This is a genomic window from Gloeobacter violaceus PCC 7421 (genome assembly GCF_000011385.1).
GTDB lineage: Bacteria > Cyanobacteriota > Cyanobacteriia > Gloeobacterales > Gloeobacteraceae > Gloeobacter > Gloeobacter violaceus.
The window spans coordinates 3,675,620-3,782,619 of the sequence record NC_005125.1 but is presented as its reverse complement, the minus strand read 5'-3'; the positions used below and the strand labels follow the sequence as shown (position 1 = coordinate 3,782,619).

Annotated in this window: 126 protein-coding genes, 3 tRNA genes and 1 pseudogene (2 of these 130 running past the window's edge); 64 read left to right on the top strand and 66 right to left on the bottom strand. The window is 63.0% G+C overall.

What is annotated here, in order from left to right:
• From GLL_RS18505 to GLL_RS18475, 7 genes are all read right to left on the bottom strand, one after another.
• A protein-coding gene (locus GLL_RS18505) for a CHAT domain-containing tetratricopeptide repeat protein (RefSeq protein ID WP_164929325.1) crosses the window boundary here: on the bottom strand, nt 1–1,913 show its 5' portion. It extends 1,015 nt beyond the left edge of the window; only the first 1,913 of its 2,928 coding nucleotides appear in the window; the start codon lies at nt 1,911–1,913; its stop codon lies beyond the left edge, outside the window.
• A gap of 63 nt (nt 1,914–1,976) precedes the next feature.
• Nucleotides 1,977–3,845 carry an alpha-amylase family glycosyl hydrolase gene (locus GLL_RS18500; protein ID WP_164929324.1) on the bottom strand — a complete coding sequence of 623 codons (1,869 nt, stop codon included), beginning with the start codon at nt 3,843–3,845 and terminating at the stop codon, nt 1,977–1,979.
• Between the two features lie 197 nt (nt 3,846–4,042).
• Complete coding sequence (queA, locus tag GLL_RS18495; RefSeq protein WP_011143576.1) at nt 4,043–5,101, bottom strand: tRNA preQ1(34) S-adenosylmethionine ribosyltransferase-isomerase QueA; 1,059 nt, start codon at nt 5,099–5,101, stop codon at nt 4,043–4,045.
• Between the two features lie 26 nt (nt 5,102–5,127).
• Nucleotides 5,128–5,565 carry a Spy/CpxP family protein refolding chaperone gene (locus GLL_RS18490; RefSeq protein ID WP_164929323.1) on the bottom strand — a complete coding sequence of 146 codons (438 nt, stop codon included), beginning with the start codon at nt 5,563–5,565 and terminating at the stop codon, nt 5,128–5,130.
• Nucleotides 5,552–5,872, bottom strand: a complete 321-nt coding sequence (locus GLL_RS18485) for a hypothetical protein (RefSeq protein ID WP_164929322.1) — start codon at nt 5,870–5,872, stop codon at nt 5,552–5,554. Before GLL_RS18485 ends, GLL_RS18490 begins: the two co-directional genes overlap by 14 nt.
• Nucleotides 5,869–6,432 carry a sigma-70 family RNA polymerase sigma factor gene (locus GLL_RS18480; RefSeq protein ID WP_011143573.1) on the bottom strand — a complete coding sequence of 188 codons (564 nt, stop codon included), beginning with the start codon at nt 6,430–6,432 and terminating at the stop codon, nt 5,869–5,871. Before GLL_RS18480 ends, GLL_RS18485 begins: the two co-directional genes overlap by 4 nt.
• A gap of 64 nt (nt 6,433–6,496) precedes the next feature.
• Nucleotides 6,497–6,877: a hypothetical protein gene (locus tag GLL_RS18475; protein ID WP_164929321.1), complete on the bottom strand. Its 381-nt coding sequence runs from the start codon at nt 6,875–6,877 to the stop codon at nt 6,497–6,499.
• A 221-nt stretch (nt 6,878–7,098) separates the two neighbouring features.
• On the opposite strand from GLL_RS18475, the gene GLL_RS18470 reads away from it, so the two are divergent.
• Nucleotides 7,099–8,805 carry an ArnT family glycosyltransferase gene (locus GLL_RS18470; protein WP_011143571.1) on the top strand — a complete coding sequence of 569 codons (1,707 nt, stop codon included), beginning with the start codon at nt 7,099–7,101 and terminating at the stop codon, nt 8,803–8,805.
• A gap of 64 nt (nt 8,806–8,869) precedes the next feature.
• Nucleotides 8,870–10,165: an FtsW/RodA/SpoVE family cell cycle protein gene (locus GLL_RS18465; protein WP_011143570.1), complete on the top strand. Its 1,296-nt coding sequence runs from the start codon at nt 8,870–8,872 to the stop codon at nt 10,163–10,165.
• A gap of 12 nt (nt 10,166–10,177) precedes the next feature.
• On the opposite strand, the gene GLL_RS18460 is transcribed toward GLL_RS18465, so the two are convergent.
• The 4 genes from GLL_RS18460 to GLL_RS18450 all read right to left on the bottom strand — a co-directional run bounded on the left by GLL_RS18460 (nt 10,178) and on the right by GLL_RS18450 (nt 12,054).
• Complete coding sequence (locus tag GLL_RS18460; protein WP_164929320.1) at nt 10,178–10,333, bottom strand: hypothetical protein; 156 nt, start codon at nt 10,331–10,333, stop codon at nt 10,178–10,180.
• A 351-nt stretch (nt 10,334–10,684) separates the two neighbouring features.
• Nucleotides 10,685–11,515: a 6-carboxytetrahydropterin synthase gene (locus GLL_RS18455; protein ID WP_011143568.1), complete on the bottom strand. Its 831-nt coding sequence runs from the start codon at nt 11,513–11,515 to the stop codon at nt 10,685–10,687.
• A 52-nt stretch (nt 11,516–11,567) separates the two neighbouring features.
• Nucleotides 11,568–11,696: a hypothetical protein gene (locus tag GLL_RS23525; protein WP_269446164.1), complete on the bottom strand. Its 129-nt coding sequence runs from the start codon at nt 11,694–11,696 to the stop codon at nt 11,568–11,570.
• A gap of 37 nt (nt 11,697–11,733) precedes the next feature.
• Complete coding sequence (locus GLL_RS18450; protein WP_011143567.1) at nt 11,734–12,054, bottom strand: DUF29 domain-containing protein; 321 nt, start codon at nt 12,052–12,054, stop codon at nt 11,734–11,736.
• Nucleotides 12,055–12,237: 183 nt separating this feature from the next.
• On the opposite strand from GLL_RS18450, the gene clpB reads away from it, so the two are divergent.
• The 10 genes from clpB (at nt 12,238) to GLL_RS18400 (ending at nt 20,736) form a co-directional block, all read left to right on the top strand.
• Nucleotides 12,238–14,856, top strand: coding sequence for an ATP-dependent chaperone ClpB (gene clpB / locus GLL_RS18445; protein ID WP_011143566.1), 2,619 nt, complete (start codon nt 12,238–12,240; stop codon nt 14,854–14,856).
• Nucleotides 14,857–14,935: 79 nt separating this feature from the next.
• A complete protein-coding gene (locus tag GLL_RS18440) occupies nt 14,936–16,486 on the top strand; it encodes a tetratricopeptide repeat protein (RefSeq protein WP_164929319.1) in 1,551 nt (516 codons plus the stop codon).
• A 64-nt stretch (nt 16,487–16,550) separates the two neighbouring features.
• Nucleotides 16,551–16,664 (top strand): 50S ribosomal protein L36, encoded by a 114-nt coding sequence (gene rpmJ, locus GLL_RS18435; protein WP_011143564.1) that lies wholly within the window; start codon nt 16,551–16,553, stop codon nt 16,662–16,664.
• Between the two features lie 37 nt (nt 16,665–16,701).
• Nucleotides 16,702–17,085 (top strand): 30S ribosomal protein S13, encoded by a 384-nt coding sequence (gene rpsM / locus GLL_RS18430; protein ID WP_011143563.1) that lies wholly within the window; start codon nt 16,702–16,704, stop codon nt 17,083–17,085.
• Nucleotides 17,086–17,107: 22 nt separating this feature from the next.
• Complete coding sequence (gene rpsK / locus GLL_RS18425) at nt 17,108–17,500, top strand: 30S ribosomal protein S11 (protein ID WP_011143562.1); 393 nt, start codon at nt 17,108–17,110, stop codon at nt 17,498–17,500.
• 31 nt (nt 17,501–17,531) lie between these two features.
• On the top strand, nt 17,532–18,152 hold the full coding sequence (gene rpsD / locus GLL_RS18420; RefSeq protein ID WP_011143561.1) for a 30S ribosomal protein S4: 621 nt from the start codon (nt 17,532–17,534) through the stop codon (nt 18,150–18,152).
• Nucleotides 18,153–18,169: 17 nt separating this feature from the next.
• Entirely contained in the window at nt 18,170–19,114 is a 945-nt protein-coding gene (locus tag GLL_RS18415; RefSeq protein ID WP_011143560.1) for a DNA-directed RNA polymerase subunit alpha, read from the top strand.
• A gap of 2 nt (nt 19,115–19,116) precedes the next feature.
• On the top strand, nt 19,117–19,467 hold the full coding sequence (rplQ, locus tag GLL_RS18410; RefSeq protein ID WP_011143559.1) for a 50S ribosomal protein L17: 351 nt from the start codon (nt 19,117–19,119) through the stop codon (nt 19,465–19,467).
• Nucleotides 19,467–20,381, top strand: a complete 915-nt coding sequence (gene truA, locus GLL_RS18405) for a tRNA pseudouridine(38-40) synthase TruA (RefSeq protein WP_011143558.1) — start codon at nt 19,467–19,469, stop codon at nt 20,379–20,381. Before rplQ ends, truA begins: the two co-directional genes overlap by 1 nt.
• On the top strand, nt 20,359–20,736 hold the full coding sequence (locus tag GLL_RS18400; RefSeq protein WP_011143557.1) for a zf-TFIIB domain-containing protein: 378 nt from the start codon (nt 20,359–20,361) through the stop codon (nt 20,734–20,736). Before truA ends, GLL_RS18400 begins: the two co-directional genes overlap by 23 nt.
• A gap of 15 nt (nt 20,737–20,751) precedes the next feature.
• Here GLL_RS18400 and GLL_RS18395 read toward each other — a convergent pair whose 3' ends face one another.
• The 7 genes and pseudogenes from GLL_RS18395 to GLL_RS18370 all read right to left on the bottom strand — a co-directional run bounded on the left by GLL_RS18395 (nt 20,752) and on the right by GLL_RS18370 (nt 28,049).
• Nucleotides 20,752–20,994 (bottom strand): hypothetical protein, encoded by a 243-nt coding sequence (locus tag GLL_RS18395; protein WP_164929318.1) that lies wholly within the window; start codon nt 20,992–20,994, stop codon nt 20,752–20,754.
• A 349-nt stretch (nt 20,995–21,343) separates the two neighbouring features.
• A complete protein-coding gene (locus tag GLL_RS18390) occupies nt 21,344–22,054 on the bottom strand; it encodes a tetratricopeptide repeat protein (protein ID WP_011143556.1) in 711 nt (236 codons plus the stop codon).
• A gap of 128 nt (nt 22,055–22,182) precedes the next feature.
• A pseudogene (locus tag GLL_RS18385) lies at nt 22,183–22,395 on the bottom strand (acetolactate decarboxylase); the annotation flags it as partial.
• A gap of 71 nt (nt 22,396–22,466) precedes the next feature.
• Nucleotides 22,467–22,781, bottom strand: a complete 315-nt coding sequence (locus tag GLL_RS23800; RefSeq protein WP_011143554.1) for a DUF1816 domain-containing protein — start codon at nt 22,779–22,781, stop codon at nt 22,467–22,469.
• A gap of 101 nt (nt 22,782–22,882) precedes the next feature.
• Entirely contained in the window at nt 22,883–23,110 is a 228-nt protein-coding gene (locus tag GLL_RS18375) for a hypothetical protein (RefSeq protein ID WP_011143553.1), read from the bottom strand.
• 294 nt (nt 23,111–23,404) lie between these two features.
• A complete protein-coding gene (locus tag GLL_RS23035; RefSeq protein ID WP_011143552.1) occupies nt 23,405–24,379 on the bottom strand; it encodes a response regulator in 975 nt (324 codons plus the stop codon).
• Nucleotides 24,372–28,049: a chemotaxis protein CheB gene (locus tag GLL_RS18370; RefSeq protein WP_011143551.1), complete on the bottom strand. Its 3,678-nt coding sequence runs from the start codon at nt 28,047–28,049 to the stop codon at nt 24,372–24,374. Before GLL_RS18370 ends, GLL_RS23035 begins: the two co-directional genes overlap by 8 nt.
• A gap of 334 nt (nt 28,050–28,383) precedes the next feature.
• Here GLL_RS18370 and gloA point away from each other — a divergent pair, with 334 nt between their 5' ends.
• The gene (gene gloA, locus GLL_RS18365; protein ID WP_011143550.1) at nt 28,384–28,818 is read left to right on the top strand and encodes a lactoylglutathione lyase; all 435 of its coding nucleotides are present in this window, start codon (nt 28,384–28,386) and stop codon (nt 28,816–28,818) included.
• 163 nt (nt 28,819–28,981) lie between these two features.
• Here the strand turns inward: gloA and GLL_RS18360 are convergent.
• The 4 genes from GLL_RS18360 to GLL_RS18345 form a co-directional block, all read right to left on the bottom strand.
• Nucleotides 28,982–29,053 (bottom strand) — tRNA-Met (locus GLL_RS18360).
• Nucleotides 29,054–29,243: 190 nt separating this feature from the next.
• Entirely contained in the window at nt 29,244–30,107 is an 864-nt protein-coding gene (locus tag GLL_RS18355; RefSeq protein ID WP_231848255.1) for a pentapeptide repeat-containing protein, read from the bottom strand.
• Nucleotides 30,108–30,213: 106 nt separating this feature from the next.
• Nucleotides 30,214–30,561: a hypothetical protein gene (locus tag GLL_RS18350; RefSeq protein WP_011143548.1), complete on the bottom strand. Its 348-nt coding sequence runs from the start codon at nt 30,559–30,561 to the stop codon at nt 30,214–30,216.
• Between the two features lie 380 nt (nt 30,562–30,941).
• Nucleotides 30,942–31,295 (bottom strand): hypothetical protein, encoded by a 354-nt coding sequence (locus GLL_RS18345; protein ID WP_164929317.1) that lies wholly within the window; start codon nt 31,293–31,295, stop codon nt 30,942–30,944.
• 169 nt (nt 31,296–31,464) lie between these two features.
• Between GLL_RS18345 and GLL_RS18340 the strand changes: the two genes are divergently transcribed.
• The 3 genes from GLL_RS18340 to GLL_RS18330 all read left to right on the top strand — a co-directional run bounded on the left by GLL_RS18340 (nt 31,465) and on the right by GLL_RS18330 (nt 32,836).
• The gene (locus GLL_RS18340) at nt 31,465–32,130 is read left to right on the top strand and encodes a ferric reductase-like transmembrane domain-containing protein (protein WP_011143546.1); all 666 of its coding nucleotides are present in this window, start codon (nt 31,465–31,467) and stop codon (nt 32,128–32,130) included.
• Nucleotides 32,131–32,210: 80 nt separating this feature from the next.
• Complete coding sequence (locus GLL_RS18335; protein ID WP_011143545.1) at nt 32,211–32,450, top strand: type II toxin-antitoxin system Phd/YefM family antitoxin; 240 nt, start codon at nt 32,211–32,213, stop codon at nt 32,448–32,450.
• Nucleotides 32,450–32,836: a type II toxin-antitoxin system VapC family toxin gene (locus tag GLL_RS18330; protein ID WP_011143544.1), complete on the top strand. Its 387-nt coding sequence runs from the start codon at nt 32,450–32,452 to the stop codon at nt 32,834–32,836. The genes GLL_RS18335 and GLL_RS18330 overlap by 1 nt, the downstream gene beginning before the upstream one ends.
• Nucleotides 32,837–32,929: 93 nt before the next feature.
• On the opposite strand, the gene GLL_RS18325 is transcribed toward GLL_RS18330, so the two are convergent.
• A tRNA-Leu gene (locus tag GLL_RS18325) sits at nt 32,930–33,010 on the bottom strand.
• A gap of 37 nt (nt 33,011–33,047) precedes the next feature.
• Nucleotides 33,048–33,914 (bottom strand): M48 family metallopeptidase, encoded by an 867-nt coding sequence (locus GLL_RS18320; protein WP_011143543.1) that lies wholly within the window; start codon nt 33,912–33,914, stop codon nt 33,048–33,050.
• 132 nt (nt 33,915–34,046) lie between these two features.
• Between GLL_RS18320 and GLL_RS18315 the strand changes: the two genes are divergently transcribed.
• The 4 genes from GLL_RS18315 to GLL_RS18300 all read left to right on the top strand — a co-directional run bounded on the left by GLL_RS18315 (nt 34,047) and on the right by GLL_RS18300 (nt 36,427).
• Nucleotides 34,047–34,301 (top strand): hypothetical protein, encoded by a 255-nt coding sequence (locus tag GLL_RS18315; RefSeq protein ID WP_011143542.1) that lies wholly within the window; start codon nt 34,047–34,049, stop codon nt 34,299–34,301.
• Between the two features lie 15 nt (nt 34,302–34,316).
• Complete coding sequence (locus GLL_RS18310; protein WP_011143541.1) at nt 34,317–34,658, top strand: cupin domain-containing protein; 342 nt, start codon at nt 34,317–34,319, stop codon at nt 34,656–34,658.
• 61 nt (nt 34,659–34,719) lie between these two features.
• On the top strand, nt 34,720–35,808 hold the full coding sequence (gene leuB, locus GLL_RS18305; protein WP_011143540.1) for a 3-isopropylmalate dehydrogenase: 1,089 nt from the start codon (nt 34,720–34,722) through the stop codon (nt 35,806–35,808).
• Between the two features lie 193 nt (nt 35,809–36,001).
• Nucleotides 36,002–36,427: a universal stress protein gene (locus tag GLL_RS18300; protein WP_011143539.1), complete on the top strand. Its 426-nt coding sequence runs from the start codon at nt 36,002–36,004 to the stop codon at nt 36,425–36,427.
• Between the two features lie 6 nt (nt 36,428–36,433).
• On the opposite strand, the gene GLL_RS18295 is transcribed toward GLL_RS18300, so the two are convergent.
• Complete coding sequence (locus GLL_RS18295) at nt 36,434–36,787, bottom strand: DUF6464 family protein (RefSeq protein ID WP_011143538.1); 354 nt, start codon at nt 36,785–36,787, stop codon at nt 36,434–36,436.
• A gap of 111 nt (nt 36,788–36,898) precedes the next feature.
• Here GLL_RS18295 and rpe point away from each other — a divergent pair, with 111 nt between their 5' ends.
• Nucleotides 36,899–37,600 carry a ribulose-phosphate 3-epimerase gene (gene rpe, locus GLL_RS18290; RefSeq protein WP_011143537.1) on the top strand — a complete coding sequence of 234 codons (702 nt, stop codon included), beginning with the start codon at nt 36,899–36,901 and terminating at the stop codon, nt 37,598–37,600.
• Between the two features lie 7 nt (nt 37,601–37,607).
• Here rpe and ispF read toward each other — a convergent pair whose 3' ends face one another.
• Nucleotides 37,608–38,078 (bottom strand): 2-C-methyl-D-erythritol 2,4-cyclodiphosphate synthase, encoded by a 471-nt coding sequence (gene ispF / locus GLL_RS18285; RefSeq protein WP_164929316.1) that lies wholly within the window; start codon nt 38,076–38,078, stop codon nt 37,608–37,610.
• A gap of 1 nt (nt 38,079) precedes the next feature.
• Nucleotides 38,080–38,934 carry an alpha/beta fold hydrolase gene (locus GLL_RS18280; protein WP_011143535.1) on the bottom strand — a complete coding sequence of 285 codons (855 nt, stop codon included), beginning with the start codon at nt 38,932–38,934 and terminating at the stop codon, nt 38,080–38,082.
• Between the two features lie 115 nt (nt 38,935–39,049).
• On the opposite strand from GLL_RS18280, the gene GLL_RS18275 reads away from it, so the two are divergent.
• The 4 genes from GLL_RS18275 (at nt 39,050) to GLL_RS18260 (ending at nt 42,434) form a co-directional block, all read left to right on the top strand.
• A complete protein-coding gene (locus GLL_RS18275) occupies nt 39,050–39,367 on the top strand; it encodes an HU family DNA-binding protein (RefSeq protein WP_011143534.1) in 318 nt (105 codons plus the stop codon).
• A gap of 60 nt (nt 39,368–39,427) precedes the next feature.
• Nucleotides 39,428–39,664 carry an NAD(P)H-quinone oxidoreductase subunit O gene (locus GLL_RS18270; protein ID WP_011143533.1) on the top strand — a complete coding sequence of 79 codons (237 nt, stop codon included), beginning with the start codon at nt 39,428–39,430 and terminating at the stop codon, nt 39,662–39,664.
• Nucleotides 39,665–39,721: 57 nt separating this feature from the next.
• Complete coding sequence (gene carA / locus GLL_RS18265; RefSeq protein ID WP_011143532.1) at nt 39,722–40,876, top strand: glutamine-hydrolyzing carbamoyl-phosphate synthase small subunit; 1,155 nt, start codon at nt 39,722–39,724, stop codon at nt 40,874–40,876.
• A 247-nt stretch (nt 40,877–41,123) separates the two neighbouring features.
• A complete protein-coding gene (locus tag GLL_RS18260; RefSeq protein WP_011143531.1) occupies nt 41,124–42,434 on the top strand; it encodes a tetratricopeptide repeat protein in 1,311 nt (436 codons plus the stop codon).
• Here the strand turns inward: GLL_RS18260 and GLL_RS18255 are convergent.
• From GLL_RS18255 to GLL_RS18245, 3 genes are read right to left on the bottom strand one after another with little or no spacing between them, the layout of a single operon-like run.
• Nucleotides 42,431–44,167: a M61 family metallopeptidase gene (locus tag GLL_RS18255; protein ID WP_011143530.1), complete on the bottom strand. Its 1,737-nt coding sequence runs from the start codon at nt 44,165–44,167 to the stop codon at nt 42,431–42,433. The two genes, GLL_RS18260 and GLL_RS18255, sit on opposite strands and share 4 nt — an antisense overlap.
• A 31-nt stretch (nt 44,168–44,198) precedes the next feature.
• Nucleotides 44,199–44,474, bottom strand: a complete 276-nt coding sequence (locus GLL_RS18250) for a YggT family protein (protein ID WP_164929315.1) — start codon at nt 44,472–44,474, stop codon at nt 44,199–44,201.
• Between the two features lie 37 nt (nt 44,475–44,511).
• Nucleotides 44,512–44,823, bottom strand: coding sequence for a hypothetical protein (locus tag GLL_RS18245; protein ID WP_011143528.1), 312 nt, complete (start codon nt 44,821–44,823; stop codon nt 44,512–44,514).
• Nucleotides 44,824–44,914: 91 nt separating this feature from the next.
• On the opposite strand from GLL_RS18245, the gene deoC reads away from it, so the two are divergent.
• Nucleotides 44,915–45,595 (top strand): deoxyribose-phosphate aldolase, encoded by a 681-nt coding sequence (gene deoC, locus GLL_RS18240; RefSeq protein WP_011143527.1) that lies wholly within the window; start codon nt 44,915–44,917, stop codon nt 45,593–45,595.
• Between the two features lie 38 nt (nt 45,596–45,633).
• The gene (locus GLL_RS18235) at nt 45,634–46,476 is read left to right on the top strand and encodes a UbiA family prenyltransferase (protein ID WP_011143526.1); all 843 of its coding nucleotides are present in this window, start codon (nt 45,634–45,636) and stop codon (nt 46,474–46,476) included.
• A 2-nt stretch (nt 46,477–46,478) separates the two neighbouring features.
• Here GLL_RS18235 and GLL_RS18230 read toward each other — a convergent pair whose 3' ends face one another.
• The 3 genes from GLL_RS18230 to GLL_RS18220 are packed head-to-tail and all read right to left on the bottom strand — an operon-like array spanning nt 46,479 to nt 50,237.
• Entirely contained in the window at nt 46,479–48,998 is a 2,520-nt protein-coding gene (locus tag GLL_RS18230) for a TIGR03960 family B12-binding radical SAM protein (RefSeq protein WP_011143525.1), read from the bottom strand.
• A gap of 40 nt (nt 48,999–49,038) precedes the next feature.
• Nucleotides 49,039–49,548 carry a M48 metallopeptidase family protein gene (locus GLL_RS18225; RefSeq protein ID WP_011143524.1) on the bottom strand — a complete coding sequence of 170 codons (510 nt, stop codon included), beginning with the start codon at nt 49,546–49,548 and terminating at the stop codon, nt 49,039–49,041.
• A complete protein-coding gene (locus GLL_RS18220) occupies nt 49,539–50,237 on the bottom strand; it encodes a RibD family protein (protein ID WP_011143523.1) in 699 nt (232 codons plus the stop codon). Before GLL_RS18220 ends, GLL_RS18225 begins: the two co-directional genes overlap by 10 nt.
• A 580-nt stretch (nt 50,238–50,817) precedes the next feature.
• Here GLL_RS18220 and GLL_RS18215 point away from each other — a divergent pair.
• On the top strand, nt 50,818–51,120 hold the full coding sequence (locus GLL_RS18215; protein WP_011143522.1) for a hypothetical protein: 303 nt from the start codon (nt 50,818–50,820) through the stop codon (nt 51,118–51,120).
• 9 nt (nt 51,121–51,129) lie between these two features.
• Here the strand turns inward: GLL_RS18215 and GLL_RS18210 are convergent, their stop codons facing one another.
• Genes GLL_RS18210 through gcvT form a run of 3 tightly spaced genes read right to left on the bottom strand, consistent with a single transcriptional unit; the run spans nt 51,130 to nt 53,037 of the window.
• Nucleotides 51,130–51,501 (bottom strand): DUF2511 domain-containing protein, encoded by a 372-nt coding sequence (locus GLL_RS18210; protein WP_011143521.1) that lies wholly within the window; start codon nt 51,499–51,501, stop codon nt 51,130–51,132.
• A gap of 5 nt (nt 51,502–51,506) precedes the next feature.
• Nucleotides 51,507–51,896: a glycine cleavage system protein GcvH gene (gene gcvH / locus GLL_RS18205; RefSeq protein WP_011143520.1), complete on the bottom strand. Its 390-nt coding sequence runs from the start codon at nt 51,894–51,896 to the stop codon at nt 51,507–51,509.
• A gap of 37 nt (nt 51,897–51,933) precedes the next feature.
• Nucleotides 51,934–53,037, bottom strand: a complete 1,104-nt coding sequence (gene gcvT, locus GLL_RS18200) for a glycine cleavage system aminomethyltransferase GcvT (protein ID WP_011143519.1) — start codon at nt 53,035–53,037, stop codon at nt 51,934–51,936.
• Between the two features lie 87 nt (nt 53,038–53,124).
• Between gcvT and GLL_RS18195 the strand changes: the two genes are divergently transcribed.
• Complete coding sequence (locus GLL_RS18195; RefSeq protein ID WP_011143518.1) at nt 53,125–53,460, top strand: hypothetical protein; 336 nt, start codon at nt 53,125–53,127, stop codon at nt 53,458–53,460.
• A 357-nt stretch (nt 53,461–53,817) separates the two neighbouring features.
• On the opposite strand, the gene GLL_RS18190 is transcribed toward GLL_RS18195, so the two are convergent.
• Both GLL_RS18190 and GLL_RS18185 read right to left on the bottom strand, forming a co-directional pair.
• Entirely contained in the window at nt 53,818–54,090 is a 273-nt protein-coding gene (locus tag GLL_RS18190; protein WP_011143517.1) for a type II toxin-antitoxin system RelE/ParE family toxin, read from the bottom strand.
• The gene (locus tag GLL_RS18185; RefSeq protein WP_011143516.1) at nt 54,087–54,329 is read right to left on the bottom strand and encodes a CopG family ribbon-helix-helix protein; all 243 of its coding nucleotides are present in this window, start codon (nt 54,327–54,329) and stop codon (nt 54,087–54,089) included. Before GLL_RS18185 ends, GLL_RS18190 begins: the two co-directional genes overlap by 4 nt.
• A gap of 160 nt (nt 54,330–54,489) precedes the next feature.
• On the opposite strand from GLL_RS18185, the gene lipA reads away from it, so the two are divergent.
• The 7 genes from lipA (at nt 54,490) to GLL_RS18150 (ending at nt 59,945) form a co-directional block, all read left to right on the top strand.
• Complete coding sequence (gene lipA, locus GLL_RS18180; RefSeq protein ID WP_164929314.1) at nt 54,490–55,350, top strand: lipoyl synthase; 861 nt, start codon at nt 54,490–54,492, stop codon at nt 55,348–55,350.
• A 1-nt stretch (nt 55,351) separates the two neighbouring features.
• A complete protein-coding gene (locus GLL_RS18175) occupies nt 55,352–56,281 on the top strand; it encodes an NAD(+) kinase (protein ID WP_011143514.1) in 930 nt (309 codons plus the stop codon).
• Between the two features lie 52 nt (nt 56,282–56,333).
• On the top strand, nt 56,334–56,642 hold the full coding sequence (locus GLL_RS18170) for a nucleotidyltransferase family protein (protein WP_011143513.1): 309 nt from the start codon (nt 56,334–56,336) through the stop codon (nt 56,640–56,642).
• Nucleotides 56,639–56,923 (top strand): HepT-like ribonuclease domain-containing protein, encoded by a 285-nt coding sequence (locus GLL_RS18165; RefSeq protein ID WP_011143512.1) that lies wholly within the window; start codon nt 56,639–56,641, stop codon nt 56,921–56,923. The genes GLL_RS18170 and GLL_RS18165 overlap by 4 nt, the downstream gene beginning before the upstream one ends.
• A gap of 66 nt (nt 56,924–56,989) precedes the next feature.
• Nucleotides 56,990–58,071, top strand: a protein-coding gene (locus GLL_RS18160) for an ISKra4-like element ISGvi7 family transposase (protein ID WP_164929313.1) whose coding sequence is annotated in 2 segments (ribosomal slippage) — nt 56,990–57,158 and nt 57,158–58,071 — 1,083 coding nt in all. Because the reading frame shifts where the segments join, the coding sequence is not laid out codon by codon here.
• Nucleotides 58,072–58,401: 330 nt separating this feature from the next.
• Nucleotides 58,402–58,875 (top strand): hypothetical protein, encoded by a 474-nt coding sequence (locus GLL_RS18155; RefSeq protein ID WP_011143509.1) that lies wholly within the window; start codon nt 58,402–58,404, stop codon nt 58,873–58,875.
• Between the two features lie 71 nt (nt 58,876–58,946).
• Nucleotides 58,947–59,945 carry a YegS/Rv2252/BmrU family lipid kinase gene (locus tag GLL_RS18150; protein ID WP_011143508.1) on the top strand — a complete coding sequence of 333 codons (999 nt, stop codon included), beginning with the start codon at nt 58,947–58,949 and terminating at the stop codon, nt 59,943–59,945.
• On the opposite strand, the gene GLL_RS18145 is transcribed toward GLL_RS18150, so the two are convergent.
• Nucleotides 59,901–61,028, bottom strand: a complete 1,128-nt coding sequence (locus GLL_RS18145; RefSeq protein ID WP_011143507.1) for an amidohydrolase family protein — start codon at nt 61,026–61,028, stop codon at nt 59,901–59,903. The genes GLL_RS18150 and GLL_RS18145 overlap by 45 nt on opposite strands.
• A 10-nt stretch (nt 61,029–61,038) precedes the next feature.
• A complete protein-coding gene (locus tag GLL_RS18140) occupies nt 61,039–62,325 on the bottom strand; it encodes a metal-dependent hydrolase family protein (protein ID WP_164929738.1) in 1,287 nt (428 codons plus the stop codon).
• A gap of 179 nt (nt 62,326–62,504) precedes the next feature.
• Here GLL_RS18140 and GLL_RS18135 point away from each other — a divergent pair, with 179 nt between their 5' ends.
• Nucleotides 62,505–63,419: a sulfotransferase family 2 domain-containing protein gene (locus GLL_RS18135; RefSeq protein ID WP_011143505.1), complete on the top strand. Its 915-nt coding sequence runs from the start codon at nt 62,505–62,507 to the stop codon at nt 63,417–63,419.
• Nucleotides 63,420–63,528: 109 nt separating this feature from the next.
• Nucleotides 63,529–64,347, top strand: a complete 819-nt coding sequence (locus GLL_RS18130) for a class I SAM-dependent methyltransferase (protein ID WP_011143504.1) — start codon at nt 63,529–63,531, stop codon at nt 64,345–64,347.
• Here the strand turns inward: GLL_RS18130 and GLL_RS18125 are convergent.
• From GLL_RS18125 to GLL_RS18110, 4 genes are all read right to left on the bottom strand, one after another.
• Complete coding sequence (locus GLL_RS18125; protein ID WP_164929312.1) at nt 64,284–65,237, bottom strand: sulfotransferase family 2 domain-containing protein; 954 nt, start codon at nt 65,235–65,237, stop codon at nt 64,284–64,286. The genes GLL_RS18130 and GLL_RS18125 overlap by 64 nt on opposite strands.
• Before the next feature lie 132 nt (nt 65,238–65,369).
• A tRNA-Leu gene (locus GLL_RS18120) sits at nt 65,370–65,451 on the bottom strand.
• Nucleotides 65,452–65,493: 42 nt separating this feature from the next.
• The gene (locus tag GLL_RS18115; protein WP_011143502.1) at nt 65,494–65,781 is read right to left on the bottom strand and encodes a DUF3143 domain-containing protein; all 288 of its coding nucleotides are present in this window, start codon (nt 65,779–65,781) and stop codon (nt 65,494–65,496) included.
• A 25-nt stretch (nt 65,782–65,806) separates the two neighbouring features.
• Entirely contained in the window at nt 65,807–66,223 is a 417-nt protein-coding gene (locus GLL_RS18110; protein ID WP_164929311.1) for a J domain-containing protein, read from the bottom strand.
• 136 nt (nt 66,224–66,359) lie between these two features.
• Here GLL_RS18110 and GLL_RS18105 point away from each other — a divergent pair, with 136 nt between their 5' ends.
• From GLL_RS18105 to bioD, 3 genes are read left to right on the top strand one after another with little or no spacing between them, the layout of a single operon-like run.
• A complete protein-coding gene (locus GLL_RS18105) occupies nt 66,360–66,902 on the top strand; it encodes a P-loop NTPase family protein (protein WP_011143500.1) in 543 nt (180 codons plus the stop codon).
• A gap of 27 nt (nt 66,903–66,929) precedes the next feature.
• The gene (gene dcd, locus GLL_RS18100) at nt 66,930–67,541 is read left to right on the top strand and encodes a dCTP deaminase (RefSeq protein ID WP_011143499.1); all 612 of its coding nucleotides are present in this window, start codon (nt 66,930–66,932) and stop codon (nt 67,539–67,541) included.
• Nucleotides 67,541–68,230, top strand: coding sequence for a dethiobiotin synthase (gene bioD / locus GLL_RS18095; protein WP_011143498.1), 690 nt, complete (start codon nt 67,541–67,543; stop codon nt 68,228–68,230). Before dcd ends, bioD begins: the two co-directional genes overlap by 1 nt.
• Here bioD and GLL_RS18090 read toward each other — a convergent pair.
• Entirely contained in the window at nt 68,211–69,236 is a 1,026-nt protein-coding gene (locus GLL_RS18090) for a serine hydrolase domain-containing protein (RefSeq protein WP_164929310.1), read from the bottom strand. The genes bioD and GLL_RS18090 overlap by 20 nt on opposite strands.
• Before the next feature lie 152 nt (nt 69,237–69,388).
• Between GLL_RS18090 and GLL_RS18085 the strand changes: the two genes are divergently transcribed.
• Entirely contained in the window at nt 69,389–69,883 is a 495-nt protein-coding gene (locus GLL_RS18085) for a hypothetical protein (protein ID WP_164929309.1), read from the top strand.
• 6 nt (nt 69,884–69,889) lie between these two features.
• Here the strand turns inward: GLL_RS18085 and fabG are convergent, their stop codons facing one another.
• The 5 genes from fabG to GLL_RS18060 all read right to left on the bottom strand — a co-directional run bounded on the left by fabG (nt 69,890) and on the right by GLL_RS18060 (nt 73,514).
• Nucleotides 69,890–70,636, bottom strand: coding sequence for a 3-oxoacyl-[acyl-carrier-protein] reductase (fabG, locus tag GLL_RS18080; protein WP_011143495.1), 747 nt, complete (start codon nt 70,634–70,636; stop codon nt 69,890–69,892).
• A 190-nt stretch (nt 70,637–70,826) separates the two neighbouring features.
• The gene (locus tag GLL_RS18075; protein ID WP_011143494.1) at nt 70,827–71,126 is read right to left on the bottom strand and encodes a type II toxin-antitoxin system RelE/ParE family toxin; all 300 of its coding nucleotides are present in this window, start codon (nt 71,124–71,126) and stop codon (nt 70,827–70,829) included.
• 3 nt (nt 71,127–71,129) lie between these two features.
• Nucleotides 71,130–71,396 carry a type II toxin-antitoxin system ParD family antitoxin gene (locus GLL_RS18070; protein WP_011143493.1) on the bottom strand — a complete coding sequence of 89 codons (267 nt, stop codon included), beginning with the start codon at nt 71,394–71,396 and terminating at the stop codon, nt 71,130–71,132.
• Nucleotides 71,397–71,712: 316 nt separating this feature from the next.
• Nucleotides 71,713–72,903, bottom strand: coding sequence for an NAD(P)/FAD-dependent oxidoreductase (locus GLL_RS18065; RefSeq protein WP_164929308.1), 1,191 nt, complete (start codon nt 72,901–72,903; stop codon nt 71,713–71,715).
• A 44-nt stretch (nt 72,904–72,947) separates the two neighbouring features.
• Complete coding sequence (locus GLL_RS18060) at nt 72,948–73,514, bottom strand: pentapeptide repeat-containing protein (RefSeq protein WP_164929307.1); 567 nt, start codon at nt 73,512–73,514, stop codon at nt 72,948–72,950.
• Nucleotides 73,515–73,715: 201 nt separating this feature from the next.
• On the opposite strand from GLL_RS18060, the gene GLL_RS18055 reads away from it, so the two are divergent.
• Both GLL_RS18055 and GLL_RS22870 read left to right on the top strand, forming a co-directional pair.
• The gene (locus GLL_RS18055) at nt 73,716–74,108 is read left to right on the top strand and encodes a RidA family protein (protein ID WP_011143490.1); all 393 of its coding nucleotides are present in this window, start codon (nt 73,716–73,718) and stop codon (nt 74,106–74,108) included.
• A gap of 63 nt (nt 74,109–74,171) precedes the next feature.
• The gene (locus tag GLL_RS22870; protein WP_011143489.1) at nt 74,172–74,333 is read left to right on the top strand and encodes a hypothetical protein; all 162 of its coding nucleotides are present in this window, start codon (nt 74,172–74,174) and stop codon (nt 74,331–74,333) included.
• Here the strand turns inward: GLL_RS22870 and recR are convergent.
• From recR to GLL_RS18040, 3 genes are all read right to left on the bottom strand, one after another.
• The gene (recR, locus tag GLL_RS18050) at nt 74,330–74,923 is read right to left on the bottom strand and encodes a recombination mediator RecR (RefSeq protein WP_011143488.1); all 594 of its coding nucleotides are present in this window, start codon (nt 74,921–74,923) and stop codon (nt 74,330–74,332) included. The two genes, GLL_RS22870 and recR, sit on opposite strands and share 4 nt — an antisense overlap.
• Nucleotides 74,924–74,991: 68 nt before the next feature.
• The gene (locus GLL_RS18045; protein WP_011143487.1) at nt 74,992–75,327 is read right to left on the bottom strand and encodes a YbaB/EbfC family nucleoid-associated protein; all 336 of its coding nucleotides are present in this window, start codon (nt 75,325–75,327) and stop codon (nt 74,992–74,994) included.
• A gap of 66 nt (nt 75,328–75,393) precedes the next feature.
• Nucleotides 75,394–75,909 carry a DUF1997 domain-containing protein gene (locus GLL_RS18040; protein WP_011143486.1) on the bottom strand — a complete coding sequence of 172 codons (516 nt, stop codon included), beginning with the start codon at nt 75,907–75,909 and terminating at the stop codon, nt 75,394–75,396.
• A gap of 162 nt (nt 75,910–76,071) precedes the next feature.
• On the opposite strand from GLL_RS18040, the gene GLL_RS18035 reads away from it, so the two are divergent.
• The 7 genes from GLL_RS18035 (at nt 76,072) to GLL_RS18005 (ending at nt 81,899) form a co-directional block, all read left to right on the top strand.
• Complete coding sequence (locus GLL_RS18035) at nt 76,072–76,545, top strand: CRR6 family NdhI maturation factor (RefSeq protein WP_011143485.1); 474 nt, start codon at nt 76,072–76,074, stop codon at nt 76,543–76,545.
• Nucleotides 76,546–76,596: 51 nt separating this feature from the next.
• Nucleotides 76,597–78,414: a pyruvate kinase gene (gene pyk / locus GLL_RS18030; RefSeq protein ID WP_011143484.1), complete on the top strand. Its 1,818-nt coding sequence runs from the start codon at nt 76,597–76,599 to the stop codon at nt 78,412–78,414.
• Between the two features lie 5 nt (nt 78,415–78,419).
• Entirely contained in the window at nt 78,420–78,677 is a 258-nt protein-coding gene (locus GLL_RS18025) for a glutaredoxin family protein (RefSeq protein WP_011143483.1), read from the top strand.
• 61 nt (nt 78,678–78,738) lie between these two features.
• Nucleotides 78,739–79,260: a hypothetical protein gene (locus tag GLL_RS18020; RefSeq protein ID WP_164929306.1), complete on the top strand. Its 522-nt coding sequence runs from the start codon at nt 78,739–78,741 to the stop codon at nt 79,258–79,260.
• A 58-nt stretch (nt 79,261–79,318) separates the two neighbouring features.
• Nucleotides 79,319–80,779, top strand: coding sequence for a UDP-N-acetylmuramoyl-L-alanyl-D-glutamate--2,6-diaminopimelate ligase (locus tag GLL_RS18015; protein WP_164929305.1), 1,461 nt, complete (start codon nt 79,319–79,321; stop codon nt 80,777–80,779).
• Nucleotides 80,780–80,845: 66 nt separating this feature from the next.
• Nucleotides 80,846–81,607, top strand: coding sequence for a hypothetical protein (locus GLL_RS18010; protein WP_011143480.1), 762 nt, complete (start codon nt 80,846–80,848; stop codon nt 81,605–81,607).
• 112 nt (nt 81,608–81,719) lie between these two features.
• Nucleotides 81,720–81,899 carry a hypothetical protein gene (locus GLL_RS18005; RefSeq protein WP_164929304.1) on the top strand — a complete coding sequence of 60 codons (180 nt, stop codon included), beginning with the start codon at nt 81,720–81,722 and terminating at the stop codon, nt 81,897–81,899.
• Nucleotides 81,900–81,931: 32 nt separating this feature from the next.
• On the opposite strand, the gene nusA is transcribed toward GLL_RS18005, so the two are convergent.
• On the bottom strand, nt 81,932–83,083 hold the full coding sequence (gene nusA / locus GLL_RS18000) for a transcription termination factor NusA (RefSeq protein WP_011143478.1): 1,152 nt from the start codon (nt 83,081–83,083) through the stop codon (nt 81,932–81,934).
• Between the two features lie 33 nt (nt 83,084–83,116).
• The gene (gene rimP / locus GLL_RS17995; RefSeq protein ID WP_164929303.1) at nt 83,117–83,587 is read right to left on the bottom strand and encodes a ribosome maturation factor RimP; all 471 of its coding nucleotides are present in this window, start codon (nt 83,585–83,587) and stop codon (nt 83,117–83,119) included.
• Between the two features lie 96 nt (nt 83,588–83,683).
• On the opposite strand from rimP, the gene GLL_RS17990 reads away from it, so the two are divergent.
• Nucleotides 83,684–85,087 (top strand): aminotransferase class I/II-fold pyridoxal phosphate-dependent enzyme, encoded by a 1,404-nt coding sequence (locus GLL_RS17990; protein WP_011143476.1) that lies wholly within the window; start codon nt 83,684–83,686, stop codon nt 85,085–85,087.
• A 232-nt stretch (nt 85,088–85,319) separates the two neighbouring features.
• Nucleotides 85,320–85,802 (top strand): Dps family protein, encoded by a 483-nt coding sequence (locus GLL_RS17985; protein ID WP_011143475.1) that lies wholly within the window; start codon nt 85,320–85,322, stop codon nt 85,800–85,802.
• Nucleotides 85,803–85,872: 70 nt separating this feature from the next.
• Here GLL_RS17985 and GLL_RS17980 read toward each other — a convergent pair whose 3' ends face one another.
• Nucleotides 85,873–86,805 (bottom strand): alpha/beta hydrolase family esterase, encoded by a 933-nt coding sequence (locus tag GLL_RS17980; protein WP_011143474.1) that lies wholly within the window; start codon nt 86,803–86,805, stop codon nt 85,873–85,875.
• Between the two features lie 332 nt (nt 86,806–87,137).
• On the opposite strand from GLL_RS17980, the gene GLL_RS17975 reads away from it, so the two are divergent.
• Nucleotides 87,138–87,824 (top strand): SDR family oxidoreductase, encoded by a 687-nt coding sequence (locus GLL_RS17975; RefSeq protein ID WP_011143473.1) that lies wholly within the window; start codon nt 87,138–87,140, stop codon nt 87,822–87,824.
• Nucleotides 87,825–88,108: 284 nt separating this feature from the next.
• The gene (locus tag GLL_RS17970) at nt 88,109–89,437 is read left to right on the top strand and encodes a tail fiber domain-containing protein (RefSeq protein ID WP_011143472.1); all 1,329 of its coding nucleotides are present in this window, start codon (nt 88,109–88,111) and stop codon (nt 89,435–89,437) included.
• On the opposite strand, the gene GLL_RS17965 is transcribed toward GLL_RS17970, so the two are convergent.
• Nucleotides 89,420–91,291: an aminopeptidase P family protein gene (locus tag GLL_RS17965; RefSeq protein ID WP_197530039.1), complete on the bottom strand. Its 1,872-nt coding sequence runs from the start codon at nt 91,289–91,291 to the stop codon at nt 89,420–89,422. The genes GLL_RS17970 and GLL_RS17965 overlap by 18 nt on opposite strands.
• 211 nt (nt 91,292–91,502) lie before the next feature.
• Complete coding sequence (locus GLL_RS17960; protein WP_011143470.1) at nt 91,503–93,383, bottom strand: ARC6/PARC6 family protein; 1,881 nt, start codon at nt 93,381–93,383, stop codon at nt 91,503–91,505.
• 129 nt (nt 93,384–93,512) lie between these two features.
• Between GLL_RS17960 and GLL_RS17955 the strand changes: the two genes are divergently transcribed.
• Nucleotides 93,513–93,806: a hypothetical protein gene (locus GLL_RS17955; protein WP_164929302.1), complete on the top strand. Its 294-nt coding sequence runs from the start codon at nt 93,513–93,515 to the stop codon at nt 93,804–93,806.
• Here the strand turns inward: GLL_RS17955 and GLL_RS17950 are convergent.
• Nucleotides 93,779–94,720, bottom strand: coding sequence for a nucleotidyltransferase family protein (locus GLL_RS17950; protein WP_011143469.1), 942 nt, complete (start codon nt 94,718–94,720; stop codon nt 93,779–93,781). The two genes, GLL_RS17955 and GLL_RS17950, sit on opposite strands and share 28 nt — an antisense overlap.
• 87 nt (nt 94,721–94,807) lie before the next feature.
• On the opposite strand from GLL_RS17950, the gene GLL_RS17945 reads away from it, so the two are divergent.
• Nucleotides 94,808–96,130, top strand: coding sequence for an LCP family protein (locus GLL_RS17945; RefSeq protein WP_011143468.1), 1,323 nt, complete (start codon nt 94,808–94,810; stop codon nt 96,128–96,130).
• Between the two features lie 6 nt (nt 96,131–96,136).
• Here the strand turns inward: GLL_RS17945 and GLL_RS17940 are convergent, their stop codons facing one another.
• Nucleotides 96,137–96,742 carry a class I SAM-dependent methyltransferase gene (locus GLL_RS17940; protein WP_011143467.1) on the bottom strand — a complete coding sequence of 202 codons (606 nt, stop codon included), beginning with the start codon at nt 96,740–96,742 and terminating at the stop codon, nt 96,137–96,139.
• 158 nt (nt 96,743–96,900) lie between these two features.
• Here GLL_RS17940 and GLL_RS17935 point away from each other — a divergent pair, with 158 nt between their 5' ends.
• Entirely contained in the window at nt 96,901–97,821 is a 921-nt protein-coding gene (locus GLL_RS17935) for a class I SAM-dependent methyltransferase (protein ID WP_011143466.1), read from the top strand.
• A gap of 19 nt (nt 97,822–97,840) precedes the next feature.
• Entirely contained in the window at nt 97,841–98,026 is a 186-nt protein-coding gene (locus GLL_RS17930; RefSeq protein ID WP_011143465.1) for a CPXCG motif-containing cysteine-rich protein, read from the top strand.
• A 317-nt stretch (nt 98,027–98,343) separates the two neighbouring features.
• On the opposite strand, the gene GLL_RS17925 is transcribed toward GLL_RS17930, so the two are convergent.
• The 4 genes from GLL_RS17925 to GLL_RS17910 are packed head-to-tail and all read right to left on the bottom strand — an operon-like array spanning nt 98,344 to nt 101,390.
• Nucleotides 98,344–98,874 (bottom strand): GNAT family N-acetyltransferase, encoded by a 531-nt coding sequence (locus GLL_RS17925; protein ID WP_011143464.1) that lies wholly within the window; start codon nt 98,872–98,874, stop codon nt 98,344–98,346.
• Nucleotides 98,875–98,882: 8 nt separating this feature from the next.
• On the bottom strand, nt 98,883–99,182 hold the full coding sequence (locus GLL_RS17920; RefSeq protein ID WP_231848252.1) for a DUF1778 domain-containing protein: 300 nt from the start codon (nt 99,180–99,182) through the stop codon (nt 98,883–98,885).
• Between the two features lie 58 nt (nt 99,183–99,240).
• On the bottom strand, nt 99,241–100,452 hold the full coding sequence (locus tag GLL_RS17915; RefSeq protein WP_011143462.1) for an ABC transporter permease: 1,212 nt from the start codon (nt 100,450–100,452) through the stop codon (nt 99,241–99,243).
• Complete coding sequence (locus GLL_RS17910) at nt 100,449–101,390, bottom strand: ABC transporter ATP-binding protein (protein ID WP_011143461.1); 942 nt, start codon at nt 101,388–101,390, stop codon at nt 100,449–100,451. The genes GLL_RS17915 and GLL_RS17910 overlap by 4 nt, the downstream gene beginning before the upstream one ends.
• Before the next feature lie 117 nt (nt 101,391–101,507).
• Between GLL_RS17910 and GLL_RS17905 the strand changes: the two genes are divergently transcribed.
• From GLL_RS17905 to GLL_RS17895, 3 genes are read left to right on the top strand one after another with little or no spacing between them, the layout of a single operon-like run.
• A complete protein-coding gene (locus GLL_RS17905; RefSeq protein WP_164929301.1) occupies nt 101,508–102,092 on the top strand; it encodes a M23 family metallopeptidase in 585 nt (194 codons plus the stop codon).
• Nucleotides 102,093–102,127: 35 nt separating this feature from the next.
• Nucleotides 102,128–103,648 carry a SagB/ThcOx family dehydrogenase gene (locus GLL_RS17900; RefSeq protein ID WP_011143459.1) on the top strand — a complete coding sequence of 507 codons (1,521 nt, stop codon included), beginning with the start codon at nt 102,128–102,130 and terminating at the stop codon, nt 103,646–103,648.
• Nucleotides 103,648–104,325, top strand: a complete 678-nt coding sequence (locus GLL_RS17895; RefSeq protein ID WP_164929300.1) for a hypothetical protein — start codon at nt 103,648–103,650, stop codon at nt 104,323–104,325. Before GLL_RS17900 ends, GLL_RS17895 begins: the two co-directional genes overlap by 1 nt.
• Nucleotides 104,326–104,669: 344 nt before the next feature.
• Here GLL_RS17895 and GLL_RS17890 read toward each other — a convergent pair whose 3' ends face one another.
• Together GLL_RS17890 and GLL_RS23795 are read right to left on the bottom strand one after the other, a co-directional pair.
• A complete protein-coding gene (locus tag GLL_RS17890; RefSeq protein ID WP_011143457.1) occupies nt 104,670–105,845 on the bottom strand; it encodes an LL-diaminopimelate aminotransferase in 1,176 nt (391 codons plus the stop codon).
• A 98-nt stretch (nt 105,846–105,943) separates the two neighbouring features.
• Nucleotides 105,944–106,054, bottom strand: coding sequence for a multicopper oxidase domain-containing protein (locus GLL_RS23795; RefSeq protein ID WP_164929299.1), 111 nt, complete (start codon nt 106,052–106,054; stop codon nt 105,944–105,946).
• 69 nt (nt 106,055–106,123) lie between these two features.
• Here GLL_RS23795 and GLL_RS17880 point away from each other — a divergent pair, with 69 nt between their 5' ends.
• Together GLL_RS17880 and GLL_RS17875 are read left to right on the top strand one after the other, a co-directional pair.
• Entirely contained in the window at nt 106,124–106,618 is a 495-nt protein-coding gene (locus GLL_RS17880) for a DUF1579 domain-containing protein (protein ID WP_164929298.1), read from the top strand.
• Between the two features lie 151 nt (nt 106,619–106,769).
• On the top strand, nt 106,770–107,000 hold the 5' portion of the coding sequence (locus tag GLL_RS17875) for an ester cyclase (protein ID WP_011143455.1). Its footprint extends 150 nt past the window's final position; only the first 231 of its 381 coding nucleotides appear in the window; it begins with the start codon at nt 106,770–106,772; its stop codon lies off the right edge, out of view.

The window sequence follows — 107,000 nt, the reverse complement described above, 5'->3', positions numbered from 1 at the left end:
AATTCCCCGAACAGCATTGCCAATTTGTCGAGGGGGTCGGCCGGACCGAGATCGACCCATTGCGGATCGCCCTGGGCAAGCAGCACGTAGGCGGCGTAGCGAGGCTGCCCCCACTCGTCGGCGGGGCTCGTGGCTTTGAAATTGAGCGGCCGATAGCGCACGATTTCGACGAGCGCGGCCTCGGCAGGAATTTGCCGTTGCACCGCCTCGACATGCACAGCGCCGCTGCGCAATCGGTAAGCCGCACTACGCTGCGCGAGAGATTTCTCCAGCTGCTCCGCCTCCCTGTGCAAGCGGGCGATTTCTTCTTTGTACGGTTCGCCTGCGTCGGTGTCGGCGCCTTTGAAAACCAGGGCCGCAAGCTGCGAGCGCACCTCCGTCAACCGATCGAGCAACTCTTGCTCCTGCGGGTTCAAGCGGCGGCGCAGGGCGCTAAGATCCTCGCTGAGGATATCGAGGATGCGCCCTTTGCGCTGCAGGATCACCGCGAAGGCGAGGCGGGCAGCATCGGCATCCCCCGGCATCGCCTGCAGGTGCAACGACAGCGCGCCATCACTCAGCTCGTTCATGCCAGCCAGAAATTCCTGCTTTTCGAGCTCTGAGCCGGTGCTTATCAACGGGGCAAAGTTGCGCTCCTGAATACGGATACTGCGGGCCAGGATCGCAAGTGCCTCTGCGTGGCGGTTCTGGGCCATGTGCAGTTGAGCGAGAACGAACAGCGTGTCGGCCACATTGTAGTGTTCTGAGCCGAGAATCTTCTCCTCAATGGCTAGAGCCCGGCGAAGTAATGATTCCGCCGGGGCATAACGACCCTGGTACATGAACAGTTCGGCGTTCCAGGTGAGAGTGGTGGCGACATCGGGGTGTTCGGGTCCGAAAATCTTCTCGCGGATCGTCAGCGCATCCCGGTACAGCGGTTCGGCCCTGGAGAGTTCTCCTTGTTTTTTGTACAGCTCAGCAAGATTGTTGAGACTGGAGGCGACGAGCGGGTGCTCCGCGCCAAAAGACTTCAGACGAATGGCCAGGGCACGGCGATGCAGCTGCTCCGCGCGCGGATAATCGCCGCTGACGGTGTACAAACTTGCCTGGTTGTTGAGGTTGGTGGCGACGGTGGGATGCTCAGGACCAAGCGATTGCTCGAAGATCGCCAGGGCACGCTGGTGCAGCGGTTCCGCCTGACGCAAACCGCCCCGGTTGCGGTACAGCAGCGCCAGATTGTCGAGGCGCTGCGCAGTCTGGATGTGTCGGGGACCCAGAGACTTCTCGGCAATGGTTAGAGCTCGCAGGTAGTTCGGCTCCGCCTGCACAAACTTACCTTGCCTCCAGTAGAGCACCCCTAGGTTGTTCAGACTCTCGCCTACAACGGCGTGATCGGCACCAAGCTGCTGCTCCCGAATGGCCAGGGAGCGCTGAAAAAGGGGCTCCGCAAGGGTGTATTTGCCCAGCGATATGTACATCACTGCCAGGTTATTGACCGAATTGGCCACGTCGAGGTGTTCCGACCCCAACAACTTTTCACGCATCGCCAGAGCCTGTCTGAAGAGCGGTTCGGCCTGTCGGTAATTTCCCAGCTGCCTGTTGAGGCTCCCCAGGCTGTCCAGACTTGCGGCAACGTCCGGGTGCTCCGGGCCGAGGGTCTGCTCGCGCAGCGCAAGGGCTGCCTTTGCCGGTTCAAGCGCTTCTGTGTATCGCCCCGCCTCCTGCAGGGTTTTGGCTTTTTGCGCGAGCCGCTCTGCCTCCGCAAGCGCCTCCGGCTGCTCGGCCGCATGGATCCGGGTCGGTAGAACGAAAGGGATCGTACCGATTCCCAGCCCCAGGCCGAGCAGGACTACCGCCGCTGCCCACACCCGAAATTTCCACAGCCCGGTGCCGTCTTGCGCAGATTGCTCACACCCTTGTTTTCGCTTTTGCATTGACAACGAGTTCCGCATGTCTAAACCCGGGCCGCCCCCAACCCGCATGAACAGAGTAGCGCCTCACCCGCCGTGGAGGTAAATGCGGCCGTAGTTGGCAGGAATTTCCACTTTGTGAAATTCCCCGGCAACGGCAACGTCGATGTCGTAGGTCGGGTTGGCGCTTGCCGCATCGATCTGCTCGCGGTAGGTGCCGGTGCTAGGGAAGGGTAACCAGATCTGGTGAGGGCTGTCGCTGAAGTTGAGGCAGACGACGGCCACCTGTGCGTCGGCATCCTCCGGTGTCCGGCGCAGATAGGCGATTACCCCGTCGCCGGGGCGCGACTGTTCGTTGAAATAGAACGATTCGCGGCTGCGTAGCGCCGGGCACTGGCGTCGGAGCTTTGCCAGGATGCGGTAGAGGCGCACCAGGGCGCGGCCCTGTTCGTCGTAGAAGAACTCCCAGTGGATGTCTCGCCGGAAGGAAATGCGCAGGTTGCCGCCCCCCGGCAGCGTGTAATTTTCGGCAAACTCCTGACCCTGCCACAACATTGGGATCCCCTGGCAGGTGTACAAGGCGATCGCAAACGGCTGGAGCTTGAAGAAGTTGCGGCGATCCCCGTACTGGATGTCGCCTGTACCGCCGAGGGGCGGCAGTAGACCATAGCGGGTGATAAGCCGGCTGTGGTCGTGGGTCTCGAAGTACTGGAAGGGGGCGACGGGCATGGCGAGCCCCTCGGCGTCGCGGGTGTCCGGGTACCCGATCAGGCGCGTATCGAGCAAGTGAGCGAAGCGGTCGTCCACGTAGCGCTGCCCGGCCATGTTCTCGACCTTGTTCAGCAGCTCGTTCTGCCAGGCGCAGTTGGAGAAGGTCTGCCGCAGGATGCCGCGCGGATCCGGCAGGTGCTCGGCGCACTGGATGATCCGGCTGAACCCGGCGGGATCTTGGAAGCGGGCCGCCAGTTGGGCCTCGGCGAGCGAGTCCTCGTAGGTGTCGTAGACCAGTTTCGCGTAACCCTGGCCCAGCGGGCCGTCGTACATCCCCGGCACATAGTCGTAGCGAAAGCCGTCGACGTGGTGCTCCCGCAGCCAGTAGCGGTTGCACTCCAGAAAGTATTCGCGGGCGAAAGGCTGGGCAAAATCGATCTGTGTTCCAAAAAAGCCTTCCCCAAATGGACCGATTATCGGGTTGGGTTCGCCGCTGTCCCGGTAGACCCGCGCGTAGGGAAAGTTGTCTTCGACGTGTTCATAAACCGAGTCGAGAATCACTGCGATGCCTCGCTCGTGGCAGGCGTTCACCAGTTGCTTGAAACCCCGCTTGCCGCCGTAGCGCTCCTCCGGCGCCCAAAAATGCAGAGGACCATAGCCCCAGTCGAACTCCTGGCGGACGCTGGTGATGGGCATCAGTTCGAGGCAGTTGACTCCCAATCCTTCGAGATAATCGAGTTGCTCGATCAGCCCTGCAAAGTCGTTGTTGAATTCGTCCACCTGCAGCTCGTAAACCACCAGATCATCCAGAGGCGGCACCCTGAAATCGGCGTCGCTCCAGACGAAGGGTGGGTCGGTATCGGGAGTGTGAAAAGCCGCCAGCTCGCCCACTCCCGTCTCCCGGGCAAACGGGTCTGTAAACCAGAGCGTCACAATTTCTCCGTGGCGCCGCAACTGGTAGCGGTAGAGATAGACTCCCGGTTTACCGAAGTGGTTCGCCGGATGCGGCTGAGAAGTCAGCTCGACGGTAGCTTCCCACAGATCGTAGGGGTGGTCGTCCCGGCACGTCAGAAAATAATCCTGCGGCGGAATCTCAGGGGTGAATTGGTCACTTTTATGAATGATTCTGACGAGTACTTCGTATCCTTTCGCAAAGGTAATGCTGGGCAAATAGACGCCGAATCGCACCTTCAATGCTCCGGCATCGCCTACGAAAGGATGGGCTCCAACTTCTAATATGTCCATATCTTCTCCACTTATCGAGGGGCTGATCAATGAAATTCCGATAGGCTTCGAGTTACCTGCTTTTTCTAGATCGAGATCAAGAATGTTATGCACGCTTTACCTGTCGAGCAAGTCACAACTTCTCCGGCCGAGTAAATATCAGATGCCGCTGCTGCCGCTCACCAGGGCGCTCTTGCCCGTCGGTGAAAGTCAATCTCTCAAGCCCCGGCGCCCGGCAAAATCAACATCGCATCCCCGAACGAATAGAAGCGATAACCTTTGTCGACGGCCTCCCGGTAAAGGGCCAGCAGCCGCTCCCGGCCCACCAGGCTGCTGACCAGCATCAGCAAACTGGACCTGGGCAGGTGGAAGTTGGTGATCAGCCCCTCCACCACCCGCCAGCGGTAGCCCGGGTAGACAAACAACTCCGAGCGGCCCGGGCCGGTGGCCGGCAAACCGTTCGGTTGCGCCGCACTTTCGAGGGCACGGGCACTGGTGGTGCCCACGGCCAGCACCCGGCCGCCCCGCGACCGGGTGCGCTCGATGGCGATGGCGGTCGCCTCGGGAATCTCGTACCACTCGCGGTGCATCCGATGGGTATGGACGGAAACGGACTGTACGGGGCGGAAGGTGCCCAGGCCCACGTGCAGGGTGACGGTCGCGCGCTCGATGCCCCGCTCGGCCAGACGGGCGAGCAACTCCCCGCTGAAGTGCAAGCCCGCGGTCGGGGCGGCCACCGCCCCCGGCCGGCTCGCCCAGAGGGTCTGATAGCGCTCGTCGCGGGTGCGGCCCGTTTTGAGGTAAGGCGGCAGGGGCGTGTGACCGACGCGCTCGAGGGCCGCCTCGAAGTCTTCCTCGCCCTCGAAGCGCAACCAGCGCCCGCCGGTCTCGGCGTCCAGCTCCGTGACCCGGGCGGCAAGCACCCCGTCAAAGTCGATCCGGGCGCCGACGGCGAGCCGCCGGGCCGGTTTGACCAGGCACAGCCATTCGCGGGGGGCGCGCGGCTCCAGCAGCAGCACCTCCACCCGACCGCCGCTCGCCTTGCTGCCGAACAAGCGGGCGGGGATCACGCGGGTGTCGTTGAGTACCAGCAGATCTCCGGGCCGCAGCAACCCCGGCAGGTCGTAAAAGTAGCGGTGGGTGTGGGCCTCCCCGTCCACCACCAATAGCCGCGAATGGTCGCGCGGCTCGGCGGGTTGCTGGGCGATGCAACGCTCCGGCAGCGCGTAGTCGTAGCTATCGGTCAAAAAGTCGCGTTCATCAATGGGCGCGTTCATGGGACGGATCTTAACCCGCCCGGCCTTCAGGGTTGGCCCAGGGGACCGCCGCCGCGGCCGCCGCCGCGACCGCCGCGCTCCACGAAGCGGGCGCGCAACTGGGTGCGCTGGCCTGGGGTGAGGACGGAGCGGATGCGCAGTAGGTTCTCGAAGCGCTGGCGATCGAGCCTTTGGCGGTAGACCTGCATGCGGTCGTACTGGGAGCGCAACTGATCGTCGGGGGCGTCGCTGGTGTAGAGCGTGCGCAATTGCTGCTGTTCGCTGTTGAGGTTGTCGCGCAAAGGCGCCGCCTGCTGCTGGTCTTCGCGGCGCAGATCCTGGATGCGGCTGCGTTGCTCGGAACTCAGCCCCAACCCGCGCAGATCGAGCGATTCGGCGACCGGCTCGGCGAGGGTGCCCGCCGCTCCCAACAACAAACCCAGCAGCAAGATGGACAGCGGCGGCAGGACTCTAGAAGCGCACATCGTAGAGATCGGTCTGGGGGTCGATGGCAAAGAATGTATCGGGTTCGCGAATATTCAAGCCGGCGGTCTCGAAGGGCGGCTCGCCCTTGGGATCGCCCGACTGCTGCTGCTGCCAGAGGCCGAGGCCGCCCAAAAGCAACAGCGTCAGACTCGCCGCCGCTACCAGTGCCGGTGGACGGCGGCTCGTCCGGGGCAGAGCCGGGGTGGGTGCCAGGGTGGCTTCGAGAATGCGCTCCTCGAGATCCCTGGCCGGGGCGGGGGGCTCGGGAGCGTTGCGGCGCAAAAATTCTTGTAACGGGTCACTCATAGCTCGATCCCCCGGGCGTAGAACCATTCGCGCAACTGGCGGCGCGCGTAGAACAACCGCGATTTGACCGTGCCGACGGGCACGTTCAACAGTTTGGCAATTTCATCCTGCGGGCGATCGTGCAGATCGTGCAAAATCACCACATCGCGGTGCTCTTCCTTGAGCGTGGCGAGCGCCTGCGACACAAGCTGCTCGCGGTCGAGGCGCCCGAGCGGATCCTCGCCGCGCGCGGCGAGCGGCAGATTGTCTATGGGCACGGCCATCGGCCGGCGGGCGCGGCGGCGGCGGGCGTCCTGGCAGCAGTTGACGGCGATGCGGAACAACCACGTCGAAAACTGGGCATCCCCCCGAAAACCCGGCAGCGCCTTGAAGACCTTGACGAAAACTTCCTGGGTGAGATCATCCAGGCTTTCGATGTCGCTCATCATCTGATAGAGCAGGCCGCGCACCTTCGAGACATAGCGCCGGTAAAGCTCCCGAAACGCCTGGCCGTCGGAGCGACTCGCCCGCCAGACCAGTTGCTCGTCGCTCACCTGGGTCACAGCAACGCCCACACGCATCGAACCTCTCTCGCTTTGTACACCCATTGACGCCCGGGTGAACAGACAGGTTCACACAGCGACGCTAACAGTTGCTTCCCTGACAGTTGTGGCCTTCGATGCGGCCAGCCAGCTCCTGGGCTAGATCGTAACCGCTTTGATCGGGCAGATCGTCTTCAGAAAAACCGACCGGCTGGTGCCCACTTTCGCGCACGACCGCCAGGGCAGTGGCCAGTTCCCGCAACAGCGCGTCGTCGCTCTCGGGCAAGGGTGCGCGCAAAACTGGGATGCCGTGCAGTTCACAGTGCTGGTACTGCGCCTCGGTGCTGACCACGTGCACCGGGTAGCGTCCGTTGAAAAGTAGACATGCCTTTTTCTCGGGGCAGCGGGCAAAGCGCACCAGAGAAAAACAACCTTTGATGCGGCGAGCAAGTCGCGTCAAGCGCGCAAGGTCGATGGGGAGCATGTTTTTGCCTGAGCAAATTTCCATTACCAGCATGCCCCATGAGCCCTGAGTTTGCCAGCACCTTCCCCTCACCTGAAGTGCGAATATTTGTTTATGTATTTGAGCATACAAAAATCCAGCGTCGATACCAAAAGCCCTTGCCCAAGGAGGGATGCTTACCGACGGGAGGGCGATCCTGCTAAAGTGGCCACGCAGATCCCGATGGGTACCACCAGCCAACTATGTCAGCCGCCGAATCTCCTCCCAAGTCCGTCGCCGGTGCGATTGTTTTTCCGGTGGCGGGTCTTTTGGTGTTGTGCCTGGCCTTTTACTTCTGGCGGCTGGACGGCTACACCCTGTTCGATCGCACCGAAACGGAGACGGCGGAGGTGGCCCGGCAGATGTTCGTGACCGGCGATTGGGTGACGCCGGTATTCAACGGCATCCGCTACTTCGACAAGCCGGTCTTGCTGTACTGGCTGATGGCGATGGGCTTCGGCGTCCTTGGGGTTGGCGAATGGGCCGTGCGCCTGCCCTCGGCCCTGTTTGCCACGGTGCTGGTGCTGGCCACCTACGCCTTTGCCCTGCGGCTCTATAGTCCCCGCGTGGCGCTTCTGGCCGGTACGATCCTGGCGGCCAACCCGTTATTTCTGGCCCTCGGGCGCACCGGGGTCACCGACATGGGTCTCACCAGCTTCGTGGCGGTGGCCTTGTTCGGTTGGTACTGGTCCTACAGCGGCAAACACCCCTGGGGTTACCGGCTGGGCTTTGCGGCGGTGGCCGGGGCGGTGCTCATCAAGGGTCCCATCGGCCTGCTGCTTCCTGGACTCATCGTGCTGGGGTTTTTGCTGTGGACCGGCCAGTGGCGTCGGCTGGGGGAGATCCCCTGGGTGAGCGCCGTGGCGATTTTTGCCGTGTTGACCTTACCCTGGTACATTCTGGTCACCCAGGCCAACGGCGTCCAGTTTTTGCAGACGTTTTTCTTCCACCACAACGTCAACCGCTTTTTGAATGTCGTCGACAACCAGCCCGGTCCTTGGTACTACTACCTGCTGGTCACCCCGGCGGGCTTTTTCCCGTGGATTATGCTGTTGCCGGCCACCCTGCCCCGGCTGGTGCACTTTGACTGGTGGCGACGAAGCTTCTGGGCTGCGCGCTCACCCCGCGAGCAGTTGCCGTTGTTTCTGGCCCTCTGGTTCGCGGTGGTGCTGGTATTTGTGAGTGCCGCCTCCACGAAGCTGCCGCACTACATCCTGCCCGGCCTGCCGGCTCTGGCCTTGCTGTGTGCGCTGGTTTGGGAGGAGCGCACGGGCGCTCCGAAGTTCCTGGTGCGCTTCGGCCTGGGGGGGGTAGCCCTTGGAATGCTGCTACTTGCGGGGGCTTTTGCCTTTGCGCTCAACTTCATCGAAGACCCGTCCCTGCCCGAGTTGCGTTCGAGCATCGAAGCGACCGGCCTGCCCTGGCTCCTAGCCGCCATTGCCCTGATTGCCGCCGCCGCCGTCGCGATTGCCGCCTTCAGGCCCCGGCCCGATTGGGCGTGGGCTGCCTGTCTGCTCGCCTACAGTCTCATCTTTCCAGCTTTGATTGGCGGCCTGATGCCCGTGCTCGAACCGCAGGTGCACAGGCCCTTGCTGGCTATGGCCGACCGGCTGCGCACCGAAGCGCGCCCGGGCGATTTGACCGCCGCCTTGGGGGTCTACGCCCCCAGCCTCAATTTCTACTCGGGCATCAACCGCATCCCCGTCTATCAAAAAAGCCCGGAGGTGCGCTACCAGATGGCCCAGGACCGGCGCATGCTGCTGGTGACCACCGAGGGTCGCCTGTGCGAACACTGGATGATCCTCGATGATTTTCCGATTATTTTCACGTCCGGTATCTACAGGCTCTACGACATCCCGCCGCGCTCGAAGCTCAGATACTCAAAACCTGGTGTCTGCGAGGGAAATTGACCCCATATATGCCAACTTCGTCCCGTCTTTCAGGTAAACTGACGGCAAAATTCTTCTTGCCGCCATGCCTACGCTTCTCGAAAGATTGCAGGCTCCTTTGCGGGAGCGCACCGGCGAAACCAGCCCGAACGCATGGGTGCCGGAGGCGCGCCTGCTGGTCGTGCTCATCCTCTGCTGGCTCGCCCTCGGCCTGCTGGTGCTCTTTTCGGCTTCTTTGCCGGTGGGTGAGCTGCAGTACGACGACGGGTTGCGATTTTTTACGCGCCAGGCGCTCACGGCGGCGGTGGGGTTGCTGCTGATGTTCTGGCTGTGCCGAACGCGCATCGACCGCCTGTTTGCCGTGGCTTTGCCGGTGTTCGGGGTGCTGCTGGCGATGGTGTTTTTGGTCAAAATTCCGGGTATCGGCGTCGAGCTGAACGGCGCGCGCCGCTGGCTCCAGCTGGGGCCTTTCTCGCTGCAGCCTTCTGAACTGATCAAGCCCTGCGTCATTTTGCTGGCGGCCCCGCTGATCGCCAACTGGCGAAGGCTGCCGAATTTTACGCGCCTGCTCGGTCTGGTGGCTGCGGGCCTGACGGTGGGCGGCGTGCTGCTCCAGCCTGACCTGGGTACTGCTGCGCTGATTGGTGTCACCCTCTGGCTGATGGGCTTTGCGGGGGGTCTGCCCCTGGGCGGCTTATTTGCGGTGCTGGCGGCCGGGGGCGCGGTCGCTGCCTGGAAGGTAAGCACCACCGCCTATCAGATGGGCCGGGTGACCGCTTTTCTCGATCCGTGGGAGGTAGCCCGGGGCGAAGGTTACCAGTTGGTGCAGAGTCTGCTTGCCGTCGGCTCCGGCGGCCTGCAAGGCACCGGGTTCGGCCTGTCGGCCCAAAAATCGGCGTTCTTGCCCTACCCCTATTCCGATTTCATCTTCGCGGTCTTTTGCGAGGAGTTCGGCCTGGTCGGTGCCGCCGCCTTTGTGCTCTTTTTGTTGCTCTTTTTGGTCGTGGGCTTGCGGGTGGCGGTGCGCTGCGCCGAACCTACGCGCCGATTAATAGCCGCCGGTGCGACGCTGCTGTTGGTTACCCAGGCATTCTTCCACATCGCTGTGGTCACCGGTGCCGTACCGCCCAAGGGCATGCCGCTGCCGCTGATGAGCTACGGTGGCAGCGGTTTGATTGCGAGCTTATTGTGCTGCGCTCTGCTTATCCGTGCCGCCTGCGAGATGAACCTTGCCCCGGCGGTGCGCTTCGTGCGCCGCCGCCCCGCCGCGCCACCGCCCCGCCCAGTGGCGCCCGCCGCTCGTCCCGCCTCCGAACCTGTCCGGCGGGAGCCGTCGCCTTTGCCGGCGTACCTGCTCGATACGGCTGTCCGTAGCCGGTAGCCCGTTGAAAGTCTATTTGGCTGAGGCTGTAGGTAGACCTACTTCGTAGTAGCGGCCAGCCTCCTGCTGGTTCTCGATAAGAATCTCCTGGGCAAGCAGGTGACCGACACGAATAAAGTTGTCGGCGGCGATGCCGTTTTTGGGATCAGTTTCTCCAGCAAGCCGCAAAGATCCCCTTGCTCTGGCTAGCTTGCCCTGCTGTTCTTAGACTTCGTCAATACTATTGAGTAGAACAGCGACAAAAAAAGTCGTTTCGATTATCTATATGTTGAATATTTTTTTAGAAGTGGTGGTCGTAAACGATCAGATGCGCTTGCATGCCCTCTCCCAGGTACTTGGCCCAGAGATGATTCTGCCCGAATACTCATTCAAGCTTCGTGAACCTCTCAAAGTTAGCTCGCGCAGCTGCTTCGATTGTTGACGTGATCTGCGAAGGAGGTGCCAGTTGCCACAGACTTGCGCCAAGCAGCACAACTGCTGGATACCAGGGAGTGCGGTTCATCTGCCTAGGCTTTTTTGTCAGCCCACCAGCGGGGCGTAGCTTTCGGTATGGACCTCGACCGAGTTGTTCGGGCTCTCGATGAGTCGCACTTTGTGGAGCCTCGCCCCCAAAGCCCGCACCGGCTCTTCGAGCAGGTCACGGATATGGAGGGCGATATTTTCGGCAGTGGGCACCACCCCGGCGAAGTAGGGCACGTCCTTATTGAGGAAGGTGTGGTCGAAGGGCAGCAGGACCTTGTCTTTGAGAATCTGCTGTAATGCCGCCAGATCCACCAGCATGCCGGTGCGTCCGTCCACTTCGCCCTTGACGGTAATTTCGACGTGGTAGTTGTGGCCGTGGCCGTTCGGGCGGGCGCACAGGCCGTAAATCTCGGTGTTTTCTTCAAGCGAGAGCGAATCGAGGGCCAGCCGGTGGGCGGCGGCGAAGTGGTCGGAAATGGTCAGATACGCTTGCATGCCTTCTCCCTGATACTCAGCCCAAAGGTCGTCCGATTCGAATAACTGCACCCGCACCACGGGCAGGTGGGGCACAAGCCGGTGAAAGATGACGCGCGCGAGGTGCTCGGTGGTGGGCAAAGTCTCGGCAAGTTCCGGCCAGGCTTCGTTGAGCAAATTCGTGTCGAGCTGGGCGGTCACTTCGCGCTTAATCACGTGCTTGACGTCGCTTAGGTTAAGCACCATGCCGTACTCGTCCACCGGACCCAGCATCGAGACGAACAGCACGTAGTTGTGCCCGTGGATGCGGGTGGTGGGGCCGAAGCGCGAACGGTTTTCCGCTTCGCTTAGTTCCGATAACCAGTAGCGATGAGCCGCACTGAAGCGGGCACGGCGCACAATCAGGCAACCCATAGTCGCAACAATTCGATACCTCTTGTATCAGGATACACGGTACCGACCAGGGCTAGCTGCCGCCGGTTTTCCTCGGGCCTTCCGGGAAAAACTCCAGACTCAACACTTCTGCCGACGTATACGGGCAGTCGACCGGGAAGTAGTGGTAGGGCAAATCCGTGTCCCGGACCGCCAGTCTCACCCCGGAGCGCCAGGCTCCACCAAACGCTTCGTCCAGATTAAGATTGCAGGCTCGGTTGACTGGTGAGCAGCCGCGCAATTTGGTCGCGTTGCTCGTCGATGGTCGCCTGCCAGGAATTGCTGCGCCGCTCGCTCTGGAACTGCCATTTGAGCAGATGAGCGATCAAGACCGCCAGGCGACTTTCCAGTTCGCGGCGCTCCGCCCTGCCCAAAGCTTCGATCTCCTCCGCCAGATTTTCGATATCCAACCGATCCCACTGCCGGGCCTTCAGCGCGGCGGCCTGCTCGACGGTCCAGGCGTGAAAATCGCTCCGGTACGAACACTTTCGCTGGTGTTGGGGTTGCAAACCGGTATCCATCGACCCCGCACAGTTGCATTGCTTGCGCCTATCGTAACTGCTCAGCAAAATCTTCAGATTCGCCGTGCCCCCTGCGGCCGGGCGGAAATACCCACCCGGCCGGGCGGATAACCGGCTGCCGGGGGGGCAGGCGACTGCCTACAATGACCCTAGACCCCACAAGTCATCGCACAGGAAGCCCCTATGCAGCCCAACAACCCGAACCAATTCACCGAGAAGGCCTGGGATGCGATCGTCCGCACCACCGAGGTAGCTAAGGAGTACCGCCAGCAGCAGCTGGAGAGCGAACATCTTTTTAAGGCGCTCCTGGATCAAGACGGGGGGTTGGCCGGTTCGATTTTTACCAAGGCGGGTGTGAACCTGACGAAGCTTGGCGAGCGGGTCGAGCAGTTTATCAACCGCCAGCCCAAACTCACCAACCCCGGCCAGAGCGTCTACCTCGGCCGCAGCCTCGACGCGCTGTTGGATCGCGCCGAGGGTTTCCGCAAAGAGTACGGCGACGATTTTATTTCGATCGAGCACCTGGTGCTGGCCTTCGCCAAGGACGTGCGCTTCGGACAGCAGATTCTGCGTGAATTCAGCCTCGATGAAGCGAAGCTTAAAGCGGTCGTGGCCCAGGTGCGCGGCAACCAGAAGGTGACCAGCCAGAATCCTGAAAGCACCTACGAGTCGCTCGATAAATACGGCCGGGATCTGACCCAATTGGCCCGCGAAGGCAAGCTCGATCCGGTGATCGGCCGCGACGAGGAGATTCGCCGCACCATCCAGATTCTCTCGCGCCGCACCAAAAATAACCCCGTACTGATTGGCGAACCCGGCGTGGGCAAGACGGCCATCGCCGAGGGGCTCGCCCAGCGCATCGTCAGCGGCGATGTGCCCGAGTCGCTCCAGGGCCGCAAGCTGATCGCCCTCGACATGGGAGCACTGATTGCCGGATCTAAGTACCGGGGCGAATTTGAAGAACGGCTCAAGGCGGTCCTCAACGAGGTGACCAAGTCCGAGGGGCAGATCGTCCTTTTTATCGACGAAATTCACACGGTCGTGGGTGCGGGTGCCACCCAGGGCGCCATGGACGCGGGCAATTTGCTCAAGCCGATGCTGGCCCGCGGCGAACTGCGCTGCATTGGGGCTACGACCCTCGATGAATACCGCAAATACATCGAGAAAGACGCTGCCCTGGAGCGCCGCTTCCAGCAGGTCTACGTCGATCAACCCACGGTCGAGGACACCATTTCGATTCTGCGCGGCCTCAAAGAGCGCTACGAAGTCCACCACGGTGTGCGCATCTCCGACAGCGCCCTGGTGGCGGCGGCGGTGCTTTCTCATCGCTACATCAGCGACCGTTTTTTGCCCGACAAAGCGATCGACTTGATGGACGAGGCGGCGGCCAAGCTCAAGATGGAAATCACCTCCAAGCCCGAGGCCCTCGACGAGGTCGACCGCAAGATCCTGCAGCTGGAGATGGAGCGGCTGTCGCTGGCCAAGGAGTCCGACGCCGCCTCGCGCGATCGTCTGGAGCGGCTTGAAAAAGAACTGGCCGACCTCAAAGAAGAGCAGCGCTCCCTCAACGCCCAGTGGCAGGCCGAGAAGGACATCATCGACCAGGTCCAGGCCGTCAAAGAAGAAATCGACCAAGTCAACGTCCAGATCCAGCAGGCCGAGCGCGACTACGACCTCAACCGCGCCGCCGAACTGAAATACGGCAAACTGTCCGAATTGCAAAAGCGCCTCGACGCGGCCGACAAACAACTGAGCGAGACCCAGACCAGTGGCCGGTCGCTGTTGCGCGAGGAGGTCACCGAGGAGGACATCGCCGAAATCATCTCCAAGTGGACCGGCATCCCGGTGAGCAAACTGGTGGCGAGCGAACGCGAGAAGCTGTTGCACCTCGAAGACGAGTTGCACAAGCGGGTGGTGGGGCAGGAAGAAGCGGTGCGGATTGTCTCTGAAGCCATTCAGCGATCGCGCGCCGGACTTGCAGACCCGAACCGGCCGATCGCGAGCTTTATTTTTCTGGGGCCGACCGGCGTGGGCAAGACCGAGCTTGCCAAGGCGCTCGCGTCGTTTTTGTTCGACGACGAGAATGCCATGGTGCGCATCGACATGTCCGAGTACATGGAGAAGCACAGCGTCTCGCGGCTGATTGGTGCCCCCCCAGGCTACGTGGGCTACGACGAAGGCGGCCAGCTCACCGAGGCGGTGCGCCGCCGGCCCTACGCGGTGGTGCTCTTTGACGAGATCGAAAAAGCCCACAACGACGTCTTCAACGTGCTGTTGCAGGTGCTCGACGACGGGCGGATCACCGATTCGCAGGGCCGCACGATCGATTTCAAAAACGCAGTGATCATCATGACCAGCAACATCGGCTCCGATGCGATCTTGCGCCTGGGCGGCAACGACGCCTACTACGAGCAGATGCGCGAGGAGGTGATGCGCGCCATGCAGGTCCACTTCCGGCCGGAATTTCTCAACCGCGTCGATGACATCATCATCTTCCGCAACCTGCGCCGCGATCAGCTCGCCGCCATCGTCAAGCTGCAGATCGCACGGCTGGAGAAGCGGCTGGCCGATCGCAAGATCACCCTCAAGCTCAGCGAGGCCGCCATCGACTACATCGTCGAGGCGGGCTACGACCCGGTCTACGGTGCGCGCCCCCTCAAGCGGGCCATCCAGAATGAACTGGTCAACCCGCTCGCCCGGGGATTGCTCAAGGGGGATTTTAACGACGGCGACACCATCTTTGTCGACATCGAGAACGAAAGGCCCGTCTTCCGCCGCCTAAGCGCCATGCCGGTTGTCTAGGTGTCAGGTGGAACTTACCTGACACCTGACACCTGACACCTTGTGTACCATGAGAGCGGCGTACCCACCGTCTACACCAATGCCCCGAGGTTTTGGCAAACCCCCCCGCCGTGACAATCGACCGTCCACGGCCATGGCCCAGGCTGCGGAGCTGCTCGATCTGGGGTTGGTTCTGCACCGGCAGGGACGCCTGGCCGAAGCGATTGTCCGCTACGGCCAGGCGCTCGACTTTCAGGCCGATTATGTCGAGGCCCACTTTGCCCTGGGGCTTGCCCTGCAGGCGCGCGGCGAGGGCGAAGAAGCCATTCACCATTTTCAGCGCGCCATCGAGCTGCGTAGTTACTATACCGACGCCCACTTTGCCCTGGGGACCGCCCTGCAGGAGCAGCGGGACTTCGAAGGGGCGCTCGGTTGCTACCAGCGCACCCTCGCCATCGAACCCGAGTACGTCAAAGCCCACAACAATCTCGGGGCGGTCCAGCGCGAACTGGGGAATCTAGATGATGCGATCGCCTCCTACCGGCGGGCGTTGGCCCTCGAACCGGATTACCTCGAAGCCCACAACAATCTCGGGGTGGTCCTGCGCGAGCGCGGCCAATTAGAAGAAGCCGCCCTTTGTTTTAAGCGGGCTTTTCAGCTGCAACCCGATTTTGCCGAGGCTTACTACAACCTCGGTCTGCTCCTGCACTCCCAGCAAAAACTCGCCGAGGCAATCTCTGTCTACCGCACCGCCCTAATTATCAAAGGCGACCTGGTGGAGGCGCGCGTCAACCTGGCCCACGCCCTGCAGGCAAGCGGCCAGGGCGACGCGGCCATCGAGGAGCACCGCCGGGCGGTTGAACTGGCACCGGCTCTGGCTGAAGCCCACTGCGGACTGGGTAACGCCCTGCGCGACGCGGGCCGACTGGCCGAAGCCGCCGAGTGCTACGCCGAAGCACTGCGCCTCAAACCCGATTACGCCGAGGCCCGCCACTACCTGGCGGCGGTGGGCGGCGCTCCCACTCCGGCCATGACCGACCCGGATTACGTGGCGGCTCTTTTTGATGAATACGCCGAGCGCTTCGACCGGCACCTGACCGGGGAACTGGCCTACCGGGCGCCCGAACTGCTCGTGGGGGCCGTCCAAGCCGCCACTCCCCACACCGAGGGACTCTTGAACGTCCTCGATCTCGGCTGCGGCACCGGGCTTTGCGGCCCGCTTTTGCGGCCTTTGGCCCAGCGGTTGGTGGGGATGGATCTCTCGGCCAAGATGATCGGCAAAGCGCGCGCGCGCGGCGTCTACGACGATCTGGCGGTGGGCGAGATGACCGAGTGGCTGGGGCGGCACCACGACGCCTTTGACCTGATCGTCGCGGCGGATGTGTTCACCTACGTGGGCGACCTGGCCGCCGTGTTCGCCGCCGCGGCCCTCACCCTGGTGCCGGGGGGCGTGCTCGCTTGCTCGGTCGAAGCGGGCGAAGCGGGCTACACCCTGCTCCCCAACGGCCGCTACGCCCATGCCCTCGATTATGTGCACAAGGAGGCCGCCGCCGCCGCTCTGGTGGCGGTGAGCACCGAGCGGGCCATTTTGCGCACCGAGCGAGGCCGGGCGGTCGAAGGCTGGATCGTCGTGCTGCGCAGCCTGCGTTGAGACGACCCTTGACAGTACCCGCAGTCGATCACTAAGCTAGGATCTGCACAATTTGCGGCCAGCTATGAAAGTCCGTGCGTCCGTCAAACCGATATGTGAGAAGTGCCGGGTGATCCGCCGCAAGGGGCGGGTCATGGTCATTTGCGAGAACCCCAAGCACAAGCAGCGGCAGGGCTAGGCGGCACCATCAGCAAACCAGAGGAAACCATCCATCCATGGCGCGTATTGCAGGCGTAGACATTCCCCGGGAAAAACGGGTCGAAATTGCCCTCACCTACATCTTTGGTATCGGCCCCTCCAGAGCCACCCAAATTCTACTGTCCACCGGCATCAATCCCAACCTGCGCGTGCGCGAGTTGACCGACGTCCAGGTCAGCCTCCTGCGCGAGGAAATCGAACAGAAGTATCAGGTCGAAGGCGATCTGCGGCGCTTCGAGAACATCAATATCAAGCGCCTGATGGATATCGGCTGCCTGCGCGGCCGTCGCCACCGCCTCGGCCTGCCCGTGCGCGGTCAGCGCACCCGCACCAACGCCCGTACCCGTCGAGGCGGGCGCAAGACCGTGGCCGGCAAGAAAAAAGCCGCCGCCAAGAAGTAATACCCCAACCAGGATCGATTCAATGGCGAAACCAACCCGTGGCGGGCAGAAAAAGAAAGTTCGGCGCAATGTGCCGAGTGGTGTGGCCCACATTCAATCCACGTTCAACAACACGATCGTCACTATTGCCGATACCGTCGGCGATGTGATTTCCTGGGCGTCTGCCGGCTCCAGCGGCTTCAAAGGCGCCAAAAAAGGCACCCCCTTCGCCGCTCAGCAGGCGGCCGAATCGGCCGGCCGCCGGGCCATCGACTCGGGCATGCGCCAGTGCGAGGTGATGGTCAGCGGCCCCGGCGCCGGCCGGGAGACGGCCATCCGGGCTTTGCAGGCGGTGGGGCTTGAGATTACCCTCATCCGCGACGTCACTCCGATTCCCCACAACGGCTGCCGCCCGCCCAAGCGCCGCCGCGTCTAAACCACCATCCGTTCTCGAGTATTTAAAGAACATGGCTCGCTACACCGGTCCCGTCTGCAAGCTTTGCCGCGCCGTCGGCATGAAGCTCTACCTCAAGGGCATTCGCTGCTCCTCGCCCAAGTGCGCCATCGAACGGCGCAATTTCCGCCCCGGCGTGCACGGCCAGGCGCGCCAAAAACTCAGCGAATACGCCATCCGCCTCAAAGAAAAGCAAAAAGCGCGCTGGAGCTACGGCGTGCTCGAAAAGCAATTTCGCCGCACCTTCTCCGATGCCAGCCGCGCCACGGGCAACACCGGCGCCAAGTTTCTGGAATTGCTCGAGAGACGTCTTGACAACGTCGTCTACCGCCTCGGTTTTGCCACCTCCCGCGCCCAGGCGCGTCAGTGGGTCAACCACGGCCACTTTGCCGTCAACGGCCGGCGCGTCTCGATCCCGAGCTACCGGGTTCGTCCGGGGGATGCGATTACCGTCATGCCCAATTCGGCCGCCTTTGTCAAAGAGGCCCTCGAAGCGGCCAGCCTGCCCCAGGCTCCCAAGTGGCTCGAAGCCAACCGCGAGACCCTCGCTGCCACGGTGAAGGCCCTTCCCGAGCGCGAGGACATCGATACGCCGGTCCAGGAACTGTTGATTGTTGAGTTTTACTCCCGCTAGCGGCGAGGAGAGAGGCTATGGCGCAATACACCATTGAGTGCGTAGAAACGCGGACCGAGGCCGACAACGGCCAGTACGGCAAATTTGTGCTCGAACCGCTCGAGCGGGGCCAGGGCACCACCCTGGGCAACGCCCTCCGGCGTGTGCTGCTGTCGAACCTCGAAGGCACGGCGGTGACGGCCGTGCGCATCACCGGGGTCAACCACGAATTTGCCACTATGAAGGGCATCCGCGAAGATGTCCTCGATATCCTGCTCAACATGAAGGAACTGGTGCTGCGCTCCTACACCAGCGACATCCAGATCGGCCGACTGGCGGTGCAGGGTCCCAAGCGCGTCACCGCTGCCGATCTTGAACTGCCCACCGAGGTGCAGGTGGTGCACCCGCGCCACTACATCGCCACCCTCGCCGAAGACGGCCAGTTGGAGATGGAGTTTCAGATCGAGCGGGGCAAGGGTTACCGCGCCATCGAGCGCGGCAGCGAGGACGGGGCCGCCATCGACTACCTGTCGATCGACGCGATCTTCATGCCCGTGCGCAAGGTGAACTGGACGGTCGAGAGTGAGCGCTCCGCCGCCAATGTCGAGCAGGACCGCCTCACCCTCGAAATCTGGACCAGCGGCTCGCTCTCTCCCCAAGAAGCGCTCTCCCAGGCAGCCAAGATCTTGGTCGACCAGCTTCGGCCCCTGCAGGAGATTACCTTCGAGCCCCCGGCCGAACCGCAGCGCAGCGCCCCGAACACCGTGGGCCAGGTGCCTATCGAGGAGTTGCAGCTGTCGGTGCGTGCCTACAATTGCCTGAAGCGCGCCCAAATCAATACGGTTGCCGACTTGCTCGAATACACCGAAGAAGACCTGCTTGAGATCAAAAACTTCGGCCAGAAGTCCGCCGAAGAGGTGATCGAAGCCCTGCAGGATAAGATGGGCCTCAGCCTTCCCAAAGACAAACCGGCCAGGAGTTAGCCATGAGACACCGCTGCCGCGTACCGAAACTGGGTCGCCCCGCCGACCAGCGCGACGCCCTTATCCGCACCCTCACCACCGAACTGCTGCGCCACGGTCGCATCAGCACTACCCTGGCGCGCGCCAAGGTCATCCGCTCCGAGGCCGATCGGATGATCACCCTCGCCAAGGACGGCTCCCTGGCCGCCCGCCGCCAGGCGAGCGGATTTTTGTACGACCCTGAACTGGTCCAATCGGTCTTCGCCGCCGCCCAGGAGCGCTACGGTAGCCGCCGCGGCGGTTACACCCGCATCCTGCGCACGGTGGCCCGCCGCGGCGACAACTCCCCGATGGCGATTATCGAACTGGTCTGATGTCCGTGGATGCGGTGGGCGGCGCCGTAGAAGGCGCACCGGCGCGCCTTGCCCTCCGGGTGCAGTACCTGGGGGGACATTTTTTTGGCTGGCAATGGCAGCCGGGTCAGCGCACAGTGCAGCAGTGTTTGGAGGAAGCGACCGAGCGCATCGCCCGCCATCCGGTGCGCTACCACGCGGCGGGGCGCACCGACACCGGTGTGCACGCGAGCGGCCAGGTCGTCCACTTTGATACCCACAAAAAGCTGGCCCCCGAGACCTGGGTGCGCGGTCTCAACAGCTTGCTTCCCGACGACATCGCCGTGCGCGCGGCGGCCTACGTGAGCGACCACTGGCACGCGCGCTTCACCGCGCTGTGGCGTGAGTACCGCTACTGCATCCACAACAGCACCGTGCCCGACCTATTCGTGCGCGCCCAGAGCTGGTACTACCCCTATTGCCCCCTCGACAGCGAAGCGGTGGCGGCAGCCCTGGCCACTTTGCCGGGCCACCACGATTTTCGGGCGTTTCGCCGCGCCGGCTCCAGCCGCCCCCACTCCCTGGTCCATGTCTATACAGCCGAGTGTACCCGCGAGGGGGAGCAAATCGCGATTCGGGTGCGGGCCAACAGTTTTCTGTACGGGATGATGCGCCTGTTGATTGGAGCACTGGCCGAGGTGGGGTCGGGGCGCTGGAGTGTGGAGCGCTTCGCCGGTCTGTGGCAGGCCGGCAACCGCGAACAAGTCAAGTACGCCGCCCCACCCCAGGGACTGTGTCTGGTGGGGGTGGGCTACCCGGACGATCCGTTCAAGACGAACGGAATCGGTTTTGCCCGATGTCATACTGGGCAGGAAAAGCCAGAAGCTAGACTGGGAAATGGCGATTTGGAATCTCGAGAGGAGCGACCGCCCCATGAAATGTCCCCGCTGCACTGACAATGAACTGAAGACGGTCAAATCCGACGACATCGAAGTCGATCAGTGCCCCAACTGCCTCGGTATCTGGTTCGATGTGAGCGAAATGACCGCCCTGGTAGCAAAACAAAACCTGGAGGGGATCAAGCTCAGCGGCAGACCGGGCGGCAGGCGGACGATCGTGCCGCTCAATTGCCCACGCGACGGCACCCTGTTGGACATGGTCAACGACGTGAAGGCGGCGGACGTACAGATGGACGTCTGCCCCACCTGCGGCGGGCGCTGGCTCGACGGCGGCGAACTCGACCGTCTGCGCGAAAAGGGCTTGCTTGCCAACCTCAAGAACTTTTTTGTGACCTACATCCTGCCGGATTGAGCCGGATGCCCCGGATCAAAGTTTGGAGATCGCTTTCCACTCCTGCCAGACCACCGCGGAGCCGTACCGACGCGACAGGGCACTGAGAATGGCATCGCCGACGCCGCTCAATTCGCCGTCCTCGTCGATGTCCTGCTTGCAGTTCTGACAACCGGCGAGCCTCTTGAGGGTCGGCTGCAAATCTCCGGCGCTGCTCGCCTGGCACTCCGGGCAAACGACGACGCAGTCTTCGGTTTGGTAACGAAACTCCTCCTCCACAATCGCTCCTCTCGGTGAACGGGCGCCCGACCCTGGCGGGACGTAGATCTTTCCTACCGTAGCGTACCGGGTGGTAGGACTCGCCAAATGATTCAAAATAAACTCCCGTAATTCTCCAGGAATGCTGTACAATTTAATTCCATACACATAGCCAAGTAGGGAGGATGTGGTGGCGGCGATCCTGATGGGATCAACCGCCGCCATTTTTTTGTGCTTCGACGCGGCTACCACAGTTCCCACTCTACTGTAAGGTAGGCCACGAAACGAGGCGTCGAATATCCGGTTTAGCACTCGACAAATCGAACAAACTTTGGCCACAGAGCTGGCCGTTGCGACGCCTAGGAGACCTTCAGGCCGACCGCCGGCGCGGCGACTTGCCCATGAGTTCCGCCGCCTTTTGTGAATCGGCCTCCGCCCCGCGACTGTCGCCCAACTTGGAGCGCACGATACCGCGGTTGTGGTAGGCAAAAGCGTAGGTGGGATCGAGCCTGAGCGCCCGGTCGAAGTCGGTGAGCGACCCGGCGCGGTCGCCGAGTTTATAGCGGAGAATGCCCCGGTTGTTGTAGGCAAACACGTTGAGCGGATCGATCTCGAGGGCCTGATCGTAGTCGGCGAGCGCCCCCTGCCGATCTCCAAGACCGCTCTTCGTGATTCCCCGGTTGAAGTAGATAAATGCGTAGCCTGGGTCCAGTTCCACCGCCCGGTCGTAGTCGGCGAGCGCCCCCTGGGAATCGCCCAGGGCCGTGCGGGCGTTGGCCCGGTTGTTGAAGGCCGGTCCGTCCTTCGGATCGAGCCGCACCGCTTCGCCAAATTGCACCACTGCCCGATCGGGCCGGCCCTGCAGATACTCGCTTACTGCCTGAGCGAATGCCTCGTCGGTCAGGATATAGCGGTTGGCTCCGAAATCGATCGGGTTGACCGCCGCCGTCGGCCGCTGCGGCTGCAACCGCAGTTGAACCGGATCGGCAGAAACGGCAGCCATCGACGCCAACTGCCCAACGGCAACGAAACCGGCGATCCAAGCACCCTGCCTCAGCGCCCGCACAACGTTCGTAACCATGGCCAATGCACCTCCAAAAAGAAACCGTTCTGAGCGAACAATTTCCAACCTAGGAGAGCATCCACAGGCTGTCCACGCTTTTTGTGTGTTGTGTTACATAAATTGGGAAATTTTCGGCGATGGGGGAACTATTTCTCGGCCCGGTCCAGTTCCGCGCCGGTGTCCGCAGCCAAGTCGGCCCGCTGAAATTCCGGTGAGCGCGGCACCGCCAGGTGCCGCTCGGGGGTGTGGTGCACCTGCACGGTCACCTGCCCGATCGTGCACTCAAGCAAGTGGCCGCCGAGTTTGCGATCGGCGCTGATAAAGTGCAGGTGGTAGCCGGGTACGTTGATCCCCGCCGCAAAGGGCGGCGTTCAGAAGCCGGCCAGGGTGCCCTCGATATCGCGAAACCACAACTTCCACCCTGATTGGCTTATTTTAAACCTCGTGTCGCTTGTCGTCTTCTTGCGCCACGGCATTTCCAGCCTCTGAAAAGGGCCGCCTGAAGCAGTACACCCTTGAATCTGGGAGGCAACTGGTCGGAGAGATGTTCTTGCCGGAGCACCTTCTGGCGCACCACCTGCCACCCCTCGGACGTAAGGTCGGGGACGTACCTGCCGACGGATTGCGCAGCTTCTTCCGGACTGTCAAAGGGACCGAATGCGTACAAGAAGGGCTCGTCTGTGGTCACTTCCAACCACCAATCGCCATCCCGGGCGTCCGACGTATTGCTTGTCTGTCCGTACATGGTTAAACTCCAACAATTGTTTGTAAACATCTGAAGCCGATTTGTAGGCTCCAATGGATTGATGCGGGGGCGTGGAGCCGGCCGTTTGGAGAGGCCCGGCGCTAGATCATAGATGTGCGCATCGAACCTTCTGTCATCCGACGCTCCTCCTCAAGATCGATGTACCAGTTGATGAAATTTCGGGCATAAAGTTCGGCCAGCTCCGGACTCGCCAAGAAAACGAGCGGTTCGTCAAATCGTTTACCGTCGGGATCGGTAAGCAACGCCACGAAACCCTCGCTCGCCTTGCTGGTGGCGATGGTCCAACCTCTGTACTTCATGGATCCCATGGTTGATATTTCCTCTGTGAACGCCTGTCAACAGTCCGCATCACTCAAAGCAGGGGTGATGCACAATACACCGCGCCTTCTTTGAGGAAAAAAGGAGCCAGGGCGAGTGTGTAAAATTTTCTAACAATGAACTGAACTGTGGACTACGCCCTCAGTAGGAACGCCTGTAGGGACAATGGAAGGGGGAAGCTCCCAGAAGCCTGTCCAGATGATACAAAAGTTGTTATTGGCAGGTTGTCGTCAACTAACGCGACGGCAGAATTCAGGAGGTTGCTGGGCAACATGGCGCACCGCTCAGTGCGGGAGCGCATCCGAGATGCACAGGCGGCGATCGCTCTCGACGGCAATCCAGCCGCATTGTTTGAACCGGTTCAGCAATAAGGTGACCGTGGCGCGGGCCGTTCCGATCGTATTGGCCAGGTCCTGGTGGGTGAAGCGGACCCGCAGCCGCGTGCCCCCCCTGCAGGGCTCCCCCACCTCCCGTTTGAGCAGCAGCAACAACCCCCGCAGCCGGTCATCGGCCCGCCGTTGGCCACAGACAGCCAGCAAGGCATTGCTCTGATACAGGCGGGAGAGCAGGGCTTGGGCCATATGGGGCGATGCGGCCACCTCCTGGGCCGAGAATTTTGCAAGTTCGACCCGGCCCACGGCTGAGGCCTGGTAATACACCTCCGATTCGACCGCATCGGTCCCGAAGAGCATCGGCGCAACGGCCCAGCCCACCACCACCGGCTCACCCTCGACGAGGGCGGCGCTGAGCTTCACCAGGCCGTGGTGTACCTGCCAGAAACTGTCCGGGTGCAGGGGAATGCCCTGGTTGGGAGCAAAATGGGAGATGGAATGCTGCGGTGGGGCCGCCGGTTTTTTTGTGTTGAAAGTATCTGGGAGGGAGCGAAGCAGCGCGTGCTTTTTGAGCCGGATGGCGACAGTCTCCAGCAACTCCTCGGCAGTAAAGGGCTTGGGCAGATAATCGTCGGCACCCATGGCCATCGCCTGCCGCCAATTCAGCTTCGCCACCCTCGCCGTCAGAAAAACAAAGGGAATCCCCTGGGTGAGCGGATTGTCCGACAGCGCGGCCAGCACCGCGTAGCCGTCGAGGCCGGGCATCAGGATATCGCAGAGGATCAAGTCCGGCAGGTGCTCCTCGGCGAGGCGAAGGCCCACCTGTCCGTTCTGGGCGCCGATGGCCCGAAAGCCCTGGGCTTCGAGCACTTCCAGGACGCTCTCCCGGACGAGGGCATCATCTTCGATCACGAGAATGTCAGTCATCGGCCGGCTCCTCGAGGGGCAGGGCAACGGTGAACGTGGTTCCTTGCTGGGGACGGCTTTCGAAGGCGAGCCGCCCCTTTAACAGCTCGACCAGCCTCCTGACGATGGCAAGACCGAGGCCGGAGCCGGGAATGTTGGCGACATTGCGCCCCCGGTAGAAGGGCTCGAACAGCCGTTCTTGATCCTCGACAGCGATGCCGATGCCCTCATCGACGACCGTGAAGACGGCCTGCCCATCCCGGCAGGCGAGCTGCAGACGGACTGTGCTGTCCGGTGCGGAATACTTGAGCGCGTTGGTGAGCAGGTTGCTGAGGATCTGTCGGAGCATGACGGCATCCAGGTTGGCGCCCCGGCACTGTCCGGCGCTCTCAAAAGCGGGCCGGTGGGCGCCGCCCGGCGCCGCCTGCATTTCCTCGACGAGTTGACGGCAGAAACTTTCGAGATCGAGCGGCACCCGCCGGATCTGCACTTGGTCGATTTCGGCCTGGCCGATACTCAAGATGCCGTCCAGCAGGTCGGTCATCTGCTCGATGGCCCGCTCGATGCGCTGCTGTTGCTTGAGCCGCTTCTGGGCAGATTGGTGGGGACTGTCACTGGAAAGCAGTTGGGTCGAGAGGATGATCGTGCTGAGGGGCGTGCGAAATTCGTGGGAAGTCATCGCAATCAAGCGCGATTTTAGTTCGTTGAGTTCGTACTCCTTCTGCAGGGCCATCTGTTGACTCTGCTGCGTCCGCTTTTGCTCGGTGATGTCTTCGAGGGCCAACAAGATCAAGCGGTCCTGCTCAGGCGCCAAAATCTCCTGGGCATTGAGCAGCATGACCCGACGGCCGACGTTCTCAAAGTCATGCTCCACCTCGTAATCGAGGAGTTGGGCATTGTGGAGCAGCAGGTTCTCGAGCATCAGGCGCAGCCGCGGGATGTCCCACTGACCACCCGCCAGCTCAAAGAGCCGTTGCCCCTCCGTCTGCGCCGGTACTGTCTGGAAAGTTTGATAAAAAGCCCGGTTCGCCGTTCTTACCCGCAGGTCGGAATCGAGCACCAACAGCGGTCCCCGCACCGTCTCGACGATGCTCTCGGCGTAAATCCGGGCCGCTTCGAGCAACTGCGCGCTGTTTTTGAGGGCGTCAATATCCACCAGCGCCAGCACCACCCCATCGATCTGATGGTCGACCGTCCGGTAGGGCCGGATGCGCAAAAGATACCAGTACCCTTCGAGATCCTGAACCTCCCGTTCTTTGGGGCTGAGGGTGTCGATCACCTCCAGCAGCGACTCCTCCAGATCGGGGGCGTGGAAGTTGAGCCGGATGTCGCTGAGCGATCGCCCGACGTCGGTCGCGATCAAGTTGAAAAGTCTCTGGGCCGCCGGGGTGAAGCGACGGATGCGCAGGTCGTTGGTCAGCATCAAAATCGGAATGTTGACGTTGCTGAGCAGATTCAGCAGGTCGTTGTTGACTTGACGGGCTTCGAGATTGCGGCTTTGCAGTTCCTCGTTGGTCGTGCGCAATTCTTCGTTGGCCGACTGGATCTCTTCTTTGGCGGTTTGCAGTTCCTCGTTGGTGCTCTGCAACTCCTCGTTGCTCGAAAGGATCTCCTCGTTGGCCGTCGTCAGGGACTGGTTGGTGGCCTCCTGTTCTTCGATGATCGATTGCAGATAGGCCTGGGTGTGGACCAACTCCTGCCTGACGATCGTCAGCTCCTGCCGGAGCCGGCTGATTTCAGGCTCCGGATCGATCCTCTGGTCACTGTCGTGCCGATGGCGGGCTTCCGGTGCGGCAGGCATGACCGGGTCCATCGTTTCGAACAGCACCAGAAAATAGCGCTCGTCGGCCGGGGGAACCTTAAAAGCGATCACTACGATACGAATGTGCCTCGGTCCGTCGTTGCCTTCGACCCGTAAACCCGCTTTCTCGACCGCACCTTCCTGGCTTTTCGCCTGGTAGATGGCCGTGTGCAGTTCCGGCAGCAAGCCGGGCCGGGCCATCTTCAGCAAGTTGAAACTCGGCTCGCCCGGGGCGGGGCGCAAGTAGGCACCGGTCTCTCCGCGAAATTGCAGGATTTCGAGCCGGTCGTTCGTCAGCACCCCGGCCGGGGCATAGCGGTTCAAGACGATCCGGTCGGCTTGTTGCTGGATATTCAAACCGGCCCAGGTGGCCTCGCCGGTCAGCCCACCGCGCCTCGCCCGGGCGAGGCGATAGTCGCCGGTGACGAAGTCAAAGCTCAAGCGGCTGGGAGCCGCCGTTCTGGTGTAGATCTTGTGCTTTTTGTCCACCACGGCAAACAGGTCTGTGAATTCTCCTGTGCTCTCCGAGCTACCCAGCACCAGGAAGCCCGTGGGCTTGAGGCTGTAGTGAAAAATCGGCAGCACCCGCTTTTGCAGAGTCGGTTCCAAATAAATCAGCACGTTGCGGCAGCTGATCAGATCCATGTTGGAGAAGGGTGGATCGCTGCTCAGGTTTTGTCTCGCGAAGACGCACAGCTCGCGCACCGACTTGCCGATCTGATAGCCGGCCGCCACCTGCACAAAGAATTGTCGAAGGCGGCCAGGTGAGACATTCGCGACCGCCTCTTCTTTGTAGATACCGAGTCGGGCCTTTTCGACGGCAGCTTCGCTGATGTCGGTGCCGAAGATCTGGATGGGGGTCTCGTGCGCTTGCGGTCCCAGCCATTCCAGCAAGGTGATGGCGATCGAATAGACTTCTTCACCAGTGGCACAGCCTGGCACCCAGACCCGGATGGGCGAACCGGCCGCCTTGCCCTGGCAGATGCCCGCAAAGACTTTTTCCTGCAGCGCTGCGAAGACATCGGGATCTCGAAAGAAACTGGTGACCGAAATCAGGATCTCCTCGTACAGCGTCTGCACCTCGCCGGGGTTGTCCTGCAGGTGACGAACGTAGTCCACCAGGCGCTCCAGCTTGTGCAGAACCATCCGCCGCCGCAGCCGCCGCAGCAAAGTGGTGCGCTTGTAGTACGTAAAGTCGGCTCCCGTGGCGGCCTGCAGCAGCGCGAAGACGGAGGGCAGCGCCTCCTCGTCCGCCGGCATGTTTGATCGGGCCGGGATCACGTAAGGATGAGCGCTGATTTTGACCAGTTCCTCGGCAATCGCCTGCGGGGGCAGGATGAAGTCGACACCGGTCGCCGCAGCCCTGTGGGGCATGTCGCTGAACTGTGCCGATGCCTCGCACTGGGCAAAGGTAATCCCGCCGGCCGCCTTGATCGCCTCCAATCCCAGGGCACCGTCGCCATCGCTTCCTGAGAGCACAACACCGATCGCCCGGCTGCCCCGCTCCTGTGCCAGCGAACGGAAAAAAGCGTCGATCGGCATGTACCGGCCCTGGACCTTCTCGCGGGGTGCCAGTTGCAGCGCCCCGCGCGCCAGGGTCATCTGGGTATTGGGCGGAATCACATAGACGCGATCCGCTTCCAGGGTCATCCCATCGTGCACCTCGACCACCGGCAGCTGGGTCGTCCTCGACAGCAATTCAGCAAGCAGGCTGCGATGGCTCGGATCCAGGTGCTGAACCAGCACAAACGCCATGCCCGTATGGTTTGGCAGGTGGCTCAGCAACTGGGTGAAAGCTTCCAATCCCCCGGCAGACGCACCGATCCCGACCACCGCAAACAGATCAAGGTCGCCAGGCTGCTGTTGCTCAGGTTCTCGGCCCACGTCCACAGCTGCGTTCCTCCCGTTGCTAAAGCTTTACCCTACCCAGGCCATAGCCAAGGTCGCGTCGTAACTGTGAGGAGATGAACGCTCGGTAACAGACAGCGGGGTTAATCATCAAGTAAAGGCGATGCTCGAAAAGTTTGCAATGATGAAAGCCTGTGCCGATCGCCAGAAGCCTTGCTGCCAGTGTACTGCACCCGGTTGGCGGGATCCGTCTTGAAACAGCGGGTCGCTGGGGCCAAGAAAATACCCTGTGCTTCCGGAGGCGCAGGTTGCCTTGAGCGCCTGCCCGCTTGGGGCCGGAAGGTACACTGGAGGGGCCTTTGAAGGAGGAACGACCGTGCGGATTCTTCACACGATGCTGCGGGTGCGCGATCTGGAGGCTTCCAAGGCTTTCTACTGCGATGTATTGGGCATGAAACTGCTGCGCCAAAAAGACTACCCCGACGGCAAATTTACCCTCGCCTTCGTGGGCTACGGCAGCGAGGCGGACAGCGCGGTGATCGAACTGACCCACAACTGGGAGCGCGACCATTACGACCTGGGCGACGCCTTCGGCCACATCGCCCTCGGTGTCGAGGACATTTACCGGACCTGCAGCGAACTGACCGCCCGGGGCGGCAAAGTCGTGCGCCAACCCGGCCCGATGCAGCACGGCAGCACGGTGATTGCATTTCTGGAAGATCCCGACGGCTACAAGATCGAACTCATCCAGAAAAGTGCATCGCCGCAGACTGCAGAAGAGGTCGCAATGGCCAGAGCCGGCAATTCTTGAAGATAGCTGGCCTCGCAATTATTGCGGCCGGAGGACTACCATGCCTGAACATCTTCGCCGAGGCCCGCGCTGCTCTCTGCGGCAGGCGTACCACCGGGCACCTTCCTGTAGAGCTTTGAGTTTAGCTTCAGCGAAAGTGTCGAGGTTCTGATTTTTGTATACATGGCACAGGCGTGATTTGAACACGCGACCGAGCGGGTATGAACCGCTAGCTCTACCGCTGAGCTACTGTGCCGAGAGAGGACGCAATCTCTAATTATGCCAGATTCATTCCCGTCTGCCAACGAAATCCAACCCTGCTTCCAGGCAAATATCGAAGGGCCTCGATCACTCTGGAGGCTTGAATCGACCGAGGCCGGTACAACCTACAGTGCGCCTGCCAAGGCTCAGAAAGTCTCGGCAGGGCGATAGTTTGCAAACAGCCTTCAGTCGCTATCCGGCTTATCCGCCTGCTCGGGATAGAGGACATGATCGGCCAAACTGCCGCTGAAAGTGCGGCCGTCGGGCATCCACGCCCCCTCCAGATTGGTGCCCTCAAGCTTCGCATCGCGCAGATCCGCCCCGACCAGGTCGGCCAGTTCGAGGTCCGCTCCGCGCAGATCCGCCCCCTGCAGATTCGCTTCACGGGCGAAAGCGCGCACCAGCCGGGCACCGCGCAGGTCGATATGGGCAAGACGTGCACCGCTCAAGTCGGCGTCTGAAAAATCGGCGTTCTTGAGGACCGTCTTGAAGATCCAGCAGCGCCGGTAGGCAAAGGCCAGCAAAGCGACGGCCGCCACCCCGGCCGCCAGGGCGGCGACTCTCGGCACGCTCTGGTCCGCCGGAGCCCATCCCAACAGCAGCGCCACCTGCAACAGCGCCACCCCGGCCAGCACCAGCGGCACCCTGAGGCCGAGTCCTGCCGGGCCGTCCGGTTCTTCGCAGCGGTAGCGCCGCTCGTCGCCCGGCGCAAAAACCCGCTCGGGTAAATCGTCGGATAGCCCCCCCGCCCAGAAGATGTCGAATCCCACCAGCGCCCCCAGAACCGCCGCCGACCACAGCCCGGCCTGCTGGGCGAGGGCGACGCCCACCTGCGCCCCGGCCGCCGCCGCAAAGACGACAAACAAAAGCCGCTGCCAGGCGACCCCGACTTTGGCGCCGCGCAAGTCCGCCCCCGTCAGATCCGCAGCGGTGAGATCGCAGCTGTTGATGCCGGCGTTTTTGAGCCGCGCCCCAGCCAGGTGCGCTCTTCGCAAAGAGCGCACCTCCAGGCGCAGCGGATTTTCCAGCTTCGGCGCGGGCTCGAACACAAGCGATTGCACAGTAATGCCGATGCGCCCAGCCTAGCAGCGGCACCGGCACCCAGCCACCGGGCCGGCGGCGCGCTGGCAGTAGGGTGCTCCCGCCGGGCGCGCCCTAGGCGCTGTGGGGGCAAAAGCTTGCGCAGTTGGTTTCGAAGGCGGGATTGATCTTGCCGCACAGGTGGCAGACCACCAGTCCGGCCTGCCCGGGGGTGGCCTCAAAAGCGGGCCGCTCGAGTGAGGCGACCACCTCTTTGGCCCACTGCACCATGGTCAATTCGTCGAGACCGAGCACACCCAAATCGCAACAGGCGGTGCGGATATCGTCGATGATTCGCTCCAGGGGCAAGCCCTGAGCATGGCTGCGCTCGACCAGTTCGATAAAAAACGATTTAAATTCCAGGTCGAGTTCGACCCGGTCGCGCTGTTGCTCCGTCTGCTGGGACAGGACAAAACCTTGCATAGGCCCTCTCTATTAGGTGGGTGCTTTGAAAGACAAGGCCGCCTTCCGGTGATGCACAGGAAGCTTGAAACGGCCATTTGCACCACATGCTATCGATAGCGGGCAGCCAATTTGACCAACCCACGCCAATTGCTTCAATTCTTCATGGACAGCAATCTGAAGCCCACCGCCAGATTGCCGGTCGTAAAGAAAAACAACCTTCAATCGCGGCACAAAAGGCAACACAACCATCGGGGCTTGCCCGGCAAGGTTCGTAGCCTTCTGAAGCCCAATTTGAAGCGATGATTGATTACTCGAAGCCGATGAAACAAAAAGGCAGAGCGCCCGTGCACCCTGCCCTTTGAGATCAACTTGTTGAACCTGGCCGTCCGTTGGCGAACTTAGACGCCGTAGGGACAGAAAGAGGCGCAGTTGGTCTCGCGGTAGGGGCCGACCTTGCCGCACAGCTGGCAGACTACCAGGTTGGACTTCGGCTCGACCGCCCGCAAAGGCTGATTCCCGCGGCGCTTGAGGGCGAAGATCGCCTCTTCGGCCCACTGCTCCAGGGGCCACTCCTCGACGCCGGGCACATCCAATTCGCGGCGCACGGTGGCGATGTCCTCTTTGATGCGTGGCAGAGAAAGGCCCTCGCGGTGACTCCGTTCCACCAGGTTGACGAAGAAAGCCTTGAATTCAAGGTCGAGTTCGACCTGGCCGTTCTCCTGCACCCTGGGCGTTGCGTTCGCCGTGAACATAACCCACTCCATGAAGTTTTGTTAATTAACTCTGCAAACAAGTGTAACGATTGAGTGGATGGGTGTCAAGTGGCCTATGGGTTTGCCGGCGGTGTCGGCAAAAACGCGCCTTAAGAAATGGCCGAAAGCGGCCCAGGGGCTATAGCGTGTAGGAAAGCCCAGGCCAGCTATGCCGGATCGACCCAGCCCGCCCACCCAGGATCAACAGGCTCCCAGCGCCGAAAGCCGCGGCCCCACCGACGGCCGCAAGGTCACATGGCTGCTTGCGGGGGCGTTTTTGGTGTGCATCGGGGCCAGTTTTTTTCAGGCGAGCGATCACCTTATCCAGCAACGGCTCAGCGAGGTAGAAGGGCATCTGGCATTGGTGGGTCTTGCGCTCACCCTCACCGCGCGGCCGTTGAACCGCTTTTTGCCGGGGCTGTTGCAGGAGCGGCGCTATTTGGGGCTGCTCACCTTCGCTTTCTCGGTGTTGCACACCTGGTCGCAAATCGAGCACGTATTGGGCGGCAGCCTGGACGGGATGTTCTTTTTGCCGCGGGACATGCAATTTGGGGTCGAGCTGGGCATCTTTGCGCTGCTGGCGATGCTGCCCCTGGCGCTCACCAGTACCGATTGGGCGGTGCGCACGTTAAAAGGCGCCTGGAAGGGTCTGCACCAAGGGGTTTTCTTTGCCGCGTTTTTGATCGTGTTACATACGCTCGGTACCGGGGTGCACTACCCGCTGGTGGCCCAGACGCCCCTCACTTTCGCCTTTGGCCTGGCGCTTCTAGGCGGAGTGCTCTGGGTGTGGCGGCTGCGCAGCCGGGCGGACAACTCCGGCAAGGCTGAGCCGTAGGCGCGGCAGCTGCCAACCGCCCATGCTTTTTTCTTCTGGTCTTGGCAAGGGAGACAAGGTTACGATTGTAGTCACTCTAAATGACCAACACCGCCGTGCCCCAGTTCAATATTGCTGAAGCCAAAGCGCATTTTTCCGAGTTGGTGCAGAGGGCCATGCTTGGTGAGGAGGTGATCATTGCCAGAGATCACAAACCACTGCTCAAGCTGGTGCCCATCGAGCAGGCCAACGCCCCACGCAAGCCCGGCTCGGCTAAAGGGCAAATTTGGATGGCACCAGATTTTGACCGAACGCCGGAGGATTTCGAGGATTACGTTTGATGCGCCTGCTGCTCGATACCCACGTGTTTCTCTGGTGGGTCGAGGACGCGCCACAGTTGTCGGTATCTGCCCGTACTGCCGTTGCAGACCCGCAAAATGTCTGCTTGCTGAGCCTGGCCAGTTGTTGGGAGATGGCCATCAAGGCCAGCCTCGGCAAGCTCAAGCTACCCAGTGCGCTCGAAAATTTTATTCCCGAACAGCTGCTCATCAACGGTTTTCAAACCTTGGACATCGATTTTCGCCATATTGTCCGTGTCTCCGGTCTGGCATTTCACCATCGAGACCCGTTCGACCGGCTGATCATCGCCCAAGCTCTGGAGGAAAGGTTGGTTGTCGCTTCTGCCGATTCGGTATTCGAAAAGTATGATCTACAGCGCGTTTGGTAAAGGTTGCGGCTGCGGAGTACGAGCACGAACTTGGCCTGTGCAGCAAGCCACTGCCACACCTTTTCAGTCTCCGTTCGCGATTTGCAAGTACAATGCCGGTGGTCAGAGTCGAACTGACATGCCTTTCGGCGAACGATTTTGAGTCGTTTGCGTCTACCATTTCGCCACACCGGCGGGTGTGCCGACCTATTATAGGCGGCCTCAGCGGTCTTCAGCCAGCAGCGACGGGGCGGGCGCTCTCGCGCTCCAGCGGGCGATAGTGCTCGCCTCCCATCAGGCGGCGGTAGTTCTCCGAGCGCGTCCAGCGGTCGATCTCCTTAGCCCGCAGCACCGGTACCGGGTGGGATTTTTCGGCGTTGGCGGCGATTTTGAGCGCCAGGCTCAATTCGTCCTCGTCCACCGCCTCGTAGGCGCGGGCCTGTTCCAGGAAGGCTTCGGCATCCAGTTTGTGCACCAGCGAGGGCGAACCGCCGCACAGCTTCATCATCAGCGACACCAGCACTTTCACATCCTGGGTGACCAGCAGGGCGGCCCGATCGCAGCTGAATTCCGCCGACCTCAACCAGCCCAGCATCGCCTGACGCAGAGGCTGGGCAAGCAGGGGACCGTACTGGGGGATCTGGGCGGTGGCGAGCACGAACAAATTGGCCAAAGTCAGGTACACGCCGTGGTCGCACTTGAGATGGCCCAGTTCGTGGGCGATCACCGCCTGAATTTCGGCGTCGGTGAGCAGTTCCAACAGCGAAGTGTGCACGACCACGAAGGCGCGCTCGTCGGGCACAGCAAAAGTGTAGGCGTTCGGGACCGGATGCTGCTTGACGTAAAGTTGCGGCTCGGCGATGTCGAGCACCGCGCAGGCTTCGCGCAGCAGCGCGTGCAGGTGGGGAAGCTGTTTTTCGCCCACCCGGATGCTCGAGGAGATGTTCTCCAGATAGAACAACCGTCCCGCCGCCGGGGCCAGGCCGTAGCGGATGAGCCAGTCGAGACCCGGCAACGCGGCGAGCGACCGGGTCGCCTGGGTGTCGAGGGGATGGCGGAAGCTGTCGGGATGGAGACCGCTGAAATGCTTTCTGGACATGGGCCTGACCGAATGGGTTCTCTCCAGGGTAACCGAGCGCCCCCATCTGCAAGTGTCTCCCTCCGCCGCTGGGTAGAGGGGCCGGCCCCAGCAAAGACCTAGACTGCGGGTGGCAACGACTGGATACCTACTGTGGCTGCACCGGCACCGCTCAGAGGCAGCGAACTGATCGATTGCGCCAAAGCCAACGCCGGATTGGGGATGGCCGTCGCCTGTACGCGCAGCGGCTACGGGCGGGACGAGGCACTTTTTTTGAGCGAATTGCGCAAAGCCTGCGGCGCCATCGGCATCGACCTGACGAGCTTCGACCAACTGGCCTCCGACAGCGGCGCGAACCCCGCTATTGAGGGAGCTGTGGTGGCCCCCGAATCCCAGGACGAGCTGTAACTACCGAGAAGAACGATGGCGGATACTTCCGTGACCAAGATTAGTTCCCAGGCTTCCCCCAAAGGCAAGCAGGGCCAGAAGTACCTGGCCTCGGGTATTCACGTCTCGATGCGCCTTTGGGAGAACGAGCCGCCCGCCGAAGCCAAACCCGCCACCAGCCGTGCCTACGAGACGGTGGGCTACGTGATTGCAGGCCGGGCGGAGTTGCACATCGAAGGGCAGATGGTGCTCCTCGAAGCGGGCGATTCGTGGGTAGTACCCAAAGGCTCGGATCATACCTACAAGATCCTCGAAGCGTTCAGCGCCGTCGAAGCAACCTATCCCCCTGCCCAGGTGCATGGTCGCGACGAAGATTGACTCGCCGATTGCAGGTGGGCGATGATGGCTTGCTCCCGTTAAGCAGCAAAGGGTCAGAGCGTTGGGCGGAAGATACAAAATCGCGGTGCTGCCGGGCGACGGCATCGGCACTGAAATTGTCCAGGTGGGCGTGGCGATGCTGGAGGCCGCCGCTCGCCGGTTCGATTTCGCATTCGACTTTGAAGAAGCGCCCATCGGGGGGGCGGCCATCGATGCCACCGGCGAACCGCTCCCGGCTGCGACCCTCGAACTGTGCAAAGCGAGCGACGCGGTGTTTCTAGGGGCGGTGGGCGGCCCGCAGTGGGACACCCTCCCGTCGGACAAACGCCCCGAGAAGGCTCTGCTCGGCCTGCGCGCCGGTCTGGGGCTATTTGCCAATTTGCGCCCGGCGCGCATCCTGCCGCAACTCGTCGCCGCCTCGGCCCTCAAGCCGGAGGTGGTCGAAGGGGTGGACATTCTGGTGGTGCGCGAACTGACGGGCGGCCTGTACTTCGGCATTCCGAAGGGCATCTTCCCGGAGAAAAAAGGCGGGCGCCGGGGGGTGAACACGATGAGCTACAGCGCCTTTGAGATCGAGCGCATCGGCCGGGTGGCTTTTGAAGCGGCCCGGGAACGGCGGGGCAAACTGTGTTCGGTCGATAAAGCCAACGTGCTCGAAGTCTCGCAACTGTGGCGCGAAGTGCTTGTGGGCCTTGCCCCCGAGTACCCGGATGTCGAACTGACGCACATGTACGTGGATAACTGTGCGATGCAGCTGGTGCGCCGGCCCCGCCAGTTCGACACGATCGTCACCGAGAACATGTTCGGCGACATTCTCTCAGACGAAGCGGCGATGCTCACAGGCTCGATCGGCATGCTGCCCTCGGCGTCGCTGGGCAGCGGCGGCCCGGGGCTCTACGAGCCGGTGCACGGCTCCGCCCCGGACATCGCGGGCCAGGACAAGGCCAACCCACTGGCCCAGGTGCTCTCGGGGGCGATGCTGCTGCGCCACAGCCTCCGGCAACCCGAGGCCGCCCAGGCTGTCGAAAGGGCGGTGCAGACGGTCCTGGAGCAAGGCTACCGTACCGGCGACATCGCCGCCCCCGGCGCCCAAATCGTCGGTTGCCGGGCGATGGGCGAGCAGCTGCTCGCCGCCTTCGAGCGTGCGTGAGCGGGTTGGCTCAGATTTGAACGATGATTGCTGAGGTGATCGTTATTTGAGCGGTCTTGCTAAGATTTCAAAGCCCAGGCGTGCCGGGCGAGCATTGGAGTGGACTATGTTTACAAGGCGCAGGCTGCGCAGTTCCGACCCGAAAACCATCGAGCAGAGCGCTCCCCTCCTCGGACGGGAACAGGAAACTTCTATGCTGAAAAACGTCCTGGTCGCGGTGGACAGCTCCGAGTTCGCCTGGCGGGTGATCGAGGCGCTCTCGCACCTGCACCTGGCGCCCAACTGCCTGGTGGTGCTCGCCCACATCGTGCCGCCGCCGACTTCGGAAGATTTTGTCGAGGCCGACGTGCCCCACACCCAGCAAGAAGGGGTGCCGATGGCCGTCGAGGCCGAAAGCTGGCTCGACACGCTGAGTGTGGAGATCGACTATCCCACCGCCCAGGAGATCGTCACCGGCGATGCCGCCGAGGAGATCGTGCGCCTCGCGGGGATCCATCGCTGCGAATTGATTTTGATCGGCTCGCGCGGCCTGAAGGGTCTCACCCGCATCATCCAGGGCTCGGTCAGCTCCCAGGTGGTGGCCGACGCCCCCTGCTCGGTGTACGTCGTGCGCTCCTAAAGCCCGCTATTCCGCCATTTCGTAGTAGCGGCAACCGTCGCAGGGGCCGCTCGGGTTTTGGGCGCAGCGAATCAGCGCCGAGCGCGCGTTGAAGCGGCAAGTCGGATCGCCGATTACCCAGTGGCCCTGGTGGAGTTTGCGCTCGCCCAGGGTGCCCTGGGCCGGTTGCACATAGAGCACGATGCGGTCGAGGCGGTAGCGCCCGCAGCGCAGGCTGTAGCGGTGGCGGCGTTCGAGCACCGCGTAGATTGCCCCTTCGACCTCAACAAAACTGCCGGGCTGCTGCGTGGGAGGAACCATCACCTCAGCCACACACTGGGCGGTATCGGCGCGGTAAATCTGGGTCGGCAACAGATTCATATTGCAATATGTTAGCTGATTGTTTACTTCGCCATAACCTGACGGCTGAACCGGTCCCCTTAATTAAAAGTAGTAAACTGGGGGGCAGACGCACCAGGAGGTTCTCGACCCATGGCCAAGCCCGTTGTTGTCGCCCCGTCGATTTTGTCGGCCGACTTTGCCCGCCTCGGCGAGGAGATTCATGCCATTGATGAAGCCGGAGCAGACTGGATCCACGTCGATGTCATGGACGGGCGCTTTGTGCCCAACATCACGATTGGACCGCTCATCGTCAAGGCGATCCGGCCGGTGACCCAGAAAGTGCTCGATGTGCACCTGATGATTGTCGAGCCCGAGAAGTACATCGCCGATTTTGCCAAGGCGGGTGCCGACATCATCACCGTCCATTGCGAACACAACTCGACGGTGCACCTGCACCGGGCGCTCTCGCAGATCAAAGAACTGGGCAAACAGGCGGGTGTGTCGCTCAATCCGTCCACACCTTTGAGCCTCATCGAGTACGTCCTCGACCTGTGCGACTTGGTACTCGTCATGAGCGTCAACCCCGGCTTCGGCGGCCAAAGCTTCATTCCGCAGGTGCTGCCCAAGATTGCCCGGCTCAAGTCGATGTGCGAGGAGCGCGGCCTCGACCCGTGGATCGAAGTGGACGGCGGCCTGAAGCCTTCCAACACCTGGCAGGTGCTCGAGGTGGGTGCCAACGCCATCGTCTCGGGCTCGGGAGTGTTTGGGGTCGGCCCGGCCCGCTACGCCGAGGCGATCGAAGGGGTGCGCGCCAGCCACCGCCCGGCGGTGGAAGTGGCCGCCCAGGTGTAGCGCCTGCCTATTCTTCGAGGAGCACCACCGCGTGACAGGCCATAGCAAGGCCTTCGCCCACGGGGCCGAGGCCCTCGTTGGTCGTGGCCTTGACGCTCAATCGGTCGAGGGGTAAACCCAATGCGCCCGCCAGACTCTGGCGGATGGCCGGGATATGGGGAGCGAGCTTCGGCCGCTCCGCCACCACCACCGCATCGACGTTCGAAAGCCGCAGACCGCGCCCGCGCACCAGTTCGAGCACCTTCGAAAGCAGCAGCAGACTCGAGACGTCCTGCCACTGGGGATCGCCCGGCGGGAAGTGTCGGCCGATATCGCCCAGGCAGGCGGCCCCCAAAAGGGCGTCGGTGATCGCGTGGGTGAGCAGATCTGCGTCGCTGTGACCGAGCAGGCCCAGGCGGTAGGGAATCTCGACACCCCCCAAGATCAAGCGCCGCCCTTCGACCAGGCGGTGAAAGTCGTAGCCGTTGCCGATGCGCATTTCAAACCCTCCCACTGCCACCCATTCTGGGGCGAAACACCTCCGCAAAGGCGAGCAATTCGTGGTGAAAAGCGTCCGGGCACTCCAGTTGGGGCAGGTGTCCGCAGTCGGGGAGAACGGCGAGCTTGTGCAGCGGCAGGGCGCGGGCGAACTTTTCTGCCCAACTGACCGGCAAAATGCGGTCCTCTTTGCCCCAGACAACGAGCACCGGGCAGCGCACCCGGGCGAGGGCCGCGCTGTCGAGCGTTCCCTGGGGGCTGAGCCGCAGCAGGGCGGGGGCGATGACGCCGCGCCAGAAACTGCCGCGCACCTCTTCAGAAAGAGCCTCGGGCCGATAGAAGGCGGTGGCGAGCAGACCACCCAGCAGGTCCACGCCGCTGGGGCCAAGGGTCAGCTTTTCTGGGCGGGTGGGCATGCCCTCCAGACCGGCAGCCGCCACCAGACAAATTCCAAGCACCATTTGCGGGCGTTCGAGGTAGGCGCGCAGAGCCACCCAACCCCCGAGGCTGTTGCCCACCAGCAGAGTCGGCTGCTGTAAAGACCTCGCGAGGGCAGCCCCCAGCCAGCGGGGGCTGAGTTCTCCTGCGGGCATCCCCGAGGCGCCGTGGCCCGGCAGATCGAGGGCAGTCGCTCCAAAGCCTCGCTGCGCCAGAAACGGCATTGTAAAGCGCCAATGCTCGGAGGTGCCCCCAAGGCTGTGCACAAGCAACACCGGCGGGCCATTGCCGGCCGTGCGACTATAGATACTGGCGTCGTCCCAATTTTGGGTTCGCTCGACAAAGGTATAAACCAGGGTGTGCGCTCCAGCTGCGATCCGTTCGTGCTTCCAGCCTAACGCGGCGGTAGTCTGCAACACAGAACCCGTTGGCGAGATCTTGCACTATGCCTGCATTGGGTCCATGCGCCTCCCCACCCAAGCTAATAATGAGTGGTCCGGTTTACACCAGGCCACTTTTTTGTTTCTACCACCCATGAACTATCTAGAACCGCTCAACCGGCAGCAACTGCTCCAGCAGATGGCCTCACGGGTCGACGGGTTGACCCAGAAGACCGCCGGCGCCGCCCTCGATGCGGCCCTCGAGGTGATCGCCGACGCCCTTGCCCAGGGCCGCACCGTCAAGCTGTCCGGGTTCGGCAGTTTTCAAGTGCGCCGCCGCCCCGCCCGCACCAACATCCACCCGCGCACCGGCCAGCCGGTGCTGGTTCCTGCCGCCTGGAACGCCGTCTTCTCCCCTGCCCAGGCACTGCGCGAGCGGCTGCGCGTCCTGCCGCACCCGCCCGAGGCGTGAGCCGCCCGACAATCTACCTGTTGCTGCTAGTTTGAAATTATTACCTGATTACGTATAACGATGCCGATCAAAAAAGGTTCACTCGTGCGCGCCGTGCGCGACAAACTCGACAACAGCCTGGAGGCGCTCGCCAACGACACCCGCTGGCCGTCCTATCTGTTTGAGACCGACGGAGAGGTGCTCGATATGCGCGGGGACTACGCACTGATCAAGTTCGGTGCGGTGCCGACGCCGCCCGTCTGGCTGCGCCAGGACCAGCTTGCCGAGAGCGGTGCCGCCGCTGAGAGCACTTCGTAGTGCTTCGCCTGCCGATTTGCTAGCTTGGGAAAGATTTTTGGGCAGCGGGGCAGGGCGATGGCGCAGCGAACGGTGGCGCGACTGGTGCTGGAGGACGGCACGGCTTTTGAGGGCTGGTCGTTCGGGGCGCCGGGTACCAGTGTGGGCGAGGTGGTCTTCAATACCGGCATGACCGGCTATCAGGAAGTGCTGACCGATCCCAGCTACTGCGGGCAGATCGTTGCCTTCACGTACCCCGAACTGGGCAACACCGGCGTCAACCTTGAAGATGCCGAATCGGACCGGCCCCAGGTGCGCGGGGTGATCGCCCACAACGTCGCTGGGCGGCCCAGTTCCTGGCGTGCTACCCAGAGTCTTGGGGATTACCTGAAGGACCACGCCATCGTCGCCATCGCCAGCATCGACACCCGCGCCCTCACCCGTCACCTGCGCAGCCGCGGGGCAATGAACGGCGCCATCTCCACAGAACTCTCCACCGAGGCGTTGCTCGCCCGCCTGCAGGAGGCTCCCGCGATGCAGGGGCTCGATCTGGTGCCCCGGGTGACCACCGCCGCTCCCTACACATGGTCGGAAAGTACCGCCGCCGACTGGCTTGCCACGCGGGCCGCCGCAGGGGAACGGCCCCTGCGGGTGGTGGCCATCGACTTCGGCATCAAGCACAACATCCTGCGCCGTCTGGCCAGCTACGGCTGCGAAGTGATCGTCGTACCGGCCGATACCGGTGTCGAGGCGATCCTCGCCTATCGACCGGACGGCATTTTTCTTTCCAATGGCCCGGGCGACCCGGCGGCGGTGCGCTACGGCATCGAGACCGTCCAGGGATTGCTCAAAAGCCGCAAGCCGATGTTCGGCATCTGTCTGGGCCACCAAATTCTGGCCCTGGCCCTGGGCGGCGAGACCTACAAACTCAAGTTCGGACACCGCGGCCTCAACCAGCCGGCCAGCTTCAACAACCGCGTCGAAATCACCAGCCAGAACCACGGTTTCGCGGTAGATGACGCCTCGCTGGCCGGGGCAAATATCGAAATCACCCACCTCAACCTCAACGATCGGACCGTAGAGGGCCTACGCCACCGCGAACTGCCGGTCTTCTCGGTGCAGTACCATCCCGAGGCCAGCCCCGGCCCCCACGACGCCGATTACCTGTTTGCCCAATTCGTCGATCTGATGCGCGAAAAGCCGGCGGATGCCGCCAGCCTAGTCGAGCTATAGATGTTTTCTATGGCCAATTCATCAAACCATCGAGAACTTTAGGGTAATATTCAGTCGGGTTGCGACTCACCCAGGGTTCCCCTAGGGCAAACGGGCGGGCAAACGCCTCAAGAATGGAATTCTCTCTATATGTGCCTTGAGATACAAGACCTCAAAACAACCGCAATTTATTGTGTGAGTATTCAATCATTTGATTGTTTCGATTGCTTTACATCCTTGCCGTCTGTCGTTCACCGTTTTTAATACAATGATGCTCTCGACTCGCCATTCTCTCGGTCTCGGTACAGCCCTGCTACTGCTGGTGTCGGTGTCGGCTGCTGTGCATGCGGAGCCTTCACCCGCCCCTGCTTTGCTTCTGGCGGACATTCGCCCGGGCAGCTTCTTTCAAGCGTTTCAGGATGGCCAGCAGCGCTACGCGGCGGGCGATCTGCGCGGTGCCGCCGAATTCTACGGTGAAGCCATTCGCCGCGATCCGACCCGCGCATCGGCCTATCTGGCCCGGGCGGGTGTGCGCCACGACCTGGGGGATCTCGAAGGAGCGGCGGCCGATTACACCGAAGCCATCCGGCTGGAGCCCGACAACCGTTTCGCCTACGACAGCCGCGGCGATCTGCACGTGGAGGTGGGCAAGCTAGAGGCCGCCGCGGACGATTACACCGTGCTCATCCACCTCGATCCGAAGGACGCCTCGGCTTACGAAAACCGGGCGGGTGTGCGCCGCTCCCTGGGGGACATCGCAGGGGCGATTGCCGATTACACCCAGATGATCCGCCTGGATCCCAGCGACCCGGCCGGCTATCAGAACCGCGCCAAGCTCTACCGCCAGAGCGGCAAGGTGCAGTTGGCCCTGGCCGACTACGCCGAGGTCTTGCGCCTTGAGCCCAGCCACCTGCACGCCCTCATCGAGCGCGTCGAGGTGCGTTTGTTTGCTGGCGACAAGCCGGGAGCTCTCGCCGACGCCGATCGGGCGGTGGCGGTCGCTTCCAAGGAGCGCTCGGCGTGGGTTGCCCGCGCCAACGCCCGCCGGGCCGCCGGGGACAAAAAAGGAGCGCTCGCCGATTTCGACGCCGCCCTTGCCCTGGGGCCGAACGCCGATGTGCACATCGGGCGCGGCGAGTTGCGATTTTTCCTGGGAGATCGCCCGGGGGCGATCGAAGACTACGACGTGGCGATCCGCCTCGACCCGCGGGGCAACGGCTATCACTACCGGGGCTTCGCCCGCTTTGCGATGGGTGATCTCAAAGGTGCCCTCGAAGATCTCAACCGCGAGGTCGATTTGAACCCCCGGGAAGCGGCCGCCTACCTCACCCGCGGCCAGTTGCACCTGCGCCTGCGCGACAGCGGTCAAGCCCTTGCCGATTACGAGCGGGCCATCGCGTTGCAGCCGTCCCCTGCGGCCTTCCGTTTGCGCGCTCTGGCACTCGCCGTTCGGGGCGAAAAGGACAAAGCAATCGCCGATCTCAAAAAGGCAATCGACCTCTACTCCGGCCAGGGCAACACCGCCCAGGTCCAGAAGCTGCAGGCGGAACTCAAAAAAATCGCCGCGGCGATAGGCTAGGCGGGGCCTCTCTCCCCAAGCCAGGCTATGAGGCGGTCGCGCTCTTGGGCGGTCGCCTCGGCGCGCCGCTCGACGGTGTAGGCGGCGGGACGCGCCTCGGTGAGGCGAGCGGTGGTGGTGCGCAACTCCTCGCGGCGAAAGTATGTCACTTCGAGGCGGTCCCCAGGCCGCCAGTCGGCTAGACGGTCCTTGAGCGTGCCGTGGGTCACCTTCCAACCTGCCAGGGCCACCAACTCGTCGCCGGTTGCCATACCGGCCAGTTGGGCGGGAGAGCCTGCTTCGACGTTCTGGACCGTGGTGCGGCCGTTTTGCTCCTGGGTGCGCAATCCCAGATAGGGCGGCGCACCGTCGGTGCCGGTCGGCACCAGCTGGAGGCCGAAGGGACCGAAGTGGCCCTCGAAGTCCAGTTCGCCGGTCGAACGTAGGGCGTGATCAAAAAAGAGTTTTAGATCCAGGCCCACCGCCCGCTCGATGATAGGTTCGAGTTCTGCCTCTGGGAAACTGGTGTCCACCGCACCGTAGCGCTGCCAGAGATGGCGCATCGCGTCGTCGAGGGAGCGTTCGCCGTCGGTGCGCAGACGAATTTCGAGATCGAGCAGCAGGCAGACCAGTTGCCCTTTAAGGTAGTAGGACACCTGGGAATTCAGAGAGTTCTCGTTGGGCCGGTAGAGCTTGATCCAGGTGTCGAAGCTCGATTCGGCCAGCGATTGGACCGCGCGGCCGGGGGTGGTGAGCAGGCGGGTGATATGGGTTCCCAGTTGCTTGAGGTAGTGGGTGGCGTCATAGATACCGGCACGCAGTGGGATCAGCTCGTCATAGTAGCTGGTGGCTCCTTCCATGAACCACAACGAACGGGTGTAATTTTCGTGGGCGTAGTCGAAGCGATCGAGGGTCGAAGGCCGGATGCGCTTGACGTTCCAGAGGTGGAAAAATTCGTGGGCGACCAGATTCAAAAACTTGAAATACTTTTCGTCACCCCTTAGCTCGAAGCGTGGGTAGAGCAGCGTCGTCGAATTGCGGTGCTCCAAACCGCCGTAGCCGTCGGCAAAGTGCACCAGAAACAAATAGTGCTCGTAGGGGAGGCTGCCGAAGAGTTTTGCCTCGGTGGTGATGAGGCTCTCCAGATCCGGCAGGAAGCGGTTGTAATCGAGGTTGCTCTTGCCCCAGACAGCCAGGGTGTGGGGTTTGCCTTGGACGGTAAAAGGGACGATGCGGTGGGTGCCCACCTCGAAGGGACTGTCCACCAGTTCGTCATAACTGGCCGCCTGGAAGGTGTTCTGCCGGCCCGGCACAGCGGCAAGGGCGGTGCTGACGCGCCAGTCTGGGTTGAGCGGCGCCACGCTCACTTCGCACGGGGACGATTCGCAACCCGGCACATAGAAAAAAAGGCAGGCCCCGTTGAAGAAGGCGTGGGTGATATCCAGGTGGCTGGTGCGCACGGTCAGTTCGTTGGCGTAGACGCGGTAGCGTACCTGCACCTGCCCGTCTGCGGGCACTTCCATCCGCCAGGTCTGCTTGGCCAGTTTCTGCCACCGCAGCGGTCCGGTGGCGCCCACGGCCTCGAAATCCTGCAGGTGGCGGCTGTACTCGCGCACCAGGTACGATCCCGGCGTCCAGACCGGCAGCTTGAGGGTCAGGGCCGAATCGCTCCAGCCCTCGATCGTCATCTCGACATCAAAAAGGTGGGCATGGGCTTTTTCCATGCTCACCCGGTAGCGGATCGCAGCAGCCATAGGCGCCCCTCGGTGCGGATGCGCGACTATTCTAGACCGGCAAGCTCGCCAGACCGCTCACCAGCAGACCGCCTACGACCTGCAGCGCCAGAAACGCCAGGATGGGCGAGAGGTCGATGCCGCCCAAGGGCGGGATGATCGAGCGAAAAAGGTTGAGGTAGGGATCGGTCAGCTGGCTGAGGATAGCCCAGGGATTGCTCGACCAATCGATATTGGGAAACCAGCTAAGCAGAACCCGCACAAACAGGAGAACCACGTAGATCTGGATGAAGTTGCTGAGCGCCGGGGCCAAAGTCTGAGCGATCATCTCCACTGTCACCGTATGTTTCTTATTCCAGGGTAGTTCACGATGGCATCTCTGGGGGAGGGGACGGCTGGGTGCTCGACCACAGACGGCTGCGGGTCTGCTCAATAGCCTGGTTGAGTTCGGCAATTTTTTCGTCGAGCACGCGCCGGGCGTCTTCGAGTGTGCCTGGATCGACCCCTGGGGAGACGGGCGGTTCGGGGGAGCGATGGGGCGCTTCGATTTCGGCGTTGCGCCGCAGGCGCGGGGCGACCAGGCTGGCGACCAGCCCCCCCACCACCGAACCGATCACCGCTCCTACCACCAATCCGTCCAGAAAGGCGTCCTGGTCGTCTCTTGGGTTTTGCGCCATCGCCGCACCTTTGATAGCTGTCTACAGAATAGCGCTGTGTACCATTCGGAGAAACTGGGGGTATTCTGTGGAGAAATTTGGACCGCGAACGATGATTAGCAGCCATCCCGAAATCGAACTGGCCGGATTTATCGAGCAGACTTGCCTCAAACCGACCGCCACCGCAGACGATGTTCGCCAGATGTGTTGGGAGGCGCAGCGGTACCGCTTTGCCGCAGTCTGCGTAGCACCGGTGTACGCGCCTTTGGCCGTCGAATTGCTGCACAAGCAAAAACCCCAGGTCTTCACGGTCGTCGGTTTTCCGCTGGGACTGGCCACCGCCCCCTGCAAGCTTTTCGAAGCGCAGGAGGCGGCGGCGAGGGGGGTGACGGGCCTGGAGGTGATGGTCAACCTGGGGGCGATCAAATCCGGCCACTACAACGCCATCTACGAAGAACTCGGTCAGATCGTCGATGCGGTCGGCTGTGAGGTGCGGGCGATTCTGGAGTTGAACTTGCTGGATGCAACCGAGCGCCGGCACGTCGCCGAGGTGTGTCTCGATGTCGGAGTCACTGCCCTGAAGACCTCCGCCGGTTGGTCGGGTCCGGTGCGGCCCGAAGATATTTTGGGTCTGCGGCGCATTCTGCGCAACCAGTTGGGGATCAAAGTGGCGGGCGGTATCCACACCCTGAACCAGGCCCTCGAACTGCTGGCTGCCGGGGCAAACCGCCTGGGCACCGGTCGGGGGGTCGAGATCCTGCGCGAACAGCACGCCCTTGGTAAGACGGCGTGACGTACCCTCGAAGAAGACGCTCGAGATAGAGGCTGGGGGTGAAACGGTTTTTGGCGCCGCTTGGCGGGGTGGTCGGCATCCTGGAGCGCTGGCTGCTCTACCCGAATGTCGTACTGGCGCTCACGGCCGTGCTCTGGAGCGCCTGCACCCAGAAGCTGCTGAATATTCCCCAAGACCCGGCTGTGCTGGCGCTTGTCTTTGCCCTGACGCTGGTGACCTACAACCGCGACCGGCTGGCGGACGCCGACAGCCCCGCCGATCGCAGCAACACTGCCGAACGCACCCGCTGGGTGGACCGCCACCGAAAATCGCTCGCACGCTTTACTGGCGGCGCCGCCCTGGTGGCCGCGATGCTGCTGTGTTTGCGGCCGATGGCCCTGGCGCCGATCGGGGCGGGAATCGGTTTTGCCCTGGTGTACAGCAGCCGTGTGCTGCCGGGAGGTCGGGCGGTGCGCCAACTGCCGGTCACTAAAGTTCCGTATGTCGCCCTCCTGTGGGCGGTGCTCACCGTCGCAGTACCGGCGGCAGCGGCCGGTACTGCCTGGAACGGGCGCGCGGCACTGGTGGGAAGCCTCATTTTCTTTGCCGCGGCTGCCCTGGTCAACCTCAACGATTTGCGCGACCTGCGGGGGGACCGTATCGCGGGTACGCTCACCCTGCCTGTACTGTTGGGCGACGGTCCCGCCCGACTCTTCTCGGCGATCTCGGGGAGCCTGGTGGGGCTTTGTGCGGTGCTGCTGGAGCAGCCGGGTCTGGGACTGCTCGGACTTTATATTGCCCTTTTGGCACTCAGCTACCGCGTAGAAGACGATCGGCTCTTTCGCTGGCTCATCGAAGGCATCGGCGTGCCCACCTGGCTGGCGGTGTTCTGGCTGGGGTGATTTCAGCCCAAACGCAAACCGAGGCGGTGGATACGGGTCAGCGCCAGTTCCAGGCCGCTTGAACGCTGGAGCAGTTGAACGACGTCGTCGGGGCGCAAGACCGTGCCGTCGTTGCGGCAGGCCCCCACGTAGCGGATCTCGATGGCCTCCGGCCGCACGGCCGCCAGTTCCAGTTCAAACAGCCATAGACGGGCGTCGATGGTATAGCGGTTGCCCGATTTTTTGCTGGTGCGCTCGACCGGGAGTTGCTCGCCGGCGTTGATCGCCGCCACGACCTCCACCCAGTCCGCCGGGGCGGGGGTGTGCACCAGCAGGCGATATTCGGCCGCTACCAGCTCAGTGGCGGCGGCGGGGCTTTTGAGGGGAACGGACTCGACGCTCACCATCTCGACGCCTGCGGGCAATTGGGCCTGTAGCCGTGCCCGAAATTCCTCGGGCTCGAGGGGAGCGACCAATTCAAAATCGACGATTTCGCCGCTGCTTTCAGCCCCGAGGGCCAGGGCGGTGGCCGCCACGATGCGCGGCAGCGGGTGGAAACCGCCAGAGTGGGCCAGGGCGATCTCGCCGCGGCGGCAGGCCCGCTCCCAGAGCCGCTGCAGGTCGAGATGACCGATAAAGCGCGATTCTGCCAATTTGGCGAAGACCACCCGCAATCGCTGGGCGGCCGGGGGTGGCGGGGTGACGGAGGCGACCCGCCCGGGTACCGGGGGTGGGGCGATAACCACGTTGGTGCCGAAATCTTCGCCGCACACCCCGCAGTGGGAGCACGAATCGAAGGAGCAGTCGGGCACAACCGCCTCTTCTAAGGCCCGCCGATAGTCCTCCGCCAGCCAGCGCTTGTCGATGCCGGTATCGATAAAATCCCACGGCAGCGGCGCTTCGACGGGTGGTCCCACCACATCCCAGCTGTAGCCGAATTCCGCCAGCACCCGATCCCAGATGCCAAAAAAGGCATCCGGGGCAAACCAGGGATCGTGGCGAGCCACACCCAGTTCCCAGGCGCGGTGGATAGCACTGTTCATGTCGCGGCCGGCGCGGGTGAGCACGTCCTCGAGCGCCGAGACGCGGATGTCGGTGAAGTTGGCCTTGACCCCTTTGAGCCGGCGCAAGGCCGCCTGCAACAGCGCCTGTTTGTGGCGCAGCTCCTCGGCGGTGACCGAGTGCCACTGGAAAGGTGTAAACGGCTTCGGGGTGAAGTTGGAAAGGGTGACGTTCACCTCCAGGCGGCGGCGGTTGGGCAGGCGGCACTCGCGCTGCAGCCAGCCGATCGTTTCGGCGATCCCGAGCACGTCCTGGTCGGTCTCGGTGGGCAGCCCAATCATAAAGTAGAGCTTCACCAGATCCCAGCCCTGCTCGTAGGCGGTCTTCACCCCCCGCAGCAGATCTGCGTTGGTGAGGCCTTTGTTGATCACATCGCGCAGGCGCTGGGTGCCGGCCTCGGGAGCGAAGGTGAGCCCCGGCTTGCGCGCCCCGCCGATGATCCCCGCCAGTTGCTCGTCGAAGCGGTCGACCCGCTGCGAAGGCAGCGACAGCGAAACGAGATCGTCGCGCAGGGTATTTTGCAGCCGGGCACCCACCGCCGGCAGCGACAGGTAGTCGGAGCAGCTCAGCGACAGGAGCGAAAATTCGTTGTAGCCGGTGGCCTTGAGTCCCGCGACGATGCCCTCGACCACCGCCTCCGGGGCGACATCGCGGGCCGGGCGGGTGAGCATGCCGGGCTGACAGAACCGACAGCCGCGGGTGCAGCCGCGGCGCACTTCGATGGCGAGCCGGTCGTGGACCGTCTCGATCAGGGGGACCAACCCCACCGAATATTTGGGCATCGGGGTGGCCACACGGCGCACCACCCGCGCGGGCACATCGGCCGTCGGGGTGGGCACCCCCGCTGCCGGCGCGTAGAAACAAGGCACGTAGACCCCCGGCACCTGGGCCAGATCCAACAGCTGCGCCCCACGGCCGAGGCCCGCCGCTTTGCCCTCCTCGATCACCAGGCCGATTTCAGGCAGAACTTCTTCGCCGTCGCCGAAGACAAAAAAGTCGAAAAAGTCGGTATAGGGCTCCGGGTTGGAACTGGCGGTCGGTCCGCCCGCGAAGATAAGGGGATGGGTGTGGTCACGATCTCCGGCGCGCAGGGGCAGGCCCGCCAGGGCGAGCATCTCCAGGGCGTTGGTCACCCCCAGTTCGTAGGCAAGCGAAAAGCCCACCAGGTCAAATTCCGCCAGAGCGCAGCGCGACTCGACCGCAAATAACGGTGTGCCGGTCTCGCGCAACCGAGCGGCCAGATCCGTCCCCGGTAGGTAGGTGCGGTCACAAAGCTGCCGGGGCTGAGTGTTCAGGATGTTGTAGAGAATGATGTGCCCGAGGTTGGAAGCCCCGACTTCGTAGATCTCCGGATAGGTAAGCACCCAGCGCACGCTTGCGGCTTCCCAATCTTTGTGAAAAGCGCCCAGTTCGTTGCCCAGGTAGCGGGCAGGCGTCTGGATATCGGCACTGAGAATCTGGTCGAGGGCGATGGGCGGCATAGGGCACACGTTGGGTGCGACACCCGCTATTTTAAGTCCCTCAGGCTTCGGGTTCCGCCGGATCGATGTCTCCCAGCCCCAGGGCCATCAGGTAGCCGCGGGCGCGCTCGGCTTTTTCGAAGCGGTTGACCAGCGCCCAGAAGCGCGGACCGTGGTTGGGTTCGACCAGATGCGCCAGCTCGTGCACCAGCACGTAGTCGCGCACAAAAGCCGGCAGGGCTGCGAGGCGGTGGGAGAGGCGAATGGTGCCCAAAGTCGGGGTGCAACTGCCCCAGCGCGCCTCCTGATTGGTCACCCAGCGAATCGATTGCCACTCCAGACACCCTTCGAAATAGTGGCGGTTGAGTTGGCGGGCGCGGCGCTCCAGTTCGTCGTCGTCGAGCAGTGGGCAGTGGGCGCGCTTCAGCCAGCGGCTTTTGAGGCGCTCGACGATCCGCTGCAACTCGGCGTCGTCCATCTGGACGGGGGCGCGCACGACAAACACGTCCCCCTCGGCCCGGGCGCTGACGCTGCGGGTGCGCCGGTGGCTGCGGATGATTTTTACCTGCATGGCTTGATCACCCGGTAGTGCAAAAACAAGTCACCGGCCGTCTGGCGCAATTCAACCAGTTCGAGGGCCGGAGCCTTGAGCGGTTCAAAACCGGCGCCTTCGACGGGTGTGGTGGCCTCGCGCCCGCCGAAGATAACCGGCCAGACCGTGAGCCACAGATCATCGATGCGTCCCGCCGCAAGCAGCGCTGCGACCAGATCGCCGCCGCCCAGGGCCGCCACCCGCCCAATACCCCGCTCGGCAAAAAAGGCGTAGGCGCGCTCCCAATCGAGTTCGTTCTCACCCGCCGCCACCAGGGTCGCCAGTTCGGCAAGGCGCGGGTGCGGGCTGCGGGCTACGGCCTGCTCAGTCGTCAAGATCCAGCGCTCGATGGGCTGCGCAAAAAACGGCAGATCCGGCGGCAGATCGAGCGAGCGGCTGACCACACAGGTGATGGGCTGCGGCGGCTGGCCGCGCGCCTGGCGGGCAGCAATCCACTGTGGGTCGCTCACGGTATAGGTTTGCCCCTCGATGCGGATGGTGCCTGCGCCGATGAGGATCAAATCCGCTAGAGACGTTTGATATTCGAGATGGGCGTGGTCGACCGGGTCCGAGCGCCTCGGGGCGAGGGGGTCGGCCGGAGCGATTTTGCCGTCGGCGCTCATGCCGAGGACGATGGTGGTCGAGGTGGCCACGGTCGAGTCGACCATTATAAAGTGAGCGGCGACCCCTACTGTAGCAGGCACACACCACGTCCGCAGTTAGGGACTTTACCGCATTTGGGTGCACAGTGAATGGATTGCGCGGTTGGGTCAGCCGCCGGGCAGATTCGCGCGCCGAATAAGTTTTCTACTTTATCGACAATGCCGAGTGCGAGGCATCGGGCGACAAGGCCCGCGCCGATGCCGCAGCCTGGGAGGCGGTGCGCCAAAAAATTACCCTCAACGCATCGGGCTGCTAGGCCTGACTCGGCCTGGCCGTCCACCGGCCTCCCGGTGGTTCTTGGCGGCGCACATAAACAAACCCCAGCCGAGGCTGGGGCGGGGATGAGTATATAAGGAGAACTCCCCGTAGTATCGCCCGCCCCGGGCGATCCGCGAGTGTATCGCAGGACTGAGCTTTGCGAGCGGCCGACCCACCCCGCTATCTTTTCGGTGGCTCCATTTCCGGATAAGACGGGTCTGTATTTCCCTCTCTCAGCCTATGCCCCAGGGGCCATGGCAAAAGCGCTCCAATCTACTTAACTGTAGGTAAGCGTTGTAAAGAAAGGGTCGATTGCGGCCTGGAATCATGAAGCAATTTATTTATTCTTTCGCAGCGGTTTTGCTGATTGTGGGCACCCAGGGGGCCTTTGCCACCGACTACGAGTTGCCGGCGCAAGTCCAGCGGGCCTCCCAACTCAGCACCGAGCGGCTTGAAGGGGTGTACGCCGATTGCGCCCGCCAGGTCACCACCGCCTACTGCGAGGATCTGATCACTTCTGAATTTCGCTACGTGCGCGCCGACCGTTGGGTGCGCCGAGAGTCGGCCGCCACGCGGGTGGCGGGCGAAGACGTCAAGATGCTGCGCAACGCGCTGGGCAGACAAACTTGAGACACAGATTCAGCGCTGTGTGCATAGTTGACGACCCTTCTCCAAAAACGGTGCGAGCGGCAGCTTAATCCCTTGCTGCCGCTTCTGGGGATCCGGATCTGGGGCGTGAATGGCGTCGATGGGCTCGTAGCGTCTGGCGGCGACCTCATTGAGGGCGTAGACGTGGCCGTTCGCGACAAAGACCAACTGCGTGCCGTTCACGCAAGCCAGTTCCCCTTCGGCGATGGTGAAGGGCCAGGCTGCTCCAAAATCGGCCTTCAAGGCCGTGACTTTGTTCACCCGGCCCTCCAGCTTTGGGCTGTTGCCGCAGCCCGCCACAAGCAGCAAGGTCGAGGCGACCAGGATCGAGCGTTTCTTGCAACTGTACGATGTGCGCAGCATTTTGCTCAGCCTTCGACGCGCTCGCGGTATTCCTCGGCAGTCATCGTTTCGCCCAACTCGTCGGCAGGGTCGGCGAGACGGACCTTGATGAGCCAACCGTCGCCATAGGGATCGCTACCGATAAGCGCCGGATCTTCGACTGCGACGGTGTTGACCGACAAAACCGTGCCGGAGAGCGGGGCGTACAGTTCTTCGACCGCCTTGACCGATTCGATCGAACCGAAGCTGTCGCCGCGGTTGATGCGATCGCCTTCCTCCGGAAGCGAGACAAAGACGATGTCGCCGAGTTGATCGACGGCATAGGACGTGACGCCCACCACCACGGTGTCTCCCTCGACGCGCAGGTACTCGTGGGAGTCGAGATATTTTAGTTCCTCCGGGTATTCCAGGGCCATGGTTCGTCTACCTCTGCATTTTTGTCACACAGGGATCTTACAGCGCGCGGCGGTAGAAGGGACGCTTGACGACGGTGGCCATGGCCCGGCGGCCGCGAATGTCGACTTCGAGCCTAGAACCGATGGGGGCAAAAGGTTTGCCCACGTAGGCAAGCGCAATGGGCCGGTCGACCGTCGGGGTGAGGGTGCCGCTGGTGACAACCCCCACCTGCTGCTCACCGTCAAAAAGGCCGTAGCCATGGCGGGCAATCTGCCGGCCTTCGACGGTGAGCCCGACCAGCCGCCGCTCGGTGCCCTGGGCCTTTTGGGCCAGCAAAATCTCCCGGCCGAAGTAATCGGGCTTGTCCCAATCGATCACCCAACCCAGGGACGCCTCGAGCGGCGTGGTCGATTCGTCCATATCCTGGCCGTACAGGTGCATCGCCGCCTCGAGGCGCAAGGTATCGCGGGCACCGAGGCCGCAGGGCGGCACACCGGCTGCGGTGAGGGATTGCCACAGCGCGATGCCTTCGGGCTCGAGACTCATGATCTCAAAACCGTCCTCGCCGGTATAGCCGGTCCTGGCCAGAAAAGCCGGTTTGCCCGCCAGCGAGACCTGGGCGTGCTCAAAGCGGCCCAACCGGGCAAGGTCTATGTCCACCAGCGGTTGCAGCGTCTCGACCGCCGCCGGTCCCTGCAGCGCCAGCAGCGTGTGGGTGCCGGTCAGGTCGTCGAAGTGAACGCCCTGCAGGTGTTCTGCGAGCCAGCGGCGGTCTTTGTCGTTGGTGGCGCCGTTGACGATCACCACCCAATGCTCTGGGCTGCGGCAGTAAAAAATGAGATCGTCGATGATCCCGGCTTGCTCATTGAGCAGGACGGTGTACTGGGCTTGCCCGGGTTGCAATCGAGCCAGATCCGAGGGCACCAGCCTCTGGATCTGGGCCAGCACGTCCGGCCCCGAGAGGGTGTACTTGCCCATGTGGGAGATGTCGAAAAGACCCACAGCGGTGCGCACGGCCCGGTGTTCGCGGGTGAGGGTGCTGTACTGCAGGGGCATCTCCCAGCCGCCGAAGGGAACGAGGCGCGCACCAAGTTGCAGGTGCTGCGCGCAAAGAGGGGTACGCTTGAGGTCGCTCATCAAACCCAGACTACGGGCCACCATGCATCCTAGTACGCGGGCGGACGCGGGCGCGAGTACGGCTGCTGGTACACTGGCTTCTGTTTATCACTGCCGCGAGGCTGCCGCGCTGTGCCCGAGTCCGCCATCGATCCCGGTCCGCTGTTTTTGATCTTGGCGGCGGCTTTGGCCTCCTTGAGCTGCGGTCTCGCGCTACGGCGCACCCTGCTGGGCCTGCTTGCCCAACCGGTGTTCAGGCGCGACGCCCGGTTGCTGCTTTTGCCCTATATCGGCCTGCTGGTCGCCGCCGCCATCGGTATCGGCAGCCTGCCGCTGATCTTCAGTGTCCCGGGCTCGATCACCTACCCATTCGCCTTCGCCGTCGGCAGCGCCGTGGCCACGGCCATCTGGATCCAGTTCATCTCCAAAGTGTTGACCCTACCGCCGGAACGCTTCTTGCGGCGGTAGGGTCGATACCCGCGTATGCGTCGGTGAAAATGCCAATAAAAAGGGGCCAGTGTAGGGGGTTGAGAGAACTGGCCCTGAAGCAACACCTTCGTTAGCTACGACGCTACCACGCGGCCTCTATTCCGAAAATAGCTTTCAACAAATATTAACCTGCAACACGGCAACGCCCTCTCCCCAGCAGGCTTTGAGGGCTGTGCCAACCCGGTGACACGGTTGGCTTGCTACGGGAAGAATATTTGCGAAACTGTCTGGTTAATCAATCGTGCGGCCGGTCGGGCGGTTCAAAAACATCGCGGCTTGTTACCCGGAGCTCGGATTTGTTGATAAGATTTCAGCCCGACCGGCCCGCTCCAACCGTTACCAGGCTTGCGCTCCATGGAGGAGCGACAAAATTTCGATGTATCCCTCATGGGGTCGGTAGACTACGACAAATGGAGTTTGGGTGACGACCAGCTCGCGGGTGCCTTCCCGGCGCCCAGTGCGCCCCATAGCCGGATAAACGCCGAGCCGCTCGATCGCCCCCTCGATACGGGCTACCACGATCTTCGCACCGATGGGGTAGTGCGCTTCAAGATAATCGCGCACAGCAGCAAGGTCGCTAATCGCCTGCTTTGACCAAAAAATTTTCACGGAAGTTCGCGTAGACGTTCAAATGCTTCGCTTACTTCCGCTTCTGTGGCAAATTCCCCGCTATCCGCTTGGGCAATGGCTTTGTCGATATGCTCCAGGTGCCAGTGCTGCACTTCGAGATACCGGTCGATGGCTTCGTTGATGAGGTAGGTCCGATCGCGATCGAGCAGGCGGGCAAGTTCGTCCAATGCCTCTTTTTTCTCGCTTTCGAGCCGGATCGTAATTGTTTCCCGGGCCATTGGCGGATCTCTTGGAATACGTTGTATTCAGACTAACACGTTGCATTCTAGGACTTCGAGGTTGTGGACAGATTCGATCCTGTTTTTTGTTTAAAGACAGGGCTTGAAACCCTTTCGTGCGTGTCAAGCTATCCTGAAAGGCGATCCGTCCGTGCTCGCCATGTCCCACCAGACTGCCAGCTCCCGCCTGCCCGAGTGGGCGCGCCGCACCATCGGCACTGCCTCGCAAGTCTCGACGGTCGAGAAGATCGTCAAGCAGCGCTCGCTGCACACCATCTGCGAGGAGGGGCGCTGCCCGAACCGGGCGGAGTGCTACGCCCAGAAGACAGCGACGTTTTTGTTGATGGGACCGGTGTGCACCCGCGCCTGCGGCTTCTGCCAGGTTGCCGGCGGCAAGGCTCTTCCCCTCGACCCGCAGGAGCCTGAAAAAGTCGCCGAGGCGGTGGCGCTGTTGGGACTCAAGTACGTGGTGCTCACTTCGGTGGCCCGCGACGACCTGCCGGATCAGGGGGCGGGCTGGTTTGTGCGCACGATGGAATCTATTCGCGCGCGCAACTGCGCGGTCGAGATCGAAGTACTCACCCCGGATTTTCGCGGCGAAGAGGCGTGCATCGCCACCGTGGTCGCCGCGCGACCCGTTTGCTTTAATCACAACATCGAGACGGTGCGGCGCCTGCAAAGCTACGCCCGCCGCGCCGCCACCTACGCGCGCAGTCTGGCGGTCCTTGCCGCCGTCAAGCGTCTGGATGCGGAGATCTTCACCAAGTCGGGGCTGATGCTGGGCCACGGCGAGACGCGCGAAGAAGTGCTCGAGACGTTGCTCGACCTGCGCAAGGTGGGTTGCGACCGGGTCACCCTCGGCCAGTACCTCCAGCCTTCCAAAGACCACCTGCCGGTGCACAAGTACTGGACCCCGGCCGAATTTGCCGAACTGGGCGCCGTCGCCCGCGATTTGGGCTTTGCCCACGTGCGCTCCGGACCGCTGGTGCGCAGTTCCTACCACGCCGGCGAGCCTGAATAGCATGATGGCCCTCCCCAAAGCCGGGATCATCTTCAACGACATCAAACCGGCCGCCGCCCGGGCGGCGGCGGAATTAACCGAAAAATTCCAGGACGCGGGCTACCGCGTCTATCAGACCACCGGCTGGGGAGGCATCCTGGGTTTCCCTCGCCCGGACAGCCCCGTCTGCCATACCCCCATCGACCGGCTCGCGGCCGAGGGTTTCGACGAGGCGATGCCCTTCGCCATCGTGCTGGGGGGCGACGGCACGGTGCTGGCCGCCGCCCGCCAGGTGGCCCCCTTCGATATTCCCTTGCTGACCATCAACACTGGCCACATGGGCTTTCTCACCGAGGGTTACCTCAATCAAATCCACCCGGCCATCGATACGCTGCTCGCCGGCCAGTACGCCCTCGAAGACCGTTCGATGATCGAGGTGCGCGTCTTTCGCGACGAGCGGCTCATCTGGGAAGCGCTCGCCCTCAACGAGGCGGTGCTGCACAAAGAACCGCTCTCGGGGATCTGCCACTTCGAAGTGGCGATTGGCCGCCACAACATCGTCGATATCGCCGCTGACGGGGTGATCGTCGCCACCCCCACCGGCTCCACCGCCTACGCCCTCTCCGCCGGGGGACCGGTGATCACCCCCGACGTGCAGGTACTGCAGCTCATCCCCATCTGTCCCCACTCCCTCGCCGCGCGGGGGCTGGTTTTTGCCGACACCGAATCGCTGGTGGTCCATCCCCCCACCAACCACCAGCACCTGATTCTTTCGCTCGACGGCAACTCCGGCTGCTATATCTGGCCGGGCGATCAGGTGCGCATCCGCCGCGCCCGCTACCGCACCCGGCTAATCCGTCTGCAGCCGCCCGAATTTTTTGCGCTGCTGCGCGAGAAGCTCGGCTGGGGCTTGCCGCACATCGCCAAACCCCTCTCGGTTGAACTGCCCTGACGCACAGCACAGCTTGCCTGCGTACACTCGTGATAGGCAGCGGCAAGCAGCGATGGATACCGGTAGAGCACCTTCCCTTGAAGAATTGCGCCGACGGAGAGAGCAAATCCTCCAGGTTGCAGCCCGCCATGGCGCGTATAACCTGCGCGTGTTTGGTTCGGTTGCGCGGGGAGAGTCAGACGCCCAAAGCGATGTGGACTTTTTGGTTGACTATGACCGCAGCCGTCGTACACCCTGGTTTCCGATGGGTTTGATTGCAGATTTGGAAATCCTCCTGGGCTACCGAGTCGATGTCGTTACAGAAAAGAACCTCAAGTCGCAGGTGCGCGTTCGGGCGCTACGGGACGCTATTTCTTTATGAGAAGCGATGTCTCTCGACTGGAGGATATAGCGCAAGCCATCCGAAGAATTGAAGAAAAAATGGATCTTGAACAATTTGCAACGGATGAAATGTTGCAGGTTTGGGTGCTGTTTCATTTGCAAATTATTGGTGAAGCGGCCAGATCACTTTCGCAGAACTTAAAATTGCGCTATGACAATGTGCCTTGGTCGCAAATCATTGGATTTTGCAACCAAGTCGCGCACGAATATTTCAAAGTCGACTGGGTGCATCTCACTTATTTGATAAGCATAAATGCTTAGTCCCCTTTTGGCTGTCCTGACGCACCGGTCACTGATGGGCGAAAATCGGGTATTCTCTGCCCGCACATGACTATGGACCTCACGCCACAACAGCAACTGGCCGTCAAGGAGCATCTCGATGCTGTCGCAGCTATCCTCTACCAGAACACCCCGCCCGAGCAGTTGACCACTCTCGAAGGCATCGAACTCGCCGTCCGCCAACACATCAACCAAGCCGTCGGACCCCAGCTTGCCCTTTTTTTGTCCAGACAATTACAGGCACGGTTGCTGGCTATGCCCGCCACATCACCACCGGCATCGGCCCCGTCCAAATCACCCAAAAACAAGCGCAAATCCTCCAGCTCAAGCCCGGCACCCGACTAAGTCCGCACATGGAAAAGTGTTGCTTGCTTGTGAGTGCCAACGTCTCCTACCAGCACGCCGAGCGGGATATCGAGACCTTGACGGGTCTTCGTGTCAGCCATGCCACGCAGCAACGTCTGGTCCAAAGACAGCATTTTGAGTTGCCCGTCGCAAAAGAGCCTGAACTCGTCGAGGAATTGTCGGTCGATGGCGGCAAGGTGCGCCTGCGCACCGAGCCGGGCCAAGCCTGCGAGTGGCGCGACTACAAGGCGGTGCGGCTGCACGGCATCGCTACCGCCGCGATGTATCGCGACAACGACGGCCTTGTGGAGTGGGTGAACCGCCAGAACCTGGCGCTCCCCGTCACTTGCCTCGGTGACGGTCACGACGGCATCTGGAACATCGTCGAGCGCATCAGCCGTTGTGAGAGTCGGCGGGAGATTCTCGACTGGTATCACCTGAAGGAGAATCTGTACAAAGTGGGCGGGTCGTTGAATCGACTGAAGCGCGCGGAGTCTGATTTGTGGCGAGGAAAGGCGGAGGAGGCGATGGGCCGATTTGAGGGATGGAAGGCGGAGCAGGTAAAAAGGTTTTGCCAGTACCTGAGCAAGCACAAAGCACGGATTGTGAACTACGGGTATTTACAAGCAGAACAAGTCTGTTCGGTAGGTTCGGGGGCAGTGGAGTCGGCGGTCAAGCAGATAGACCGGCGGCTGAAAATATCGGGTGCTCAGTGGAAGGTGGAGAATGTGCCACGGGTGTTGGCCCATCGGACGGCTTACTTGAATGGCCTACTCACAAACTGAGTATTTCTACTCATCTAATAAGTGAGATGCACCCAGTCGACTTCGACATCGTTATGGATGTTGTATCCAACGATTTGCCCGTCTTGAAGCAAAATGTTGAGCGGATGCTGGCCGATTTCATCGCGTAGCTTTCAGGCAGGGATCTTTCGGACTGTAGGTCAAGCAACACCCCATGTGCCGTTTCTTGTCCATAGCAGTGGTAGCTTTTGGCACGTTTCTACCCCAGGTGGAGAGGCGTTATGCCCCGACAGCGGGAGAATGTCGGTGGGGGTCTGGAAGCAGCAGTGCTTCCCGTCCCGGATCGACGACGTTGTTTGAGAGGACTGATTTATGCATTCCCTTTCCCCTGGCATACTCCTGTCCGGTGTCCTGCTGCTTGGTTTGAGCGGCAACTTCGGGGGGATCGCCCTGGCTGCCGAGTGCGTGGCTTTGCAGCCGGTCGGAAGCACCGAGGGCGGCCCTGGCGTCAAAAAATCGATCTCGCCGGCGGCCCTCGGCGTCACCGCGAGCAACTGGAATACCGACTTTGCCGTACCCGGCACCGAGAAGTTCGAAAGCTACCGGGTGACGATCACCACCGACAGCGACGGGCAGTACGACGTGGTTTCGTCTCTGAAGTATCCCAACGACAAGGCCCAAAACATCTATGAACAAAAAGGCATCTCCCTGGGCCAGGGCAAAACGCTCGAATTCACCGGCAAACCCCAATCGAAGACGATCGTGCCTTACCAGGTGAATGTCGAATTTGGCGGAGCGCTCTCCATCGGCAAGAGCTACACCGTGCGTGCTTTCGGCTGTAAGTAAGATCCCGGTTGGGTGGCTTGCACGTCACAATGGGCTTGATGTCGCCGTCGGCCACAATACCCCGCCAATGTATGCGCGAATCTGTCACTCCCGACCCCTGCAGGCGCTCAGCCTGCTTGATCTATAACCCCGTGGCCGGCCAGGGCGACGCGGAGGCCGATCTGTGGCTGATTCGCTCGTTTCTCGACCCGGTCTTTGACCTGGACATTCGCCTTACCACCCCCGAGGTCGGGGCGAACGCCCTGGCCCGGGCGGCAATGGAGCGGGGTGCGCAGTTGGTGATCGCCTCGGGGGGCGACGGTACCCTCTCGGCGGCGGCCGAGGCCCTGGTCGGAACGGGCATCCCCTTCGGGGTGATCTCGCGCGGCACGGCCAACGCCTTCGCCAACGCCCTCGGCCTGCCGCTCACCCTCGAACTGGCCTGCGAGGCGATTATCGACGGGGCGACGCGGGCAGTGGACGTGGCCACCTGCAACGGGCTGCCGATGGTGCTGCTTGCGGGTATCGGCTTCGAGGCGGAGGCGGTGGCGCGCACCAGCCGGGAGGCCAAAAACTGGTTCGGCACCCTCGCCTACGTCTGGTCGGGGTTGCAGCAGTTGGGCGAGATGCAGTCGTTTCAGGTGGCCATCGAAACGCCGGATCTGCGCATCCAAACCACCGCCACCGCCATCACGATCGCCAACGCCGCACCGCCCACCTCGGTGCTCGCCCAGGGCTGCGGCGCCTGCGTCTTCGACGACGGCCTGCTCGACATCACGGTGGTCGCCCCCAACAGCGCCATGGAAGCCCTCGCCGCCGCCTTCGACCTGTTCTCCTCGGCGGTGCGCGCCGCGGCACTCGACCGCCCCGACGTCGGTCACCTGCTCGCTCCCTGGGTGCGCGTCGTCACCGATCCGCCCCAGGCGGTGGCCATCGACGGCGAAGTGGTGGCCCGGACGCCCCTAGAAGTGGTCTGCGTGCCGGGGGGGCTCCGGGTGATCGTGCCCGTCGACGATTTGCTCGAACCGCGTCTGGCGGTGGAGTACCTAGACCTCGAATCGGCGGCCGAAGTGGAGCTGCTCGCCGAGTAGCGTCCGGGCGCGGCCGAGCAGCCGGCGGATGGGTCCGGCCAGCCACGTCGTCTCACCATCCACACCGACCGGTTGCAATCGGCCGCGCAGCCGCTCAAAAGGAGCGCGCACCAGGCGCGCTTCGCCGCCCACCAGTACCAGCCGGATCTGCCCGGGACGGGCGGTGAGCACCGCCTCGGCGACAGTCCGGGCGCGCGGGTTCTCGACCAGCACCAGATCCGCCGGGGCGCCCGCAACCAGCCGCCCCAACTGCGGCACCCCCAGCAGGCGGGCAGCGGCGGCGGTGACCAGATCCAGCAATTCGGCCTCCCCGAACCAATCCCTGGCGCCGCGCAGTTCGGCGAGCAAATCCGGGCTACCGCTCGCCGTCGAGTCGGTACCGATGGCGAGCGGCACCCCGGCGGCCTTGAGGGCGAGCACCGGAGCGGTGCGGCCGTACAAAAAGCGGTTGCTCGTCGGGCAGAGCACCACGCCGGTGCCGGTGGCGGCGAGCCGGGCGATATCCGCCTCGTCCAGGGCAATCGCGTGGATGACGGTACTGGCAGGCCCCAATAGTCCGAGTTCGTCGAGCCTGCGGATCTCGGCATGGCTTTGGGCGTCGGTGCCCTCGGCGGCGTGCACAAACAGCCGCCCGCCCCGGCCGTAGCTGCCGCCCAGGTGGCTGTCGGGGCGGTGTTGCCAGCGATAGGGGGGGACGCGCACCGGCAGGTACCTCAAGCACCAGTGGCCGCGGTCGTGGTGCTGCACAGTGGTCACCCCGGCCAGCAAGTTGCGGTAGGCGCCCCACCAGAGCCGCTCGCTGTAGCGCAATCGCAGCACCTCGCGCAGAGGAGAACGATCCGGACGGAAGACGGCTTCGCCCCAGGCGGCGCTGTTGGGGTAGGGCGGCTCGCCCAGGGGCGGCAACAGATCGAGGCCCAGGTGGTCGTGGGCGTTGATGAGCCCCGGCACCAGCCAGCAGCCGGCCCCATCTATGTGCAGCCGGTGGCGGCGCACCGCGCCGAGGTCGCTTACCTCCATCCCGGCAATCGCGAGCGCACCGGTGCCCGCTGCGGTGCGCAGATTCTCGATGCATAGATCCACGAATCCACCCTCAGCGCGCCTGCCCGACCGTCGCGGACGGCGCGGCGGATTTGACGACCCGGCCGCCCTTCATTACAAAACTGACCCGGGTGAGGGCGCTCACGTCCTTGAGCGGATCGGCCTCCACGGCGATCAGATCGGCGTACTTGCCCGGGGTGAGCGAGCCGACTTTGTCCTGCCAGCCCAACAACTCGGCGGCGTTCACCGTGGCCGCCTGGATCGCCTGCATCGGCGTCATGCCGTACTGGACCATGTAGGCGAACTGTTTGGCGTTGGTGCCGTGGGGATAGACCCCGGCGTCGGTGCCAAAGACGATGCGGTCGCCCGCGGCGAGGGCGCGCCGGAAGTTGTCGCGCTGCAGTTGACCGACTTTGCGCTCCTTTTCGAGCGACTCGGGCAGGATGCCCGCCCGCTCGCCTTCGGCAAGAATAAATTCGTCGACATAAATATCCATGACCAGGGCGGTGCCTTTTTGGCGGGCCAGGCGCATGCCCTCCGCATCGATCAGGCTCGCGTGCTCGATCGAATCGACGCCTGCCCGGATAGCCTGCTTGATACCCTCGGCGCCGTGGGCGTGGGCGGCGACTTTGCGGCCCAATTTGTGGGCTTCTTCGACGATGGCCTGCATCTCCTCGAAGGTGTACTGCTGCACGCCCGGGTCGGTGTTCTTGGAGAGCACCCCACCGGTGGCGCAGAGCTTGATCACATCCGCCCCGTACTTGACCACCTCGCGCACTTTGGCGCGGGCCGCCCAGGGGCCGTCGGCCACCCCCTCGGCGGTGTAGTTGAAATCGGGGGCGAGCAAATTGTTGTCGCAGTGGCCGCCTTTGATGCCCAAGGCCGGACCTGAAACCAGCAGGCGCGGCCCCGGAATGTCCCCGTCGTTGATGGCGTCGCGCAGGGCGACATCGCCGTAAGCCCCCGCACCGACGTTGCGCACAGTGGTGAAACCCGCCTCCAGCGTGTCGCGCGCCGCCTTCGCCCCGTAGAGCGCCTCGCGAATCGCCGAGACCCCAAGCCCCTGGTAGCCGGCCCGAAACGGGTCGCTCGTCAGATGCGCGTGCGCTTCGATTAGCCCCGGCAGCACCGTGGCGCGGCCGAGGTCAATCCTCTGGGCTCCAGCCGGGATACTCACCGTCCCGCTCGGCCCCACCGCCCGCACGCGCTCGCCCTCGATGAGGATGATCTGATCGCTCAGCACCCGGCCTGCCACCGTATCCACCAGCGCACCGGCCCGCACCGCGACCACTGCTTCGGCCGCAGGCTCCGCCGCCCCGACCGCCACAGCAAGGCCCATCCCCGCCGCCAGACCCCCCAGCCATCGCCATCTGTGCACCCGAACCTCGCCCTGGACACGGCCATAAACTTCGGACACTATACACTCCGGCAGCGGTTCCACTCGATCGGGGATGGCGAATTGTCAGACACTATCCTAAACTGATCTTCGGATCATCAGTTCGATAAGGCGTAAAGAGTATGTCCCGGCCTGAACACTCCCTGGTTTTTCTACATATCCCCAAAACCGGTGGGACGACGCTCGAAAGTGTGTTGCTCGACCAGTACGGTCAGGAACATAGTCTTCGCCTGGACCTGGCCGCCGTCAACGATGGGGAAGGGGCGCAGCGCGCCCGCCAACTGCTCAACGGCAATCGCCATTACAAGCTGATTTCGGGCCATTTTACGATGGGTTTGGGTGTGCACGAACTGCTGAATGTTCCGTGCACCTACGTCACCATGCTGCGCGATCCGATCGAGCGGGTGATCTCGGATTTTTACTTCATCCTGCACACTCCCGAGCACATTTTTCACGAGCGGATCGTCCGTGAGCGGATGAGCCTGGAGGATTATCTGAACAGCAACCTGTCGGACGGCACGGACAACTATCAGGTGCGCTGTCTGTGCAGCCGCCCCCCCGATGCCCAGGACGGCAACTGGGCCTGCACCGAGCAGACCTTGACGAGCGCCAAGGACAACCTGAAAAAACACTTCAAAGTCGTTGGCTTCCTGGAGCACTTCGACGAATCGCTGCTATTGATGCGTTCACATTTTGGCTGGAAGTTACCGCTCTATGTGCGGGAAAACACAACAAAGAATCGACCGCGTACCCCGCAGGTGCCCGAACCGATCAAAACCAAAATCCGCAACCGAAACCGGTACGATCTCGAACTGTACGACCACGCCCTTTTTCTGTACGAACAACAACTGCGCACGCTGCGAGCCGGCCGCTTCGAAAGACAGCTCAACCAATACAAATTTCTCAATCGCTGGTACGGTCGCACCGTCTACAAAAACTACCATCACCGTTCGCGGGCCAGCCGGTTGCGGGCTTTTTTGCTGAGCCGGGCCTGGGTCGCCCTGCTCGGTGTGGAGCGGCTGGTCTACAGGCCTTAAGAAGCGGCCCGGGCCGCACCTTTCCCTGGGGGTGTGCCAAACCCGCCGCCGGCCATTACAGTGAAAGCGTTCTATGTAAACTTCCGTTGCGTCGAGTGGGGGGGGGTCCATGCTGCAAGCACCCTGGAACCTGGGCGGTTCTGACGATCCGATCTGCGCCATCGATGCCGTCGTGGGCGAGGCGGCCCAGTTCGAGCGCATGGCCCAGTTGTGGGATGCAAATTGCCGCCATAACGCGCTGGTCAGTTGTGATTTTTACTGTGGCGGCTTCGCCGAGCAGTTCGAGCGCAACGGCGAACGCATCGCCGGTTTCTTGCGCCGCAAACTGGCGTTGGGTCCGGATAGTCGGCTGCTTGACCTCGGCTGCGGCGTTGGCCGCGTTGCCCGCTATTTGCAGGGTGCCACGGCCGGTATGGCTCTGGCGGACGTCTCGGACTGCATGCTTGCTCAGGCCTGCCTGCAGCTCGGGGAGGCGGCAAATTGCACCTTCACGCCGGTGAACGGCAACCGGCTGCCCTGGCCGGACGGCAGTTTTACCCACGCCATCGCCGTCGATCTGGTGCAGCACCTGCCGGAAGCATCGCTGCGCGCCTACTTCGCGGAGGTGGCGCGGGTGCTGGTACCGGGGGGGCTGTTTTTGCTCACCACCGGCACGGGCGGCGCCACCGACAAACCGCCCGATCCCTGGCTGAGCCGCCAACTGTTGCGGCTGTTGGGCCTGAGGCCCCTGCCCATGGGTTCGCGCACCGGGGCGGTGCTTGCCGAACTGGTCAGGGGGCCGGGGCCGCTGCAGTTGCGCGAGGGCGGCGACGACTTTCCCAACCGGTTGCCGGCTTTGCCGGTGGCAGTTCCCTTTGCCGGTCGCTACCTGCTATTTAGCAAACCGAGCACCGCGCGTTTGACGGTCGAGCGCACGGTGCCTTCGTAGGCGCGGTAGCGGTTCACCGAGCGGCACCAGAGCTCCTGCAATCGCCGGTAGAGCTGCCGTCCCGTGTGCACCCGGCTGTAGGTGCGGTTGAGCAGGCGAAAGCTCCGCAGGCGTCTGTTGAAGGCGTCCGGTTCGAGGGCCCCCAGTTGTCCTGCGAAGCGCCCACGGGCGTGGGCGTACAGGCTCAGATCGTAGCGGTTGAGATCCTGGAGGATCTGGAGGGTCGGTCCCGGCAGGTCCGCGAGGGTCGGCCGGTCGCGGGTGACGTTTTCTTTGACGTACAGAGGCAACCGCCAGCCAAAATGCGACTGCAACAACAGTAGCGACTCATCGAAGCGCTCCATCAGCGCCACGACCGGAAAGAATCTGTCCAGGTTGGCGCGGGCGCCGGCCAGCATCGCCTGCGAGCAGGCCCAGTCGGCATCCTGGGCGTCGGGGGCCTGGCTGCACAAAAAGCGGGTCATGTAGTTGTCGGTGCCCGCGGCCCATTCGCTGAGCAGATAGTCCTTGAGGGTCATCTTGTAGCGATGAACAGGCTCGTGGGCCGGGTGGGGCGGGTAGCGCACTATAAAGTGGTACTCCGAGATCATCCGCTCGAGCGGATCGCGCAACCAGGTGACGTAGGTACAGGGTCGTGCTATCGACTCGTGCAGGCGCAGGCCCATCGGGAAGTGGCCGCGGATGAAGCTGCAGCGGCGGGCGGCCCTTGCCGTCTGCCGGGCGCGCGCAGCCCCCTCGGCGTCGTTGATGGCGGCGAGGTCGAATTCGAGGATGTCGGCTTCGCCGTACGCTCTTTTGAGAATGGCCTCGAAGGTGGTGCCCCCGGTCTTCGGGATGTGCAAAAAGATGACCAGTGGCCGCTGGGGTTGGTTATTCGAGCGACCGGTCACCGGGCCACCTCGCGCTGAAATCCGGCCGCCGGGCGGGCGATAATTTGCCATGGGCGACGGACGAAGGCCCGGTCAACCGGTGGCCGGCTGAAAAAAATCCGGACAAACCCTGGGGGGCTTGCCCGGTTACAGTGCGGAACAGAGGACTTGAACCTCCACGCCTTGCGGCACATGAACCTGAATCATGCGCGTCTACCAATTCCGCCAGTTCCGCATCAAGGCAGACAACACTATAGCAAACCGGCATCGCTACTGGCTAGGTGGCCTTCTCCGGCGGCTCGAAGGAAAACACCGCCTGCTCGACATCCCGGCGCGAGAGCGAATAGGGAAAGGAGAGCGTCTTGGTCTGGTTGGGCGGATAGGCGTAATCGACCTTGAGCACCGTCTCCTCCAGTTGCAGCGTCGCCGACCACCGGGAGCGGTGCAGGTGCCAGCAGTGCTGCTCTTCGGTGTCGCGCTCGCACTGATGCTCGCGCAGCCAGATCTCGATCTTGTGCAGCGGGTGGTTGTACAGGGGCGTATCGGCGGTGGGCAAAGAGTTCATGGCAAAGGTGCTCAGAAAGTGGCCGTCAGCCGTTGATCCAGTCGATGAAGGCAACGAGCAGCAGCGAAGCGGCAAAGGCGATCCCCAAAATAAAGAGTGCAAAAATCTCCGTGGGGGACAAAGGGCGCTCGCTGATGTCGAACCGGCCGCTCGGGCGGCGGCGCGGCGGCACCGGCCGCTGCTGTTGTTGTTGCTGCTGCTGCTGCAAAACGGCGGTGCGGGTCAGTCCCAGGGTCAGGTCGTAGTGGGAGCGCTTGGTGGGATGGGAAAGGGTAGCGTAGGCCTCGTTGAGCAATTTGAACTTTTCGAGGGCCTCCTCCGGCGCCAGTGGGGAAATGTCCGGATGGTACTGCTTAGAAAGCAAACGATACGCCTGGCGAATGTCCCGTTCACTCGCCCCAGGCGGCACACCCAACACCCGATAGTAGTCTGGCCTTTTCATCTCCCACATTTTAGCGCCAGCTTGCCGCGGCGCCGCATCCGGCTTCGAAGGCGCCGGCTCGGTGCGGACGGCTTGACTACCTACCGCATCTAGTGTTTTATAGCCACAGAACACCACACAGATGGAGTCCGCTCGAATGGTAGCGCAAGTGGATGCATCGAACCCCACCTCCAAGGCCGTCGCTCCGTCGCTGGCTCTGCAGGGCACTCTCCAGATCGTCACCGGTCCCGACCGGGCCTTCAACGCCGGGGTGATCGCCCACGCGCTGCGGGCCGCAGGCCAGGGCGTGCCGGTACTTGTGGTGCAATTTCTCAAAGGCGGCATCGGTCAAGGTCCGGACAACCCGATGTATCTGTGCCAGGGTCTGCGCTGGGTGCGCTGCAACCTGCAGCGCTGCCTGGACACGCCGCACCTGGAAATCGAAGAACAAAAAGCGATGTACGAACTGTGGAAGTACACCCGCCGGGCGGTCCACAGCGGTCGGTTCGGTCTGGTGGTGCTCGACGAATTGAGCCTGGCGATCCAATTTGGTTTGATTGCTGAGACAGAAGTGATCGAACTATTGGAGCAGCGGCCTTCGTATATGGACGTCATCCTGACCGGCCCCGAGATGCCCATCGCCCTGAGCGCCATGGCCGATCAGGTGACCGAACTGCGCAAAAGCGCCATCCAGCCCTAAGATCGCAGCAGGACTTGCGGGGGGCGGATGCTCAACAGTGACAGCTGGATCAAACAACGCGCCGCCGAGGGCATGATCGCCCCGTTCGAGGCCGAATTGGTGCGCCGGGTAGACGACGGCTCGGGTCACCACCACCGGGTGCTGAGCTACGGGCTGTCTTCCGCCGGTTACGACATTCGCCTCGCCGACGACGAATTCAAGGTCTTCCGGCGCGTACCCGGGGCGCGGCCCATCGATCCCAAGCGCTTCGACAACACCTGCCTGGAGGACATGGCGCTGATGAGCGGTCCGGAGGGCGATTATTTTATTTTGCCGGCCAACTCTTTGGCCCTGGCCCACTCGGTCGAGCACTTTCGGATGCCCGACAACGTGGTCGGGGTGACCACCTGCAAGAGCACGTACATCCGCTCGGGCGTCAATATCCCGATCACCATTCTGGAGCCGGGCTGGACGGGGGTGCTCACCCTGGAGATCGCCAATCCCACCCCCTGCGACGTGATGGTCTACCCGAACGAGGGGATCGCCCAGGTGCTGTTTTTTACCACCGACCAGGTGCCCGAGGTGACCTACGCGACGCGCAAGGACGGCCCCGGCAAGTACCAATCGCAGGAACAGCGCATCGTGCTGCCGCGGGTCTGATGGCGGGCGTACTGGTAAGCGGCACCGACACCGGGGCCGGCAAGACGATCTTATGCGCGGCCCTCGCTGCCTGGTGGCTCGCCCATCGCCGCACGCCGGCAGCCATCCTCAAGCCCGTCCAGTGCGGCCCGGGGGATCGCGAGTACTACCGCACGGTCTTCGGCGACGCGCTTTCGGTGCTCAATCCGCTGTATTTCGAAGCCCCCCTCGCCCCGCCCCTGGCGGCGGCCCGCGAAGGGCAGACAGTCGATATCGGTCTGCTTTGGAAAAGTTACTGCGAGGCGGCGGCCGGCCACGCCCTGGTCCTAGTCGAAGGGGTGGGCGGTCTCGGTTGCCCGCTCGGTTGGGATTACACCGTGGCGGATCTGGCGCGCGACTGGCGCCTGCCGGTGCTGCTGGTGGCTCCTCTGCGGCTCGGAGTGGTCGGTCAACTGGTGGCCCACACGGGTTTTGCCCGTGCTCAGAATCTGGATCTGAGCGCGTTGGTCCTATCGGAGATCGAACCGGTGAGCGCAGAGCAGCGCGCCCAGTGGGCGGATGTACAACTTATCGAGAACCTCTGCCACCTGCCGGTGCTGGGGGTGCTTTCCCACCTGGAAGCTGCTACCGACCGCGCAGCACTCGCAGCCGCGGGGAGCGGATTGTGGCTGGAGGCGGCTGGGACATTGTTCACAGCAGAGCGCGGATAAATTCGTCGTCGCGGAAGCGCCCGCTCCCCCGGCCGCGGGCGGAGCGCAGGTCGCCCTGGCGGACCACCACCAGATCGAGGGACGGGATGACGTAGAGCCGCTGGCCCCCCGCCCCGGCCGCCATGATCAGATCTGGAGGACCGGCGCCGCCCACCGGATTGTTGCGCTCGGGACGCGCGCTGCGGGAAGGGGCGTTGAGCCAGAAGGTAAGACCGTAGGCCGGGTTGGTGGCGCTGCGCACGAAGCACTGGGCAAGGGCTTCTCTGGAAACTATCTGCCGTCCCTGCCAGGTGCCGCCGTTTTTGAGGAGCAGGCCGAATTTGGCCCAGTCGCGCGCCGTGGCAATTGCCCCACCAGGCAGGTCCGGGTCGCCGTCTGTGGTGGTGCGCCAGCGCGCTATGCGCATGCCGATCGGCTCCAGGACGCGCCGAGACAGATAGGCGAGCGGTTCCTCGCGGCGGGGGGCAAGTTTGCGCCGCATCAGTTCGCCGAACAGCTGAAAATTAACGGGGTTGTAATCGAAGGCCCGGCCGGGCGGCGAGACCGCCGGCGCCTGTACTGCCTGGGCAAAGGACACGGGGTTGCCGCCCCGCCCCGCCTTGCCCAGGCCGCTTGCGAGGCTCAACAGGTGACGCACGGTGATCTGCGCTTTGAGCGGGTCGGACTTCCACTCAGTAATCGTCTCGGAGACGCGCTCGTCGAAAGTGAGCAGGCCATCCTGGACCGCCGCCGCCGCCATTACCCCGGCAAAACTCTTGGTGCCGCTTGCCAACAGATGCGGCGTGTCGGCGCTACGGCCGGGGGCGAATTGCTCATAGACGATTCGCTCGCCCCGAATGACCAGAAGCCCGACGCCACCGTAGGCGGCGGCATAATCGGCAGCCCGCCGGTAGTCGGTCTGCACGGCCTGGGCGAGGGCCGCCGGCGGGGCCGGCCAGAAAAACGCCGGGATCAAACAGGTGGCTGCGAGCAACAGCAGCGCCGTCCAACACTTCGCAATTTGCATATCCCATAGGACCGCGCCGGATGCCTGTGGGTTCAGCCGCCTCACAAATTACCCCCCTGCGAGTGAACCAGCACAATTGCACATTGCGTACAAAAGAAGGACAGGGGGGACGGGCCACAACCCGGCAACTGCACAAACTCAAAGGAGTTTTTATGATTCGCCGCAACTTCGCAACGGCCCTGGCGCTCGCCTGCGCCTGCGCAGCGATGGGCACCGCCCAGGCCCAAACCACCACCTCCACCCCGGGCGGCGGCACCGTCGTCGAAGGGGAGCGGGGCGGCAAAGCCTACGTCGGCCCCAACGACGGCAAGGTGCTCGTCGCCCCGGACGGCCGCAAGTACGTAAGCGGTCCGGACGGCGGCAGGCTCTATGTCGACGAGGACGGCCGCAAGTATGCCGAAGGTCCGAATGGGGCCAAGGTCTACGTGGGCGACGACGTCAAGGTCTACAAAGGTCCCCAGGGCGGCACGGCCGTCGAAGGGCCGGACGGCGGCCGGGTCTATCAGGGTCCGCGCGGCGGCGAAGCGGCCGTCGGTCCCGAGGGCCGCAAACGCTACGAAGGCCCCGAGGGCACCAAAGTCTACTCCGGTCCCCGCGGCACCGTCATCAAGGACAAAGACGGCCAGGTGATCCGCCAGCCACGCTAGCGGCTCTCAGGCCATCACCATGCCGCCGTCGATCGTAATCACCTGGCCTGTGATGTAGGCGGCGGCCGGGTCGGCGCACAAAAACCGCACCAGCCCGGCTACTTCCTCAGGTTGACCGACGCGCCTGAGCGGCACCTGAGCGAGGATCGGTTCCAGTTCCAGGGCACTGGTCATATCGGTGGCAATGAAGCCGGGGGCTACCGCGTTGACGGTGATTCCCCGCGATCCCAGTTCGCGGGCGGCGGAGCGGGTGAGGCCCAACACCCCGGCCTTGGCGGCGCTGTAGTTGGCCTGACCGGCGTTGCCGGCCACTCCCGAGGTCGAAGAGATATTCACCACCCGCCCGGAGCGCTGCTTGAGCATGATCCGGCTTGCCGCCTTCAGGCACAAGAAGGTGCCGGTGAGGTTGAGGGATACCACATCGTTCCAGTCTTCGAGCGACATGCGCAGTATTAGACCGTCGCGGGTAATCCCGGCGTTGTTGACCAGGGCGTCGAGCCGTCCGTACTTGGCGAGCAAGTCTGCAAACAGGCGCTCCACCTGCTCGGGGTCGGCCACATCCGCCTTGAGGGCGACAGCCTGCCCCCCGGCCGCTTCAATTGCCGCCACCACTTGCTGGGCGGCCTCTTCGGAGCGGCTGTAGTTGACGGCCACGGCGGCTCCCTCCGAGGCGAGGGCAAGGGCGCAGGCGCGGCCGATGCCGCGGCCGGCGCCGGTGACCAGGGCAACTTTGCCTGTGAGCAATCCCGTCATGGGCGTCCGCCATTGGTGCGTCGCCTATTGTCGCACGCCCTGGCCCGCTATCTTGGAGCGGTTATCCTCGCTGGGCATTGCTAACGGCCAAAGTCGAGGCTCTACGCCAGTTTCGGCCAGAACTGTTCGACGAGTGAGGCAGTAGCACTGCCCGGCTGATGCCCTGAACTCTCAGGTGCTCGGTGACGACTCAAAGGTCACCGCCAAAGAGTGCATCTAGATCCCGGGCACCGTGCAACACCCGCACCAGTTCAATCCCGTCGGGCAGCGGGCGGTAGAACAGCACATACCGACCGGCGGCAAAACTGCGGATTTCAGTGCCGAGTTCGGGCCGCACCCGACCCATCCTGGGCTGCGATGCGACCAGTTGTGCCTGCGCGCTCATCCCTTCGAGCCAGCGATCGGCGGCCTGCAGATCCTCCAAGGCGATGTAGAACCAGATATCCTCAATGTCGCGCTCGGCCTGGCGTGTTTTCAGAACCTGCGCCACCAGCTAGGTGCCCTGTGCTTCGGCTTGCTGCGCAAGACGTGCCCGGCCCCGCTGTTGGATCTGCTGAATGTCTAACACGTCGGCGGGACCACTATCCAGACCTTCCTGGATGTCCCGGCGCAGCTGCTCCAGTTTCAAGTGGTGCAGGCAGTCCTGCTCCTCCATCAGGCGCAGGGCTTCGCGCACCACCTCGCTCGCTGAATTGTACAAACCCGAAGCTACCTTCCGCCGGATCATCTCTTCCAACTGTGGGGTCAGGTTGACATTCATGCTTGTTGGTCGCTCCATGTCAAGCCGAACGGGGTTTTCCCTTCTACAGTATCGTCAAACTTTAAAAAAGATTACCTGGTTGTTCACGGCGTACTCTGCAGCCTGGGCTTGAGCAATCTCTTACCTCAGGTCAGAAAAAACGCTGTGGTCGTGCGCCCTCGGCCTCGACGAGGCCACGTCCTGCCTTGTTCGTTATGGTTGCGCTGAAACGTCAACAGGGCCTGCGGAAACCTGAACTGCGAACGGTGCATTCACAGACTCATTTTCTGCAGATAGGCTGAAAGGGCATCTCACCCGATGTGGGTACAATCCTACTCTAAGGTGCCGCCCCGCCCAGCCAGCGCACAACAGGCCGACTTGCCCAGTGCAGGGCCACTTTCAGCCGGTGGGCGTCGGTGGGCATCCGGTAAAGATACGCCAGTCGGCGGATGAGATAGGCGGGCGGACCGCCGACGGCCGTGCCCAGAAGCGAGGCGACGCCGCTGTCGATCCCCAACCCCAACAGCTTGCCCAGCGCGTTGTAGCGAAAGGCGAGCAGCGGCCGGTCGCTCAGGCTCGCCCAGAGATTCCACGCGCAGTAGCCCGCCTGTTGGAAGGCCAACTGGGCACTGGGACCGAGCGGCTTGCCGCCGGCATCGAGGCTCGCTGCCAGATCGCCTAAGGCGAAGATTTCGGGGTGCCCCTGCACCTGCAAGGTGGGCTCGACGGCCAGCCGTCCGCCCGGCCCCTTGGGCAGATCGAGATCTTTGATGAGCCCCGGCACCGCCGTCCCCACCGTCCAGAGCACCACCTCGGCGGGGATCGCCTCGACGCCGCGCCCGGCGGTCTCGACTTGCAGGCCCGCATCGCTCACCGACAGAATTTTTGTGGAGAGTCCCAGCCGCACTCTGCGCTTTTCGAGTTCGGCACGGGCCATTTTGCGCTCCGGCGCGTCGAACTCGGCCAGGATGTCCGCTGCGCGGTCGAACAAAACGATGCTGCCTTTGTCGCCTAGGGTGTCGGCGAGTTTGCAGGCGAGTTCGACGCCGCTTGCCCCCGCCCCCACCAGGGCTGCGCGCACAGGGTCGGCCCCGGCATCGAGGGCGGCCTTGAGCCGGGCGATCAGCGCCTGGGCGTCTTCGAGGGTACGAAAGGGCAAGGCGTGCTCGCGCGCCCCCGGCACGATGTCCACGGGTGTGCTGCCGCCCACGGTAAGGGCCAGCCGGTCGTAACTTTCGGCACCGCCGCCCGCAAGCTTGACGATGCGGTTTTCGAAGTCGAAACCCATCGCCTCGGCCTGCACGAAGCGCACCCGCGTCCCTTCGAGCAATTCGTCGAAGCGCGGGGCCACCTCCCAGGTGGCAAGCTCCCCCGAAACCAGTTCGTAAAGGAGCGGCGAGAAGACAAACCGCTCCGAGCGATCGATGAGCAGAATTTCTGGGCGCTCGTCTTTGAAGGGATACGCTTCGAGGCCAAGGGCGGTGAACAACCCCGCAAATCCGCCGCCGACAATGACAATGCGCGCCATGGCTGATGCTGTGAAAGACCCTTCCAGCATAGCCGCGCCAATCGTTAGCGGACGCGGGCTGCCGAGGCGTCGGTGTCTTCGAGATCCAGTCTGGCCAGGTCCAGGCCGCGCAGATCGGTCTGCTGCAGCAGGGTGTCGTCGAGCCGGGCTCCGTGCAGATCGGCGTTGCGCAGGTCGGCGTGGGTGAGGTTGGCGGCGCTCAAGTCGGCGCGCACCAACCGGGCAGCGCTGAGGTTGGCCCCCGCCAGATCCGCCGCCCGCAGGTCGGCTCCCACCAGGCTGGCGCCGCGCAGATCGGCATTTTCGAGAATGGCGGTACTCAGGTCGGCACCTTCGAGGTTGGCCCCCTGAAAGTTGGCGCCGCTCAGATGGGCTCCCCGCAGATTGGTTCCGCGCAGGTCGGCGGAGCGCAGGTCGGCCCCTTCAAGATCCTGGCCGCGCAAATCCTGCCCGGCCAGTTTGGCGCCTCGGTAGTTTTTGGGTGTCTGCCGCGACCCGGAGGCGTCCACCACCAGCACAAAATCCTGCAAAAAGGCGCGCATCAGCGGTGTCCACCCCACCAGAACCAGAACGGTCCCTATCAGCATCCCGACGATCCAGCCTCTGCGCATTGCACTTTCCCCAGCACCACTATGTCTAGATAGCTCCGGCGCCTGTGCTTTAAGCATTCGTCGAAGCCGCCCCCCTGCCGGGAGTATAGGGGCGAGACCGCCCGGCGGGCACGCGATTTCACTGACATGGGGGGCCTGGAGTCACGCTTCGATTGACAGTCCACGTCGGTTATGATCAGCCCGAAGGGAGTGTGAAAGCGAATGCGCGCCATCAATCCGCCCGGTTTTTCGATCCCCGGTATCTCGCAGGCGATCCTTGTCGAAGATCGGCACCTTCTGCTTCTATCGGGGCATGTTCCGTTTCGAGCGGATGGAACCCTCGCTGGACCCGACCTCGCTACTCAGTTAGAGCAGGTGTTCGAGAACATAGCAGCGACCCTGGAAGTGGCGGGAGCAAGCTTCGACGCGGTGGCCCGGCTCACAATCTATATCTGCGAATATGATCCCTGCCTGTTGCCGACCATCCGCGCCATTCGGGACAGGTGGGTCAATCTGGAACGCCCGCCTGCCAGCGCCCTGATCGGTGTCGCCTCGCTGTTTCACCCCGACGTTCTTGTCGAGATAGATGCCCTGGCCGTGGCTCCGAACGGCTAACCTGACTGCGTCTTGAATTGGTGTCGTCCTGGCGTTGAATGAATAGTGTCGGCAGTTTAGAAGATGACACTCGAACAGTTACAACAATGGGCGCAAACACAAATCGACAACACCGCCCGACCGCAAGTTCGTCCCGATATCGCCGTCAGCATCCTGCAACTTATCGAAGCACTCGAAGAACTCAAAGAGCAACAGCAGGCCGACCAAGTCAAGGACAAAGGCTAAATTTCGCGGCGGCCTTCGAGGGCGCGCGCCAGGGTCATCTCGTCGGCATATTCGAGATCGCCCCCCACCGGCAGGCCGAAGGCGATGCGCGTCACGCGCGGTCCGAGCACTTTGACGTATTTGCTCAGATACATGGTCGTCATCTCCCCTTCAGTGCTCGGGTTGATGGCGAGGATCACCTCTTTGACCGTATCGGCACCGACGCGCTGGAGCAGTTCTTTGATGCGCAACTGCTCGGGACCGATGCCTTCCATGGGGTTGATGAGCCCGCCGAGGACGTGGTAGTGACCCTTGAACTCGCGGGTGCGCTCGATGGCGACCAAGTCGCGCGGCTCGGCCACCACGCAAATCGTCTCGCCCTGGCGGCCGGGCTGGCGGCAGATGTCGCAAGGGTCTTCGGCAGAAAGATTAAAACAGCGGCTGCACACACCGATTTGCTCCGTCGCTTCGACAAGGGCCTGGGCCAGTTGCAATGCCTCGGACTTGGGGCGGCGCAACAGATGAAACGCCAGGCGCTGGGCCGTCTTGGGGCCGATGCCCGGCAGACGCTGCAAGTGTTCGATGAGTCGGGCCAGGGGCCGGGTGTACATGGGCGGTGCCGGGTATCAAGTATCGGGTGCCGCTTTTGGGCGGCACCGGCCAAAAAAAGAGCGACTGGCTAGAAGCCAAGACCCGGGGGCAGCTCCATGCCGCCGGTCAATTCCTGCATCTTCGCCTTCATCGTCTCGGCGGACTTGGTGTAGGCGTCTTTATAGGCGGTCAGCAGCAGGTCTTCGACCACTTCTTTGCTTTCTGAGAGAAGCTGCGGGTCGATGGTGACGCCAGTCGGTTCCTGGTTGCCGCTCAGGGTCACCTTGACCAGACCGCCGCCGGCGACGCCCTCGATCGAAAGCGCGGCCAACTCGTCCTGGAGCTTGGCGCTGCCTTCTTGGATTTGCTTGACGCGCTTGAGCGCTTCCTGGAACTGGCCCATCGGACCGAAGCCTTTGCTCATGTAGATCGTTCTCCTGGAGGCTTACTTATTGTAGACAATCCGGACACTTGTCCAGAGCGCAACCGGTCAAGGGGAGCCGGGAGGGCGGGCGCGAAAGTCGCGGCAGATATTGCCCACCAGTGACCGGCAGACCCCGGCGTTCATGGCGCTCACCGCCGCCTGGGCGGCCGCCTGGACCACCGGCTGCGGGAACATGCCCAAAAAGCCCGGCAATTCGATGCGGATACCAAAATTCGCTTCCCAGAAGACCGCGACAGCCCGCGCCGCAGGATCGAGGCGAAACAAACCGTCAAAATCGACTGCGTAGCCCGGATCCGGCAGGGGGACCGAGTGCAGCCGGTAGAGGCGTTCGTCCTCCTCGACCACGCGCAGGGCCACGCGGGGAGCCACCCGAAAACCCAAGGCGCCGAATTCGGGCAGTTGCAGGCGGTAGGTGCCCGCGGCGGCCTCCACCTTGAGGGGCCGAAAACCCACCGGGATCCAGTGATCCGGTTTGCGCAGGTAGCCTGCCAAAGGCGGCAGGTCCGTCTCCAGGCGCACATCTCCGCGCTGAGTGTCTTTGAGCGAAAGCGATGTCGACATGAACTTGATTGTACCCTCGCGTTGCGGTGACCTCCCGGACGGCTCACAGGCAGGTTGACGGAGATTCTACAGAAGTGCGGTCTTCAAAGCCATTGCCTGCGGCCGATTGCCACACCCGCGCCCCGGGCCTAAGATGCGGGAGGATCATGCAACGCGACATCCATGAGCACCATTCTCCGCATCGAGCAAGGCGCCGTCGAGCGACTGGAGCTGAACGCCGTCGGCCTCCAGATCGAGCAGTTAGCAAGCGATCCGCTCGCCAATGCCCGCCAGATCCGCTTTGAGATTGATTACCCGCTCGCTGAGGCCGATCCGCGCGAATTGCCCGAGGTGCAGGAGGTGCGGCTGTTTTTTATCCGCCTCGACGCTCGCTATCCGTGGCTTCCGTATCTGCTCGACTGGCGTACCGGCGAATTGACGCGCTTTGCGGCGATGCTGGTACCCCACCAGTTCAGCGCCAAGGACGGCATCACCTTCGCCCCCGAAGCAATGGAAATCTTTGTGATGCACAAAATTTTCGTGATGGCCGATTGGCTCTCCAGCAAGGGAATCGCCAACCGCTCGGAGCTGCGCTATCTGGCCCAGGCCCTGGGTTACGACATCGACGCCGAATTTTTCGAGTTGCTCACCCTCTAGAGCCGACATGGCCATCGGTCTTAAGAAGCGCATGCTACGATTTGCGCAAAAATGCGCGTGGGTGCCGATGTGTTCGTTCTAGATGCCAATGCCCAACAGACAACTGCCGCGCCGAGCGAGCGGGCGCGTTTTCGCCGCACCAAGATTGTCGCCACCATCGGTCCCGCCGTCGACGACCCGCAGGCCCTGCGCAAGCTCATCCAGGCCGGGGCGACGACCCTCAGACTCAATTTTTCCCACGGCAACCACGAGGAGCACCGCCGCCGCATCGGCCTCATCCGCCAGATTTCCTTTGAACTCAATCAGCCGGTGGCCATCCTGCAGGATCTGCAAGGTCCCAAGATCCGGTTGGGCAAGTTCGCCGACGGACCAATCGTCCTCAAGCACGGCGACCCGTTTATTCTGACCAGCCACGACGTGCCCGCCAACCAGCACATCAGTCCGATCACCTACTCGCGACTTATCCAGGAAGTGCCCACCGGCGCCACGATCTTGCTGGATGACGGGCGGGTGGAACTGGTAGTCGAACGGGTGGACCTCGAAGCCCAATACCTGCACTGCCGGACGGTGGGGGGGGGCAAGCTCTCCAACAGCAAAGGCGTCAACTTTCCGGGTGTCACCCTCTCGGTGCCGGCGATGACCGAAAAGGACCGCGAGGATTTGCTCTTCGGTCTCAATCAGGGCGTCGATTGGGTGGCCCTCAGTTTCGTGCGCACCCCGAGCGATTTGCTCGAACTGAAGGAACTGATTGCCCAATCGGGCAAGCGGGTGCCGGTGATCGCCAAGATCGAAAAATTCGAGGCCTTCGAGAACCTCGATGCGGTGATTGCCGCCTGCGACGGGCTGATGGTGGCCCGTGGCGATCTGGGCGTCGAGATGCCCGCCGAGGAAGTGCCCTTGCTCCAAAAGCGGCTGATCGCTTCGGCCAATCGGGCCGGCAAGCCTGTGATCACCGCCACCCAGATGCTCGATTCGATGGTGAGCAACAGCCGCCCGACCCGCGCCGAAGTTTCCGATGTGGCCAACGCCATCCTGGACGGCACCGACGCGGTGATGCTCTCCAACGAGACCGCCGTGGGCGAGCACCCGATCTTGGCGGTCGAGACGATGGCGCGCATCGCCGATCGCATCGAGCGCTCGATGCCCCAGCGCACCTGGGTAGACACGGGCCGCTCGATCCCGAACGCCATCTCCCAGGCAGTGGGAAGCGTCGCCCAGCAATTGGGTGCCCAGGCGATTCTCACCCTCACCAAGTCCGGCGCCACCGCCCGCAACGTCAGCAAGTACCGGCCGAGGGTGCCGATTATCGCGATTACCCCGAGCGTGTCGGTGGCGCGCGAACTGCAGATGGTCTGGGGGGTCTACCCGCTGATGGTCCTGGATCTGCCTTCGACCCGCCAGACCTTTCAAGCGGCGATCAGCGCCGCCCAGGACGAAAACCTCGTCCTGGAAGGCGACCTGGTGGTGATGACCGCCGGCACCATCCAGGGGCTCTCCGGTTCGACGGACCTGATCAAAGTCGAGGTGGTGACGGCGATTCTCGGCCGGGGATTGGGCCTGGGTCAGAACGCCGTGAGTGGACGCGCCCGCATCGTCCGCCACAGCGACGAAGCGGCGGCCTTGAGTCCCGGGGACATCCTGATTGCCCCGCGCACCGACGCCAATTTTATCGAAGCGATCAAGCTCGCGGGCGGCATCGTCACCGAGGAGAGCGGCCTCACCTCCCACGCAGCGATTATCGGGCTGCGCCTCGGACTGCCGGTACTGCTCGGGGTGAAAGACTGCACCACCCGCATCCCGGACGGGGTGGTGCTCACCCTCGATCCGCAAAAAGGGGTCATCTTCTCCGGGGCGGCCTCCGCCGTCTAGCGCCTGTGGACAAAATTGTCGTTTTCTACTCCAAGCCCGGCTGCTGTCTGTGCGACGCGCTGGAAGCCACCTTGCGCCGGGTGCAGCCGGATTTGGGCTTGAGCGTCGAAAAGCGCAACATTCTCAGCAATCCCGAATGGTTCACCGACTTTCAGTACACCATCCCGGTGCTGGAGGTGAACGGCCATACCCTGACGGGTATCTCCCACCGCAGCACGGGCGCCCAACTGGCAGCCGTGCTGGAGCGGGCTTTTGTCGCCTGAGGATGCTTGCCGGCGATGCTTGAGATATGCAAGAAGTAGGATAGTCCCCGCCGGTTTTGTGATGAAACGCTGGTTCCTTACAGCTTTGCTCGTCGCGACCGTGGCCCTGCCGGTCCGGGCGGACATCCGCTCCGAACTGGTGCAGACGCTGACCCAGGCCCGCGAGGCGCTCGCAAGCAAACCGGGCTACGCCCAGTACCTGCAGGAGGCAGGACGGGTCACCTCGGCCCTCGACCGGGTGATCTACAGCCGCACGCCGGTTCCGGCGAACGCCCTTTCGGCCGTCAAGTTTGTCAACAAGCAGATGCGCGCCCTCGAAGAGGCCTGGGCACTGCGCTACCGCATCGGCCTGAAGAATCTGGACGCTCCCGATGTGGTCGGCTTTGCCGCTACGAGCCTGCCCCGAGTGCGCAAAGCCTTTGCTGCGGTCGATCCGAAGTTGCGCATCGATGATTACATTGTCGGACGCGGCCGGCAGAACAATGCAGAAGAGTACGTCACCTTCGCCTACGACCGGCTCGTCCAGGAAGGCTTCGAAGCGATCGCCAAAAACCTGGATACGGCCCTTGCCCGCCTCAAGTAGCGAACCGGGCAAAAGCTGCTACTCTAAATTCGACCTCCAGGGTACGAAGGTGCCTGCCATGCGTTTGCACGAACTGCTTGCCCGAACCGGGCTCGATACCCGCAACCTTCCCGACATCGACATTGCCGGTCTGAGCACCGATTCGCGCCAGGTGCAGCCGGGGGACTTGTTTATTGGTCTTCCGGGTACGCGGGTGGACGGCAGTGAATTCTGGCCGCAGGCGATTGCCGGGGGAGCGGCGGGGCTGGTGATTTCTGAGAACGCCCGGGGGGTGGAGGCGGCGGTGCCGGTGATCCGGGTGCCGGACGTGGTGGGTACCTGCGCCCGGCTCGCGTCTGCCTACTACGACTTTCCAGCCCGCAAACTAACCCTCGCCGGGGTGACCGGCACCAACGGCAAGACGACGACAACCCATTTGATCGAGAATCTATTGCAAGCCCAGGCACCCACGGGTCTGGTGGGCACGCTCTACAGCCGCTGGCCGGGCCAGAGCCAGGAGGCCCGGCACACCACGCCCTTTGCGCTTGAGATCCAGAAGTTGCTTGCTCAGATGGTGGAAGCGGGCTGCCAGTACGGGGTGATGGAGGTCAGCTCCCACGCCCTGGCCCAGCAGCGGGTGGCGGGTTGCCGCTTCGAGGCCGCGGTCTTCACCAACCTCACCCAGGACCACCTCGACTTCCACCCGGACATGGAAAGTTACTTCCAGGCGAAGGCGACCCTGTTCAGTCCCGAGTACCGCAGCGGGCGGGCGGTGATCAACGCCGACGACCCGTGGGGGGTGCGCCTTGCAGCCGCGTACGACCAGGTGTGGACCTACAGCTTTCAGCCCGGCGCGGACATTTATCCAGAAGATGCCGTGTTCACCCCGGAGGGCATCCGCGGCACCCTCGTCACCCCGGTGGGCCGCGCCGCCTTTACCAGCCCCCTGGTGGGCCAGTTCAACCTGGCTAATCTGCTGGCGGCGGTCGGGGCCACCCTGGCTTTGGGAATCGACCTGGAGGCGATCGCAGCGGGGCTGTCGGGTTTTGGCGGCGTACCTGGCCGCATGGAGCGGGTGAGCGGTTCAGACGACGATATCGCCGTGATTGTTGATTACGCCCACACCCCCGACGGCCTGCGCAAACTGCTGGAGGCCACCCGGCCTTTCGTGCGCGGGCGGCTGATTTGCGTATTCGGCTGCGGCGGGGATCGCGATCGCACCAAACGCCCCCAGATGGGCCGCATCGCCGCCGAGCTGTCGGATCTGCCGGTGGTCACCTCCGACAATCCCCGCACCGAGAATCCGGAAGCGATCTTGGACGATATCCTGGCGGGCATTCCGGTGGGAGTGTCGCCGACCGTGGAAGTGGACCGCCGCCGGGCGATATTGCAGGCACTGCTCGAAGCAAAGGCAGGCGATTGCGTGGTGATCGCAGGGAAAGGCCATGAGGATTATCAGATCCTGGGGACGACAAAAATCCACTTCGACGATCGCGAACAAGCCCGCGAAGCGCTTTCCAAGCGCCGCAGCCGAGGTTGAAAAAGCCTGGCAAGTTAGGAAACTACTTTTACTAAATCGGGCATAGAGTTTGTTGGAGATTCGACCGTGGATCTAGAGTTTTTGAGCAACAATTTATTAATGAACAAGCATAGCCATCTTCCTCCCGAGCAGGCTCTCCGTGATCTAATCGAAGCTATTCGCTGTGCCGAGCGCTACGAGCCTCGCCTTGAAGTGAGGCTCCGCGAGATCTGTGCCTGGGTAAGCGACCTGAAGCCAGGCGAAATTGTTTCCAAAAAATATCTACTATTATTTTTGACCGAACTGGTCACTGATGCGCAGCAATGGCTGCTGCTTAAGGAAGCCAAGGTCGAAATCGGCCAAGATTTCTTCAATGAGCTTTTAGTAGAACTCAACCCCACGGAGCGTTATTGGATCACGGTGTGCTTCCCGGCCTGGTTTACCGAAAGAGATCCAAAATTTCAACGGTGGAAGCACAAGCTTAAATCCAATCGCTTTCAACCCGAGGATGCTCAAATCATTGATAAGCTTTGTAGGGCTGTGGAGTGGCAAGGAGGATATACAATCACACGACTCCTTGCGGACTTGTCAATGTCTACGGATCTCGTCGCCTGCGGAAGCGCTAGCCGCGGCCTTTGTGTGCAATGTACCAGGACGGGCGGTCAACACTTGCGAGAAAAGTTCATTCGGTGGCGGCAAGATCTACAGGAGCACTGGAAAATAGAGCGCGGTCTGCTTGTCAGTTTTCTCCCAATGGGACAAAGTTGGGAGCACACAGTGGCTCATAAAGTACTCAATTTGTGCGATGAGCTACAGAATGAGGACTATAAAATGGAAGAAATCCTCTAAGAAACCATGTCTCACGAGCACGAGCAAATCAAAGACCGGCTCCGCGGGCGATTCAGGGACAACCTGAGCGCCTCGCGTATCTTGCAGCGGAAGGTGCGTGCTTGCGGAGAAGATGCTGTCGATCATTTCTATGTGGGCGCTGACGGCGATTGGCTTGAGCGGCTTCCTGACGGGTCGGCACTGGGGTGTGAACAGACCAGCGGTTCAGAGCATGCTCTCCGGGCGTGATCTGTCGGGTCTGCCGACAATTACCCAAATTGTGTTGGAAGGGTTGTTGCCGTTGCTGCAGTAAAGCTGAAGCGCTGCCTGCAGCAACGGTACAGGCTAGGAATATGCCGCTTCCGCGCTGTACTCGCTTGATTTTTTGATGTCAATCTTCCAGCCGGTGAGGCGGGCGGCGAGGCGGACGTTCTGGCCTTCTTTGCCGATGGCGAGCGACAGCTGATCGTCGGGGACGATGACGTGGGCCTGGCGCGCGTCCGGGTCCACCAGGCGCACCTGGATCACCCGCGCCGGTGAGAGGGCGTTGGAGATGTAGGTGGCCGGGTCGGGGGACCAGCGGATGACGTCGATTTTTTCGCCGCGCAGTTCGTTGACGACCGCCTGGATGCGCGAGCCGCGCGCCCCGATGCAGGCTCCCACCGGATCCACATCGCGCTCAAGCGTATCGACAGCGATCTTGGTGCGCGGGCCGACGGTGCGCGAGGGTGGGTTCGCCTCGCGAGCGACCGCCACGATGCGGACGATCTCATCTTCAATTTCGGGCACTTCGTTGGCGAACAGGTACACCACCAGCCCGGCGTCGGCGCGGGAGACGAGTAGCTGCGGGCCGCGGCGCGAACCTTCCCAGACTTTGCGCAGGAAGACTTTAAACGCCGAGCCGATCCGGTAGGGCTCGTTGGGGAGCTGCTCGTTCTTGGGCAATTCCGCTTCCACTTCGTTCTGGCCGAAGCCGCTGGAGACCGCACAGATCACCGAGCGACCCTCGAAGCGCATCACCCGGGCCTGCAATACCGTGCCTTCCAGTTCGCGGAACTCTTCTTGAATGAGCTTGCGCTGCTGGTCGCGCAGTTTTTGGGAGAGCACCTGCTTGGTCTGGATGGCGGCCATGCGGCCGAAGTCACCTTTTTCGGGGGTGACATCGACGACGACCGTGCCGCCGGGTTCGGCGTCCGGGGCCACTTCGCGCACCTCAATCAGGGCGATTTCCTGGTCGGTGTCGCTCACCGTTTCGACGATGGTCTTGGTGGCGAGCACCCGAAACCCCTCGCGGTCGGTGTCGAGTTCGACGATGAAGTTGTCGAAGGCCATCTCTTCGCTATTTTCGCGCGGGTCGCGGTAGGTCTTGCGAAAGCGCTCGTAACCTTTTTTGAGCGCCTCGATCAGCGCCTCTTTGACGGCGTGCTTGGGTAAATTCCGCTGCCGGCTGATCGTCTCAATCTGTTGATTGACGCCGGGCAAATGAATCATCGACACGTTGGACTCTCCTGAAGCTATGTAGTTGTCGGTCTAAGGGAGCGACTGCACCAGCTGCACCCGCGCCACCTGGGGGCGGGGCAGCGCGACGCGCCGGCCGGCGATGGTGAGGTAGACGTTTTCACCGTCGCGCTCGAGCAAACGGCCCTCCCACTGTTTTTTGCCGTCCACCGGACCGAAGGTCTTGACCATCACCGGGAAACCCCGAAAGGCCATAAATTCGCGGTCGGTGGTCAGTACCCGCTCGACGCCGGGACTGGAGACTTCGAGATTGTAAGCGCCGATGATGAGATCGTCGCGGGTGTCAAGCAGCGCTTCGAGGGCGCGGCTCATCTTCTCGCAGTCGTCAAGCCCGGTGCCTTCGGTGGGATGGCGGATATCCACGCGCAGGGTGGCCGGTTTGGTGTGGGTCTGGTACGCGACCGCCACCAATTGCAAACCCAGTTGTTCGGCGACCGGTTCGGCTAGGGCCGTCACCTGCTCGACAATGTCGCGGGGATTCATGCCATCAAAAAAGTGGGCCTCGAACCCACTCCTCCAGTCCCTGTGTGCTGAGGATACTAAGTATAGTGTGCCACACACAACAAGACCAAGGAAGCCGTGGAAACCACTCCGCTCTGGGATGCGCTGAGGGCCGTCGCTCTAGCCTCGGGCACGGGCTTTCACACCCCGGGCCACAACGGCGGGGCGGGCCTGCCGCCAGCCCTCAAACACTGGCCGGATTGGGGCCGTCTGGACCTGACCGAACTTGCAGGACTCGACAACCTGCACGCTCCCACCGGGGTGATCGCCCACGCGCAACGGCTCGCGGCGGCAGTTTGGGGAGCCGAGCGCAGTTGGTTTCTGGTCAACGGTGCGACCGCCGGAATCCAGGCGATGCTGCTTGCGGCACTCGGGCAGGGGCAGAAGGTGCTCGTGCCCAGAAACTGTCACCAAAGTATCGTGCACGCCCTGGTGCTGAGCGGCGCGGTGCCGGTGTTCGTCCAACCTGTATGGGACAGGCGCTGGCAGTTGGCCCACGGACTGACGGCGACGACGGTGGAAGCCGCCCTGGCCGTCCACCCGGACATCCGGGCGGTGGTGGCGGTGCACCCGACGTACTTCGGGGCGGTGGGCGAGACGCGGGCCATCGCCAGGGTCGCCCACGCAAAAGGGATTGCGCTGTTGGTCGATGCCGCCCACGGCGCCCATCTGCGCTTCCATCCGGACTTGCCCGAGTGCGCACTCGCAGCGGGAGCGGACTTGGTCGTCCATTCCGCCCACAAGACACTGCCCGCCCTCACCCAGGCGGCACTCCTTCACCAGCAGGGCACCCTGGTGGACCCGGCCAGGGTGGAGATGGCTCTGAACCTTCTGCAAACCACCAGCCCGAGCTACTTGCTGATGGCCTCGCTCGATCTGGCCCGCGCCCACATGGTCCGCCACGGCCGCGAGCAGCTCGGGCACATCCTGGAGATGGCCCATAGACTGCGACACAAACTGCCCTTCGCGGTGCTCGGGGGCGACGGAACGCCTGGCTTCGATCCGACCCGCCTGGTCATCGACGTGGGTGAGAAAGGCTGGAGCGGTCACGCCGCTGAGACCTGGCTGGAGCAAAACGCCCAGGTGCGTGCGGAGATGGCCACCCACCGCCACCTGGTCTTCATCCTCAATAGCGCCCACACCGAATTCGACGGCGAGCAACTGCAAGCATCCCTTCTGGCCCTGGCAACGGCCCAACCGACCGGGGCAACGCCGCCGGATCTGCTTCCACCGCCGCTTCCGGAGCTGCGCTATTCACCCCGCGAAGCTTTCGGCCGCTCCCACCGGAGCGTTCCCCTAGCCGCGGCAGCCGGACTGACCAGTGCGGCCGATGTCTGCACCTACCCGCCCGGAGTGCCGGTGCTGCTGCCGGGGGAAGTGGTTGCCGCCCAGAGCGTCGAGTATTTGGGCGCCGCCATTGACACTGGGGCCGAGACAGTCGGGATCGACGGGCGCGGACACATCCGGGTCACTATTGACTAAATCCTAATTTAGACTTAGTCTAAATACAGGATCCACAGAATCTGAGGGGGCCGATGGCCAGACGATTCCTCGGGCTGTTTCCCCGAGTGCCCAGCGAGCCGCTGGTCGCGTATCTTGAATACAGGACTCGGCGTAGCCCTTTCTGGCTGCGCGTCCTCAGTTGGGGATTGCCCCTGGCCGTTATGGGCCTGTTCTCCTGGCAAGTCCCGTATTAACAAATTTGGAGGCAGAAATGACCACAACGCTCAAGCAGTCGCGGCAGACGGAGCTTGTCACCGCGCTCAACCGCGAGCAGGCAAACGCCCTGGTGCTCTATCTGAACTACAAGAAGTACCACTGGTTGACCTTCGGTCCCTTATTTCGCGAGATGCACCTGCTCTTTGAGGAGCAGGGCGGCGAGGTGTTTGCCACCATCGACGAACTGGCCGAGCGCAGCTTGATGATCGACGGCAAGCCGGTGGCCGATCCGGCCCGCTACCTGCCCACGGCGACGGTGAAGCCGAGCGAGGGCGAGCTGTCGGTGCGCGAGATGGTCGAAGAGGCCCTCACCGCCCACGAACTGGTGATCGGCGAGATGCACCAGGACGCCGATGCGGCCGCCGAAGCGGGCGATATCGGCACCGCCGACCTCTATACCCGCCTGGTGCAGGTGCACCAGAAGCACCGCTGGTTCCTCAAGGAACTGCTCAAAAAGGGCGACAACCTCGTCTCCTAACGGCGTTTGATCGCCTTGTATTTGCCAGGAGCCTCCGTGCGGGGGCTCCTGGCTTTTGTCGGGGCCGGCCTCAACCCGGGACGGTGCTGGTCACCACGTCCTGCCCGCTCACCTGGGCGCTGACCACGTCCGCCGCGCGGTCGGGACGGCCTTCCAGGCTGAAGGGCTTTAGTTGGTCGTAGGCGTACTGCACCTGCTCCAGCGTCAGCGAGTGCTCCGCCACGTCGTTGGGCGAAGTCACTTCTACGAAGAACACCGGCGCTTTGCCGCCCGTGAAGAGGGTCTTGATGTAGCCGACGCCCGAGACGGTCTCGGATACCGGTGGCTCCTGGCGGGTGCAGCCGTTGAAGGAGACCCAGTAGTCGCGCGTGAAACTGTCCTGCACATCGCGGGGCGGCCCGAAGACGTCCTGGTTCTCGCGTTTGCCGCGCATCACCACCGTGGCGATAAACCCGTCCGGGTCGTGGTTGCGGTAGTCCTGCAACTCTTCTCCCGGAGGCGTCTGGCCGGGGATGGGCGGCTCGCCGTGGGGAGAAAGACCCTTCAGGTGGCCGAACCCGGCGAAGCGTTTTGCAAGGCCCGCGCCCATGAGCGTGCTGGTCATCGCAGTGCCGGCGGAGTGCCCCATTGCGTACAGGCGGTTGATGTCGATCGAAAAGTTGGTCTTCACCGTGTCAAGCAGGGCGCCGAGAAAGGCGACTTCCTTGTGGGTGCCTTTGTCGACGCCGCCAATGAGTTTGTAGTGATCCCAGGTCTTACCCTGGGGGTGAAAGCGGGTGTCGGGGATGCCCCCGGCGGGAGCCACCACCAGGCAGCCGTTGGCGTCGGCGAATTGATCGAGTTGCTTGTCGGAAATCAGAAAGTCGGTGGCGGCGGCACCCGAGCCGTGCTGGAACAGCAATAGCGGCATCGGAGAAGCAGGTATGAGTTCGGGGATCGCCAGGAAATAGACCCGGTTGGTAAATCCCTGAACCGGGAAGGGTGTTCCAAGAATCGTTGCCATGGATTTTCCTCAATAAGCGTTGGCATCGGCAGCCGCCAGTCTGCGGCTGCCGGGGCAAAATTTGCCCGTCTAGACGGTCGATTTGGCCGAAGTCGGCGGTAGGTTGTCGAAAATACAGGCTGCGGCCCCTATTTTGGGCAGCGGGGAAGATGAAGGTCTCTACCGGAGAGTACGCTTTGGAAGCCTCGGCGGTTCGCAACCTCATGGATCCTTAGCGCAGGGCCGGCGCGCTTTATGCGCGTGTCGCCCCCGCATCTCGCCGTTATCTCCCCCGGACGGTTACGCAGAGCCGCCCGCAGACTAAGATCTCTTGCAGAGCGCTTGTAGGTGCCATGTCCATCCTGGTTGTCGGAGCCACCGGTCAGACCGGTCAGCAGATTGTCAAAAAATTGCGCGCCCAGTCGATGGCCCCCCGGGTCCTGGCCCGCTCCCGCGCCAAGGCCCGCGAGGTATTCGGCGACGGCACCGAGGTGGTCGAAGGCGACGTGCTCAAGACCGATTCGCTCGGCCCGGCCCTGAACGGCGTCGAGACGATCTTCTGCGCCACCGGCACCCGCACGGGCTTCGGGGCCAACGGCGCCCAGCAGGTTGATTACGAGGGCACCCGCAACCTGGTCTACGCAGCGCGCCGGGCGGGGGTAGGGCGACTCATCCTTGTCTCGTCGCTGTGCGTCTCGCGGCTGATTCATCCGCTCAATTTGTTCGGGGGGGTGCTCTTTTGGAAGAAGCGGGCCGAGGACTATCTCCTCGACAGCGGCCTCAACTTTACGATCGTCCGGCCGGGGGGATTGCGAGACGGGGCGGGCGGGGCTGAGATCGTCGTGCGACCGGCCGACACGCTCTTCGAAGGCACGATCGACCGCGCCGATGTCGCCCGCGTCTGCGTCGAAGCCCTGGGCAGCGCCGAATCGGAGTACAAAATTGTCGAGATTGTGGCCGGTCCCGGAGCGGCCCAACCTTCGCTCGCACCGCTGTTTGCGGCCTTGCCGTCAGCGGGATCGCGCCTGAGGGCTTCCTGATTTCGGTTTCGTTCGTATCGCTATCCTTCGATTAGATACCAATAAGCTATCCCCGACACCCGATACCTGGTGTCTTCGTCCAGCCTGTTTAACCGGATTCGATACGAGCCGATTTGAGGAAGAGATTGATTTTCCGCAATAAGTGACAACAATTGCTGCCTTCGAGCGATTTTCCGTTAGAATCATTTACGCTTAATCGCCAAGGATGAAACCGACAGAAATTTTACATAAATGTCTTACTCCAGGCTTACTCTTTAAACAGAGTTGCTTTGGGTGCAGAGGACATGAATTGCAAAGCTATGTGTCTATCGTTTCTGTTGATGTGCTCCCTTCCCGGTACGGTCCATGCCGCACCGGGGCAGCCCGCTTCAACCGACGCTCGGCACCAGGAAGCGCTTGAGCGGTTGCAAAAGCTGACCGTCCCCCCGGCGGGCGGCGGCACGGCCGAGTCCAGCCCGCGAATCGGTGAGACGGCTTCTATGGAGTTTATCGATATGCCGGCGCTGAGCGAAGCACAGACGCTTTCAGCCCCGGTCACCCTGAGCGGCACCGTCAACGATCCGACGGCGCTTTTCACCATGACCCAAAAAGGCACGGGCAAGGGTCTGAGTGTGACCATCAACAAATCCTCCAGCCGCAAAGCGGCGATCTTCGGCACCTCCAACAGCGCCGGGGGCACGGTCTCTTCTTACAACACCGGCACCGGTCCGGCCGGGTACTTCGAAATTACCAACCCCGCCAGCACCAACAGCGCCCTCGTCGTCAAGACCGGCGGCAGCGGCGTGGCCCTGAGCGTCACCCACAGCAAAGCAGCCGACGACACCCCGGCCATCCAGGGCATCCACGCCCCGGATTTTGACGGTTACGGCGTCGGGGTGCAGGGGCAGGGCGGTTACGTAGGCGTTCAGGGTTACGCCACCACCCTGGGAAGCTACGCGGGCGTGGTCGGTAGCGGCCCGTACGGCGTGGTCGGTTCGGGCGACTACACGGGTGTGTACGGCAGTGCCCTTCGTGAAGACGGCGTCGGCGTCTACGGCAAAGGCGCCACCGGGGTGGTGGGCGAAAGCACCGAAGCAGAGGGCGCGGGCCTTTCCGGTGCGAGCAGCGGCGGCTACGGCGTGGTCGCAAGCAGCAGCAGCGGCCATGCAGCCCATTTCTCCGGCGGCGCCGACGGCGGCGGCACCTGCTATTTCGCAGGGGGATCCGGCTGGTCGTGCACCTCGGATCGCGCCCAAAAAGAAAACTTTCGCCCCATCGACCCCAAAGCCGTCCTCCGGCAACTCGATGGGCTCACCGTCGCAGGCTGGACGATGAAAGGCGACAGCCGCCAGACCCCCCGCATCGGCCCCACCGCCCAGGATTTTCATGCCGCCTTCGGCGTCGGCGGCGACGAGAAGACGATCAACACCGCCGATGCCCAGGGAGTGGCCCTGGCGGCCATCCAGGGGCTTTCCACCCTGATGCGCGAGCAACAGGCGCTCATCGGCCAGTTGCGCAGCGAGCTGAAGGCGATGCAGCAGCAGATGGCGGTGCTGCAAAACGAGCAGGTGCGCTTTTCGGCCCAAAGCCCTGTACCGGCCGCTGCGGCGGTGCGTCTACTGGGCAACCGCTGAGCTTTCGAGCCCAAAGCGGCACTGCTGCGCCAACCATCGCACCTCCTCAAGATCCAGATCCGGGGAGAGGCGTTCGTAAACTGTGCGGTTGTAGTGGGCGAGCCACGCGCGCTGGCGATCGTCGAGGCGACCTAGATCGACAAGCCGCGCGTCGAAGGGGATGAACGTCAGCGGCTCAAAGCCGTACCAGACGATGCCGTCGGCATTCTCCACTTCGCGCACGACGTACAGGTTCTCGATGCGGATACCGCCCCAGCCCGGCCGGTAGTAGCCCGGTTCGATGCTGGTCACCATCCCGGGCTGCAACTCCTCGCGGGCGCACTTGTTGAGGCCGACCGGGCCTTCGTGGACGCTCAAGAACGCTCCCACGCCGTGGCCGGTGCCGTGCCCGTACTCCAGACCCGCGCACCAGAGACTGGCGCGGGTGATGCCGTCGAGTTGGGCACCGGTGGTCCCCTTCGGAAAGCGCTGCGCGGCGCAGTTGATCTGGGCTTTGAGCACCTCGGTGTAGCAGCGCACCTGCTCAGGATCGGGGGTGCCTGCGACGACGGTGCGCGTGTCGTCGGTGGTGCCGCCGGTGTACTGGGCGCCCGAATCGAGCAACAGCAGCGCGCCCGGGGTCATCGCAGAGCCAGGGTCCGGGGTGCTGTAGTGGACGATCGAGCTGTGGGCGCCGATGCCTGCAATCGGGGTGAAGCTCAGGCCCTGGAAGTCCGGTTCCTCTCGGTAATACCGCTCGACTGCCTCGGCTGCGTCTTGTTCGCTCACCGTCTCGCCCGCTGCGAAGCGGCGCATCACCTCGCCCAAGGCCCGGGTCTTGGCCCGGCTCGCCTGCAGGTTGGCCCGCTGCATGCTTGCGATCTCGGCCGTGTTTTTGTGGGCTTTGAGTTTTTCGATCGGATGGTCCGCCTCGACCACCGCCGCCCCGCCCAGCCCACCGAGGGTGCCCATGGTCGTCTGGCGAATGTCGACCAGCACCGCGGCGGTGCCGTCGGCGGTCAGGCGGGCCAGGGTCTCGCCGTAAGCCTCGTAGGGCAAGATGTTCACTTCCGCGGGCAGGGCGGCGCGCACCCCGCCGTCCAGCCGCTCGGGGGCGGTAAACAGATAGCTCTCGGTGCGGGTGACGACGGCGTAGGCGATGAACACGGGGTTGAAGGGTACATCCCAGCCGCGCAAGTTCAACAGCCAGGCCACCTGATCGAGCCGGGTGACAGGCAGCACCGTCGCCCCGGCGCGCTCGATCTCCGCGCGCACCGCCGCGAGCTTTTGGACGGCGGACTGGCCCGCCACCGCTTCGCTCACCGCAAAAACGGGCCGCTCGGACCAGAGCGAGGGCAATCCGCCCTCCAGTTCGGCGCGCACCCGATCGACCAGGTTGCCCGCCACCGCCACCACTTCGACCCCCACCGGCCGCAACTGGCGCTCGAAAGTGCGCCACTGCTCGACGGCAATCGCCAGCGGGTCAAGGCCCAGGCGAAAGGGCGTCCCTGAGGCGCGGCGGAGCTGGCCTAGATCTTTGAGCGTCTGGATGGGCCCCTTGTGACCTGCCAGTCCCAGTTTGCACACGCCCATGGCCTGCCCATCGACCTGTTGGTCCGCCTGCTCCCAGTAGCGCGAATCGACAAAAAGCCAGCTCTGCTCAAGCCCCACCAGCACCTCCCCCGCCGAACCGGTAAATCCGCTCAGCCAGGCGCGCCGGGCGCGGGCCTCGGGCAGGTATTCACTCAAATGCTCGTCGGTAGAGTTGACCAGATAGCCGTCCAGTTGCCGGTCCGCCAGCAACCGGCGCAGGCAGGCGAGGCGTTCACGCACTCGGGCGGCGCCGTCGGAGCGGACAGTATCGAGCGGAGCCACAGAAAGAGATCCTCGCGGGAGCATTTTCCCCAAACTAACGCAAGCCGGTGCTGTGCAATACTGAAACGATAGTCACCGACAGACCGCCAATGTTCAGCGATACCCCCGGTCACATGATCTCTTTTCCGATATTTATCTATCTTTTTATTGGTCTTTTCATCGGTCTCGGCCTGATGACCCTCGTACTGCAAAACCAGCTCAAGAAAACCCCTTAAAGCAACACTTTCATCTCCTCGATCCGCCAGCCGGCAGGGGCTTTGACCAGGGAGTAACGCACCCGGTAGGGGCGGTCGTAGGAGCGCGAGGGCCGCAGCTGATTGTCGGTGTAGAGATTGGCGACCTCGGTGACCTGCGCCGTCACCGCCACCCGGTCGGGGCGGCGGTCGGCCACCTGCTCGATTTTGAGATCTTTGAGGCTGAACTTCCAGTACTCGCCCGCCTGGCGGCTCTGCTCGACTTTTTGTTGCCAGACGCGCTGGGGGGAGCCTGTGAGCATCGTCTGCATCTGGGCGGTGCGGTGCTCGGGACCGAGGGCCTGCTGCTTGGCCGTTTGCCAGTTTTTGAGCATGGCGGCGATTTGCGCGTCGGTGGGAGGCTGGTTGTCGCCGGCAGCCGTCGCGGTGGGAGCGGCGGCCTGCGGCGGGGCCGGGGCGGCGGCGATTGGAGCGGGAGCCTGCACCGGAGGAGCGACGGGTCTGGCCGCCGGTGCAGGCTCCGGCCGGCTCTGGCGCTGGGTGAGCAGCCAGCCGCTGCCGAGCAGGAAAATTGCGACCAGGGCAGCGGCCACCGACCAGGCCTGGGGCGAGAGCAGATTGGCGCGGCGGCGGCGGGCCTCGGCCCCCACCGGCGTCAGCAGGCGGCCGGGTTCGATGGTGCCCGACGACGCGCCGGACGCAATCACGCGGGCCGGTCGCGGTTCCGGGGCAGGAGCCGGCGCCGGTTGCGGGTCATCGAGGAAGGCCCGGACCTCGGGATGGGCAAAGTAAGCCTTCAGGGTATAGGTGCCCGAGCGCCGGTCGCGAAAACCTGGAAAGACCTCCTCGGCCAGCCACAGGTCGGTATAGCGGCAGAGCCCCGGCAGCAGGTCGGGCGAATCTTGGGACAGGTTTTTGATGTAATCGACCGCCTGCTCCTCCGCCGAGCGCTCGATGTTCTTCTGGGCTTCTTCGACCTGGCCCAACAGCAGGGCGCACACGGCCAGTTCCAGATTGACGTCCTGGCGCTGAACGAGCTTGATGAGGTGCCCCCTGGCGCGGCGCACGCACTGGGGCGAGCCTTCAGTGAATCCGCAGGCCAGTTGCGCCTGGGCGGCCAGGTACTGGGCGGCGGGCGACGGGCGGGCCGCTTCGCGCTCGAACAATTCTTGCTGCTCGGCCACCGTCAGCCGCAGGCGCAGATACTGCAAAAACTGCACAAATTCCTCGCGGCTGAGGCCCGATTGATCGTTGCCGTCGCCTTCGATGCCCTCGCGCTCCGCAAGCAGGGCCGCGAGCAGGGCCATGCCTTCCTGGCGCTGGGGGGACGGGGGGTCGGCCGCTCCCGCCAACAGCTGCAAGATCCGCTCGGGCCGCCAGCGCTTGAGCAGAGTCTGCAACTCCTGCTGGACCGGCTTCAGGCAATCGCCGCCGCGCAAAATCTCCAAAGCTTCCTCAACTTCGAGGTGGGCCAGGGTGAGATTGCCCTGGCGGTAAGCTTCCTGGGCCAGGGCCTGGTGGGCGAGGGCGAGCACCAGCCGGGTATCCGGCTGATCCGCTACCGCTAGAGCTTCCCGTTGGCGCTCGATCAGCGTTTGGTATTCGCCCAGTTCGTACAGAAACAGCAGCCCCACCGCCGCGTGGCTGCTGTCGAGAAGCAATCCTTGTTTGCCCTCGCGATGGTACAGCTCGCGTCGGACGGGATCGCCCAGCGCTGTGCACGCTTCGCGCAGCCAGTGCTCGCGGGCGGAGCGCACCGCCGCTGAAAATTCGCGTCTGGGCGCCTGGGCCAAGCGATCGGCAAAAGCAGGCTCCACCTGCTCGTAAGTGCACTGGGGGGGCACTCCGAGAATCTGGTAGTAGCTCAGCGGCAGGGAGAGGGATGAGGCAGAATCCATGGCGCGCAAAAAGACCTCTTGCCAAAAAGAATAACCCCATATCTAGCAAATGTGCGGAGGCAAACATCTTCTGTTGAAAACAATTGACAGACCGATTGAATCAGCATAAATGCTTAGCGCCTATACTGGATGGCAGCCCCATTCACCGCACTGCCGATGGTCTACACCGTGATGCTCGCCGCCCTGGTCAGTCTGGCACTGGCGATTCAGTCTCTGATCACCGGCGTGGGCATTTTGATGGTGCTGGAGGCCTATTTGCAGGCGATCGATTCGCCGCTGTGGCTGGCCTTCAACCGGATCAATCCGTTTTCGGAGTTGAGCCGGCCGTGGAAAATTTTGGGAGGAACCAGTTGTGTGCTGGCCGGATCGATGGCCCACCTGCTGATGCGCTTCAGCTACGGCACCATCGTCCCGGGCGGGTAGATGCCGGGGCTCAGGGGCCGATTGACCAGCGAGGCACTGCCCAGCACCGTGCCGGGGGCAATCGCCGCTTCAGGGCCGACACAGCAGCACCCGCCGATGTAGCAGGGTGCTTCGAGCCGGGCGGCCGCATCGACCGCGGCTCCTTCGGCCACCCAGATCCCCGGGGCGATCTGCTGCGCCGGAAGGGGGAGGGGCATCCGGCCGCTCAAGATATCGAGGTGGGCCTGCCAGTACTTGGCCGGGTTGCCGATGTCGAGCCAGTAGGTGTCCGAGACGAAGCCCAGCACCTTCTGCCGCTGAGCGAGCAAGTTCGGAAACAACTGGCGCTCGAAGCTCCAGGGGGTTTGGGCAGGCACATCGGCAAAGATGCGCGGATCGAGTACGTAGGTGCCGGCGTTGATGGTGTCGATGCCCAGCCGGGCCGCTTCCTCGGCGGTCGGTTTCTCGCGAAAGGCCGCCACCTGGTTGTGGTCGGTCAATTGCACCAATCCGAAGGCGGTCGGGTCGAGGACGCGGGTGAGGGCGAGGGTGGCCGCCGCCCCGGCCTGGCGGTGCGCTGCGACCAGAGCCGTCAAGTCCAGATCGGTAAGGATATCGGCGTTGAAGACCACCAGCGGCGCGCCGGTGAAATAGGGCTCGGCCAGCTTCACCGCCCCGGCGGTATCCAGTGGATTCTGCTCGACACTGTAGCGGATGCGCACACCAAAGGCGCCGCCGTCGCCGAAGTAATCCTGAATTTGTCCTGCCTGATAATGCACGTTCATCAAGATGTCGACGATTCCTGCCGCCCGGCAGCGCTCCACCAGCAGGCACAGGAAGGGCCGCTCGAAGATGGGCAGCATCGGTTTAGGCGTTCGATAGGTCAAAGGTCGCAGGCGCGTTCCTTTGCCCCCGGCCACAATTACCGCTTGCATTGTTTGTCGCTCCGGATGCGATTCGGAATTTACCTTGCGATATAATTTGCAACGATGTCAACGTCAATGTTCTCGACGAGGCCTTGAGTGAGCAAAACCACCCAACCCAACCCCGCCCGCACCGCATGGAACAGCTGGATACTTCTGGGCGTGGCGGCTGTGTTGACCTTCCTGGGGGTGGTTGGAGGGATGACCCTTTGGCTGAGCAAGCCCTTCGAGAACGACCGCTACCGCGAAGCGAACGCCCTGTTCGAACGGGCGAACCTGGGCCAGAACTTGAATATTTTGCTGCTGGGTACCGATATCGTCGCTTCGAGCAAAGCGACCGCCACCGGCTTTCGACCACCGACCGATTCTTTTGAAGGGCGCAGCGACACGATCATGCTGGCCCACTTCAACCCGGAACAAAAAAAAGTGAACGTGCTGTCGGTCCCCCGCGACACGCGCACCGACATCCCGGGTTTCGGCGCGCACAAGATCAACGTCGCCAACGTCTACGGCGGTCCGGCCCTCGCGGCCCGGGCGATCGGCGAATTGACGGGGGCCGAAATCAACCGCTACGTGCGCATCAACCCCCAGGGGGTGGTGCAGCTCATCGACGTGTTGGGCGGGGTGACCGTCTACATCCCCAAGCGGATGAAATACAGCGACGACTCCCAGCACCTCTATATCGACCTGCCCCAGGGCTGGCACACCCTGAGCGGTTTTCAGGCCCAGCAGTACCTGCGCTTTCGCTCAGACGAACTGGGGGATATCGGCCGGGTGCAGCGCCAGCAGGCGCTGTTGCGCTCCCTTGGCGAGCGGGCGGTCCGGCCCGAGAATTTGCTCAAAATCGGCGCCATCCTCGAAACGGTCCAGACCAACATCGACACCAACCTCACCATCGAGGACATCTTTGACCTGGCCAAATTCGCCACCCAGATCGATCTGAAGCGCGATCTGCAGATGGTGCTGATGCCTGGCCGCTTCAGCCGCCCGGGCGAGTACGACATCAGTTACTGGATCCCCAACCACAACAAGGCTTCCCAACTGGGAGTGCGCTTTTTTGGGGCGACCGCCGAGGCAGGCGCCGAAGCGGACGAGCCTTTGGAGCCGCGCCAGGTGCGCCTCACGGTTCAAAATGCAACCGGCGTGCCCGGCATGGCCCGCCAGGTGGGCCGGGTTTTGCAGAAGCAGGGCTTCCAGGTGCTCGACTACGCCGCCGACCGCCCCGATCCTATCTGGCGCACCGAGATCATCGCCCAGCAAGGCAACGCCGAGGCGGCCCAACTGGTGAGCGACGCCCTCAAAGTCGGGGCGGTGCGCGTCGAGGCCACCGGCTCGATCTACACCGATGTCACCCTGCGCATCGGCAAAGACTGGCTGAAGCGCCTCGAGCAGCAGCAGTCCAACAAGACCGCCTACCAGTAAGCACCTTCAGCGGACAAAGACGCTAAGCAGCACCGGCCCCAAGAGTCGGTGGTGCGCCGCACAGCCCAGGCCCGCCGTCAGGGCCATCTGGGCGCGGCAAGCGGCGCTGTAGAGCCTGAGGCCGCCGGGGGTGACGTTCACCTGCGCGCGGCCGGTGCCCCCAAAGGCACTCGCTTCGACCCAGTAAAAACGCCCCCCCGGCCTGAGCACCCGGCCGATTTCCGCCAGTACCCATTCGGGATGCGGGTAGTGCTGAAAGCTGAAGGTACAAAATAGGGCGTCGAAGCGACCGTCTGCGAAGAACAAGGGCGCCACACCGGCCTGCAAAAAATTGAGCCTTCCCGGGTGACGGTTGCCCAAGCGCGCTTGCTCGATCATTCCACCCGAGACGTCCAGCCCCAATCCCCGCATCTCGCTCCAGCGGTCGGCCAGCAGTCCTAAAAGCCGACCGGTGCCGCAGCCGAGATCGAGCACTTCAGCAGCCGGTTGGGCATAGGAAAGTAACCGCCGGTGGCACCAGCGGTACAGCAGCGAGGTCCAAAAGCTGTCGTAGCGCCCTGCCCAGCGATCAAAATAGTGTGCCTTGGCCTGCAGCCGGTCCTCTTCTTCCACGGCGCTTTCAAACGGGTTTGCCTTCTACGCTGGCACAGAGGCGGAGCACGCACCCCAGCTTACTGGGATGGCCATTCAAGGGTAACGGATGACGCAGCGCAAGTTTTCATTGCGGAGGGTCTCTGGTAGTGTGTAGAACCACCTGACAGTGCTTCCGCATGAGCCCATCCACTCCCGTCAACGCCCGCCTGGTCGACCGCCTGGTGAGCGGCATGCTCGCCATCGGACCGCTGTTCCATCTGGCCCGGCACCAGGCCCGCCGGATGATGATCCGGCGGGCGGAGTCGGTCGGGGTGGCCTGGCACGACCGAGTGGCGGCACTGCGCGAGCGCGACTGGCAGGCGGATCTCGAAGCGGTCGAAAATCGCACCCTGCTCTACCCGGAATATTACCGGCGGCCTTTTCACGCTTACGAGCAGGGCAACCTCTGCTGGGAAGCGGCCTTAGAAGTCGAGGTCGCCGCCTACGCCGCCCACGCCCGCGTCTGGCCCGAGGCCGGTGCCGATGGCGACAGGCGCCTCAGGCAAGGTTTTCTCGATATTCTCAGTGCCCACCTACCCGAGCCTCCCCACACCATCCTCGATATCGGTTGCTCCGTCGGGATGAGTACGTTTGCCCTGCAAACCGCCTATCCCGAGGCTCAGGTGACGGGCCTCGATCTCTCGCCGCACTTTTTGGCCGTCGCCCGCCACCGGGCCGGCCGCGACGGCCGGACCCTCATCTGGCGACACGCAGCGGCCGAGCAAACCGGCCTGCCGAATCACAGCGTCGATCTCGTCTGCGCCTTCTTGCTCTTCCACGAGTTGCCCGCCCAGGCCACCCACCAGGTCCTGGGTGAAGCCCACCGGTTGCTGCGGCCCGGCGGCACCCTGGCGGTGATGGACATGAACCCCCGCTCGACCATCTACGCCCGAATGCCCCTGTACGTGCTCACCCTGCTCAAGAGCACCGAGCCCTATCTTGGCGAATACTTCGACCTCGATCTCGAAGCAGCGCTTACCGGTGCCGGCTTCGAGCCGCCCACCCTCACCTGCAACACCCCCCGCCACCGCACCCTCATCGCCCGGCGCGCCGCCTAAAGGCCCCCCAATCGTCTCCATGGAACAAACAGCATCGTACCGCTGCGCTTACTGCGGCGAAGAGAATCAGACCTTCGTCGATTCAAGCGCGGGCTGGCGACAGGTTTATACCGAAGACTGCCAGGTCTGCTGCCGCCCGAACGTTCTGACGGTCAAGATTTCGCGCAAGACGCTGCGACCATCGATCGAAGCGGACGTGGAATAGCCTTACGGCCCATCGGAACACAACCTTCACCCCAGCCCCCTCACTCCCCAACCCACCCGCAGCCCAACGACCGGCCGGCCCCTTCGCCGCAGTCGACACGCGTCGTGCAGGCCCTGAAAGAATAAACCCATCCCACCCGCTAATGCTCGTACTCAACCATGCCGTGAAGTCCGGGGGGTGTCGGGGGGCCGGCAGCCCCTCGACGCGGGGAGGAGGAGAGCGCGAGAGGGGAACCCGAAGGGGGTTCCACCTCTCGCCCCACAGACTCTCGTGCCAAGCCAACAAAGGAATTGTCCAGGGTGACGCGGAAGCAATTTTCAGGATGGCCGGAAGGCAACAGCGTAGATTCGCAGCGCGTCCTGCATCGGCAACATCAAGGTCATCGCTTCTACGGGCGACTCCAAGAAACCACGGTTGAGGTAAAACGATTTGGCCTGGACAGAGACGGCATGCACCAGGATCGCCCGTACCCCAATTACCTGGCTCATCTGAATCACCCGCTGCACCGCGTCTTTCACCAACCCCTTGCCGTACCCTTGCCCTTCATAGCTCTTGTCCACTGCAAGCCGACCAATCACTGCTACGGGAATCGGATCCGGCATATTACGACGGACTTTGCCCGGAGCGATGTGCGAACTGACCGAGCCCATAGCCAGGCAGTAATAAGCCACAACCCGAACTCCAATGCAGACGACAAAAGTGCGCGAAGCGCCCGTGTTTTGATTCTGCCTTGCACGCTTTACGAGCCATTCGTTCAATGCCAATTCCTTGCAGCAGAACCCGACAAGTTCGTGATGCGCCGCCAATAATTCCGGTGCACTGGGCTTAACGGATTCCACTTGGACCACCCATCGGGCTACTCCCAGGGAGCTTCAGCAGTGAGGGTGGCGAGCAAACGTGCATTCACAGCCGGGGGACTCTCCAATGCCTCCACGAACCGTGCGTAAGAGGCTTCGTCCAGATCAAAAAACACCCGATCGAGCAAAACCGTTTCGGCAGCGCGCAAGGCGCTCTCGATCATAAAATCGGAGCGGTTTTTACCGAGCACCTTCGCTGCCCGGTCGATCAGCTCGCGCTGGCCCTGCTCGGCCCGCAAGTTGATCACCACGTCTTTCCCTCGAAGGTTTCCGTCTGAAGCCGCCATCGCTTTTCCCATATGCCGCCGATCGGCGTTGTGCATTCAATGTATACACGGGCTCCGGTGACGTCAACACTCAAACAGGCGCGCGGCCAAGTCGCCAGGTGGCAAGTAGAAACAGCCCAATGGCGAACAGCAGCAACACCCCCACCTGCGGAAGGACTCCGACAACGCCTTCGTTGCGCAACAGCACGTTTTGATAGCCTTCCAAGGCCCAGTACTGGGGGGTGAGGGCGGCCAGTTTACGCATCAATTCGGGCATCACGAAACCAGGCACCAAAATGCCCCCCAGGGCGGCGAGCACGACCACCAGCACACTGGCGATCCCCCCCAACTGCTCAGGCGTCTCGAAGAGGGTGGCGATGAGCAGCCCCAGGCTGGTGGCCACCGCCGCGACGGCCAGGGTGACCAGGATGAGCGCCGGCCACTGCGCCCCCACCACAAGCCCAAGTCCGAAGATCCCCAGGGCAAACATCAAAGCCGCCTGGACGAGATTGATCAAATAGAAAGGCAGCAGTTTGCCCGCAAGCAGCACAGGAATACGCAAAGGTGCCGCCGCAAGGCGGGTGAGGGTGCCGCTCTGCCGCTCGCGCAAGATCGAAAGCGCCAGGGCGTTCACGATGAAGAAAATGCCGAAGATCGTCCAGGCCGGGACGTTCTGCTGAAGACTACTGGGGCGCTGGGCGGGCGGAGCGCTGCCGCTCGGGTACTCCTCTTTGATCGCAACTTCCCCCACCTGCAAATTGTCGAAGGCACCCGCCAGCGGCAAAAAAACCAGCGGGTCCGGGCTCTGGGCGGCCAGGTCATCGACGCGCTCGCGCAGACGAATGGGCAGCACCACCTCGGCCAGGGTGCGCTCCGCCGCCCCCCGAATCGCCCCTTGAATAGGAGCGAGCAACTCGCGCGGAGCGGCCGGATCGACGATGAAACCGACGCTCGGTTGCCCACCACCCTCGACCAGACGGCTGAAGTCTTCGCCGAAGATGACCGCCGCCGCCGCCTCGCGGCTTCTCAGGCGCGCCTCGGCCGCCGGGCGATCGGCGGCGGCCTCCAGGCGCACCGACCCGGAAAGCCTGCCCAGAATCTTCGCAGCCACAACTCCGCGATCGGCGTTGAGGGTGATTACCCGCGGCAGCTGGCTGCGGTTGTAGAGCCCGGCGAGCGCCTGGCTCATCACCAGCAAAAACAGCGCCGGCAGGATGAAAAGGGTGACGATGGCCGTGCGATCACCTGCCAGCAGGCGCAGATCTTTCCAGGTAAGCGCCCAGATCTGACGCAGGGTGTTCATGATTCGTCCCTGAGCGAACGGCCGGTCAGTTGCAAAAAGACCGCCTCCAGACTCGATTCGATCAGTTGCACGCCCAAAACGCCGATCTCCGCCTTGCCAAGTACTTCCAGCGCCGCTACAAGCACCTGCTGGGGGCGCTCCGCCGCGATTGTCACCCGTCCGCTCCCTTCTTCCTGGTGTACCCCAACCACCCCCGCCAGAGCGGCAAGCGCCCCGGCCGTCTCCTCCAGCGGCTGCTGCACCGTGAGCACCACCAGACCGTGACCCGCTCCCGATTGCAACTGGGCCGGAGTGCCCTCGGCAACCAGCCGGCCGCCGTCCACGATCGCGACGCGCCGGCAGAGGCGTTCGACTTCCTCCAGGTAGTGGCTGGTGTAGACGATCGCCATCCCTGCGCGGCTCAGTTGTTCGATGCCCTCGAAGATGCGGTTGCGGCTCTGGGGGTCCACCCCTACGGTCGGTTCGTCGAGTAGCAGCAGGCGCGGCTCGTGAATCAGGCCAATCGCCAGGTTCAACCGCCGCTGCATGCCGCCGGAGAAGCGTTCGACCGGTTCGCGCCCGCGCTCGGCAAGGCCCACCACTTCGAGCACCGCCCCGATGCGCTCCGCCAGACGCCTGCCGGACAGGCCGTAAAGTTCGCCCCAAAAAGCAAGATTGTCGCGGGCGCTCAGCCCCGGATAGACGGCCAACTCCTGGGGCACGATGCCCACCAGGCGCTTCGCCTCGCAGGCCGAACGGGCCAGCTCCAGACCCGCCACCCGGACCGACCCTCTATCCGGCCTCACCAGCCCCGCGAGCATCTTGATGGTGGTCGATTTGCCGGCCCCGTTCGGCCCGAGCAATCCAAAAATTTCGCCCGCCGCCACCTGAAACGTCAGACCGGCCACCGCCTGCCGCTCACCGTAGGACTTGTGCAGGTCACAGGCATCGAGGAGCATCAGACCATCTTAGGCGGTGGAGATCCCTCACCGGGCCTCTCCCTTGCGGAGGATATATTGTTCTTGCATTTCCCCACTTTGGGGTAAGCTTACGGCAGTTGTGGGGAGATGCCGTCGATGTGGTGCAGGCCAGTTCTGGTCGCCATTTTGCTTGCAAGTCTGGGCCTACCGGCCCCGGCCAGCGAAAATGCCCAACTGGCGCTGTGGCGGCAGGTCTCCTTTCCGCTTGAAAACTTCAGCGGCTTTTCTTCGCGCTTCGGCTGGCGCACCTCGCCCACCGGCGCCCGTCGCCGCGAATTTCACAGCGGCCTCGACATGCCCGCACCGGTGGGCACCTACATCCGGGCCTGGGCCGACGGGCAGGTGCGCACGGTGCGCTACGACGGGCGTTGCGGCTGGCATGTCGTCGTCACCTCGGGCGATTGGACGAGTACGTATTGCCACATCAGCGCCGTGGGCGTCCAGGAAGGCCAGACGGTGCGCGCCGGGGAAGTGGTGGCGGCGGTGGGCAGCACGGGACGCTCCACCGGACCGCACTTGCACTGGACCTTGCGCCACCGCGGCAAGCTTGTCGATCCCGAACTGGTGCTGCAGGCGATGCAATTGGCCTGGCAGGGGGCGGCGGCTCCCGAGGTGGCTCCCGCCCAGGATGTCCCCGACGAAGCGCAGCACAGTCCGCTGCCGGTGGGCGAGCAGCCGTAGGCTATCATGCGGTAGCACTGCACCGCTGAAGGCTGATGGCGCGTTCGCAGGCCCCTGGGGCGTCTCCTTTTTGCCTCTTTTACCACGAGAAGACCAAGTACTCTCCCGAAGGTCTGACCCGGCGCCGGAGCGCCCTCGACTGGTCGCAGCAGCCCACCGCCACCAAGGAGTACCGCACCGGCGAACTGCTCGATCTGAGGCCCTACCTGCCCGGCCAGCCGCTGGAGCAGGCGGATGATCCGCGCAGCCGCCTGTCGCGGGTGCTCTATCTCACTTACGGGGCGACGGCGGTGGTGGCCTACCCCGAGCGGCCTTTTTATATGCGCGCCGCCCCTTCGGCGGGCGGGCTGTACCCGGCGGAAGTGTATCTGGTAAGCCGTGGCGACGATCCGCGCTTGCCGCCTGGGATCTACAACTACCAGGTGCCCAGCCACAGTCTGGTGCGCTTCTGGAGCGGGGATGTGTGGGAGGAAGCCCGCGAGGCGTGTTTCGGGCATCCCGCCTTCGAGCGCGCTTCCTACGCGGTCGTGGTCAGTGGCGTGTTTTATCGCTCGGCATGGCGGTATGAAGATCGGGCCTACCGGCGGGTCTTTCTGGATAGCGGCCACCTGCTGGGCAATCTGGAACTGGCGGCCGCCCTCGCCGATTATCGCGTCCGGCTGATTACCGGGTTTGCCGACGACGGGCTCAACGCGCTGTTATTTTTGCCGGCCTCAGAAGAGGAAGTGCTGGCGGTGGCCGTACTCGCCGAGGGGGCGGATGCGGACCGCGAAGACGGTCCCACGGCTCTGCCCTCGCCGGTGCAGTTCGATTACCCGCCCATTCCCGAGGGCCAGCGCCTCGCTTACCTGCACGAGGTGTCCAAGCTCGTCGCCCCCCCCAAAGGGCCTGTGAGCGACTGCGGAACCGAGGACAAATACAACTTTCCGTTTTGTCTGAAGGTGCCGGTGGCTGGGGAAGCGCTCGACTGGCGGGGGCAATTGGACGAGACCATCTTGCGCCGCCGCTCCACCCGGCAGTACACCGGTGCGGATCTCAGATTTGACGAGTTGGCCGCCCTGCTCGATTTCACCTACCGGCCGCAGCGCTACAAGGATCAAGGGTTGGATCCCGATCCGCAGTACGCCCATTTGTTCTTGCTCTCGACCTTTGTGGTCGTGCTGGGTGTGGAGGGTCTGGAGGCGGGTTGCTATTACTACGCGCCCCGGGCGGGCGAGTTGCGCCAGATTCGCTTCAAGCACTTTCGCCGCGAGGTGCACCACCTCTGTCTGGGTCAGGAACTCGGCCGCGACAGCGGTGCCGTCGTCATCCATACCGCCGATTTAGAGGCAGCGGCGGAGCGCTTCGGCGAGCGGGTCTACCGCACGCTTCATCTCGACAGCGGCCACCTCGGCCAACGGCTCAACCTGGCCGCCATCCGCCTGGGATTGGGGGTGAGCGGCATCGGCGGGTTCTTCGACGACGAGGTCAACGAAGTGCTGGGTATCCCAGAGCAGGAGGCCGTGCTCTATATCACCACCCTTGGCCGCCCGCAGCCGCAGCGGGGCGGCGAGTGATGCACTGCTGGTCCTGCGTTGCGGTGCTGCTGTTGCTGACGGCCATCGGCGCCGCTGCCCAGACTCCCCTCGCGCCGCCGGGATCCAAACCGCTGCCCAACTCCGAACTGGAGCGAGAAAGCCCGGTCTTCCGCCGCTGGATCGCCAACCCGCCGGATTTGCTCTACGACATCGAAAACGGCCAGGCCTTTCCGACCCGCCTAGGCATCGGTATCGCCTTCACCCCCAGCCGCAGCGGTGAAATTGCCTATAGCGCGACGCTGCAGGATATCGTTCTGGGGGGGACGCGCCTGAGCTTGAGCGGCGATTTTTGGCGCAGCGGCACCAGCAACCAGCAGTGGGGGGCAAACGCACGCTATTACATCCTGCCCCTTGGGTCGTACTTCAACATCGCCCCCCAGTTCGGCTACCGCAACCTGGTGATCGACGGGATCACCCGCAACGGTCTGGAGGCGGGGGCCAAGTTTTTATTCGCCCTCTCGCCGCGGGCCGCCGATATCGCGTTTATCCCTTCGTGGGTGACCCCCGATGAGGGTGGGGCAATTACCCGGCTGCTGCTTGAATTCGGCTATTCGCTCAATCCGCGCCTGCGGCTGACTACTACCGTCCAGTGGGTCAATTCATCCATTCGCACCGACACCAGCTTTGGGGTGAACCTGGAACTGATCGGCTTCTAGAGCGGTTTCAAGTTGCCCGGACACCATCAGGGAAGCTCGATGTGTTGGCTTTCAACCTGACACCTGGCGGTTGGTTTTGCACGATAGTCTGTGGAGCGAGAGGCGGAACCCCCTTCGGGTTCCCCTCTCGCGCTCTCCCCCTCCCCGCGTCGAGGGGCTGCCGGCCCCCCGACACCCCCCGGACTTAGCGGCACTACTGAGAACGAGGCTGTGTGGGTGGGAGCGGTTTATTCTTCCAGGGCCTGCACGATGCGTGTCGACTGCGGCACAGTTCTGCGTGTGCGCTGCGCCCAGAAGGGCAGCTGGAAACCTGGGCGGGGAGCAGTTTTACCGTGACACCTGCTCTAACAGCTTCTCTGCAAAAACCCGGCAATCTGCGCAATTGCCCGTTCGAGCATGTCCTCCGAGCGCACCAGTGCGAAGCGCACGTAGCCTTCACCGGAGGAACCGAACCCGGAGCCGGGGGCGAGGGCCACGCCCGTTTGCTCCACCAGCCGGATGCAAAATTCGGCCGAAGAACCGCGCCAGCACTCCGGTAGCGCCGCCCACAGGTACATCGTCGCCTCGGGGGCAGGTACCTGCCAGCCGGCCTGGGCGAGGGCCGCCACCGCCCGGTCGCGACGAGCACGAAAGACGGCCACCGCCTCGCGCACATAGTCCTGCGGACCGCGCAGGGCCGCTTCCGCCCCGTCTAAGATGCCGCGGTACTGGTTGAAATCGATGCTCGCCTTCACCTGGCGCAGGGCGGCGACAAGATCGCGGTTGCCGACGGCGAAGCCGATGCGAAAGCCTCCCATGTGGAACGACTTGGAGAGGCTGAAAAATTCGATCGCCACGGCCCGCTCGCGGTCGGCCTGCAAAATCGAGGGCGGCTGCTCGCCGGACAGGTGAAAGTCGGCGTAGGGAAAATCGTGGACCAGGACGATGTCGTGGGCGCGGCAAAAGGCGACTGCCCGCTCGAAGTAGGCGAGGGTCGCCGTGGCGGCGGTGGGATTGTGGGGATAGCTCAGTACCAGCAGGCGGCTGCGCTCCAGCACTTCCTCGGGGATCTGCTCCAGTTGCGGTAGATAGCCCGTCTCGGGCCTGAGGGCCAGCGGATAGATCTGACCGCCCGCTAGGTGCACTCCCCCCTCGTGGGACGGATAACCCGGATCCGTCAATAGTGCCACATCGCCCGGATCGAGCACCGCGAGCGGGATGTGGGCGGTACCTTCTTGAGAACCGATGAGCGGCAGAATTTCGGTCTCCGGGTCGAGCGCCAGACCGTAGCGGCGTTCGTACCAGGCGGCGCAGGCTTCGCGGAAGGAGCGGGTGCCCTGAAAGAGCAAATAGCCGTGGGAAGTCGGATCGAGAATCGACTCGCGGATGCGCTCCAGCGCGTGGGCCGGGGGGGAAAGGTCCGACGAACCGAGCGACAGGTCCACCACTTCGAGGCCGGCTCGGCGGGCTCTGGCCTTGGCCTCGTCCATCAAGCTAAACACGTTGGACTGGAGCTTCTCCAGCCGGGTTGCCAAACGCATATGTAGTCCTGGATACTTCGCTATCCTACCGCGTTTTTCCGGCTGCACATCAACACCACCCGCCAAGTGGGTGGCTGTCCACTGCGGTTCTCTCCTTATTATTTTTGTGGCGGAACCTTGCCGACCAGCCGCGCCTCAACGGTGCCCATCATGCCGCCGTCCTCGTGTTCCAGGATGTGGCAGTGGTATAAATGGACAAAAGTCCACATTCGCGGTAAACTTTGGACAGCGAAGGAGGCGTAGCAGTGGAGACCAACGAAACCCAACAGGAGTCAACGATGCAGACCGAACCGCAGAACGAACACCAGTGGCTACAGAAGCTTGTGGGTGAGTGGACATGCGAAATTGAATGCGAAACGGAAGCGACCATGGGTCCGGATCAGCCCTCTGAAAAGGCTACAGGAACCGAGAGTGTTCGATCGCTCGGAGGGCTGTGGGTTGTGGCGGAGGGGCAGGGTGGGATGCCCGGTGGCGGTGCCGCGACGACGATGATGACCCTTGGCTATGACCCACAAAAGCAGCGGTACGTGGGCACGTGGGTCGGCTCGATGATGAGCTGTCTCTGGGTGTACGACGGCGAACTGGACACATCCAACAATGTGCTGACGCTCAATGCCGAGGGACCCGCCCTGTCCACCGAAGCAAAGACGGCAAAGTACAGGGACGTGATCGAATTCAAGAGCGACGACCACCGGGTGATGACATCGCATATGCTGGGCGACGACGGGCAGTGGCATTGGTTTATGACGGCGAGCTACCGGCGCAAACCGTAGCGCAATGAACCTGCCTCTGAACGGCAAGCCGGTAGCAGCGTGAGCCGACGGGTTTTTTGTGAGGCCGTGCTGTGTACAACACCTCCTTCTAAGCCCGGCTGCGTTAGTAATAGTATTGTCCTGATTTTTTTGCAACCGGCAGGAGGCAGCAATGGCAAGCCCGGACGAAAACAAAGCGGTGGTGCGGCGCTTTTACGAGGAAGCCTACAACCAGAAACGCGAAGCGGTCCTCGATGAGATTATCTCACCGGATTACCTCGACAAGGGCCACAACCCGCCCGGCCAGGGAATCGAGGGTGCCCGGCAAGATTTGAAGGGAATTCTTGCCGCCTTCGAGCCGGTCCATTTTGCGATCGAGCAATTGATTGCAGAAGGGGACACG

Excerpts from the sequence above, each read along its gene's own strand:
- GLL_RS18500 (WP_164929324.1), bottom strand. The coding sequence starts at position 3,845 with ATGGACATATTAGAAGTTGGAGCCCATCCTTTCGTAGGCGATGCCGGA.
- queA (WP_011143576.1), bottom strand. The coding sequence starts at position 5,101 with ATGAACGCGCCCATTGATGAACGCGACTTTTTGACCGATAGCTACGAC.
- GLL_RS18490 (WP_164929323.1), bottom strand. The coding sequence starts at position 5,565 with ATGTGCGCTTCTAGAGTCCTGCCGCCGCTGTCCATCTTGCTGCTGGGT.
- GLL_RS18485 (WP_164929322.1), bottom strand. The coding sequence starts at position 5,872 with ATGAGTGACCCGTTACAAGAATTTTTGCGCCGCAACGCTCCCGAGCCC.
- GLL_RS18480 (WP_011143573.1), bottom strand. The coding sequence starts at position 6,432 with ATGCGTGTGGGCGTTGCTGTGACCCAGGTGAGCGACGAGCAACTGGTC.
- GLL_RS18475 (WP_164929321.1), bottom strand. The coding sequence starts at position 6,877 with ATGCTCCCCATCGACCTTGCGCGCTTGACGCGACTTGCTCGCCGCATC.
- GLL_RS18470 (WP_011143571.1), top strand. The coding sequence starts at position 7,099 with ATGTCAGCCGCCGAATCTCCTCCCAAGTCCGTCGCCGGTGCGATTGTT.
- GLL_RS18465 (WP_011143570.1), top strand. The coding sequence starts at position 8,870 with ATGCCTACGCTTCTCGAAAGATTGCAGGCTCCTTTGCGGGAGCGCACC.
- GLL_RS18455 (WP_011143568.1), bottom strand. The coding sequence starts at position 11,515 with ATGGGTTGCCTGATTGTGCGCCGTGCCCGCTTCAGTGCGGCTCATCGC.
- GLL_RS18450 (WP_011143567.1), bottom strand. The coding sequence starts at position 12,054 with ATGGATACCGGTTTGCAACCCCAACACCAGCGAAAGTGTTCGTACCGG.
- clpB (WP_011143566.1), top strand. The coding sequence starts at position 12,238 with ATGCAGCCCAACAACCCGAACCAATTCACCGAGAAGGCCTGGGATGCG.
- GLL_RS18440 (WP_164929319.1), top strand. The coding sequence starts at position 14,936 with ATGCCCCGAGGTTTTGGCAAACCCCCCCGCCGTGACAATCGACCGTCC.
- rpmJ (WP_011143564.1), top strand. The coding sequence starts at position 16,551 with ATGAAAGTCCGTGCGTCCGTCAAACCGATATGTGAGAAGTGCCGGGTG.
- rpsM (WP_011143563.1), top strand. The coding sequence starts at position 16,702 with ATGGCGCGTATTGCAGGCGTAGACATTCCCCGGGAAAAACGGGTCGAA.
- rpsK (WP_011143562.1), top strand. The coding sequence starts at position 17,108 with ATGGCGAAACCAACCCGTGGCGGGCAGAAAAAGAAAGTTCGGCGCAAT.
- rpsD (WP_011143561.1), top strand. The coding sequence starts at position 17,532 with ATGGCTCGCTACACCGGTCCCGTCTGCAAGCTTTGCCGCGCCGTCGGC.
- GLL_RS18415 (WP_011143560.1), top strand. The coding sequence starts at position 18,170 with ATGGCGCAATACACCATTGAGTGCGTAGAAACGCGGACCGAGGCCGAC.
- rplQ (WP_011143559.1), top strand. The coding sequence starts at position 19,117 with ATGAGACACCGCTGCCGCGTACCGAAACTGGGTCGCCCCGCCGACCAG.
- truA (WP_011143558.1), top strand. The coding sequence starts at position 19,467 with ATGTCCGTGGATGCGGTGGGCGGCGCCGTAGAAGGCGCACCGGCGCGC.
- GLL_RS18400 (WP_011143557.1), top strand. The coding sequence starts at position 20,359 with ATGAAATGTCCCCGCTGCACTGACAATGAACTGAAGACGGTCAAATCC.
- GLL_RS18390 (WP_011143556.1), bottom strand. The coding sequence starts at position 22,054 with ATGGTTACGAACGTTGTGCGGGCGCTGAGGCAGGGTGCTTGGATCGCC.
- GLL_RS23800 (WP_011143554.1), bottom strand. The coding sequence starts at position 22,781 with ATGTACGGACAGACAAGCAATACGTCGGACGCCCGGGATGGCGATTGG.
- GLL_RS18375 (WP_011143553.1), bottom strand. The coding sequence starts at position 23,110 with ATGGGATCCATGAAGTACAGAGGTTGGACCATCGCCACCAGCAAGGCG.
- GLL_RS23035 (WP_011143552.1), bottom strand. The coding sequence starts at position 24,379 with ATGACTGACATTCTCGTGATCGAAGATGATGCCCTCGTCCGGGAGAGC.
- GLL_RS18350 (WP_011143548.1), bottom strand. The coding sequence starts at position 30,561 with ATGCAAGGTTTTGTCCTGTCCCAGCAGACGGAGCAACAGCGCGACCGG.
- GLL_RS18345 (WP_164929317.1), bottom strand. The coding sequence starts at position 31,295 with ATGTTCACGGCGAACGCAACGCCCAGGGTGCAGGAGAACGGCCAGGTC.
- GLL_RS18340 (WP_011143546.1), top strand. The coding sequence starts at position 31,465 with ATGCCGGATCGACCCAGCCCGCCCACCCAGGATCAACAGGCTCCCAGC.
- GLL_RS18335 (WP_011143545.1), top strand. The coding sequence starts at position 32,211 with ATGACCAACACCGCCGTGCCCCAGTTCAATATTGCTGAAGCCAAAGCG.
- GLL_RS18330 (WP_011143544.1), top strand. The coding sequence starts at position 32,450 with ATGCGCCTGCTGCTCGATACCCACGTGTTTCTCTGGTGGGTCGAGGAC.
- GLL_RS18320 (WP_011143543.1), bottom strand. The coding sequence starts at position 33,914 with ATGTCCAGAAAGCATTTCAGCGGTCTCCATCCCGACAGCTTCCGCCAT.
- GLL_RS18310 (WP_011143541.1), top strand. The coding sequence starts at position 34,317 with ATGGCGGATACTTCCGTGACCAAGATTAGTTCCCAGGCTTCCCCCAAA.
- GLL_RS18300 (WP_011143539.1), top strand. The coding sequence starts at position 36,002 with ATGCTGAAAAACGTCCTGGTCGCGGTGGACAGCTCCGAGTTCGCCTGG.
- GLL_RS18295 (WP_011143538.1), bottom strand. The coding sequence starts at position 36,787 with ATGAATCTGTTGCCGACCCAGATTTACCGCGCCGATACCGCCCAGTGT.
- rpe (WP_011143537.1), top strand. The coding sequence starts at position 36,899 with ATGGCCAAGCCCGTTGTTGTCGCCCCGTCGATTTTGTCGGCCGACTTT.
- ispF (WP_164929316.1), bottom strand. The coding sequence starts at position 38,078 with ATGCGCATCGGCAACGGCTACGACTTTCACCGCCTGGTCGAAGGGCGG.
- GLL_RS18275 (WP_011143534.1), top strand. The coding sequence starts at position 39,050 with ATGAACTATCTAGAACCGCTCAACCGGCAGCAACTGCTCCAGCAGATG.
- GLL_RS18270 (WP_011143533.1), top strand. The coding sequence starts at position 39,428 with ATGCCGATCAAAAAAGGTTCACTCGTGCGCGCCGTGCGCGACAAACTC.
- carA (WP_011143532.1), top strand. The coding sequence starts at position 39,722 with ATGGCGCAGCGAACGGTGGCGCGACTGGTGCTGGAGGACGGCACGGCT.
- GLL_RS18260 (WP_011143531.1), top strand. The coding sequence starts at position 41,124 with ATGATGCTCTCGACTCGCCATTCTCTCGGTCTCGGTACAGCCCTGCTA.
- GLL_RS18255 (WP_011143530.1), bottom strand. The coding sequence starts at position 44,167 with ATGGCTGCTGCGATCCGCTACCGGGTGAGCATGGAAAAAGCCCATGCC.
- GLL_RS18250 (WP_164929315.1), bottom strand. The coding sequence starts at position 44,474 with ATGATCGCTCAGACTTTGGCCCCGGCGCTCAGCAACTTCATCCAGATC.
- GLL_RS18245 (WP_011143528.1), bottom strand. The coding sequence starts at position 44,823 with ATGGCGCAAAACCCAAGAGACGACCAGGACGCCTTTCTGGACGGATTG.
- deoC (WP_011143527.1), top strand. The coding sequence starts at position 44,915 with ATGATTAGCAGCCATCCCGAAATCGAACTGGCCGGATTTATCGAGCAG.
- GLL_RS18230 (WP_011143525.1), bottom strand. The coding sequence starts at position 48,998 with ATGCCGCCCATCGCCCTCGACCAGATTCTCAGTGCCGATATCCAGACG.
- GLL_RS18225 (WP_011143524.1), bottom strand. The coding sequence starts at position 49,548 with ATGCAGGTAAAAATCATCCGCAGCCACCGGCGCACCCGCAGCGTCAGC.
- GLL_RS18220 (WP_011143523.1), bottom strand. The coding sequence starts at position 50,237 with ATGGTCGACTCGACCGTGGCCACCTCGACCACCATCGTCCTCGGCATG.
- GLL_RS18215 (WP_011143522.1), top strand. The coding sequence starts at position 50,818 with ATGAAGCAATTTATTTATTCTTTCGCAGCGGTTTTGCTGATTGTGGGC.
- GLL_RS18210 (WP_011143521.1), bottom strand. The coding sequence starts at position 51,501 with ATGCTGCGCACATCGTACAGTTGCAAGAAACGCTCGATCCTGGTCGCC.
- gcvH (WP_011143520.1), bottom strand. The coding sequence starts at position 51,896 with ATGGCCCTGGAATACCCGGAGGAACTAAAATATCTCGACTCCCACGAG.
- gcvT (WP_011143519.1), bottom strand. The coding sequence starts at position 53,037 with ATGGTGGCCCGTAGTCTGGGTTTGATGAGCGACCTCAAGCGTACCCCT.
- GLL_RS18185 (WP_011143516.1), bottom strand. The coding sequence starts at position 54,329 with ATGGCCCGGGAAACAATTACGATCCGGCTCGAAAGCGAGAAAAAAGAG.
- lipA (WP_164929314.1), top strand. The coding sequence starts at position 54,490 with ATGTCCCACCAGACTGCCAGCTCCCGCCTGCCCGAGTGGGCGCGCCGC.
- GLL_RS18175 (WP_011143514.1), top strand. The coding sequence starts at position 55,352 with ATGATGGCCCTCCCCAAAGCCGGGATCATCTTCAACGACATCAAACCG.
- GLL_RS18170 (WP_011143513.1), top strand. The coding sequence starts at position 56,334 with ATGGATACCGGTAGAGCACCTTCCCTTGAAGAATTGCGCCGACGGAGA.
- GLL_RS18165 (WP_011143512.1), top strand. The coding sequence starts at position 56,639 with ATGAGAAGCGATGTCTCTCGACTGGAGGATATAGCGCAAGCCATCCGA.
- GLL_RS18155 (WP_011143509.1), top strand. The coding sequence starts at position 58,402 with ATGCATTCCCTTTCCCCTGGCATACTCCTGTCCGGTGTCCTGCTGCTT.
- GLL_RS18150 (WP_011143508.1), top strand. The coding sequence starts at position 58,947 with ATGCGCGAATCTGTCACTCCCGACCCCTGCAGGCGCTCAGCCTGCTTG.
- GLL_RS18140 (WP_164929738.1), bottom strand. The coding sequence starts at position 62,325 with ATGGGCCTTGCTGTGGCGGTCGGGGCGGCGGAGCCTGCGGCCGAAGCA.
- GLL_RS18135 (WP_011143505.1), top strand. The coding sequence starts at position 62,505 with ATGTCCCGGCCTGAACACTCCCTGGTTTTTCTACATATCCCCAAAACC.
- GLL_RS18130 (WP_011143504.1), top strand. The coding sequence starts at position 63,529 with ATGCTGCAAGCACCCTGGAACCTGGGCGGTTCTGACGATCCGATCTGC.
- GLL_RS18115 (WP_011143502.1), bottom strand. The coding sequence starts at position 65,781 with ATGAACTCTTTGCCCACCGCCGATACGCCCCTGTACAACCACCCGCTG.
- GLL_RS18110 (WP_164929311.1), bottom strand. The coding sequence starts at position 66,223 with ATGAAAAGGCCAGACTACTATCGGGTGTTGGGTGTGCCGCCTGGGGCG.
- GLL_RS18105 (WP_011143500.1), top strand. The coding sequence starts at position 66,360 with ATGGTAGCGCAAGTGGATGCATCGAACCCCACCTCCAAGGCCGTCGCT.
- dcd (WP_011143499.1), top strand. The coding sequence starts at position 66,930 with ATGCTCAACAGTGACAGCTGGATCAAACAACGCGCCGCCGAGGGCATG.
- bioD (WP_011143498.1), top strand. The coding sequence starts at position 67,541 with ATGGCGGGCGTACTGGTAAGCGGCACCGACACCGGGGCCGGCAAGACG.
- GLL_RS18090 (WP_164929310.1), bottom strand. The coding sequence starts at position 69,236 with ATGCAAATTGCGAAGTGTTGGACGGCGCTGCTGTTGCTCGCAGCCACC.
- GLL_RS18085 (WP_164929309.1), top strand. The coding sequence starts at position 69,389 with ATGATTCGCCGCAACTTCGCAACGGCCCTGGCGCTCGCCTGCGCCTGC.
- fabG (WP_011143495.1), bottom strand. The coding sequence starts at position 70,636 with ATGACGGGATTGCTCACAGGCAAAGTTGCCCTGGTCACCGGCGCCGGC.
- GLL_RS18070 (WP_011143493.1), bottom strand. The coding sequence starts at position 71,396 with ATGAATGTCAACCTGACCCCACAGTTGGAAGAGATGATCCGGCGGAAG.
- GLL_RS18065 (WP_164929308.1), bottom strand. The coding sequence starts at position 72,903 with ATGGCGCGCATTGTCATTGTCGGCGGCGGATTTGCGGGGTTGTTCACC.
- GLL_RS18060 (WP_164929307.1), bottom strand. The coding sequence starts at position 73,514 with ATGCGCAGAGGCTGGATCGTCGGGATGCTGATAGGGACCGTTCTGGTT.
- GLL_RS18055 (WP_011143490.1), top strand. The coding sequence starts at position 73,716 with ATGCGCGCCATCAATCCGCCCGGTTTTTCGATCCCCGGTATCTCGCAG.
- GLL_RS22870 (WP_011143489.1), top strand. The coding sequence starts at position 74,172 with ATGACACTCGAACAGTTACAACAATGGGCGCAAACACAAATCGACAAC.
- recR (WP_011143488.1), bottom strand. The coding sequence starts at position 74,923 with ATGTACACCCGGCCCCTGGCCCGACTCATCGAACACTTGCAGCGTCTG.
- GLL_RS18045 (WP_011143487.1), bottom strand. The coding sequence starts at position 75,327 with ATGAGCAAAGGCTTCGGTCCGATGGGCCAGTTCCAGGAAGCGCTCAAG.
- GLL_RS18040 (WP_011143486.1), bottom strand. The coding sequence starts at position 75,909 with ATGTCGACATCGCTTTCGCTCAAAGACACTCAGCGCGGAGATGTGCGC.
- GLL_RS18035 (WP_011143485.1), top strand. The coding sequence starts at position 76,072 with ATGAGCACCATTCTCCGCATCGAGCAAGGCGCCGTCGAGCGACTGGAG.
- pyk (WP_011143484.1), top strand. The coding sequence starts at position 76,597 with ATGCGCGTGGGTGCCGATGTGTTCGTTCTAGATGCCAATGCCCAACAG.
- GLL_RS18020 (WP_164929306.1), top strand. The coding sequence starts at position 78,739 with ATGAAACGCTGGTTCCTTACAGCTTTGCTCGTCGCGACCGTGGCCCTG.
- GLL_RS18015 (WP_164929305.1), top strand. The coding sequence starts at position 79,319 with ATGCGTTTGCACGAACTGCTTGCCCGAACCGGGCTCGATACCCGCAAC.
- GLL_RS18005 (WP_164929304.1), top strand. The coding sequence starts at position 81,720 with ATGCTGTCGATCATTTCTATGTGGGCGCTGACGGCGATTGGCTTGAGC.
- rimP (WP_164929303.1), bottom strand. The coding sequence starts at position 83,587 with ATGAATCCCCGCGACATTGTCGAGCAGGTGACGGCCCTAGCCGAACCG.
- GLL_RS17985 (WP_011143475.1), top strand. The coding sequence starts at position 85,320 with ATGACCACAACGCTCAAGCAGTCGCGGCAGACGGAGCTTGTCACCGCG.
- GLL_RS17980 (WP_011143474.1), bottom strand. The coding sequence starts at position 86,805 with ATGGCAACGATTCTTGGAACACCCTTCCCGGTTCAGGGATTTACCAAC.
- GLL_RS17975 (WP_011143473.1), top strand. The coding sequence starts at position 87,138 with ATGTCCATCCTGGTTGTCGGAGCCACCGGTCAGACCGGTCAGCAGATT.
- GLL_RS17970 (WP_011143472.1), top strand. The coding sequence starts at position 88,109 with ATGAATTGCAAAGCTATGTGTCTATCGTTTCTGTTGATGTGCTCCCTT.
- GLL_RS17960 (WP_011143470.1), bottom strand. The coding sequence starts at position 93,383 with ATGGATTCTGCCTCATCCCTCTCCCTGCCGCTGAGCTACTACCAGATT.
- GLL_RS17955 (WP_164929302.1), top strand. The coding sequence starts at position 93,513 with ATGGCAGCCCCATTCACCGCACTGCCGATGGTCTACACCGTGATGCTC.
- GLL_RS17950 (WP_011143469.1), bottom strand. The coding sequence starts at position 94,720 with ATGCAAGCGGTAATTGTGGCCGGGGGCAAAGGAACGCGCCTGCGACCT.
- GLL_RS17935 (WP_011143466.1), top strand. The coding sequence starts at position 96,901 with ATGAGCCCATCCACTCCCGTCAACGCCCGCCTGGTCGACCGCCTGGTG.
- GLL_RS17930 (WP_011143465.1), top strand. The coding sequence starts at position 97,841 with ATGGAACAAACAGCATCGTACCGCTGCGCTTACTGCGGCGAAGAGAAT.
- GLL_RS17920 (WP_231848252.1), bottom strand. The coding sequence starts at position 99,182 with ATGGGAAAAGCGATGGCGGCTTCAGACGGAAACCTTCGAGGGAAAGAC.
- GLL_RS17915 (WP_011143462.1), bottom strand. The coding sequence starts at position 100,452 with ATGAACACCCTGCGTCAGATCTGGGCGCTTACCTGGAAAGATCTGCGC.
- GLL_RS17910 (WP_011143461.1), bottom strand. The coding sequence starts at position 101,390 with ATGCTCCTCGATGCCTGTGACCTGCACAAGTCCTACGGTGAGCGGCAG.
- GLL_RS17905 (WP_164929301.1), top strand. The coding sequence starts at position 101,508 with ATGTGGTGCAGGCCAGTTCTGGTCGCCATTTTGCTTGCAAGTCTGGGC.
- GLL_RS17900 (WP_011143459.1), top strand. The coding sequence starts at position 102,128 with ATGGCGCGTTCGCAGGCCCCTGGGGCGTCTCCTTTTTGCCTCTTTTAC.
- GLL_RS17895 (WP_164929300.1), top strand. The coding sequence starts at position 103,648 with ATGCACTGCTGGTCCTGCGTTGCGGTGCTGCTGTTGCTGACGGCCATC.
- GLL_RS17890 (WP_011143457.1), bottom strand. The coding sequence starts at position 105,845 with ATGCGTTTGGCAACCCGGCTGGAGAAGCTCCAGTCCAACGTGTTTAGC.
- GLL_RS23795 (WP_164929299.1), bottom strand. The coding sequence starts at position 106,054 with ATGTGGACTTTTGTCCATTTATACCACTGCCACATCCTGGAACACGAG.
- GLL_RS17880 (WP_164929298.1), top strand. The coding sequence starts at position 106,124 with ATGCAGACCGAACCGCAGAACGAACACCAGTGGCTACAGAAGCTTGTG.